This is a genomic window from Streptomyces sp. 1331.2 (assembly GCF_900199205.1).
Lineage (GTDB): Bacteria > Actinomycetota > Actinomycetes > Streptomycetales > Streptomycetaceae > Kitasatospora.
This window is the reverse complement of record NZ_OBMJ01000001.1, coordinates 5,185,776-5,298,535: the sequence shown is the minus strand read 5'-3', so window position 1 is coordinate 5,298,535 and position 112,760 is coordinate 5,185,776. Positions and strand designations below refer to the sequence as shown.

General features: G+C 72.9%; 104 protein-coding genes, 3 tRNA genes and 1 pseudogene (2 of these 108 cut by a window edge). 49 read left to right on the top strand and 59 right to left on the bottom strand.

Features of this window, described 5'->3' with window-relative positions; all coding sequences use genetic code 11:
• Positions 1-1,812, bottom strand: partial view of a phosphoribosyltransferase gene (locus CRP52_RS22780; RefSeq protein WP_097238077.1) — the 5' portion only. 813 nt of this gene lie to the left of the window's left edge; the window shows 1,812 of its 2,625 coding nt (coding positions 1-1,812); the start codon lies at positions 1,810-1,812; its stop codon lies off the left edge, out of view.
• Between the two features lie 128 nt (positions 1,813-1,940).
• Complete coding sequence (locus tag CRP52_RS22775; protein ID WP_097238076.1) at positions 1,941-3,146, bottom strand: HpcH/HpaI aldolase/citrate lyase family protein; 1,206 nt, start codon at positions 3,144-3,146, stop codon at positions 1,941-1,943.
• 338 nt (positions 3,147-3,484) lie between these two features.
• Here CRP52_RS22775 and CRP52_RS40585 point away from each other — a divergent pair, with 338 nt between their 5' ends.
• Positions 3,485-4,732 carry a TerD family protein gene (locus tag CRP52_RS40585; RefSeq protein WP_097238074.1) on the top strand — a complete coding sequence of 416 codons (1,248 nt, stop codon included), beginning with the start codon at positions 3,485-3,487 and terminating at the stop codon, positions 4,730-4,732.
• A 127-nt stretch (positions 4,733-4,859) separates the two neighbouring features.
• Here CRP52_RS40585 and CRP52_RS22760 read toward each other — a convergent pair whose 3' ends face one another.
• Positions 4,860-5,594, bottom strand: coding sequence for a Tellurium resistance (locus CRP52_RS22760; RefSeq protein ID WP_097238073.1), 735 nt, complete (start codon positions 5,592-5,594; stop codon positions 4,860-4,862).
• Between the two features lie 476 nt (positions 5,595-6,070).
• Between CRP52_RS22760 and CRP52_RS22755 the strand changes: the two genes are divergently transcribed.
• Positions 6,071-7,204: a DUF2637 domain-containing protein gene (locus CRP52_RS22755; protein ID WP_097238072.1), complete on the top strand. Its 1,134-nt coding sequence runs from the start codon at positions 6,071-6,073 to the stop codon at positions 7,202-7,204.
• 139 nt (positions 7,205-7,343) lie between these two features.
• Here CRP52_RS22755 and CRP52_RS22750 read toward each other — a convergent pair whose 3' ends face one another.
• The 5 genes from CRP52_RS22750 to CRP52_RS22730 all read right to left on the bottom strand — a co-directional run bounded on the left by CRP52_RS22750 (position 7,344) and on the right by CRP52_RS22730 (position 11,461).
• On the bottom strand, positions 7,344-8,438 hold the full coding sequence (locus tag CRP52_RS22750) for a DUF475 domain-containing protein (RefSeq protein WP_097238071.1): 1,095 nt from the start codon (positions 8,436-8,438) through the stop codon (positions 7,344-7,346).
• A gap of 156 nt (positions 8,439-8,594) precedes the next feature.
• A complete protein-coding gene (locus CRP52_RS22745; RefSeq protein WP_097238070.1) occupies positions 8,595-9,173 on the bottom strand; it encodes a TerD family protein in 579 nt (192 codons plus the stop codon).
• Positions 9,174-9,430: 257 nt separating this feature from the next.
• Positions 9,431-10,006, bottom strand: coding sequence for a TerD family protein (locus tag CRP52_RS22740; protein ID WP_097238069.1), 576 nt, complete (start codon positions 10,004-10,006; stop codon positions 9,431-9,433).
• A gap of 255 nt (positions 10,007-10,261) precedes the next feature.
• Positions 10,262-10,720, bottom strand: coding sequence for a peroxiredoxin (locus tag CRP52_RS22735; protein WP_097238068.1), 459 nt, complete (start codon positions 10,718-10,720; stop codon positions 10,262-10,264).
• A gap of 300 nt (positions 10,721-11,020) precedes the next feature.
• Positions 11,021-11,461, bottom strand: coding sequence for a DUF3052 domain-containing protein (locus CRP52_RS22730; RefSeq protein ID WP_097238067.1), 441 nt, complete (start codon positions 11,459-11,461; stop codon positions 11,021-11,023).
• Between the two features lie 516 nt (positions 11,462-11,977).
• On the opposite strand from CRP52_RS22730, the gene aceE reads away from it, so the two are divergent.
• Complete coding sequence (aceE, locus tag CRP52_RS22725; RefSeq protein ID WP_097238066.1) at positions 11,978-14,728, top strand: pyruvate dehydrogenase (acetyl-transferring), homodimeric type; 2,751 nt, start codon at positions 11,978-11,980, stop codon at positions 14,726-14,728.
• A 148-nt stretch (positions 14,729-14,876) separates the two neighbouring features.
• Here the strand turns inward: aceE and CRP52_RS22720 are convergent.
• A pseudogene (locus tag CRP52_RS22720) lies at positions 14,877-16,500 on the bottom strand (MFS transporter); the annotation flags it as partial.
• A gap of 216 nt (positions 16,501-16,716) precedes the next feature.
• Between CRP52_RS22720 and CRP52_RS22715 the strand changes: the two are divergent.
• The 10 genes from CRP52_RS22715 to CRP52_RS22670 all read left to right on the top strand — a co-directional run bounded on the left by CRP52_RS22715 (position 16,717) and on the right by CRP52_RS22670 (position 28,596).
• A complete protein-coding gene (locus tag CRP52_RS22715; protein ID WP_097238064.1) occupies positions 16,717-17,406 on the top strand; it encodes a TetR/AcrR family transcriptional regulator in 690 nt (229 codons plus the stop codon).
• Between the two features lie 112 nt (positions 17,407-17,518).
• Positions 17,519-18,865, top strand: a complete 1,347-nt coding sequence (locus CRP52_RS22710) for a sensor histidine kinase (RefSeq protein WP_097238063.1) — start codon at positions 17,519-17,521, stop codon at positions 18,863-18,865.
• Entirely contained in the window at positions 18,862-19,536 is a 675-nt protein-coding gene (locus CRP52_RS22705; protein ID WP_097238062.1) for a response regulator, read from the top strand. Before CRP52_RS22710 ends, CRP52_RS22705 begins: the two co-directional genes overlap by 4 nt.
• Positions 19,537-19,698: 162 nt before the next feature.
• On the top strand, positions 19,699-20,838 hold the full coding sequence (locus CRP52_RS22700; RefSeq protein WP_097238061.1) for an alpha/beta hydrolase: 1,140 nt from the start codon (positions 19,699-19,701) through the stop codon (positions 20,836-20,838).
• A gap of 28 nt (positions 20,839-20,866) precedes the next feature.
• Complete coding sequence (locus tag CRP52_RS22695; RefSeq protein ID WP_097238060.1) at positions 20,867-22,096, top strand: acyltransferase family protein; 1,230 nt, start codon at positions 20,867-20,869, stop codon at positions 22,094-22,096.
• Positions 22,097-22,342: 246 nt separating this feature from the next.
• The gene (locus CRP52_RS22690; protein WP_143685808.1) at positions 22,343-22,531 is read left to right on the top strand and encodes a hypothetical protein; all 189 of its coding nucleotides are present in this window, start codon (positions 22,343-22,345) and stop codon (positions 22,529-22,531) included.
• Positions 22,531-24,282 carry a glyoxal oxidase gene (locus CRP52_RS22685; RefSeq protein WP_097240273.1) on the top strand — a complete coding sequence of 584 codons (1,752 nt, stop codon included), beginning with the start codon at positions 22,531-22,533 and terminating at the stop codon, positions 24,280-24,282. Before CRP52_RS22690 ends, CRP52_RS22685 begins: the two co-directional genes overlap by 1 nt.
• A gap of 31 nt (positions 24,283-24,313) precedes the next feature.
• On the top strand, positions 24,314-26,710 hold the full coding sequence (locus tag CRP52_RS22680) for a Dyp-type peroxidase (protein WP_097238058.1): 2,397 nt from the start codon (positions 24,314-24,316) through the stop codon (positions 26,708-26,710).
• 129 nt (positions 26,711-26,839) lie between these two features.
• The gene (locus CRP52_RS22675; protein WP_097238057.1) at positions 26,840-27,175 is read left to right on the top strand and encodes an MmcQ/YjbR family DNA-binding protein; all 336 of its coding nucleotides are present in this window, start codon (positions 26,840-26,842) and stop codon (positions 27,173-27,175) included.
• 212 nt (positions 27,176-27,387) lie between these two features.
• Positions 27,388-28,596 (top strand): alpha/beta hydrolase, encoded by a 1,209-nt coding sequence (locus CRP52_RS22670; RefSeq protein WP_097238056.1) that lies wholly within the window; start codon positions 27,388-27,390, stop codon positions 28,594-28,596.
• A gap of 30 nt (positions 28,597-28,626) precedes the next feature.
• Here the strand turns inward: CRP52_RS22670 and CRP52_RS22665 are convergent, their stop codons facing one another.
• The gene (locus CRP52_RS22665; RefSeq protein ID WP_097238055.1) at positions 28,627-29,616 is read right to left on the bottom strand and encodes a helix-turn-helix transcriptional regulator; all 990 of its coding nucleotides are present in this window, start codon (positions 29,614-29,616) and stop codon (positions 28,627-28,629) included.
• 101 nt (positions 29,617-29,717) lie between these two features.
• Here CRP52_RS22665 and CRP52_RS22660 point away from each other — a divergent pair, with 101 nt between their 5' ends.
• Complete coding sequence (locus CRP52_RS22660) at positions 29,718-30,296, top strand: TIGR03086 family metal-binding protein (RefSeq protein WP_097238054.1); 579 nt, start codon at positions 29,718-29,720, stop codon at positions 30,294-30,296.
• 75 nt (positions 30,297-30,371) lie between these two features.
• Here the strand turns inward: CRP52_RS22660 and CRP52_RS22655 are convergent, their stop codons facing one another.
• Together CRP52_RS22655 and CRP52_RS22650 are read right to left on the bottom strand one after the other, a co-directional pair.
• Positions 30,372-31,385 (bottom strand): aldo/keto reductase, encoded by a 1,014-nt coding sequence (locus tag CRP52_RS22655; RefSeq protein WP_097238053.1) that lies wholly within the window; start codon positions 31,383-31,385, stop codon positions 30,372-30,374.
• A complete protein-coding gene (locus CRP52_RS22650; protein WP_097238052.1) occupies positions 31,382-31,882 on the bottom strand; it encodes a MerR family transcriptional regulator in 501 nt (166 codons plus the stop codon). The genes CRP52_RS22655 and CRP52_RS22650 overlap by 4 nt, the downstream gene beginning before the upstream one ends.
• Positions 31,883-32,015: 133 nt before the next feature.
• On the opposite strand from CRP52_RS22650, the gene CRP52_RS22645 reads away from it, so the two are divergent.
• On the top strand, positions 32,016-32,849 hold the full coding sequence (locus tag CRP52_RS22645; protein ID WP_097238051.1) for a serine hydrolase domain-containing protein: 834 nt from the start codon (positions 32,016-32,018) through the stop codon (positions 32,847-32,849).
• An 11-nt stretch (positions 32,850-32,860) separates the two neighbouring features.
• On the opposite strand, the gene CRP52_RS22640 is transcribed toward CRP52_RS22645, so the two are convergent.
• Complete coding sequence (locus CRP52_RS22640; RefSeq protein WP_097240272.1) at positions 32,861-33,637, bottom strand: pirin family protein; 777 nt, start codon at positions 33,635-33,637, stop codon at positions 32,861-32,863.
• Between the two features lie 207 nt (positions 33,638-33,844).
• On the opposite strand from CRP52_RS22640, the gene CRP52_RS22635 reads away from it, so the two are divergent.
• The 5 genes from CRP52_RS22635 (at position 33,845) to fabF (ending at position 38,882) form a co-directional block, all read left to right on the top strand.
• Positions 33,845-35,041, top strand: a complete 1,197-nt coding sequence (locus tag CRP52_RS22635) for a PucR family transcriptional regulator (RefSeq protein ID WP_097240271.1) — start codon at positions 33,845-33,847, stop codon at positions 35,039-35,041.
• A 91-nt stretch (positions 35,042-35,132) separates the two neighbouring features.
• Positions 35,133-36,083, top strand: a complete 951-nt coding sequence (locus tag CRP52_RS22630; protein WP_097238050.1) for an ACP S-malonyltransferase — start codon at positions 35,133-35,135, stop codon at positions 36,081-36,083.
• On the top strand, positions 36,080-37,111 hold the full coding sequence (locus CRP52_RS22625) for a beta-ketoacyl-ACP synthase III (protein ID WP_097238049.1): 1,032 nt from the start codon (positions 36,080-36,082) through the stop codon (positions 37,109-37,111). Before CRP52_RS22630 ends, CRP52_RS22625 begins: the two co-directional genes overlap by 4 nt.
• Before the next feature lie 79 nt (positions 37,112-37,190).
• The gene (locus tag CRP52_RS22620) at positions 37,191-37,433 is read left to right on the top strand and encodes an acyl carrier protein (protein WP_097238048.1); all 243 of its coding nucleotides are present in this window, start codon (positions 37,191-37,193) and stop codon (positions 37,431-37,433) included.
• A 183-nt stretch (positions 37,434-37,616) separates the two neighbouring features.
• Complete coding sequence (fabF, locus tag CRP52_RS22615; protein WP_097238047.1) at positions 37,617-38,882, top strand: beta-ketoacyl-ACP synthase II; 1,266 nt, start codon at positions 37,617-37,619, stop codon at positions 38,880-38,882.
• A 65-nt stretch (positions 38,883-38,947) separates the two neighbouring features.
• Here fabF and CRP52_RS22610 read toward each other — a convergent pair whose 3' ends face one another.
• On the bottom strand, positions 38,948-39,442 hold the full coding sequence (locus CRP52_RS22610; protein WP_097238046.1) for a DUF3145 domain-containing protein: 495 nt from the start codon (positions 39,440-39,442) through the stop codon (positions 38,948-38,950).
• Between the two features lie 368 nt (positions 39,443-39,810).
• A complete protein-coding gene (locus CRP52_RS22605) occupies positions 39,811-40,836 on the bottom strand; it encodes an NADP-dependent oxidoreductase (protein ID WP_097238045.1) in 1,026 nt (341 codons plus the stop codon).
• A 102-nt stretch (positions 40,837-40,938) separates the two neighbouring features.
• Between CRP52_RS22605 and CRP52_RS22600 the strand changes: the two genes are divergently transcribed.
• Both CRP52_RS22600 and CRP52_RS22595 read left to right on the top strand, forming a co-directional pair.
• Positions 40,939-41,403, top strand: coding sequence for a MarR family winged helix-turn-helix transcriptional regulator (locus tag CRP52_RS22600; RefSeq protein WP_097238044.1), 465 nt, complete (start codon positions 40,939-40,941; stop codon positions 41,401-41,403).
• Positions 41,404-41,521: 118 nt separating this feature from the next.
• Positions 41,522-43,057, top strand: a complete 1,536-nt coding sequence (locus CRP52_RS22595; protein ID WP_097238043.1) for an LCP family protein — start codon at positions 41,522-41,524, stop codon at positions 43,055-43,057.
• 193 nt (positions 43,058-43,250) lie between these two features.
• Here CRP52_RS22595 and CRP52_RS22590 read toward each other — a convergent pair whose 3' ends face one another.
• From CRP52_RS22590 to CRP52_RS22565, 6 genes are all read right to left on the bottom strand, one after another.
• Positions 43,251-44,474, bottom strand: a complete 1,224-nt coding sequence (locus CRP52_RS22590; protein ID WP_097234600.1) for an IS4 family transposase — start codon at positions 44,472-44,474, stop codon at positions 43,251-43,253.
• A 240-nt stretch (positions 44,475-44,714) separates the two neighbouring features.
• Positions 44,715-45,641, bottom strand: coding sequence for a pyridoxal-phosphate dependent enzyme (locus CRP52_RS22585; protein ID WP_097238042.1), 927 nt, complete (start codon positions 45,639-45,641; stop codon positions 44,715-44,717).
• An 87-nt stretch (positions 45,642-45,728) separates the two neighbouring features.
• Positions 45,729-46,376: a GOLPH3/VPS74 family protein gene (locus tag CRP52_RS22580; protein WP_097238041.1), complete on the bottom strand. Its 648-nt coding sequence runs from the start codon at positions 46,374-46,376 to the stop codon at positions 45,729-45,731.
• 40 nt (positions 46,377-46,416) lie between these two features.
• Complete coding sequence (locus tag CRP52_RS22575; RefSeq protein WP_097238040.1) at positions 46,417-46,644, bottom strand: hypothetical protein; 228 nt, start codon at positions 46,642-46,644, stop codon at positions 46,417-46,419.
• Between the two features lie 9 nt (positions 46,645-46,653).
• On the bottom strand, positions 46,654-47,601 hold the full coding sequence (locus tag CRP52_RS22570) for an SPFH domain-containing protein (protein ID WP_097238039.1): 948 nt from the start codon (positions 47,599-47,601) through the stop codon (positions 46,654-46,656).
• Positions 47,602-47,875: 274 nt separating this feature from the next.
• Positions 47,876-47,949: transfer RNA gene (locus CRP52_RS22565), tRNA-Ile, on the bottom strand.
• Positions 47,950-48,140: 191 nt separating this feature from the next.
• Here CRP52_RS22565 and CRP52_RS22560 point away from each other — a divergent pair.
• Together CRP52_RS22560 and CRP52_RS22555 are read left to right on the top strand one after the other, a co-directional pair.
• The gene (locus CRP52_RS22560; protein ID WP_097238038.1) at positions 48,141-48,998 is read left to right on the top strand and encodes a trypsin-like serine peptidase; all 858 of its coding nucleotides are present in this window, start codon (positions 48,141-48,143) and stop codon (positions 48,996-48,998) included.
• A gap of 118 nt (positions 48,999-49,116) precedes the next feature.
• Positions 49,117-49,866, top strand: coding sequence for a trypsin-like serine peptidase (locus tag CRP52_RS22555; RefSeq protein ID WP_097238037.1), 750 nt, complete (start codon positions 49,117-49,119; stop codon positions 49,864-49,866).
• A gap of 146 nt (positions 49,867-50,012) precedes the next feature.
• Here CRP52_RS22555 and CRP52_RS22550 read toward each other — a convergent pair.
• Together CRP52_RS22550 and CRP52_RS22545 are read right to left on the bottom strand one after the other, a co-directional pair.
• A tRNA-Asn gene (locus tag CRP52_RS22550) sits at positions 50,013-50,085 on the bottom strand.
• A gap of 62 nt (positions 50,086-50,147) precedes the next feature.
• Positions 50,148-50,220, bottom strand: a tRNA-Asn gene (locus CRP52_RS22545).
• 243 nt (positions 50,221-50,463) lie between these two features.
• Between CRP52_RS22545 and CRP52_RS22540 the strand changes: the two genes are divergently transcribed.
• The 5 genes from CRP52_RS22540 to CRP52_RS22520 all read left to right on the top strand — a co-directional run bounded on the left by CRP52_RS22540 (position 50,464) and on the right by CRP52_RS22520 (position 56,612).
• Positions 50,464-50,757 carry a hypothetical protein gene (locus CRP52_RS22540; RefSeq protein ID WP_373560568.1) on the top strand — a complete coding sequence of 98 codons (294 nt, stop codon included), beginning with the start codon at positions 50,464-50,466 and terminating at the stop codon, positions 50,755-50,757.
• Positions 50,758-50,864: 107 nt separating this feature from the next.
• Entirely contained in the window at positions 50,865-52,298 is a 1,434-nt protein-coding gene (locus CRP52_RS22535; RefSeq protein WP_097238036.1) for an FGGY family carbohydrate kinase, read from the top strand.
• Positions 52,299-52,424: 126 nt separating this feature from the next.
• Complete coding sequence (locus tag CRP52_RS22530; RefSeq protein ID WP_097238035.1) at positions 52,425-53,828, top strand: glutamate decarboxylase; 1,404 nt, start codon at positions 52,425-52,427, stop codon at positions 53,826-53,828.
• A gap of 410 nt (positions 53,829-54,238) precedes the next feature.
• Positions 54,239-55,327, top strand: a complete 1,089-nt coding sequence (locus CRP52_RS22525) for a helix-turn-helix domain-containing protein (RefSeq protein WP_097238034.1) — start codon at positions 54,239-54,241, stop codon at positions 55,325-55,327.
• Positions 55,328-55,388: 61 nt separating this feature from the next.
• Entirely contained in the window at positions 55,389-56,612 is a 1,224-nt protein-coding gene (locus CRP52_RS22520; protein ID WP_097234600.1) for an IS4 family transposase, read from the top strand.
• 368 nt (positions 56,613-56,980) lie between these two features.
• Here CRP52_RS22520 and CRP52_RS22515 read toward each other — a convergent pair whose 3' ends face one another.
• From CRP52_RS22515 to CRP52_RS22495, 5 genes are all read right to left on the bottom strand, one after another.
• Positions 56,981-58,117, bottom strand: a complete 1,137-nt coding sequence (locus tag CRP52_RS22515; RefSeq protein ID WP_097238033.1) for an RNA polymerase sigma factor — start codon at positions 58,115-58,117, stop codon at positions 56,981-56,983.
• A gap of 122 nt (positions 58,118-58,239) precedes the next feature.
• Positions 58,240-60,147 (bottom strand): DNA primase, encoded by a 1,908-nt coding sequence (dnaG, locus tag CRP52_RS22510; protein ID WP_097238032.1) that lies wholly within the window; start codon positions 60,145-60,147, stop codon positions 58,240-58,242.
• Positions 60,148-60,200: 53 nt separating this feature from the next.
• Positions 60,201-61,508: a deoxyguanosinetriphosphate triphosphohydrolase gene (locus tag CRP52_RS22505; protein ID WP_097238031.1), complete on the bottom strand. Its 1,308-nt coding sequence runs from the start codon at positions 61,506-61,508 to the stop codon at positions 60,201-60,203.
• Positions 61,509-61,616: 108 nt separating this feature from the next.
• The gene (locus tag CRP52_RS22500; RefSeq protein ID WP_097238030.1) at positions 61,617-62,618 is read right to left on the bottom strand and encodes an SGNH/GDSL hydrolase family protein; all 1,002 of its coding nucleotides are present in this window, start codon (positions 62,616-62,618) and stop codon (positions 61,617-61,619) included.
• 171 nt (positions 62,619-62,789) lie between these two features.
• Positions 62,790-63,734, bottom strand: coding sequence for a PAC2 family protein (locus tag CRP52_RS22495; RefSeq protein ID WP_097238029.1), 945 nt, complete (start codon positions 63,732-63,734; stop codon positions 62,790-62,792).
• A 705-nt stretch (positions 63,735-64,439) separates the two neighbouring features.
• On the opposite strand from CRP52_RS22495, the gene CRP52_RS22490 reads away from it, so the two are divergent.
• Complete coding sequence (locus CRP52_RS22490; protein WP_097238028.1) at positions 64,440-65,174, top strand: GNAT family N-acetyltransferase; 735 nt, start codon at positions 64,440-64,442, stop codon at positions 65,172-65,174.
• 7 nt (positions 65,175-65,181) lie between these two features.
• On the opposite strand, the gene CRP52_RS22485 is transcribed toward CRP52_RS22490, so the two are convergent.
• Positions 65,182-66,435, bottom strand: a complete 1,254-nt coding sequence (locus CRP52_RS22485) for an ADP-ribosylglycohydrolase family protein (protein WP_097238027.1) — start codon at positions 66,433-66,435, stop codon at positions 65,182-65,184.
• 109 nt (positions 66,436-66,544) lie between these two features.
• Here CRP52_RS22485 and CRP52_RS22480 point away from each other — a divergent pair, with 109 nt between their 5' ends.
• Entirely contained in the window at positions 66,545-67,540 is a 996-nt protein-coding gene (locus CRP52_RS22480; protein ID WP_097238026.1) for a hypothetical protein, read from the top strand.
• A 49-nt stretch (positions 67,541-67,589) separates the two neighbouring features.
• On the opposite strand, the gene CRP52_RS22475 is transcribed toward CRP52_RS22480, so the two are convergent.
• The 6 genes from CRP52_RS22475 to CRP52_RS22450 all read right to left on the bottom strand — a co-directional run bounded on the left by CRP52_RS22475 (position 67,590) and on the right by CRP52_RS22450 (position 75,589).
• The gene (locus CRP52_RS22475) at positions 67,590-68,093 is read right to left on the bottom strand and encodes a ribonuclease (RefSeq protein WP_097240269.1); all 504 of its coding nucleotides are present in this window, start codon (positions 68,091-68,093) and stop codon (positions 67,590-67,592) included.
• 222 nt (positions 68,094-68,315) lie between these two features.
• Positions 68,316-71,024, bottom strand: a complete 2,709-nt coding sequence (gene ppdK, locus CRP52_RS22470; protein ID WP_097238025.1) for a pyruvate, phosphate dikinase — start codon at positions 71,022-71,024, stop codon at positions 68,316-68,318.
• A gap of 564 nt (positions 71,025-71,588) precedes the next feature.
• Complete coding sequence (dusB, locus tag CRP52_RS22465; RefSeq protein ID WP_097238024.1) at positions 71,589-72,758, bottom strand: tRNA dihydrouridine synthase DusB; 1,170 nt, start codon at positions 72,756-72,758, stop codon at positions 71,589-71,591.
• 124 nt (positions 72,759-72,882) lie between these two features.
• Positions 72,883-73,743, bottom strand: coding sequence for a DUF4097 family beta strand repeat-containing protein (locus tag CRP52_RS22460; protein ID WP_143685807.1), 861 nt, complete (start codon positions 73,741-73,743; stop codon positions 72,883-72,885).
• Positions 73,740-74,384: a response regulator transcription factor gene (locus tag CRP52_RS22455; RefSeq protein WP_097238022.1), complete on the bottom strand. Its 645-nt coding sequence runs from the start codon at positions 74,382-74,384 to the stop codon at positions 73,740-73,742. The genes CRP52_RS22460 and CRP52_RS22455 overlap by 4 nt, the downstream gene beginning before the upstream one ends.
• Entirely contained in the window at positions 74,372-75,589 is a 1,218-nt protein-coding gene (locus CRP52_RS22450; protein WP_097238021.1) for a sensor histidine kinase, read from the bottom strand. The genes CRP52_RS22455 and CRP52_RS22450 overlap by 13 nt, the downstream gene beginning before the upstream one ends.
• 285 nt (positions 75,590-75,874) lie before the next feature.
• On the opposite strand from CRP52_RS22450, the gene CRP52_RS22445 reads away from it, so the two are divergent.
• Both CRP52_RS22445 and CRP52_RS22440 read left to right on the top strand, forming a co-directional pair.
• The gene (locus CRP52_RS22445) at positions 75,875-76,318 is read left to right on the top strand and encodes a hypothetical protein (RefSeq protein ID WP_097238020.1); all 444 of its coding nucleotides are present in this window, start codon (positions 75,875-75,877) and stop codon (positions 76,316-76,318) included.
• Complete coding sequence (locus CRP52_RS22440; RefSeq protein WP_097238019.1) at positions 76,315-76,761, top strand: hypothetical protein; 447 nt, start codon at positions 76,315-76,317, stop codon at positions 76,759-76,761. Before CRP52_RS22445 ends, CRP52_RS22440 begins: the two co-directional genes overlap by 4 nt.
• Positions 76,762-76,805: 44 nt before the next feature.
• On the opposite strand, the gene CRP52_RS22435 is transcribed toward CRP52_RS22440, so the two are convergent.
• Positions 76,806-77,747, bottom strand: coding sequence for a helix-turn-helix transcriptional regulator (locus CRP52_RS22435; protein ID WP_097240268.1), 942 nt, complete (start codon positions 77,745-77,747; stop codon positions 76,806-76,808).
• A 284-nt stretch (positions 77,748-78,031) separates the two neighbouring features.
• Here CRP52_RS22435 and CRP52_RS22430 point away from each other — a divergent pair, with 284 nt between their 5' ends.
• Positions 78,032-79,357, top strand: coding sequence for an MFS transporter (locus CRP52_RS22430; protein ID WP_097238018.1), 1,326 nt, complete (start codon positions 78,032-78,034; stop codon positions 79,355-79,357).
• 385 nt (positions 79,358-79,742) lie between these two features.
• Complete coding sequence (locus tag CRP52_RS22425) at positions 79,743-79,976, top strand: hypothetical protein (RefSeq protein WP_097238017.1); 234 nt, start codon at positions 79,743-79,745, stop codon at positions 79,974-79,976.
• A 4-nt stretch (positions 79,977-79,980) separates the two neighbouring features.
• On the opposite strand, the gene CRP52_RS22420 is transcribed toward CRP52_RS22425, so the two are convergent.
• Both CRP52_RS22420 and CRP52_RS22415 read right to left on the bottom strand, forming a co-directional pair.
• Entirely contained in the window at positions 79,981-81,114 is a 1,134-nt protein-coding gene (locus CRP52_RS22420) for a serine hydrolase domain-containing protein (protein WP_373560511.1), read from the bottom strand.
• A 132-nt stretch (positions 81,115-81,246) separates the two neighbouring features.
• Positions 81,247-81,693 carry an Lrp/AsnC family transcriptional regulator gene (locus CRP52_RS22415; RefSeq protein ID WP_097238015.1) on the bottom strand — a complete coding sequence of 149 codons (447 nt, stop codon included), beginning with the start codon at positions 81,691-81,693 and terminating at the stop codon, positions 81,247-81,249.
• A 93-nt stretch (positions 81,694-81,786) separates the two neighbouring features.
• Between CRP52_RS22415 and CRP52_RS22410 the strand changes: the two genes are divergently transcribed.
• Positions 81,787-82,635 carry an LLM class flavin-dependent oxidoreductase gene (locus CRP52_RS22410; protein ID WP_097238014.1) on the top strand — a complete coding sequence of 283 codons (849 nt, stop codon included), beginning with the start codon at positions 81,787-81,789 and terminating at the stop codon, positions 82,633-82,635.
• Positions 82,632-83,069, top strand: coding sequence for a nucleoside deaminase (locus tag CRP52_RS22405; protein WP_097238013.1), 438 nt, complete (start codon positions 82,632-82,634; stop codon positions 83,067-83,069). The genes CRP52_RS22410 and CRP52_RS22405 overlap by 4 nt, the downstream gene beginning before the upstream one ends.
• Before the next feature lie 150 nt (positions 83,070-83,219).
• Here CRP52_RS22405 and CRP52_RS22400 read toward each other — a convergent pair whose 3' ends face one another.
• Positions 83,220-83,663, bottom strand: coding sequence for a MarR family winged helix-turn-helix transcriptional regulator (locus CRP52_RS22400; RefSeq protein ID WP_257032804.1), 444 nt, complete (start codon positions 83,661-83,663; stop codon positions 83,220-83,222).
• Positions 83,664-83,832: 169 nt separating this feature from the next.
• Here CRP52_RS22400 and CRP52_RS22395 point away from each other — a divergent pair, with 169 nt between their 5' ends.
• The 6 genes from CRP52_RS22395 (at position 83,833) to CRP52_RS22370 (ending at position 88,435) form a co-directional block, all read left to right on the top strand.
• Positions 83,833-84,636 carry an alpha/beta fold hydrolase gene (locus CRP52_RS22395; RefSeq protein ID WP_257032803.1) on the top strand — a complete coding sequence of 268 codons (804 nt, stop codon included), beginning with the start codon at positions 83,833-83,835 and terminating at the stop codon, positions 84,634-84,636.
• A gap of 81 nt (positions 84,637-84,717) precedes the next feature.
• Positions 84,718-85,128 carry a VOC family protein gene (locus CRP52_RS22390; RefSeq protein ID WP_097238011.1) on the top strand — a complete coding sequence of 137 codons (411 nt, stop codon included), beginning with the start codon at positions 84,718-84,720 and terminating at the stop codon, positions 85,126-85,128.
• A gap of 134 nt (positions 85,129-85,262) precedes the next feature.
• Positions 85,263-86,369: a threonine aldolase family protein gene (locus CRP52_RS22385; RefSeq protein ID WP_097238010.1), complete on the top strand. Its 1,107-nt coding sequence runs from the start codon at positions 85,263-85,265 to the stop codon at positions 86,367-86,369.
• An 88-nt stretch (positions 86,370-86,457) separates the two neighbouring features.
• Complete coding sequence (locus tag CRP52_RS22380; protein WP_097238009.1) at positions 86,458-87,036, top strand: NADAR family protein; 579 nt, start codon at positions 86,458-86,460, stop codon at positions 87,034-87,036.
• Positions 87,033-87,212: a hypothetical protein gene (locus tag CRP52_RS22375; protein ID WP_097238008.1), complete on the top strand. Its 180-nt coding sequence runs from the start codon at positions 87,033-87,035 to the stop codon at positions 87,210-87,212. Before CRP52_RS22380 ends, CRP52_RS22375 begins: the two co-directional genes overlap by 4 nt.
• Positions 87,213-87,280: 68 nt before the next feature.
• On the top strand, positions 87,281-88,435 hold the full coding sequence (locus CRP52_RS22370) for a hypothetical protein (RefSeq protein WP_097238007.1): 1,155 nt from the start codon (positions 87,281-87,283) through the stop codon (positions 88,433-88,435).
• A gap of 141 nt (positions 88,436-88,576) precedes the next feature.
• On the opposite strand, the gene CRP52_RS22365 is transcribed toward CRP52_RS22370, so the two are convergent.
• Positions 88,577-89,959 carry a glycine--tRNA ligase gene (locus CRP52_RS22365; protein ID WP_030061233.1) on the bottom strand — a complete coding sequence of 461 codons (1,383 nt, stop codon included), beginning with the start codon at positions 89,957-89,959 and terminating at the stop codon, positions 88,577-88,579.
• Between the two features lie 191 nt (positions 89,960-90,150).
• Here CRP52_RS22365 and CRP52_RS22360 point away from each other — a divergent pair, with 191 nt between their 5' ends.
• The 4 genes from CRP52_RS22360 to CRP52_RS22345 are packed head-to-tail and all read left to right on the top strand — an operon-like array spanning position 90,151 to position 93,360.
• A complete protein-coding gene (locus tag CRP52_RS22360) occupies positions 90,151-91,206 on the top strand; it encodes a metal ABC transporter substrate-binding protein (RefSeq protein ID WP_097238006.1) in 1,056 nt (351 codons plus the stop codon).
• A gap of 14 nt (positions 91,207-91,220) precedes the next feature.
• Positions 91,221-91,985 carry a metal ABC transporter ATP-binding protein gene (locus tag CRP52_RS22355; protein ID WP_097238005.1) on the top strand — a complete coding sequence of 255 codons (765 nt, stop codon included), beginning with the start codon at positions 91,221-91,223 and terminating at the stop codon, positions 91,983-91,985.
• Positions 91,982-92,914 carry a metal ABC transporter permease gene (locus CRP52_RS22350; protein WP_179852887.1) on the top strand — a complete coding sequence of 311 codons (933 nt, stop codon included), beginning with the start codon at positions 91,982-91,984 and terminating at the stop codon, positions 92,912-92,914. Before CRP52_RS22355 ends, CRP52_RS22350 begins: the two co-directional genes overlap by 4 nt.
• 35 nt (positions 92,915-92,949) lie before the next feature.
• Positions 92,950-93,360 (top strand): Fur family transcriptional regulator, encoded by a 411-nt coding sequence (locus tag CRP52_RS22345; protein ID WP_097238004.1) that lies wholly within the window; start codon positions 92,950-92,952, stop codon positions 93,358-93,360.
• A gap of 97 nt (positions 93,361-93,457) precedes the next feature.
• On the opposite strand, the gene CRP52_RS22340 is transcribed toward CRP52_RS22345, so the two are convergent.
• The 4 genes from CRP52_RS22340 to leuA form a co-directional block, all read right to left on the bottom strand.
• Positions 93,458-94,291 (bottom strand): isoprenyl transferase, encoded by an 834-nt coding sequence (locus CRP52_RS22340; protein ID WP_097238003.1) that lies wholly within the window; start codon positions 94,289-94,291, stop codon positions 93,458-93,460.
• Positions 94,292-94,295: 4 nt separating this feature from the next.
• Positions 94,296-95,042 (bottom strand): DNA repair protein RecO, encoded by a 747-nt coding sequence (gene recO, locus CRP52_RS22335; RefSeq protein WP_030061246.1) that lies wholly within the window; start codon positions 95,040-95,042, stop codon positions 94,296-94,298.
• Positions 95,043-95,235: 193 nt separating this feature from the next.
• The gene (locus CRP52_RS22330) at positions 95,236-95,931 is read right to left on the bottom strand and encodes a TerB family tellurite resistance protein (RefSeq protein WP_097238002.1); all 696 of its coding nucleotides are present in this window, start codon (positions 95,929-95,931) and stop codon (positions 95,236-95,238) included.
• Positions 95,932-96,181: 250 nt separating this feature from the next.
• Positions 96,182-97,978 carry a 2-isopropylmalate synthase gene (gene leuA, locus CRP52_RS22325; RefSeq protein WP_097238001.1) on the bottom strand — a complete coding sequence of 599 codons (1,797 nt, stop codon included), beginning with the start codon at positions 97,976-97,978 and terminating at the stop codon, positions 96,182-96,184.
• A gap of 333 nt (positions 97,979-98,311) precedes the next feature.
• On the opposite strand from leuA, the gene CRP52_RS22320 reads away from it, so the two are divergent.
• Together CRP52_RS22320 and CRP52_RS22315 are read left to right on the top strand one after the other, a co-directional pair.
• On the top strand, positions 98,312-99,334 hold the full coding sequence (locus tag CRP52_RS22320) for a M4 family metallopeptidase (RefSeq protein WP_097238000.1): 1,023 nt from the start codon (positions 98,312-98,314) through the stop codon (positions 99,332-99,334).
• Positions 99,335-99,410: 76 nt separating this feature from the next.
• A complete protein-coding gene (locus CRP52_RS22315) occupies positions 99,411-99,677 on the top strand; it encodes a protealysin inhibitor emfourin (RefSeq protein ID WP_030233628.1) in 267 nt (88 codons plus the stop codon).
• 48 nt (positions 99,678-99,725) lie between these two features.
• On the opposite strand, the gene CRP52_RS22310 is transcribed toward CRP52_RS22315, so the two are convergent.
• From CRP52_RS22310 to dnaJ, 15 genes are all read right to left on the bottom strand, one after another.
• Positions 99,726-100,430 (bottom strand): alpha/beta fold hydrolase, encoded by a 705-nt coding sequence (locus CRP52_RS22310; protein ID WP_097237999.1) that lies wholly within the window; start codon positions 100,428-100,430, stop codon positions 99,726-99,728.
• A 120-nt stretch (positions 100,431-100,550) separates the two neighbouring features.
• Positions 100,551-101,480, bottom strand: coding sequence for a GTPase Era (era, locus tag CRP52_RS22305; protein WP_097237998.1), 930 nt, complete (start codon positions 101,478-101,480; stop codon positions 100,551-100,553).
• A 97-nt stretch (positions 101,481-101,577) separates the two neighbouring features.
• The gene (locus tag CRP52_RS38415; protein ID WP_179852886.1) at positions 101,578-101,739 is read right to left on the bottom strand and encodes a hypothetical protein; all 162 of its coding nucleotides are present in this window, start codon (positions 101,737-101,739) and stop codon (positions 101,578-101,580) included.
• A gap of 106 nt (positions 101,740-101,845) precedes the next feature.
• A complete protein-coding gene (locus CRP52_RS22300) occupies positions 101,846-102,199 on the bottom strand; it encodes a cytidine deaminase (RefSeq protein ID WP_097240265.1) in 354 nt (117 codons plus the stop codon).
• A 28-nt stretch (positions 102,200-102,227) separates the two neighbouring features.
• Complete coding sequence (locus tag CRP52_RS22295; RefSeq protein WP_097237997.1) at positions 102,228-102,773, bottom strand: DUF4383 domain-containing protein; 546 nt, start codon at positions 102,771-102,773, stop codon at positions 102,228-102,230.
• Positions 102,774-102,799: 26 nt separating this feature from the next.
• On the bottom strand, positions 102,800-103,036 hold the full coding sequence (locus tag CRP52_RS22290; protein ID WP_143685806.1) for a hypothetical protein: 237 nt from the start codon (positions 103,034-103,036) through the stop codon (positions 102,800-102,802).
• A 33-nt stretch (positions 103,037-103,069) separates the two neighbouring features.
• Positions 103,070-104,395, bottom strand: coding sequence for a hemolysin family protein (locus CRP52_RS22285; protein WP_097237995.1), 1,326 nt, complete (start codon positions 104,393-104,395; stop codon positions 103,070-103,072).
• 18 nt (positions 104,396-104,413) lie between these two features.
• Positions 104,414-104,908 carry an rRNA maturation RNase YbeY gene (ybeY, locus tag CRP52_RS22280; RefSeq protein WP_030061268.1) on the bottom strand — a complete coding sequence of 165 codons (495 nt, stop codon included), beginning with the start codon at positions 104,906-104,908 and terminating at the stop codon, positions 104,414-104,416.
• Positions 104,909-104,922: 14 nt separating this feature from the next.
• Complete coding sequence (locus CRP52_RS22275; RefSeq protein WP_097237994.1) at positions 104,923-106,065, bottom strand: PhoH family protein; 1,143 nt, start codon at positions 106,063-106,065, stop codon at positions 104,923-104,925.
• 221 nt (positions 106,066-106,286) lie between these two features.
• Positions 106,287-107,210, bottom strand: coding sequence for a ribonuclease Z (locus CRP52_RS22270; RefSeq protein ID WP_097237993.1), 924 nt, complete (start codon positions 107,208-107,210; stop codon positions 106,287-106,289).
• A gap of 6 nt (positions 107,211-107,216) precedes the next feature.
• Positions 107,217-107,570, bottom strand: a complete 354-nt coding sequence (locus CRP52_RS22265) for a histidine triad nucleotide-binding protein (RefSeq protein ID WP_097237992.1) — start codon at positions 107,568-107,570, stop codon at positions 107,217-107,219.
• A 56-nt stretch (positions 107,571-107,626) separates the two neighbouring features.
• Positions 107,627-108,316 carry an RDD family protein gene (locus tag CRP52_RS22260; RefSeq protein ID WP_097237991.1) on the bottom strand — a complete coding sequence of 230 codons (690 nt, stop codon included), beginning with the start codon at positions 108,314-108,316 and terminating at the stop codon, positions 107,627-107,629.
• Between the two features lie 135 nt (positions 108,317-108,451).
• The gene (locus CRP52_RS22255; protein ID WP_097237990.1) at positions 108,452-111,709 is read right to left on the bottom strand and encodes a S41 family peptidase; all 3,258 of its coding nucleotides are present in this window, start codon (positions 111,707-111,709) and stop codon (positions 108,452-108,454) included.
• 111 nt (positions 111,710-111,820) lie between these two features.
• Positions 111,821-112,570, bottom strand: a complete 750-nt coding sequence (locus tag CRP52_RS22250) for a 16S rRNA (uracil(1498)-N(3))-methyltransferase (RefSeq protein WP_097237989.1) — start codon at positions 112,568-112,570, stop codon at positions 111,821-111,823.
• A gap of 78 nt (positions 112,571-112,648) precedes the next feature.
• Positions 112,649-112,760 carry the 3' portion of a molecular chaperone DnaJ gene (dnaJ, locus tag CRP52_RS22245; protein WP_097237988.1) on the bottom strand. 1,031 nt of this gene lie beyond the right edge of the window, so 112 of the gene's 1,143 nt are visible here — the last part of the coding sequence; the start codon falls outside the window, past its right edge; the stop codon is at positions 112,649-112,651.

The window sequence follows — 112,760 nt, the reverse complement described above, 5'->3', positions numbered from 1 at the left end:
CAGCGCGACCGGGTCGATGCCGCGGCCGCGCACGATCGAGACCGCGTAGTGCGGCACGGACAGGCCGTGGGCGAAGGCCAGCCAGCGGCGGATCAGGATGCCGACGGGCGTGCCGGCCCGGGCCAGCGAGGCGAGCACCAGGCCGGGGCCGCGCTCGCGCAGCAGTGTCTCGGCGACGGTGCCGACGGCGAGCGCGATCCGGCGGGCGGAGCCGCGCAGCGCCTGGTGGAACAGCTCCTGGTACTCGGGGCTGGGCTGGTACTCGACCGGCAGCGACTCCGCGTAGTGCGCGCCGCCGTTCTGGACGGCCTCCTCGCGTTCCTCGGTGGGCGCTTCGAGCGCGACGCCGGAGAGGTCCTTGAGCAGCCAGGCCACCTCCTCGGCCCGGTACGAGGAGAACCCCGGCCCGTACAACGGCGCAGGCAGCCCAGGCGCGGGCGGCCCGGGCACCGACGCGAACGGACCCGGCACCGACGGAGGCACCGGCACCGCCCCGGGCACCGACGGAGGCGCCGGCACCGGCCGGTGCGAGGGCAGCACCGCCAGCACCACCCGGTCGGTGACCTGCCGCAGTTGCCCGAGCAGTGCCCGCTCGCCCCGGTGCAGCGCGGGGGTGTCGGCGACGTCGTCCACCACCAGCACGACGGCGTCGAAGCGCCGCGCCGCGTCGCCGCCGGGGGCGACGTTGTACGCGTAGCGCTCGCGCGGGGCGTCGTCCTGCGGGTCGTCGTGGGCGGGGAAGGCGAGCCGGGTGCGGATGGCGTAGCCGGGGTCGTCCACCGCCAGGACGGGCGAGCGGGTGGTGGTGGAGTAGCGGACGCGGTCGCCGCCGAGGTGCTCGTCGAGGGCCGCGGCCAGGCGCAGCGGCGCGTACATCAGCTCCTCGAAGCCGAGGACGAGCACCCGCCGGGCCGCCGCTGGCAGGGCTTCGGCGAGCTGCCCGGCCAGCCGGGGCAGGGCGGCGTCGAGCCGGGTGCGGTCGTGGGCGGTGAAGCCGTGCCGGCCGCCGTCCGGGAGCCCGGCGGGCCAGTCCAGCCCGACCCGGACCAGCGGCGCGGGGTCGGCCGAGCCGCGGCCGGCGGCCGCCGTGGGGGCGTCGGCCGCTGCCGTCCGGGCGATCAGCCGCCCGGCCCGCTCGATGATGTCCTCGGGCAGCTCGACCCCGCCGCTGGCGGTGGCCACCAGGTCGAGCCGGACGCCGAGTTCGGCGGCGGCGTCGGCGAGCCGGTTCCGGTCGTCCGCGGAGCGCAGGTCGACCAGGGCGACCACGACGTAGTGGTCGCGCGGGTGCCGGGCGTGCAGTTCACGGATGGTGTTGAGCACCGTCGTCCCGGTCGAGAACTCGTCGTCGACGAGCACCAGCGGCCCGTCCCCGGCGAGGAGTTCGGGGTCGGCGGGGAGCAGCAGGTGGGAGGTGGCGTGCGAGTGCTCCTCCTCGAAGCCGCCGAGCGGGGTCATCCCGGGGACGGGTCGGCGGGTGGAGTGCAGGTAGGGGGCGTCGAGGGCGTCGGCGACGCTGTGGCCGAGGCCGGTGGCGGTCTCCGCGTAGCCGAGCACGACGGTCCGCGCAGCGGCCTGCTCGCCGAGCAGTTCGCGGACCGTACGGCCGAGTTCGAGTCCGGCGCCGTGGACCACCGAGGGCCGCTGCGGCACGTGCTTGCCGAGCACGGTGGAGACCAGCAGGTGGGCGCGCTTGCCGTTCTCCCGGAGGGCGAGGCCGACGAGTTCGGTGAGGCGGTCGGATCCGGTGAGCACGATCCCGGCCCGGTCGGCGACCCAACGGCCGGTCCACGTCTGCGGTGTTGCTGTCACTGCTGGTCCTGCCTTCGGTGGTGCGATGGCCTTCGGCGGTACGGCGGCCTTCGGCGGTACGGCGGCCTTCGGCGGTACGGCGGCCTTCGGTGGTGCGTTGGTGCGTTCGTCATGTCCGTCTCACGAGATCAGCCGCACAGGCAGGCCGACAGCAGCTCCGCGAAGCTCACGTCCTCCCGGGCGACGCCGAAGACCTGCGCCCGCAGCAGTATCCGTTCCGCCCAGGCCCGGTGCGGCCGGGCCTCGTTCATCTTGTTGGTGTACGCCGAGCGCAGTACTCCGCCGCCGTCCTGCTCCTGCCGGAGGATGTCGCGGGCGTCGCAGTACTCCTCGTGCGTGACCACGGAGAGGGCGTGCACCGCGGGCACGTGGCTGGGGTGGATGCAGGTCTTGCCGAGCAGGCCGTTGGCCCGGTCGAGTTCGACCTCCCGGATCAGCCCGTCCAGGTCGTGCTCGATGATCCGCCGGCGGACCTCCTCGCCGGAGGTGCGGGTCGTCCCGGGGGCGGTGAACGAGCCCTCGGTGAACGGGGTGCGGCGCAGCTGCGGCTTGAACATCCGCTCCTGCACCGGGAAGTACTCCCAGACCGGCCCGGTGACGGTGTACCCGGTGCCGTCGGCCCGGCCGAGCACGTTCACCACGTCCCCGATCACCCCGGCGACCAGCGCGACGTCGTACGCGGTGAGGTCGGGCGAGCGCCGGAGTCCGTACGCGGAGCAGAGGTCGGTGACGCCGAGCCGGACGGCCAGCACCCGTTCCCGGTGTTCGGCGAGCAGGTCGGCGATGGCGAAGAGCCGGTCGCGCCGGGTCTCCAGGTGGGCGAGTTCGGGTGACTCCAGGACGGGCATGGCGAACAGCCGCCGCCCGGTCGCGGCCTCGGCTGCGGCGAGCGCGGCCAGGTACCCGCCACCGTTCTCCGGGGTGAACTTGGGCAGCACGAACCCGCTGAGCAGTTCGACGGCCGGACCGAGCCGCTCGGCCAGGTCGGGGATCTGAGCGGCAGCTCGGACTCTGATGAAGAGCAGTGGGTGACTCTGTGTGCAGTCGGTGAAATCCTTGACCAGGTCGTTCAGCTGCTCGACCAGGTTGCGCTCCCCGGCGTCGACCTCGTGGTCGGCGATCGCGTCCTCCAGGCAGAGCACCATCGACACCACGCCCCGAGCAGCCTGTTTGCGGATGTCGGCGGCCAGCGCGGGCCTGGTGGCGGGACTGTAGAGGGTGCCGCCGAGCGCGGTGGCGAGCACCTCGGGCTCGCTCTGCGCGGTGAACGCACGCGGCTGCTCCAGGAAGAGCCGGCCGCGTACGTCCTCGGCGAGGTGGCCGAAATGGCGCATGGTGCTCTCCTCCAGGAAGTGGGCCGGCCCCCGGCCCGTTGCCGGCGACGACACCCTGGTCAACCGGCCGACCGGGCTCCATGGTTCCCCGGACCGCCAGCGGCGGATCCGTCCCTCCGCCGAACCCCGGGGCCTCTCGACCGCCCATCGTAAGGACGGGATCAAGCCGTTCCCGGTTCCCCGGCACTGAACTCCCGGAACATCCCGGTCCACTTGGACGATCATGGACTCGGGGGCGACAAACCCCGAAAAGCGCAAGTCTTGGCAAAGTCCGACCCGGCGCGGGCCGCTCCGGTCACGTTGTCCGAAGGGGTGGCGAACAGGCAGGATGGTCGGCTATGACGCACGTGATGGCCAAGGGCGCCAACATCGCACTGCCGGCGGCGGCGGTCCGCGCCGTGCTGCGCTGGAGCGCCGCGCCCGGTGCGCCGGACGTGGACGCGTCCGCGCTGCTGCTCGGCGCCAACGGCAAGGTCCGTTCGGACGCCGACTTCGTCTTCTACAACCAACCCCGCCACCCATCCGGGCTGGTCCGCCACCTGCCCAAGCAGCAGGCCTCCGGCGGCGCCGAGATCATCGACACCGTCGAGGTCGAGCTGGGCAAGCTGCCCGCCGAGGTGGACCGCGTGGTGCTGGCCGGCTCCTCCGAGGGCGGGTCCTTCCGCACGGTGCCGGGCCTGCGGCTGCTGCTGTTCGACGCCGCGGCCGGTGAATCCGCGCCCGCACTCGCCGAGTTCGCGATCAGCGACGCCGAGAACGTCACCGCCATGGTCGCGGGCGAGCTGTACCGCCGGGCCGGGTCCTGGAAGTTCCGGGCGGTCGGCCAGGGCTACACCTCCGGGTTGATCGGCCTGGCCACCGACTTCGGCATCACCGTCGACGACGCGGCCGAGGGCACCGACGCGGCCCAGGCCCAGTCTCGGGGACAGGCCCAGGGACAGGCCCAGACCCCGGCGCCCGCCTCCAGCGCCGCCCCCACCGGTGCGGTCGACCCGCGCAGCACCCCGATGCCGGCCCCTCGCCCGACCACCCCCGAGCCCGGCACCTTCACCCTGGCCCCGGCCGTCCCGCAACCCCAGGCCCCGGCCGCCCCCGCCCCGGTCGCCGCCACCACGGGCGCGCCGACGGCCGCCCCGACGGGCGCCCCGAGCAACGCCGCACCGGCCGCCCCGGCGACACCCCCGCCGCCCACCGCGCCCCCGACCGTCCCCCCGGCCCCGCCCACCCCGCCGCCGGGCCACCAGCCGGCGCACCAGCCCGGCCACCCGCCGGGCACCGGCTACGGCTACCCCCAGCAGCCCGGCACGGGGTACGGCTACCCGCAGCAGCAGCCCGGGACCGGTTACGGCTACCCGCAGCCCACCCAGCCGTATCCGCAGCAGCAACCCGGCACCGGCTACGGCTACCCCCAGCCGAACCACGCCGTCCCGGCGCAGCCGCACCCGGGCGGCTACGGCTACCCGCAGCCCGGCACCGGCCAGCAGCCGCCCGTCCCGCCGCAGCCGCCGACGGCCCAGCCCCCGGCGCCGGCCACCGGCGAGCAGTTCGCCCTGCCCCCGCAGGGCCCCCAGTTCCAGCCCCGCTGACCCGGCCCCAACAAGGACGGCTCCGCCCGAAGCGGCTCCACCCGAAACGGCCCCACCGAAACGTCTCCACCGAAACGGCCCCGGCCGGCCCCGCCGCCCGGGGCCGGCCACTCGCTGCCCCGCCCGGCTACCCCTTGTACCCCCGCTGCCACTGCATCCCGAACCCGTACAGCCGGTCGATGTCCGACTGGAACCCGTTGACGTACCGCACCTCGCGCCGCACCGTCAGCTGGTTGTCCCCCGCGTTCTCGATCAGCACCACCGCGCAGGAGCGCGCCGCCCGGGCCCGTTCCTCCAGCTTGATCTCGATCCGCGGCCCGGTCTGCGGCACGATCGTCACGACCGCCTGCGACTGCTCGAAGGCCGGCGTGCCGTCGTAGATGTAGACGAAGATCAGCAGCCGCTTGAACTTGTCCTTCTTCTCCAGGTTGACGTACATGGTCTCGCCCGAGGGCGCCCCGTACTGGTCGTCGCCGCTGAGCTTGACGTACGGCGGGTTCTGGAGGTCGCCGAACAGGCCGCCGAGCGGCTGCACGACGCCGGTGGAGCCGTCGGAGAGCTCGTACATGCAGGCCAGGTCGAGGTCGACGTTCAGCGGTTCGCTGTTCTGCGCCGAGTCCGGCTCCCGCGGGCTGAGGATCCGCGGGCTGAAGAACCGCTTGACCGTATCGCGGGTGCTCGGCCGGGAGGCGCCCGGGCGCATCGACCAGTGCAGGTTGACGTAGAGGTAGCCGGTGGTGGCGGCCGCCCCGGTGATCGCGTGCTGCGGGGCCGACTTGGTGAGTATGACCTTGTGCTGACCGCCCGGGTTGTCGAAGGTGTAGCTCCTCTCCCCGCGCAGGTACTCCCAGATCGAGACCATCCCGTCCTCTCCCCTCCCCCTGCTCCCGCCAGGTGATCTGACGGCCCGCCGACCAATGATCGGGCATCCGCCCGGCCGCCGGATACCCCGTCCTCCCCCTCCTCTACCCCGCCCGGCCGCCCGCCGGTCATCCGCGCCACGAATCAGCAGCGAGCCGACAGCGAACCAGCGCCGAACCGTCAGCGAACCACCGGCGACCGACGAACAACCGCCGGGCGACCGTCGACCGACCGAGGACCGACCGACGACCGACCGGCGAGTCGATTGGCGGGAGCAAGCCGACCTCCCGTAACATGCCGCCCCTTCGGACGCGATATCGTCTAGCCGCACAGGTGTCCCGTCCGCCCCCGCCCGGGCGCGGCAGGCACGTCGTGCGGCGACGAACGAACCGTCAGGCGGAGCCCGTACGGCGGGACCTGATCGCCTGTGTCGCACTGTGAACCTGTCCCCTGCGGAAACCCGAGGCCCGACCCGCAATGAACCTGACCTCCATACAGCTGGTCTGGACCGTCGTCGGCGGCGCAGCCCTGCTGTTCGTTGCCGTCCTGATGGCGACGCTGCGATTCAAGAGCTCGAAGAAGGTGGAGTCCGGCGACTCCTGGGAGCGCAGCGAGGAGCGCCGCCGCCGCAAGGAGATGATCTACGGCATCTCCTCGTACACGCTGCTGTTCTGCTGCGCCGGTGTCGCCGCCGCGCTGTCCTTCCACGGCCTGGTCGGCTTCGGCAAGGAGAACCTGGGCCTGTCCGGCGGCTGGGAGTACCTCGTCCCGTTCGGTCTGGACGGCGCCGCGATGTTCTGCTCGGTGCTCGCCGTGCGCGAGGCCAGCCACGGTGACGCGGCGCTCGGCTCGCGCCTGCTGGTCTGGGTGTTCGCGGTCGCCTCGGCCTGGTTCAACTGGGTGCACGCCCCGCGCGGCGTCTCGCACGACGGCGCCCCGCAGTTCTTCTCCGGCATGTCGATCTCGGCGGCGATCCTGTTCGACCGCGCGCTGAAGCAGACCCGCAAGGCCGCGCTGCGCGAGCAGGGCCTGGTGCCCCGCCCGCTGCCGCAGATCCGCATCGTCCGCTGGCTGCGCGCCCCCCGCGAGACCTACGCGGCCTGGTCGCTGATGCTGCTGGAGAACGTCCGCAGCCTGGACGAGGCGGTCGAGGAGGTGCGCGAGGAGCGCCAGGCGAAGCTGGACGCCAAGGCCCGCGCCCGTACGGCCGACCGCCGCGAGCGTGCCGAGCTGAAGGCCATCTCCCGCCAGGGCGGCGGCATGCTGTCCCGGGGCCGCGGCGGCCGCCAGGTGCCCGCCCTCACGGCCGCCGGAGACGGCCCGAGCGCTACGGAGCCTGCTCTAGCCGCGGGGTCCGACGCCTCCCCCTCGACCCCCTCGCTGGAGCCCGCCGCCCTGGATGCCGGCCGCCGCCCCCGCGCCGCCGTCTCCCCCTCCTACTCCTCCTCGCTCTCCGGCTCCGGCACCGGCTCTTCCTACTCCTCCTCCCTCTCCGGCTCGTCGCACCGCAGCTCGACCGTCGACCTGACGGCCGACGACGACACCCTGTCGATGCCGAAGCTGGACTCGCTGGAGCGCAAGCTGCGCGCGATCGAGCAGCAGCTCGGCTGACCGAGGCGCCCAGCACCGCACCACCACGCCACCGCACCGCACCACCACTGCACCACCGCCCGAACCACGAAACGGCCGCCCCCGGGAAACCCGGAGGCGGCCGTTTCACGTGCCCGAGAGCCGGGCTGTGCCCAGCCGGCTACTTGCCGCTGCTCACCAACTCCGCCTGCTCCTCCGCGCCCTCGCGCCGGTTGCGCAGGATCGACGAGCCGAGCGCCAGCCCGATGAAGGCGACGCCGATCAGCCCGGTGACGATCTCCGGGATGTGGTACTCGATCCCGACCAGCAGGATCACCGCCAGCGCACCGATCGCGTAGTGCGCGCCGTGCTCCAGGTAGACGTAGTCGTCCAGGGTGCCCTTGCGGACCAGGAAGACGGTCAGCGAGCGGATGTACATGGCGCCGATGCCGAGGCCCAGGGTGATCTGGAAGATGTCGCTGGAGATGGCGAACGCGCCGACCACGCCGTCGAAGGAGAACGACGCGTCCAGGACCTCCAGGTAGAGGAACAGGAAGAACGCGGCCTTGCCGGCGACCTGGACGACCGACTTGCCGGACTTCTCCGCCTCCTCCTCGCGCTCGGCCTCCTCCTCCAGGCCCGACTCGAAGATCGAGGAGAGGCCGCTGACGGCGAGGTAGGTGATCAGGCCGAGGACACCGGCGAGCAGAACGGTTTCGGCGTGCTCGGCGGCGAAGAAGTGGGAGGCCAGCACCAGCGCGACCAGGGCCACGACGGTGGACAGAGCGTCCAGCTTGCCGACCTTCTCCAGCGGGCGTTCCAGCCAGCCCAGCCAGTTGTGCTCCTTCTCCTCGAACACGAAGTCCAGGAAGATCATGAGCAGGAAGATGCCGCCGAAGGCCGCGATGGCCGGGTTGGCCGCCTCCAGGTACTGGCCGTAGGTGAGGCCGTTGTGGGTCTTGTCGGTGTGCAGGGCGAGGTCGATGACCGTCGCCGGGCTGAGCTTCGCGGTGAGGCCGACGACCAGCAGCGGGAAGACCAGGCGCATGCCGAAGACGGCGATGAGCACGCCGACGGTCAGGAAGATCTTCTGCCAGTACGGGTTCATCCGCTTCAACACCGTGGCGTTGACCACCGCGTTGTCGAACGACAGGGAGATCTCCAGGATGGAGAGGATCAGCACGATGCCGAAGCCTTGGGCTCCCCAGAGCAGTCCGGCCGCGGCCAGTCCGATGGCTGTGATCGCGAACGACCAGCCGAATGTGCGGAGGAACACGGGAGTTGGCTACCTTTCGGGTTCAGGCCGTGCCGGGGGCGGCCTCGTCCCCGAGACGCCCCTGACCGGGCCCGGCCCGGTCAGGTCACCCCCGCACTGCCCTCTGTTCTCATGATCGGGTCGGGTGCGATTGGTCCGATGGTCCGATTTCCGCCCTTACTGTACGTTCACGCCGAAGTCGAGCGCGATGCCGCGCAGGCCGGAGGCGTACCCCTGGCCCACCGCACGGAACTTCCACTCGCCCGCGTAGCGGTACAGCTCGCCGAAGATCATCGCGGTCTCGCCGGACGCGTCCTCGGACAGGTCGTAACGGGCGATCTCCTGGCCGTCGACCGAGTTGACGACCCGGATGTAGGCGTTGCGCACCTGCCCGAAGTTCTGCAGCCGCGCCTCGGCCTCGTAGATCGAGACCGCGAAGACCACCTTGTCGGCCTGCACCGGGACGAGGTCCAGGTTGACCAGGACGACCTCGTCGTCACCCGTGTCGTCGCCGCCGGTGAGGTTGTCGCCCTGGTGCTCCACCGAACCCTCGGGGCTCTTGAGGTTGTTGTAGAAGACGAAGTACTCGTCGCCGAGCACTCGCCCGCCACCGCAGAGCAGGGCGCTCGCGTCGAGGTCGAACGGGGCGCCCGTGGTCGAACGGGCGGACCAGCCGAGACCGATCTGGACCTGCGTCAGGTTCGGCGCGGCCTTGGTGAGCGAGACGTTGCCGCCCTTGGCGAGCGTGACCACCATGACGTTCTTCCTCCCTTGCTTCTCCCGGGGCGCCTTACAGGTTTAGTCCCCCGCGACCCCGGCCGGCCCGTTCTGGCCGGCTGAACTTCCTGAACTCACATCCTCGCAGCGCGGCGGAACGGCGCGGCAGCGGGTCGGACGGAACCGGGGCGGCCCCGGACCGTGGAGGTCCGGGGCCGCCCCGGGAGGACGGCGCGAAGCCCGCGCCACCGAGTGCCGACGAGCGCCGCAGGACGCCGGCGAGAGCCGACGACGGCTCAGACGTTGACGCCGAAGTCCTGCGCGATGCCGCGCAGTCCGGAGGCGTAGCCCTGGCCGATGGCGCGGAACTTCCACTCGACGCCGTTGCGGTACAGCTCGCCGAAGACCATCGCGGTCTCGGTGGAGGCGTCCTCGGAGAGGTCGTAGCGGGCCAGCTCGGTGTTGTCCGCCTGGTTCACCACGCGGATGAACGCGTTGCGCACCTGGCCGAAGTTCTGGCCGCGGTTCTCGGCGTCGTAGATCGACACCGGGAAGACGATCTTCTCCACGTCGACCGGGACGCCCGCCAGGTTGACCTTGATCGCCTCGTCGTCGCCCTCGCCCTCACCGGTGCGGTTGTCGCCGGTGTGCTCGACGGAGCCGTCCGGGCTCTTCAGGTTGTTGAAGAACACGAAGTTGCCGTCCGAGGCGACCTTGCCCTGGGCGTTGCAGAGCAGTGCGCTGGCGTCCAGGTCGAAGTCGGTCCCGGTGGTGGTCCGGACGTCCCAGCCCAGGCCGACGACCACGGCCGTGAGCCCAGGGGCCTCCTTGGTGAGCGAGACGTTGCCGCCCTTGCTGAGGCTGACTCCCACGTGTCCTCCAAGAATCGGGAGGCACGTCCTTGGTGGTGCCCCCGGTGGTGCGGGTTCGGGGGCCGGGAGCGCACCGGCTCCCGCACCCCACCCTGCCAACGGCCCGAGCGTAGTACGCGGTTCCCGTCCGCAGCGCGGTTGCCGCCGGACACGGCCGTCGGGCACCCGGCCGGCCGGGTGCCGGGCCCACACCAGGCCCACGCCGGGCGCCTACCGGACCCCGCCCGATCCCGCACCGGTCGCCCGCCGTGGGGCTCAGAGCCCGGCGAGGACCTTCAGGTACTCCTGCTCGTCCCGGGCGTCCGGGAGGCCGTTGACGACGCTCCAGCGCACCGTGCCGGCCTTGTCGATCACGAAGGTGCCGCGCAGCGGGCAGCCCCGCTCCTCGTCGAGGACGCCGTACGCGCGGGTGACCTCACCGTGCGGCCAGAAGTCGGCCAGCAGCGGGAACTCCAGGCCCTCCCGGTCGGCGAGGACGCGCTGGGAGAACTGCGAGTCGCAGGAGAGGCCGAGCACCTGGACGTCGTCGTTCTGCAGCCCCGCCAGCTCGCGCTGGATCGTGCCCAGCTCGCCGGTGCAGACGCCGGTGAAGGCGAAGGGGTAGAAGACCAGCACCACGTTCTTCGAACCCCGGAAATCGGCGAGCCGGACCGTCTCCCCGTGCTGGTTGCCGAGGGCGAAGTCCGGGGCCTGGGTGCCGACCTCGATGGCCATGAACGGGACCTTTCTGACACGGCGGCGCCGCGCGGCGGACGCGGCCAGGCCAACATCCTGCCATTCGTCGAGGCCCGTTCCGCCGAACGGATGAGGCGGGCGGGTCCGGCGCCCGCCGCGTTTCGCCCTGGGCGAACGCGCGAACGCCAAGAACACGCGAACGCCAAAGCGCGCGAACGCAAAACGCGCGAGCGCAAAAACGCGAACGCGAAGACCTCGAAAGACGCCCGCACCGCAAAAGCGCCGGGCCCCGCCGGAGGACGACTCCGACGGGGCCCGGCGTGCGGCTCGGTAACCCGCTCAGCGCTGCTTGGGCTGCTTGGCCGTGGACTTGGTCGCCAGGCGGGTGGCCGCCCAGTCCTTGGCGATCGCGATCGAGCTGGTCTGCGACAGACCGGCGGTGCGAGCCGCGTCCGCGATCTCGGAGGCCTCGATGTGGCCGGCCCGACCGGTCTTGGGCGTCAGCAGCCAGATCAGACCGCCCTCGGCCAGGTATTCCAGGGCGTCGACGAGGGAGTCCGTGAGGTCCCCGTCCTCGTCGCGCTGCCACAGCAGGACGGCGTCCGCGACGTCGTCGTAGTCCTCGTCGACGAGCTCCGTCCCGGTGATCTCCTCGATGCCCTCACGGAGATCCTGGTCAGTGTCTTCGTCGTACCCCAGCTCCTGGATGATCTGGCCCTCTTCGAAGCCGAGACGGGTCGCCGGGTTGGACTTGTCCGCGGGGTCCGCGGTCGCGCTCACGGGAATAACCTCCAGTATTCGGCTCGGCATCCATGCCGAGGCTGTGGCCGTAGTCCACACGGGCGCGGCGGTTCGCGCAAGTACCCGACCCCCGATCCCCTCCAAAGGTTGACGTGCCACACCGGGACACGCCGCTCGACGTGTCAGGAATCACACCGATTTGCCCTTCTCTGCATGGGACAAGGATGCTTCGGGTGGTCCCGGCCCACAGGCCGTACGCGTGCCCGAGATGCGAACGGCATTCGGGTCCGCGCGTGCGCGGGCGTAGAGTCTCCTGTTGGCCCTCACCCCGGCCGCCCGCCATCGGGCGGACGGGACACCAGGTCGGACCACCTCTTTTCGTAACACCCGGGGGTGCGCGGAACGGGCGATGACGCCCGCGCCGCACGCCGCCAGACCGGACCGCCCACCAGGCGGAACGGTTACCGATCGGTAGAGATGACGGATCTCCGAGCGCGGTAGCACGATGGAGGCGGCGCGACACACCTCAGTTTCGACCGACAGTGAAGGAACAGCGTGGCTTCCGGATCCGATCGCAACCCGATCATCATTGGCGGCCTTCCGAGTCAGGTCCCGGACTTCGATCCCGAGGAGACCGCGGAATGGCTGGAGTCGCTCGATGCGGCCATCGACGAGCGGGGGCGTGAGCGTGCCCGTTACCTGATGCTGCGGCTGATCGAGCGCGCCCGCGAGAAGCGTGTCGCCGTGCCCGAGATGCGCAGCACGGACTACGTCAACACCATCGCCACCAAGGACGAGCCGTTCTTCCCCGGCAACGAGGAGATCGAGCGGAAGATCCTCAACGCGACGCGATGGAACGCGGCCGTCATGGTCTCCCGGGCGCAGCGCCCGGGCATCGGCGTCGGTGGCCACATCGCCACCTTCGCCTCCTCCGCGTCGCTCTACGACGTCGGCTTCAACTACTTCTTCCGCGGCAAGGACGCCGAGGGCGAGTCCGGCGACCAGATCTTCTTCCAGGGCCACGCCTCCCCCGGCATCTACGCCCGCGCCTTCCTCCTGGACCGACTCACCGAGCAGCAGCTCGACGCGTTCCGCCAGGAGAAGTCGAAGGCCCCGTACGGCCTGTCCAGCTACCCGCACCCGCGGCTGATGCCGGACTTCTGGGAGTTCCCGACCGTCTCGATGGGCCTCGGCCCGCTCGGCGCGATCTACCAGGCCCGGATGAACCGGTACCTGGAGCACCGCGGCATCAAGGACACCTCCGACTCGCAGGTGTACGCCTTCCTCGGCGACGGCGAGATGGACGAGCCCGAGTCCCTCGGCCAGCTCTCCCTGGCCGCCCGCGAGGGCCTGGACAACCTGACCTTCGTGGTCAACTGCAACCTGCAGCGCCTGGACGGCCCGGTCCGCGGCAACGGCAAGATCATCCAGGAGCTGGAGTCCCAGTTCCGGGGCGCCGGCTGGAACGTGATCAAGCTGGTCTGGGACCGCAGCTGGGACCCGCTGCTCGCGCAGGACCGCGACGGCGTCCTGGTCAACAAGCTGAACACCACGGTGGACGGCCAGTTCCAGACCTACGCCACCGAGACCGGCGCCTACATCCGCGAGCACTTCTTCGGCGGCGACCTGCGCCTGCGCGCCATGGTCGAGAACATGACCGACCAGCAGATCCAGCACCTGGGTCGCGGCGGCCACGACCACAAGAAGATCTACGCGGCGTTCAAGGCGGCCCGCGAGCACAAGGGCCAGCCGACGGTCATCCTGGCCCAGACGGTCAAGGGCTGGACGCTGGGCCCCAACTTCGAGGGCCGCAACGCCACCCACCAGATGAAGAAGCTGACGGTCGAGGACCTGAAGCGCTTCCGCGACCGGCTGCACCTGCCGATCACCGACAAGCAGCTCGACGAGGGCTACCCGCCCTACTACCACCCGGGCCGCAACTCGGAAGAGATCCAGTACATGCACGACCGCCGCAGCGAGCTGGGCGGCTACGTGCCCACCCGCAAGGTGCGCCCGCGCAAGCTGGAGCTGCCCGGCGACGACGCGTACAAGGCGGTCAAGAAGGGCTCCGGCAACCAGACCATCGCCACCACCATGGCGTTCGTCCGGGTGCTCAAGGACCTCATGCGGGACAAGGGCATCGGCAACCGCTTCGTGCCGATCGCGCCCGACGAGTACCGCACCTTCGGCATGGACTCGCTCTTCCCGTCGGCGAAGATCTACAACCCGCTCGGCCAGACCTACGAGTCGGTCGACCGGGACCTGCTCCTCGCCTACAAGGAGTCGCCGACCGGCCAGATGCTGCACGACGGCATCTCCGAGGCCGGCTGCACCGCCTCGCTGATCGCCGCCGGCTCCTCCTACGCCACCCACGGCGAGCCGCTGATCCCGGTGTACGTCTTCTACTCGATGTTCGGGTTCCAGCGCACCGGCGACCAGTTCTGGCAGATGGCCGACCAGCTGGCCCGCGGCTTCGTGATCGGCGCCACCGCCGGCCGCACCACGCTCACCGGTGAGGGCCTGCAGCACGCCGACGGCCACTCGCAGCTGCTCGCCTCGACCAACCCCGGCGTCGTCGCGTACGACCCGGCGTACGGCTTCGAGATCGCGCACATCGTCCAGGACGGTCTGCGGCGGATGTACGGCTCCAGCGCCGAGCACCCGCACGGCGAGGACGTGTTCTACTACATGACCGTCTACAACGAGCCGATCAAGATGCCGGCCGAGCCCGAGAACGTGGACGTCGAGGGCATCCTCAAGGGTCTGTACAAGTACGCGCCGGGCGCCGCCGGCCAGATCCCGGCCCAGATCCTCGCCTCCGGCGTGGCCGTGCCGTGGGCCCTGGAGGCCCAGCGCATCCTCGCCGAGGAGTGGAACGTCAAGGCCGACGTCTGGTCCGCGACCTCCTGGAACGAGCTGCGCCGCGACGCGGTGGAGGCCGAGGAGTTCAACCTGCTGCACCCCGAGGAGCAGCAGCGCGTGCCGTACGTCACCCAGAAGCTCCAGGGTGCCGAGGGCCCGGTCGTCGCGGTGTCCGACTGGATGCGCGCGGTGCCGGACCAGATCTCCCGCTGGGTGCCGGGCCAGTACCAGTCGCTGGGCGCCGACGGCTTCGGCTTCGCCGACACCCGTGGCGCGGCCCGTCGCTTCTTCCACATCGACGCGCAGTCGGTCGTCCTGGCGGTGCTCACCGAGCTCGCCAAGCAGGGCAAGATCGACCGCTCGGCGCTGAAGGACGCGATCGACCGCTACCAGCTGCTGGACGTGGCCGCGGCCGACCCGGGCGCCGCCGGCGGCGACGCCTGATCACCGGCTGAATGCCGAAGGGCCGGACTCCCGTACGGGGTCCGGCCCTTCGGCGTTCCTCGGGCGCCACACCGGTGCCGGGGCCTGGTGCCGCGGGACGGGTCCGGCTGCACGACGGCCCCGGACTCCTCCACGGAGTCCGGGGCCGTGCCGTACCGGCGGGGGCGTCAGATGTGCACGGCCGGGCCCGCCTCGGTGGTGCCGCGGCGGGTGAGCAGGGCGAGCAGGGCGGCGGCGAAGGCCACCACGGAGGCCACCACGAAGGCGAGCGACATGCCGCTGACGAAGGACTCGTGGACGGCGCCGGCCATCGCGTCCACCGCCTGCTGCGGGGTGCCGGGCGGGGCCGGCGGGGCGATGCCGAGCTGGGCGGCCTGCTTGAGGCCCTCGGCCTGCGGGCCCTCGACCGGCGGCAGGCCGGCCTTGGCCCAGTTGCCGGGCAGCACGTCGCCGACCTTGGCGGCCATCAGCGCGCCCAGCACGGCGGTGCCCAGGCTGCCGCCGACCTGCATCGCCGCCTGCTGCAGGCCGCCGGCCACGCCGGACAGCTCCAGCGGCGCGTTGCCGACGATGACCTCGGTGGCGCCGACGATGACCGGGCTGATGCCCAGGCCCATCAGGACGAACCAGAGCGACATCACGCCGGTGCCGGAGCCGGTGTCCAGGGTGGACATGCCGAACATCGCGGCGGTGGTGATCAGCATGCCGGCCGTGATCGGGATCCGCGGGCCGAGCTTGCCGATTGCGATGCCGGCGATCGGCGAACCGACGATCATCATGCCGGTCATCGGCAGCAGGTGGACGCCGGCCTCGACCGGCTTCATCCCGTGCACGTTCTGCAGGTAGAAGGTCACGAAGAAGATCGCGCCGAAGAAGGCGAAGGCCATCAGCACCATCAGCAGCACGCCCGCCGACAGCGGGACGGAGCGGAACAGGCCGAGCGGGACCAGCGGCTCGCGCGCCTTGCCCTGCCAGAGCGCGAACAGCACCATCAGCAGCACCGCGCCGCCCAGGTACAGCAGCGTCCGGGTGTCGCCCCAGCCCCACTCGGGGGCCTTGATGATGCCGAAGACCAGCGCGAACATCCCGACCGAGAGCAGCACGATGCCGGGCACGTCGAAGGACCTGGCGGCGTTCTCGGCCCGGACGTCCTTGAGGATCCACAGGCCGAGCGCCAGCGCGATCAGGCCGACCGGGACGTTGATGAAGAACACCGACTCCCAGCTGACGTGCTCGACCAGCAGGCCGCCGACGATCGGGCCGGCTGCGGTGGAGGCGCCGATCACGCCGCCCCAGATGCCGATCGCCATGTTGAGCTTCTCGGCCGGGAAGGCCCCGCGCAGCAGGCCGAGCGCGGCGGGCTGGAGCAGCGCACCGAAGAGGCCCTGCAGCACCCGGAAGGCGATCACGGTCTGGATGTTGCCGGCGAAGCCGATCGCGGCCGAGGTCGCGGCGAAGCCGACCGCGCCGACCAGGAAGGTGGTCTTGTGGCCGAACCGGTCGCCGATCTTGCCGGCCGTGATCAGGAAGACCGCCAGGGCGAGCAGGTAGCCGCTGGTGACCCACTGGATCTCGGAGGGCGCGGCCTTGAGCTTCTCCTGGATCACCGGGTTGGCGATGGCGACGATCGTGCCGTCCAGCGCGACCATCATCACGCCGACGGCGACGGTCAGCAGGGTCAGCCAGGGGTGCCCCTTGAGGCCGCCCCCGGACGGTGGCGTCGGCGGTGGCGGGGCGTCCGCCTCGGAGTTCTTGACGACGGACTGGCTCATCTGGGCCCTCCGGGGGCGTGGCTCGTTCGGAACGTGGTCGTGGCGCCCCGGCCCACCCGTCCCCACAGGTGCCCCGGCCCGACGGGCGCCACTCGCCGCAGATTATGTCAGCTGCTGACATTAGGCAAACAGTGACTTCTGGCCATTACTGACATTTGGCAGAACGCTAAGGTTGTGCTCCCACCCGCCCGACCCGCGCTCCGGAAGGCCCCCGCCATGGCCGCTCGCACCCCCCACGCCGCCACCGCCCCGGAGGACGCCGGACGGACACCCGGGCTGCGTGAGCGCAAGAAGCAGCAGACCCGGGACGCCCTGGTCCAGGCTGCCCACGAGCTCTTCCTCGGCCAGGGCTTCGCCCGGACCACCGTCGACGAGATCGCCTCCGCCGTCGACGTCTCCCAGCGCACCTTCTTCCGCTACTTCGCCAACAAGGACGAGGTCGCGCTCGCCGTCATGGCCGAGGCCGAGGACTACTTCATCGAGTGCCTGCGCCACCGCCCCGCCGAGGAGACCCCGCTCCAGGCCCTGCGCGCCTCGATCGTCAAGGCCTGGCGCGACCTCGGGAAGGCCAAGGCCACCGGCCCCGGCTCGATCACCAGCGCCCTCGAACTCATGCGGCTCATCGAGGACGCACCCACCCTCCTCGCCGCCCACCTGCGCCGGGTCACCGAACAAGAACGGATCGTCGTCCGGGTGCTCGCCGAACGCGAGGGACTGGACCCGCGCGAGGACCTGCGGCCCACCGTGCTCGCCGCCGTCTTCGGCAGCGTGCTGCGCGCCGCCCACCTGTCCTGGACGGCCGACCGCGAACCCGACGGCCCGGAGGGCATGATCGCGCTGATCGAGCGCCACTTCGACCAGCTCGGCCCCGCCCTGGCCGGCCACTGGCGCACCCCCGCGACCTGACCTCCCGCATGCCCGCTGCTCCCGCGGCAGTCCCGGCGTACCACCCCGGTACTACCCGGGATCCAGCCCCCGGTCCGACGCCGGCCACCGCGCCCACCCCTACCCTGGCGGGATGATCCAGCCGTCCCCCGGGCAGTCCCGCGGCCCGTCCCCGCGCACCCGGCTCGCCTCGTTGCTCGCGTCGTTGCTGCGCCCGTCCACCGACCACACGCCGCTGCTGGCACAGGCCCGCCGGCCGTGGGTGCGCTACCTGCCGTACGCCGCCGCGCTCGCCGCGATCTCCTCGCTCCTGCCCAGCTCGATCAACGTGCTGTCACACGACTACGGCCTCAACGCCGGACTCGCCGCGGCGCTCTCGGTGGCCCAGACCGTCCCCCTGCTGCTGGCGCCCACCCGGCCGCTGGCCGCCTGGTGGATGGTCGGATCGGCGAACCTGCTGACCTCCGCACTGACGCTCACCACCGGCCAGAACACCTCCCCGGTCTGGCCCTGGCCCGCCACCGCCCTGATCGGTTACCTGCTGCTGATGCTGCCGCTCGCCCTCCGCGAGGAACGCCGGACCCTGGTCGCGGTCTGGCTGGCCACCGCCGGGGCGAGCCTCGCCTTCTCGGTGATCGGCGCGGTACGGGACTGGGGAGGCGACAACAGCCTGCTCGCGATCGCCCTGACCGGCGCCGTCCTGGTCCTCGGCGGCGCCCTGCGGGAACGCGCCGAGGCCCGCCGACTGCTCACCGAGCAGGAGCAGATCAGCGAGGTCGAACGCGAACGGCGCACCCTGCTGGAGGAACGCGCCCGGATCGCACGGGAGTTGCACGACGTGGTGGCCCACCACATGTCGGTGATCGCGGTGCAGGCGGCCAGCGCGCCGTACCGGATCCCCGACGTACCGGCCGAAGCCGCCGAGGAGTTCACCACGATCGCCGGCACCGCCCGCGAGTCGCTCGCCGAGATGCGCCGGCTGCTCGGCGTGCTGCGCAGCGAGGAGTCCGGCGGGGAGAAGGCCCCGCAGCCCGGGGTCGGCCAACTCGACCAGCTGGTCGAGACGGTGGGACGGGCCGGGGTGCCGGCCGAACTGAGCGTCGACGAGGGGCTGGTGGAGACGGTGCCGCAGGCCGTCGGCCTCTCCGCCTACCGGATCGTCCAGGAGGCGCTGGCCAACGTGGTGCGGCACGCCCCCGGCGCGCGGACCTGGGTCTCGCTCTCCTCCGACTCCGGCTCCGGCTCTGCCTCCGACGGACCGGCCCTGCTGGTGACGGTGGTCAACGCGCCCCCGCCGGAGCGCACCGAGTCGCTGGAGGCCTCCGCCGAGGGCACCGGGCACGGCCTGGTGGGCATGCGCGAACGCGTCCGGCTGGTCGATGGCAGGCTGGACACCGGCCCGCTGCCGGACGGCGGCTTCAAGGTGGCCGCCGTCCTGCCCTTCGACCCCCTCGACACTCCCCGGGAGACCACCGCATGACCATTCGCGTGATCATCGTCGACGACCAGGCCATGGTGCGCGCCGGCTTCGCGGCCCTGCTCGGCGTCCAGAGCGACATCGACGTGGTCGGGGACGCGGCGGACGGCGCGCAGGCCCTGGAGGTCGTCGGCCGCACCCACCCGGACGTCGTGCTGATGGACGTCCGGATGCCCGTCATGGACGGTCTGGAGGCCGCCCGGCGGCTGCTCGACCCGGCAGTGCCCGGCGCGCACCGCCCCAAGGTGCTGATGCTCACCACCTTCGACGTGGACGACTACGTGTACGAGGCGCTGCGCGCCGGGGCCAGCGGCTTCCTGCTCAAGGACGCCCCGCCCGCCGACCTGATCGCCGCCGTCCGGGTGGTCGCGGCCGGCGAGGCGCTGCTCGCCCCCTCGGTGACCCGACGGCTGATCGAGGACTTCGCCCGCACCCGCCCGGCCAAGCGCCGCGACCCCAAGGTGCGGCTCAACGGCCTGACCCCGCGCGAGACCGAGGTGCTGGAGCTGATCGCCCGCGGCCTGTCCAACCAGGAGATAGCCGCCCACCTGGTGCTCGCCGAACAGACCGTCAAGACCCACATCGGCCGCATCCTCGCCAAGCTCGACCTGCGCGACCGCGCCCAGGCGGTGGTGCTCGCCTACGAGTCGGGCCTGGTGACGCCAGGCCAGTAGGGGGGTTGTCCCCACCCCGGTGGCACCAGGTCAGTGCGGGGGAAATCCTCCTGATACCCCGGTAGCACCCGGCAGTTGGCCCCGCGGAGTGACGTCCGCGGGGCCGTCGCGTCCCTACCTTCCTCTCCGTCGCCAGTCGAACGGACGAGGGAGAGCAGGGACATGCGCAGATTTCGGGCCGGACGGACGATCGCCGCCGCCGCGGTGGCACTGGCCGCGGTGCTCGGCGCGGGCGGCTGGGCCACCGACACCCAGACCCCCCTCACCGGACCGCCGCCCGGCACCGCCGCCTGGACGGCCGACACCTCGCTCGGCCTGCGACTGCCCGACCCGGCCACCGCCGCCCCGGCCCAAGTCGCCTCGTTCTTCGCCGAGTTGCCCCAGGACCGGCAGGGGGCGCTGGCCGCCCGGCACCCGCTGGTGGTCGGCAACCTGGACGGCGCCCCGGTCGCCCTCCGCTACCGGGCCAACGCCCTGGCCCTCGCCGCCGAACGCACCCGCGAACTCGCCCGCGCCACCGACCCCTCCCTCACCCCGCAGGACCACGAGGCCGCCCGCACCCGCGCCGAGCGCTACCGCACCCTGCTGGACGGCGACCGGCAGATCCTCGCCTTCGACCCGCGCGGCCGCGGCCAGGTCGCCGAGGTGTACGGCGACCTGGCCACCGCCCGCCGCACCGCCGTGATCGTCCCCGGCTCGGACATCGACCTGCTCCGCTTCGACCGCACCGCCGACCCGTACGGCACTCCCGCCGGCATGGCCCGCGCCCTCCGCGCCGAGGAGCAGCAGCAGGCCGCCGACACGCAGACCGCCGTGGTCGCCTGGGCCGGCTACACCACCCCGGTCGGCCTCGGCGTGGACGCCGCCACCGAGGACCTCGCCCGGGCCGGCGCCACCCGGCTGACCCGGCTGCTGGACGGACTCGCCGTCAGCACCCGCCCCGAGGCCCCGCCCACGGTGTTCTGCCACAGCTACGGCTCGGTGGTCTGCGGCCTGGCCCACCCCAGCCCGGCCCGGGCCTCCGGCCTGGTGGTGCTGGGCTCGCCCGGCATGGGCGTCGACTCGGCCGCCGACCTCGACCACGGCGTCCCGCTCTGGGCCACCGCCCGCAACGGCTCCGACTGGATCGGCGACGTGCCCAACGTCCGGCTGCTCGGCCTCGGCCACGGCGCCGACCCGACCGCCCCCGGCTTCGGCGCCCGCCCGCTGCCCGCCACCGGATCCCACGGCCACACCGGCTACTTCGCCCCCGGCACCGCCTCCCTCGCCGCCTACGCCGCCGTCGCCCTCGGCCGCGGCTGACCCCGCACCTCCCGGAAGGAGCACCGACATGGCCCACCCGCTCGCCACCCTGCGCCGCGCCGCCGAGAAGGTCGACGCGCAGACGCCCGCCACCCGCGACCGCGCCCTGGACGGACTGCGCGCCCTCGCCCTGCTCGCCGTCCCGGTCGGGCACTGGATGCTCGGCGGCTTCACCCTCTCCCCCGACGGCGCCCTGCACAACGCCAGCCCGCTCTCCTCGCTCGGCTTCTTCGCCCCGATCAGCTGGGGCCTCCAGATGCTCGGGGTGTTCTTCCTGGTCGGCGGCCACTCCTCGGTCCGCTCACTGGAACGGGCCCGGAACCGCGGTGAGACCTACGGCAGTTGGCTACGCGGCCGTTCGGTGCGACTGCTGCGCCCGGTGCTCGGGGTGACGGCGGTCTGGGCGCTGCTGGTCCCGCTGCTGCCCGCGCTCGGCGTGCCCGCGGACACCGTGCGCACCGGCGCGACGCTGGTGGTGCAGCCGCTCTGGTACATCGCCGTCTACCTGGGGCTGACCGCGCTCACCCCGCTCTGCGTGGCCGCCGGGCGCCGGCTGGGCGGCTGGTCGGCGGGCCTGCTGGTGGTCTCGGTCGCCGCCGTCGACCTGCTGCGGTACGGGCCGTGGGCGCAGGCCGTGCCGTCCTGGGTGGCGCTGCTGAACATCCTGCCGGGGTGGCTCTTCGGCTACCAGCTGGGCGTGCTCTGGGCGCAGGGCCGGCTCGGCCGCCCGGCGGCCCGGGTGCTGCTGCTCGGCGGCGGTGCGCTGTTCGCGGTGCTGCTGCTGGTGTTCCACTACCCGGCCAGCATGGTCGGCGTGCCCGGGGCCGAGCGCACCAACTCGCACCCGCCGTCCCTGCTGGTGCTCGCCCTGGCGGCGTTCCAGTGCGGCGCCGCGATGCTGCTGCGGGAGCGGCTGGGCCGGCTGCTGACGGGCCGTCCGCTGCTGTGGCTGCCGGTGGTCGTGGTCAACCTGTCGGCGATGACGATCTTCTGCTGGCACCAGAGCGCGATGCTCGCGGTGGCGGTGCCGGGCGCGGCCGGGCTGGGTGCCGTCCCGGGGCTGACCACCGCACCGGACTCGCTCGGCTGGGTGGCCGCCCGGCTGGCGCTGCTTCCGCTGTTCGGGGTCGCCCTGGCGGCGATCGGGTGGTTCACCCGGCGGTTCGACGGGCCGTGGACGTCCTTCTCCCGGGCCGGGAAGGCGGTGGCCGGCACTGCGGCGGCGCTGTTCGCGGCGTACGCGCTCGGCGTGGTGTGAGCCTGCCGAAGCACCGGTGGAGCACTGCCCGAAGGGGGCGTGGACCAGTCGGTCCACGCCCCCTTCGGGCAGTCTGCACGCCCCTCACCCGAGGGTTGCAGCAGGGAAGTGCACCCGCATGCGAACCACCACGCACTGTGATGTCCTGTGACCGTCGGCGACCTTCGCAGGAGCGTGCCCGCCCCCCTCGGCCCGTCCGTCCGCATTCGACGACACCCCCAGCCACCCCCGCTCCTGAGGAGTCCCATGCCCATGCCCCCATCCCGCCCACAGTCGCCGCGGCCCCGGGCCCGCCGCCGGCTCGCGGGCACCGCCGTGGTCCTCGCGGTGACCGCCGGCACCCTGCTGAGCGCCGTCGCCCCGGCCGTCGCCCACGGCGGACCGGCCGCCCCGGGAGCCGACGACCTCGCCCCGCACGTCGACTCCCCCGGGTGATGGCCGAACTGCGGCAGGACGAGGTCGCGGCACTCGGCCAGGAGCACGCCGAGGAGCACGCCCGGATGCGCGCTGCCATCCGCGGCATCGGCGACTACCCGCAGACCACCCGCACCAACCGGTACAACGCACTGACGGCCTCCCAGGCCGACCACAACAAGGCCTTCGACCCGGCGGTGTTCGGCGCGTTCAGGCAGTACTTCGACTCCCCCGACTTCGGCGACCACGTCGCACTCCTCCCGACCGGCAAGGTGCTGCTCTTCTCCTTCGAACGGATCGAGACCAACCCGGAGAAGGAGCCCGCCCCCACCCAGACCACCGGCAAGGAGAACGCCGGCCGGGCGTTCCTCTGGGACCCGAGGAAGAACTACGGACCGGACGCGTTCAAGCAGGTCAACCCGCCGGTCGTCGACATGCCGGACGGCCTCGGCGAGAAGCGCCCGGCGCCGTTCTTCTGCTCCGGCCACTCCTTCCTGCCCAACGGCATGCTCGGCGTCTTCGGCGGCAACCTCGGCGGCAACGGCGGCACCGGCGCCAAGCTCTCGCTGATCTTCGACCCGTGGACGGAGACCTGGACCCGCAACCCCGACATGTCGGTCGGCCGCTGGTACCCCTCCGTGGTGACCGGCGCCGACGGCCGCCAGCTGATCATGTCCGGCCAGTCCGAACTCGGCTACGGCACCCCCACCCCGGTGGTCGAGCGCTTCCCCGCAAAGCCCTTCGCCGTCCCGGTGAGGAAGACCGACCTGCCCACCGACACCCCGGTGGACCGGTTCAAGGTGGACGCCCCGTTCACCACCGACTACCCGCACCTGTTCTCGCTCAACGACGGCAACGTCTACGGGTTCGGCCGCCAGCCCGCCGAGCAGTGGAAGTTCGACCCGGTCGTCGAGTCCCGCAGCGACCTGGCGGCCCGCCCCGACGGCCGCAAGCGCAACTACGGCTCCGCGGTGCTGCTCCCCAACGGCACCAACGGCCCGGACTCCGCGCTGATCCTCGGCGGCGACCGCGACAACCCGAGCACCCTGCGCTTCTCCAACGGCACCTGGACGGCCGAGAAGTCCCGCGCCTTCGGCCGCACCCAGGACGACACCATCCTGCTGCCCACCGGCCGGCTGATGACCGTCAACGGCGCCTACGACATCCGCGACTACGGCAACGGCCCGTACAACCCCAACGCGGACCTCAAGTACCGCCAGATCGAGCTGCGCGACGACCAGGGCAACTGGCAGCTCGGCCCGGTCCAGCGCCTCCCGCGCGGCTACCACTCCAACGCGGTCGTGCTGCCGGACGGACGCGTCCTGGTCACCGGCGACGAGCTCCAGCAGCTGGCCAACAACACGGACGTCAACCGCACGGTCAGCGGCATCCCCGGCACCGCGGGGCCGGTCACCATGAACGGCACCATCGAGATCTACGAGCCCGCCTACCTGCACCAGGGCAGCCGGCCCGACCTGGACGACGCGCCGACCGTGCCGATCGGCTACGACAAGAAGTTCACGGTCTCCAGCTCGACCTCGGACCAGGTGGTCAAGGCCGTCCTGCTCGCGCCGACCACCTCCACCCACTCGGTCAACACCAGCCAGCGGTACCTCGACCTGCGGATCACCAGCCAGGCCGGCAACCGGATCCAGTTGCAGGCCCCGCCGGACGCCAAGGCCGCGCCGCCCGGCTGGTACATGATCTTCCTCCTCGACGGCAAGGGCGTGCCGAGCGAGGCGAAGTGGATCCAGCTCACCCCGTCCGTCTGACCCCGCCCCCACCGAAAGGAACTTCCCACCCATGGCAACGGACCTGAGTCTGCGCGAGAGCGAAGAGATCCAGGGCGACATCCTCGCCGGCTTCAAGAAGGACAACGTCAGCATCCTCTTCCTCAAGTTCGAGGATGCGGCCAGGGCGCGCGACTGGCTCCGCAAGCTGACCCCGCAGATCTCCACCACCCGCGAAGTCGCCACGTTCAACGAGGCGTTCAGCGAAGCCAAGGCCGCGTCCGGCGGCGACGACCCCAAGTCGCTGACCGCCACCTGGCTCGGCATCAGCTTCACCTACGAGGGCCTGCTGATGCTCTCCGGCTCCGACCCGCTCCCGACGCTCCCGCAGGGTGACACCGGCCTGAAGGCGTTCAAGGAGGGCGCGGCCCGACGGGCCGGCGGGCTCGGCGACACCGGCGACAACTCCCCGGAGAACTGGCTCTTCGGCAACGGCAGGACGCAGTCCGTCCACGCCGTCCTGAAGATCTCCGCGGACACCGAGAAGGACCTGCAGGCGGCCGTCGAGGCCCAGCGGATCGCCGCCGCCGAATGCCGCGTCGTGATCGTCTACCAGCAGAACGCGAAGACCCTCCTGGGCAGCCGCCGCGGCAAGGAGCACTTCGGGTTCAAGGACGGCATCAGCGAGCCCGGCGTCAAGGGGTTCGACCGGCCCAGCCCGAGCGACCCGGAGCAGGTGGACGGCCACCCCGGCACCCGGATCATCCCGGCCGGCGAGTTCATCTGCGGCCTGGAGAACGACCAGTTCAGTTTCCCCAAGGACCAGTACCCGGCCTGGACGCACAACGGCTCCTTCCAGGTCGTCCGCCGGCTCGCCCAGGACGTCCCCGGCTGGTGGTCGCAGGTCGCGGTCAAGCTGGGGGAGCTCCGGACGGCCAAGGCCGTCCCGGACCACGCCACCACCGAGTGGCTGGCCGCTCGCATGGTCGGCCGCTGGCGCTCCGGCGCCCCGGTCTGCCACTTCCCGGACCGGGACGTCCCGAACAACCCGACCGCCGCCAAGGACAACGCCTTCGACTTCGCGGACGACCCGGAGGGCCTGGTCACCCCCCTCTGGTCGCACCTGCGCAAGACCGAGCCGCGCGCCGGCCTGCAGGAGAGCCCGGACAAGCCCCCGTTCCCGGCCAAGGACCTCAACGGCCGGCGGATCATCCGGCGCGGCACCCCGTACGGAGAACCCTTCGACCCGGCCTCCGAGGGCCCGGGCGGCCCCGACGACCCGCGCGGGCTGCTGTTCGTCTGCTACCAGGCGGACCTCAAGCGGCAGTTCGAGTTCATCCAGGCCAGCTGGATGGACCGGGCGAACTTCCCGCCCAACCGCAACTCGCAGGACACCACCCCGCCCGGGCACGCGAACCCCAGGCCCGTCCCCGGCCGGGACCCGGTCACCCAGAACTGCACCGACCCGGACACGGGCGAGGTCACCCCCGTCGACTACGAGAGCCGGGACACCGGCGGCCTGATCCGGCACACCCCGCTGAACTTCGCGCAGTTCGTCCAGACCACCGGCTCGGTGTACGCCTTCATGCCCTCCCTGAGCATCCTGCGCGGCCTCTGCGAGGGCCGGCTCGCCCCGGTCGGCGGGCAGACCGGCCAGAGCGGCACCCAGACCGGCGGCCAGACCGGGCAGATCGGCGGCCAGCCCAGGCCCCAGCCGGTGAAGGCCTACCCCTGCGACGAGTTCGTCTCCGTCCCGGACCAGTACCGCCGCGCCGGACAGAGCCAGTACTGGGCGTTCCACGGCGACCGCTGCCGACTGATCTCGATCGCCGACGGCACCGCCCACACCGACCGCAGGGTCGAGGACGACACCTGGCTGACCAGCTGGACCTGTCTGCGCGACGTCGGCCGGGTCGACTGCGTGCTGCCCGTACCCGACCAGCAGGACCCGGCCGGCAAGAGCGTGTACTGGGTGTTCCACAGCACCGCCGGCCGCCAGCAGTACCGGCTGGTCTCGATCACCTGCGGCGGCGGCCGGTACACCACGGCCCTCGAACGCTCCGACCGCGACCTCACCTACTGGGGCTCGCTCAGTGGCGTCGGCCAGGTGGACTGCTGGCTGCCCGTCCCCGACCAGCAGCGGGTCGGCGGCAAGAGCTGGTACTGGTGCTTCCACACCACCGGCGGCCGCCAGCAGTACCGGCTGATCTCGATCGCCGACGGCACCGCCCACACCGACGTGCGCGAGCGCACCGACCGCGAACTCTCCCAGTGGGGTTCGCTGAACGGCCTGAACCGGGTGGACTGCTTCCTGCCGGTCCCGGACTGCCAGCGGGTCGGCGGGAGCAGCGAGTACTGGGTGTTCAGCGGCCAGAACTACCGCCGGATCTCGATCGCCGACGGCAGCGGCCACCCGGACCGGCTGGTCTCCGGCGACCGCTCCTGCGACGCCTGGGCCTCGCTTTCCTGACGCAACACCGACACCCGGTCCGGCCGGACGCCGAAACCGCCCGACCGGGACGCCGGAGGAACACGCGCCCCCGGTGCGCCACGCGCACACCGGGGGCGCGTCGTCAGTGCCTTGCCCTAACCTGCCGCCATGGTGACGTTCGAGGAATTCCGCGCGATGGCCCTGGCCCTGCCCGAGGCCGCCCAGGAGCCGACCTGGGACATCGAGACGCTGCGGGTCCGCAGCCGGATCTTCGCGATGGGCGCCCCCGACGGGGACCGGGTCACCGTCAAGGCCTCTCCCGAGGACCAGGCCGAACTTCTCGCCGCCGAGCCCGAGGTGTTCTCCTCCGCCCCCTACGTCGGGCGGCACGGCTGGGTGAGCGTCCGGCTGAGCCTGGTCGACCCGGACGAGCTGCGCGACCTGGTCACCGAGGCCTGGCGGCGGACGGCACCGAAGCGGCTGGTCCGGGAGTTCGACGCCTGAGCGGCCCTCCGTTCGGGCCCTCGCCCGCGCCGCCGTCCGAACCACTGGGAGACGCCGGAAGGACACTCCCGGTTCATGTGATCCATCCCACAGTTTAGGCGTGCCCGGCGTGCCTCCCGGCCCCCTAGGCTTGCGCAGGGAAGTCAGCAGTCCTATCGCACCCTCCGGGCACCGCCCGTGAAACGGTGACAGGCCCCAAGGGAGTTGGTGCGGTGCGCAACCGTCGGCGCTGGAAGCGGGTACTGATCGGGGCGTTCGCGGGCTGTGCCGTGCTGGCCGACGCCGGCGCCTCGGCCGCAGCGGCCGCGGTCTCCTCCGAACAACTGGCGATCTCCACGCCCCCGGCCGGCAGCGCTGCCTGGATCCAGGACCACTCCTTCGGCCGAACGCTGCCCGACCCGGCCACCACCACCCCGGCCGCCGCCGCCGAGTTCTTCGCCTCGCTCGCACCCACCGAGCTCGACCGGCTGATCCAGGCGTACCCGCTGGTCGTCGGCAACTACGACGGCGCCCCGCTGGACCTGCGCTACCGCGCCAACCGGATCGCCCTGGCCGCCGAACGCGACAAGGCCCGCACCCGCGCCGCCGACCGGACGCTCGACTCCGACACCCGCGCGCTGGCCGTCTCCCGCGCCAACGACGTCGACCACCTGCTCGCCCCCGGTCGGCAGATCCTCGCCTTCGACCCGCGCGGCCGCGGCCTGGTCACCGAGGTGTGGGGCGACCTCGCCGACGCCGAACGGATCTCCGTCGTCGTCCCCGGCTCGGACGCCGACCTCGGCCACTTCGACCAGGCCGTCGACCCGCTGCGCTCCCCGGCCGGCATGGCCCGCGCCCTCCACGCCGAGGAGCAGCGCCAGGCCCCGGGCACCCGTACCGCCGTGGTGTCCTGGACCGGTTACGTCACCCCCTCCGGCCTCGGCCCGGACGCGGCCACCTCCCGGCTCGCCGACGTCGCCGCCCCCCGGCTGCAGCGGCTGCTCGCCGGACTCAAGGAGACCACCCGCCCGGACGCGCCCCCGTCGCTGCTCTGCCACTCGTACGGCTCGGTGGTCTGCGGCACCGCCGCCCCCGAGATCCCGCGCGCGGCCGCCTCGCCGTCCGACACCTCCGGCATCACCGACATGATGGTCTTCGGCAGCCCCGGCATGGGCGTGCAGAGCACCGCCGAGCTGGGCACCGGCGTCCACGTCTGGGCCACCCGCAACCCCAGCGACTGGATCGGCAACGTGCCGTTCCTGGAGGTCGGCGGGCTCGGCCACGGCGCCGACCCGACCGCGAGCGGCTTCGGCTCCGAGCAGATCTCCTCGGCCCGCGCCGTCGGCCACACCGGCTACTTCACCGAGGGCACCGACAGCCTGCACAACTTCGCGGCGATCTCGCTCGGCCACTACCAGGACGTGATCCGGCCCAACTCCTAGGGCCGCCCAACTCCCGGGGCCGGACAGGCCCTAAGGCCCCTGGTCCTGGTACAGCCGCAGCGCCTCCGCCGCCGCCCGGGCCAGCTCGCGCCGGGCGGCCGGCGGGGCCAGCACCTCCACGTCCGCGCCCAGCGCCAGCAGCGAGCGGACGGCGGCCGGCGCCGGGAAGGCCATCGCCACCTCCACCCAGTCCTCGGCCGGCCCGATGACCGCCTCCGGCGGCGGCGCGGTGACCCGGCCGCCGTGGATCCGCAGGAACATGTCCAGCCGCCCGCGCCGGACCCGCACCCGGACCGGCACCTCCACCGGCAGGCGCTCCACCTGCTCGCGCAGCACCGCCCAGGCGTCGCCGAGCCCCACCCCGGCCCGGCGGCGCACCGCCTCCTCGGCGGTCTCCGCGGCCAGCACCCGGTCCGCCCGGAACAGCCGCGGCTCCCCGTGCAGATCGGCCACCAGGTACCAGACGCCCGCCTTGTTCACCAGCCCGTACGGGTCGACGGTGTACTCCACCGGCCCGGGCGCCCCGCCGTGCCGGTAGCGCAGCCGCAGCCGCCGGTCGGCGAAGACCGCGTACTGAAGCTCGCCCAGGTCCGGACCGGGCGCGCCACCCGGCGCGGCGCCCTGCATCCACCGGGCCGGGTCCACCAGGATCCGCTCGCTGGTCCGCTCGGCGGCCGGCCGGTGCGGGGCGGGCAGCGCCGCCATCACCTTGCGCAGCGCCGAGCCGAGCGCGCCGTCCAGCCCGAGGTCGCTGTGCGCGCCGCGGGCGGAGAGCACGAACAGCGCCTTGGCCTCGTCCGCGGTCAGCCCGGTGACGTCGGTGCGGTAGCCGGGCAGCAGGCCGATGCCGCCGTGCCGCCCGCGCTCGGTGAACACCGGCACCCCGGCGGCGGAGAGCGAGTCCACGTCCCGGTAGATGGTGCGGACGGACACCTCCAGCCGCTCGGCGAGTTCGGTGGCGGACACCCGGCCGCGGGTCTGGAGCAGCAGGAGGATCGAGAGCAGGCGGTCGGCCTTCATGGTCCAAGAATCCCAGCAATCCTGACGGCCGTTGTCAGGTTTTACTGGGAGATTGCGTTCCGAGCCCGAAGAACCGCCCGACACCAGGGAGTTGACCGCAGATGACCGCCGTCCAGGACGCCCGGCCGCAGTACCTGCTCGCCCTCGACCAGCTGGAGAAGCTGGTCGCCACGATCACCCCGGCCGACCTCGAACGGCCCACCCCCTGTACCGAGTTCACGCTGCGGCAGCTGCTGAACCACGTGGTCGGCGGCATCCACCGCTGCGCGTACCTGGGTGAGGGCGGCCGGTCCCAGGACATCGTGCCCGCCATCGAGGACCCGGGGGACGACGGCTGGCCGGCCGCGCTGGGCCGCGCCCGCGCCCGGGCGACCGCCGCCTGGGCGCAGGACGCCAAGCTCGGCCGCCCGACCGTCGCGCCCTGGGGCGAGGTTCCCGGCGCCATGGTGGTCGGCGGCTACGTGATGGAGGCGGTGACCCACAGCTGGGACATCGCGCAGGCCCTGGACAGCGGCTTCGCGCTGGACGACGCCCTGGCGCACACCGCACTGGCCATCGCCGAGGTCGTCCTGCCGCCCGAGAGCCGGGTCGAGGGCGTCCCCTTCGCCGAGGTGCAGCCGGTCGCCGAGGACGCCGACGTCCACGCCCGACTGGCCGCCTGGCTGGGCCGCGCGAGCTGAGAGGCCAGGGGCAAGGGGCAAGGGGCAGGGCCCGGGAAGTCGCCGACTCCCCGGGCCCGCCCGCCCCGCCGGCCGCTACTCCCGCCCGACCGAGGTGAAGGCCATGTCCGCGTAGCGGCCACCCCGCACCTGGCCCGAGACCGGCTCCAGCAGCGCCAGCTCCTCCGCCGTGAGCCGCAGTGTCGCCGCCGCGGTGTTCTCGGCGAGCCGGCTGCGCTTGCGGGTGCCCGGGATCGGCACGACGGTCAGCCCGTGCACCTCGGCCTGCTGGTGCACCCAGGCCAGCGCGACCTGGGCGAGCGACACCCCGCGCGCCGCCGCGATCTCCCGCAGCGGGGCGAGCAGCTCCGCGTTGGCCACCGCGTTGTCGCCGGTGAAGCGCGGCTGGGTCCGACGCACGTCGTCCGCCCCGAGGCGATCGGCGTCCTGGAAGGAGCCGGTCAGGAAGCCCCGCCCGAGCGGCGAGTACGGCACGAAGGTGACGCCCAGCTCGGCCGCGGCCGGCACCGCCGAGCGCTCGACGTCGCGGGCGAACACCGACCACTCGGACTGCAGCGCGGCGATCGGGTGGATGGCGTGCGCCTCGCGCAGCTCGGCCCCGGTCACCTCGGACAGCCCGAGGTGGCGCACCTTGCCGGCCGCGACCAACTCGGCCATGGCGCCGACCGAGTCGGCCAGCGGCACGGCCGGGTCGCGGCGGTGCATGTAGTAGAGGTCGATCTCGTCCACGCCGAGCCGGCGCAGCGAGGCGTCGACGGCGGCCCGGATGTACGCCGGGTCGTTGCTGATGCCCCGGTAGCCCGGGTCCTCCTCCTTGCGGACGAGCGCGAACTTGGTGGCGAGCACCACCTTGTCCCGGTTGGCCCGGACGAAGGGGCCGATGAACTCCTCGTTGCGGCCCAAGCCGTAGGCGTCAGCGGTGTCGAACAGGGTGACACCGGCCTCCAGGGCGGCGTCCAGGGTGGCGACGGCCTCGTCGGAGTCGGTCGGGCCGTAGAACTCGCTCATGCCCATGCAGCCGAGGCCCTGGACGCCCACCAGCGGGCCGCCGGTACCGAGTTCGACGGCGGGAAGGACTGGGTGAGTCATGCGCTCTGCTCCTCTTGGTGGTACTGGCGGTCGGCCGGGGCGCCGCCGCTCTCGGCGACCTTCCCGGCATAGAGATCGATCTTGTAGTCGAGGACGGCGAGGGTGGCCTGGAGGTCGACGATCCGCTGCAGGACCTCCTCGCGCTGGGCCACCAGCAGCCGGCGCCGCCCCTCGTAGGTCGTTTCGCCCTGGCGGGCCATGTCCACGTACTTGAGCATGTCGGCCACGGACATGCCGGTCAGCCGCAGCCGCCCCAGGAAGGCCAGTCGGTGCAGGTCGGCGTCGCAGTAGCGGCGCTGGCCGCCGGCCGCGCGGTCGACGGGGTCCAGCAGGCCGATCCGCTCGTACCAGCGCAGGGTGTGCGCGGTGAGCCCGCTCGCCACCGCGACCTCGCTGATGGTGTGCCGCGGGGTCCGGTCCGGATCACCGCCCGGCGCGCCGCCGTACACCTCGGAACAGCTGCGCAGGTCCGCCTCGATGCGTGCGGGTACGGCCATGGATCGTCTCCCCCTGTCTCGTGCGACGGGAAAAACGCTACCGAGTTGGAGTGCACTCCAAGCAAGCCCGACCGGCCCGGCAGCCGGGTGCCCCCGCCACCACGTTCCCCGCTCCCGACTACAGTCGGGCCTCATGGAGAGCTTGCGTGTGATCGAGAACTGGCCGGTGCCGCACGCCGCGGCGGCCGTGGTCCGGGGGGCGGACGGCGCGCTGCTGGGGGCGCACGGGCCGCAGCAGCACCTGTTCCCGCTGGCCTCGGTGACCAAGCTGCTCACCTCGTACGCGGCGCTGGTCGCGGTCGAGGAGGGCGTCTTCGAGCTGGACGACCCGGCCGGCCCGCCCGGTGCGACCGTCCGCCACCTGCTGGCGCACACCTCCGGCCTGGGCTTCGACGAGGACCGGGTGTTCGCCGAGCCCGGCAACCGCCGGCTCTACTCCAACGCGGGCTTTGACGCGCTGGCGCGGGCGCTGTCCGAGGCCGCCGGGATCGAGTTCTCCCGCTACGTCGCCGAGGCGGTGTTCGAGCCGCTGGGCATGGCCGACACCCTGATCAACACCGCGCACAAGTCCCCGGCCGGCGCCGGCGGCCTGTCCACGGTCGCCGACCTCGCCCGGTTCGCCGCCGAGCTCCAGGCGCCCAAGCTGCTGGCCCCGTCCACCGTCCGGCAGGCCACCCGCGAGGTCGCCTTCCCCGGCACCGGCGGCGTGCTGCCCGGCTACGGCCACCAGCGCCCGAACGACTGGGGCCTCGGCTTCGAGATCCGCGACGGCAAGAGCCCGCACTGGACCGGCGCCGGCAACTCCCCCGCCACCTTCGGCCACTTCGGCCAGTCCGGCACCTTCCTCTGGGTCGACCCGGAGGTGGGCGCGGCCTGCATCGCGCTCACCGACCGGGACTTCGGGCCTTGGTCCGTCGAGGCCTGGCCCGCCTTCTCCGACGCGGTGCTCGCCGAACTGAAGCGTTAGCCGGACACCCGCTAGCCGTACGAGACCGGCGAGTGCATCTCCCAGAGCAGGAGCTGCGCGCCGGTCTCGCCCGCCGACGGGTCGGCGAAGGCCTCGCCGGTGATCCGCACGCTGTCGCCCGGGGCCATCGAGCGGCCGCCGCCCTTGGGCCCCGGGACGGTCCGGTAGCCCAGCGAGCCGGCCGTCAGGTGCGCGTACCGCCAGGGCGCCGCGGGCAGTTCGGGCAGCGGCTGCCACGGCCCGGCGGTCACCAGCCAGAGCGCGGCGTCGCGGCGTCGCAGCCGCAGGGCGTCGGTCCCGGCGTCGCGCGCCAGCCCGGAGGCGAGCAGCGTCAACGCGCCGTCCGCCGGTTCCACCCTGCGCAGCCCGTACACCGGGTCCGCGTCGAACTCGTCCGGCTGGAGCCACATCTGGACGAAGCGGACCGGGCCGGTGGCGCCGCCGACGTTGCGCTCGGTGTGGGTGACGCCGGAGCCGGAGCCGAGGTGCTGGACCATCCCCTGCCGGACCACCCCGCTGTGGCCGTGCGAGTCCCGGTGGGCCAGCGCGCCCTCCAGCACCCAGGTGAGGATCTCGGTGTCCCGGTGCTTGTGCTCCTCGAACCCCGCGCCGGGGGCGAGGAGTTCCTCGTTGCACGCGAGCAGCGCGCCGAAGTGGGTGTTCTTCGGGTCGTAGTGGCCGGAGAAGGAGAAGGCGTGTCGGGTCTCGATGCCCTCGGCCGGGGTGGAGCGGTAGCGCTCGGCGGCGCGGCGCAGGTCGGCACGGGGGCGGTCAGCGGCGTCGGTCACGCACCCACCGTAGTCGGCGGTGTGACCCTTGCCACCGACCGCTCCGCCCGGGGTGTGCACGAGCAGTCACTCGGGTGAGGCAGTCTTGTCCTTGTGCCAGCCGCTTCCGCGAACTCCCAGAGCGAACCCAGTCCCGTACCCGAACCGACCGGGAAGGGCCCGGTTCCCCGGTCGGGCCGTGACCGTCCCGGCCGCGCGGCGCCCCGCCTGACGGCGCAGGAGCGCAGAACCGCCGCCGAGCGCGCCGAGCGCCGGGCGGCGACGCTCAAGCGGCTGGAGAAGTCCTCGGGCAAGCTGGCCACCGCCGCGATCTCGCGGATGGACGACCAGCTCGGCTGGTACCGGCGGATGCCGCCGGAGCACCGGTCCTGGATCGGCCTGGTCGCCCAGGCCGGTATCGCCGCCTTCACCGAGTGGTACCGCCACCCGGAGTCCGCGAAGGCGATCTCCACCGACGTCTTCGGCACCGCCCCGCGCGAGCTGACCAGGGCGATCACCCTGCGTCAGACCGTGGAGCTGATCCGCACCACGATCGAGGTGATGGAGGAGGCCATCGAGGAGGTGGCCGCCCCCGGCGACGAGGCGGACATGCGCGAGTCGGTGCTGGTCTACGCCCGGGAGATCGCCTTCGCCACCGCCCAGGTGTACGCCCAGGCGGCCGAGGCGCGCGGCGCCTGGGACGCCCGGCTGGAGGCGTTGGTGGTCAACTCCCTGCTGTCCGGCGACGCCGACGAGGGCGTGCTCTCGCGCGCCGCGGCGCTCGGCTGGGGCCAGCCCAGCCAGATCCGGGTGGTGATGGGCAGCGCGCCGGACGGCGACAGCGAGCTGGTGGTGGAGGCGATCCGCCGGGCCGCCCGGTACGCCAAGCTGCACGTGCTGACCGGGGTGCTGGGCAAGCGCCTGGTGGTGGTGGTCGGCGGCGAGAAGGAGCCGGTGCAGGCGGCCAGGGCGCTGATCGGCCAGTTCGCGCCGGGCCCGGTGGTGGTCGGCCCGACCGTGCCCGACCTGCTCTCCGCGACCCGCTCGGCGCACGCCGCCGCGGCCGGCCTGCGGGCCTGCGCGGCCTGGCCGGACGCCCCGCGCCCGGTGCTGGCCGACGACCTGCTGCCCGAGCGCGCACTCGCCGGGGACCAGGCCGCCCGCCGTCAGCTGGTGGAGGAGATCTACACACCGCTGGACGAGGCGGGCTCGGCGCTCCTGGAGACGCTGAGTGTCTACCTGGAGCAGGCCTCCTCGCTGGAGGGGGCGGCGCGGATGCTCTTCGTCCACCCCAACACGGTGCGCTACCGGCTCCGACGTGTGACCGACGTCACGGGGTACGCCCCCTCCGATGTACGTTCGGCGTTCACGCTGCGGATCGCACTGGCCCTCGGCCGGCTGACGGACGCCGGAGAGCCCGGCTGAGCCGGAGTGTAGGGACCATACAATCCCGGATGGTTTTCTTCGTTACCGTCGCCTACCCGCCCCTGGGCGCCTGGCGAGAGAGGGTTGAACCGTGCTCGTAATCGTCGCCCCTGGACAGGGTGCCCAGTCCCCCGGTTTCCTCAGCCCCTGGCTTGAGCTGGACGGTGTCGCCGACCGCCTTCGCGCCTGGTCGGAGGTCGCCGGGCTCGACCTGGTGCACGCCGGCACCGAGGCGTCCGCCGAGGAGATCAAGGACACCGCCGTCGCCCAGCCGCTGCTGGTCGCGGCCGGCCTGGTGACCGCCCGTGCGCTCTTCCCGGACGAGGACCTGGCCCGCAAGCAGGTCGGTGCCGTGGCCGGTCACAGCGTCGGCGAGATCACCGCCGCCGCCGGTGCCGGGGTGCTCAGCGCCCACGACGCGCTGACCTTCGTCCGTGAGCGCGGCCGGGCGATGGCCGCGGCCGCCGCCGTCACCGAGACCGGCATGATCGCCGTGCTCGGCGGCGACCCGGAGACCGTCGCCGCGAAGCTGGCCGAACACGGCCTGACCGCGGCCAACAACAACGGCGGCGGCCAGATCGTCGCCGCCGGCACGCTGGCCCAGCTGGAGGCGCTGAAGGCGGACCCGCCGGCCGGCGCCAAGCTGATCGCCCTGAAGGTGGCCGGCGCGTTCCACACGGAGCACATGGCCCCGGGTGTCGAGCGGCTGGCCGAGCTGGCCCCGACCCTGACCGCGGCCGACCCGCAGGTCCGGTACGTCTCCAACAAGGACGGCGGGGTCGTGGACTCCGGCGCCGAGGTGCTGGCGCGCCTGGTGTCGCAGGTCTCCAACCCGGTCCGCTGGGACCTGTGCATGGAGACCCTCGGCCGGCTGGGCGCGACGGCCGTGATCGAGCTGTCCCCCGCGGGCACCCTCACCGCACTGCTCAAGCGCAACCTCAAGGGTGTGGCCACGCTCGCCCTCAAGACCCCCGCCGACCTGGACAAGGCCCGCGAGCTCGTCGCCGAGCACGGCGGTCAGGAGCAGGAGACCACCGCATGACCAAGCCCCAGATCCGTCCCGCCACGGGCGCGCAGTACTCGCGCATCCACGGCGTCGGCGGCTACCGCCCGGTCCGGGTGATCCCCAACTCCGAGGTCCTGGAGTGGATCGACTCGTCGGACGAGTGGATCCGCACCCGCAGCGGGATCGCCGCGCGCCGCTGGGCCGGCCCGGAGGAGTCCGTCGCCGAGATGTCGGTGCAGGCCGCCGGCAAGGCCATCGCGCAGGCCGGGATCGCCCCCGAGCAGATCGGCGGCGTGATCGTCGCGACGGTCTCGCACCTCAAGCAGACCCCGGCGATCGCCACCGAGATCGCCGAGCGGCTCGGCTGCGGCAACGCCCCTGCCTTCGACATCTCGGCCGCCTGCGCCGGCTTCGGCTACGGCCTGGGCCTGGCCGACGGCATGATCCGCGGCGGCAACGCCGAGTACGTGCTGGTGATCGGTGTCGAGCGGCTCAGCGACCTGACCGACAAGTCGGACCGCTCGACCGCCTTCATCTTCGGCGACGGCGCCGGCGCCGCGATCGTCGGCCCGTCCGACACTCCCGGCATCGGCAAGCTGATCTGGGGTTCGGACGGCTCGCAGGCCGACGTCATCACCCAGACAGCGGCCTGGGACACCGCCTTCGCCAAGTCCGACGCCGTCAACGGCCCGGGCGAGGAGACGAAGTGGCCGTACCTGCGGATGGACGGCCAGCCGGTCTTCCGCTGGGCGGTCTGGGAGATGGCCAAGGTCGCCCAGCAGGCGCTGGACGCCGCCGGGGTGACCGCCGACCAGCTCGGCGCGTTCATCCCGCACCAGGCCAACATGCGGATCACCGACGCCATGATCAAGGCGCTGAAGCTGCCGGAGTCGGTGCCGGTCGCCCGCGACATCGCGGAGACCGGCAACACCTCCGCGGCCTCCATCCCGCTGGCGATGGAACGCATGTTGGAGACCGGCGAGGCCCACAGCGGCGACCTGGCGCTGATCATCGGGTTCGGGGCGGGTCTCGTGTACGCCGCGGCAGTCGTTACGCTCCCCTAGGCGCGTTTCGCCCACTGATCCACAAGCCTGTGCCCGGCCGCCGGCCGGACACGTTCAACACTGAAGAGGAGCAGCCAGTATGGCTACCAAGGACGAGGTTCTGGAAGGTCTCGCCGAGATCGTCAACGAGATCGCCGGTATCCCGACCGAGGATGTCGCGGTCGACAAGTCCTTCACCGATGACCTGGACGTCGACTCGCTGTCCATGGTCGAGGTCGTCGTGGCCGCCGAGGAGCGCTTCGACGTCAAGATCCCGGACGACGAGGTCAAGAACCTGAAGACGGTCGGCGACGCGGTGGACTACATCCTCGCCAACGCCTGAGCGATCGACTCGTTCGATTCGGCCAGTCCGTCCGGCGTCCCGCACGCCTCCGACGGCTGACCTGTCGGCCCGACTCCTGCGAGCCGGGCCGACCAGCCGGCCGGGACGCCCCACCGGGGCGCCCGGCCGGGCCCTTCCTCGGCTCCCGCCGACCCCCCGCACACGTGAGAGAAGAAGAAACCAGTGACCGCTGAAAATCGCACCGTGGTCGTCACGGGTATCGGCGCCTTCACGCCGCTGGGCGCCGACGCCGCCGGCACCTGGGAGAACCTGGTCGCCGGTAAGTCCGGTGTGGCGGCCCTGACCGAGGAGTGGGCCGAGGAACTGCCGGTTCGGATCGCGGCGCGCACCGCCGTCGAGCCCGGCGAGATCCTGCCCCGCCCGCTGGCCCGCAAGCTGGACCGCTCGGCGCAGTTCGCCGTGATCGCCGCCCGCGAGGCCTGGGCCGACGCCGGCTACGAGACCCCCGCCACCGACGAGTCCTCCAAGCTCGCCCCCGAGCGCCTGGGCACCGTCATCGCCTCCGGCATCGGCGGCGTGACCACCCTCCTCGACCAGTACGACGTGCTGAAGGAGAAGGGCGCCCGCAAGGTCTCCCCGCACACCGTCCCGATGCTGATGCCCAACTCCCCGGCGGCCAACGTCGGCCTGGAGGTCGGCGCCCGCGCGGGTGTGCACACCCCCGTCTCCGCCTGTGCCTCCGGCGCCGAGGCGATCGGCTACGCGATCGAGATGATCCGCACCGGCCGCGCCGACGTCGTGGTGGCCGGCGGCACCGAGGCGGCGATCCACCCGCTGCCGATCGCCGCGTTCGCCAGCATGATGGCGATGTCCAAGAACAACGACGACCCCGAGCACGCCTCGCGCCCGTACGACAAGGCCCGTGACGGCTTCGTCCTGGGCGAGGGCGCCGGCGTGGTGGTCCTGGAGTCGATCGAGCACGCGGAGGCCCGCGGCGCCCGGATCTACTGCGAGGCCGTGGGTCAGGGCCTGTCCTCGGACGCCCACCACATCGCCCAGCCCGAGCCCACCGGCGCCGGCGTGGCCCGCGCGCTGGCCGACCTGTTCGAGCGCAACGAGCTGGACAAGGCCGAGATCGTGCACGTCAACGCGCACGCCACCTCGACCCCGCAGGGTGACACCGCCGAGCTGAAGGCGCTCCGCAAGGAGCTCGGCGACGACCTCGACCACATTGCCATCTCGGCCACCAAGTCGATGACCGGCCACCTGCTGGGCGGCGCCGGCGGCATCGAGACCGTCGCCACCGTGCTGGCCCTGCACCACCGTCTCGCCCCGCCGACCATCAACGTCGACGACCTGGACGACGACGTGGACGCGGACATCGTGCGCGGCGAGGCCCGCAAGCTGCCCGAGGGCCGGATCGCGGCGCTGAACAACTCGTTCGGCTTCGGCGGCCACAACGTGGTGCTGGCCTTCCGCACCCGCTGACGCACACACGACGGAGGGGCCGACGCTCGCGCAGAGCGTCGGCCCCTCCGTCGTTCCCGCTTCTCTCAGACCACCTGGTGCAGCCAGCGCACCGGGGCGCCCTCGCCCGCGTACCGGAACGGCTCCAGCTCGTCGTCCCAGGGCTTGCCGAGCAGCCGGGCGATCTCGGCCTCCAGGTCGGCGCCCTCGCTACGGGCGCGCAGCAGGACGGCGCGCAACCGGTCCTCGGGGATCAGGATGTCGCCGTGGATGCCCGTGACGGCGTGGAAGATGCCGAGGGTGGGCGTGCTGCTGTAGCGCTCCCCCTCCGCCGTGGCGCAGGGTTCGCTGGTCACCTCGTACCGCATCAGCTGCCAGCCGCGCAGCGCGGAGGCGAGCTTCGAGGCCGTGCCGGGCTCCCCCTGCCAGGAGAGCTCCGCACGCCAATGTCCGGGTGCGGCCGGCTGGCGGATCCAGTCCAGGCTCACCCGCACACCGAGCACCCCCGCGACGGCCCACTCGACGTGCGGGCACAGCGCGCGGGGCGCGGAGTGGATGTAGAGAACTCCACGTGTCGTCACCGGGACCTCCAGGCTGTGGACGAGGGTCGCCTTCCCCAGCTGCCTCGTGCCTGCAGTTGATCCACAGTTACCCACGTTAGCCGACATTAAGTCACTAAATTGAGCAAAACGGACAGGCTTTCGCTCAATGCTAGTCGAATCCTCAACGAGGTCTACCCCTCGGCCGGATCTCTCCCCCGAACGGCCCCATCGCCGGGCGGGACCACCGTACCGCGCCGTCCGGCGGGATGGCTGACGCACTTTCGGATCCGGCCGGAATGCGGTAGTGCGGCGCGGCCCCCTGCGCCCGACTGCGAACCTTCCCGACAGGAACGCCCCGCCGCCCGGACGGGGCGGCGGGGCGGGCAGGTCAGCTCGCTGACGAGGCGTCAGCCCTCCAGACGGACGACCATCTTGCCGGTGTTGACGCCGCGCAGCAGGTCGAGGAAGGCCTCGGCGGCGTTCTCGAAGCCGTCCACCACGGTCTCCTCGTGGCGCAGTTCGCCGGACTTCAGCCAGCCGGCCACCTCGGCGACGAACTGCGGCTGAAGCGCGGCGTGGTCGGCGACCAGCATGCCCTCCAGGCGCAGCCGCTTGCCGATGGCGAGCGCGAGGTTGCGCGGGGCGGCGGGCGCGCTGGTCTCGTTGTACTGGGCGATCGCTCCGCAGAGCACCGCGCGGCCGTGCACGCCGAGGGCGCCGATCGCGGCCTCCAGGTGGTCGCCGCCGACGTTGTCGAAGTAGAGGTCGATGCCGTCCGGGGCGGCCTCGGCGAGCTGCTCGCGGACCGGGGCGTCCTTGTAGTTGAAGGCCGCGTCGAAGCCGTACTCGTCGACGAGCTTGGCGACCTTGTCCGCCGAGCCGGCCGAACCGACCACCAGGGAGGCGCCCTTGAGCCGGGCGATCTGGCCGACCATCGATCCGACCGCGCCGGCCGCGCCGGAGACGAAGACCTTGTCGCCCTCCTTGAGGCCGCCGACGGCGAGCAGGCCGGCGTAGGCGGTCAGGCCGGTCATCCCGAGCACGCCGAGGTAGGCGGACAGCGGGGCGGCGGCCGGGTCGACCTTGACCGCGTGCTTGGCGTCCAGGGTCGCGTACTCGCGCCAGCCGAGCCCGTGCAGCACGGCGTCGCCGGGGGCGAAGCCCTCGGCCTCCGAGGCCACCACGTAGCCGACCGCGCCGCCGTCCATGGGCTTGCCGAGCTGGAACGGCGGGACGTACGAGGGGACGTCGTTCATCCGGCCGCGCATGTACGGGTCCACCGAGAGGTAGGCGTTGCGGACCAGGATCTCGCCCGGGCCCGGGGTTCGGACCGGGGCCTCGACCAGGGCGAAGTCGGTGGGCACCGGCCAGCCCTGCGGACGGGCGCCGAGGTGCCATTCACGGGCGGTGGCGGGGACGGCCTGCTCTGCCATGGCGCTGCTCCTTGCGGTTCAGGTGCATGAAAGGTTGAGAAACTTAAGTAACGATGGACATGAAAGGTTCACCTTGTCAACTTTTCAGGTAGACTCTGGACCATGGACACCCAGCCGGCCCCGGACGCCACGCCGCAGTCCGACGAGATCACCCGCGAGGTCGTCGACCTGATGGCCAACCTGGTCGCGCTCTTCCACCGCGAGTACGAGGAGGCCGCCGCCGCCCGCTCGCTCACCGGGGCCCAGGCCAAGGTCCTCGCCCTGCTGCGGCGCGGACCGATGCCGATGCGCCAGATCGCCCAGACGCTCAGCTGCGAACCGTCCAACATCACCGGCATCGTCGACCGGCTGGAGTCCCGCGGCTTCGTCACCCGCGAGGCCGACCGGCAGGACCGCCGGGTCAAGCTGGTCGCCGCCACCGACACCGGCGCGGCCGCCTCCGAGGAGCTGCGCGAGTCGCTGAACTTCGCCCGCGAGCCGCTGGCCGCGCTCGGCCAGGGCGAGCGGACGGTCCTGCGCGACCTGCTCCAGCGGATGCTCATGGGCGCCTCCGGCCCCGGGGCGTGACCAGCATCACAGGCCTCCGAAGCGATCCGTTCGCCCATCGGGGGTAACCGAACGGCCTTCCGGAACGTCTAACGTTCGAACATCGAACGCGAGACACCTGAAACGGGGGGCACGGAGGATGAGCACCAGCACGCGCCGGCGCCGCTACCTGCGGACCGCCATCGGCCTGGCCGCCGTGCTGGTGCTGTCGGTGGTGGGAGCCGGCGCCTGGTTCTACCACCGGCTGGACAACAACATCACCACCTTCGATGCGGGCGGCGTCGCCACCGAGCGCCCGCCCGCGCCGGTCCCGGCCACCCCCGGTGCCCAGGTGCCGGTCAACGTGCTGCTGCTCGGCTCCGACACCCGCGACGACGGCAACGACTCGCTGGGCGGCGGCGGCGAGGGGGTCGGCCACTCGGACACCGCGATCGTGGTGCACGTCTACGCCGACCACAAGCACGCCGTCGGCGTCTCCGTCCCCCGCGACACCCTGGTCACCATCCCGTCCTGCAAGCTGCAGAACGGGACCTGGACGACCCCGAAGAACGACCAGATGTTCAACTCCGCCTTCACCCTGGGCGAGTACCCCAAGGGCAACCCCGCCTGCACCCAGAACACCGTGGAGAAGCTCACCGGGCTGCGGATCGACCACACCGTGGTGGTCGACTTCAAGGGCGCGGCCGCGATGGCCGACGCGGTGGGCGGCGTGGAGGCCTGCGTGCCCAACGACGTCAACCAGTACGGCATCCACCTCAAGAAGGGCCTGCAGAAGCTCTCCGGGCAGTCCGCGGTGGACTACCTCCGAGCGCGCCACGGCATCGGCGACAACTCCGACATAGGCCGGATGAAGCGCCAGCAGGCCTTCCTCTCCTCGATGATCAAGAAGGTCCAGAGCCAGGGCTTCTCGCTGCCCACCCTGCTGCCGCTGGCCGACGCCGCCACCAAGTCGCTCACCGTGGACGAGGGGCTCGGCACCGCGATGAAGCTGGTGGACTTCGCCCGCTCGGTCCAGGACATCAAGCTCTCCGACATCACCTTCGTCACCGCGCCCTGGCGCTTCGCCGGCGACCGCGTGCGGCTGGTCCAGCCGGACGCCGACGCCCTCTGGAAGCTGCTGCGCGAGGACCGCACCCTGGACGGGCAGAGCACCGCCGGGACGGGCCAGGTCACCTCCTCCCCCACCGCCGACCCGGGCGCCCCCACCGGCGCCGGCACCCCGCTGGCGCCCGAGCAGGCCGCGGCCCCGATCACCGTGGTGAACGGGGTCGGCACCGCCGGCCTGGCGGGCTCCGGCGCGGAGACGCTCAAGGCGCGCGGCTTCACCAACGTCGCCCTCGGCGCCAACGAGCCGGGGCACCCGACCTCCCGGATCGGCTACGACCCCGCGCTGAAGGCCGCCGCCGACCAGGTGGTGGCCCTCTTCCCCGGCGCCCAGGCGGTGGAGGAGCCCGGCTCGGGCACGATCACCGTCACCCTCGGCGCCGACTACCGCGCGGCGGGCACCCGGATCGACTCGGTCTCCGCCCCCAGCCCCGCACCCGGCGCCACCCCCGACGCAGCGGCCACCCCCGGCACCCCGCCCGGCACCCCGTCGCCCGGTGTCCCGACCGGCATAGCGGAGAACACCCGCAACGCCGACACCGATCCCTGCGCCAACCTGACCTTCGGCTGAGCTGCCAGGGCCTGCCCTAGGGCCAATGCCAGTGACTTAGGTTGTGTCCGCTCTGGTGATCGTGATGGTTGCGGGGGTTGGTGGTGGCCAGTCGTGCTGTTGGGCGCGTTTGAGGGGCCAGTTGGACATCTTGCGTTTGATGACGCGGGGGCAGGTCCGTTGACGGCGCGGGGGTAGGAGGCGTTCGGTGATCTCAGCCAGGGTGCGGTTCAGCGCCCTGGTGAGTCTGCCGGGGGGAAAGCGCCGCCTGGGCGGGGACCTGGCGGCGCACGACCCGCAGACTGCGGGTGAAGGACAAGCGGTCGGGGTCCACGCCCTCATGCAGGGCGGCTTGGTGCATGAGTTGTCGGATGGCGTGGTGGACGAGCAGGAGGCCGTAGACCTCCTGCTCGACGCCCCACGGGTACTTCGAGCGCAGGACGAGTTTGGGTCCGCGCTGGTGGGTCTTGATCTCGTCCAGGGTGGTCTCGATCTCCCAGCGCTGGACGTAGAGCGCGGCCAACTCGGCGGCCGGTGCCTCCTCGGGGTCGAGGAGAGTGGTGATCAGGCGGTAGACGGTGCCATCACCGGTGGAGGCGAGGGTGTATTCGACGACCCGGACGGTCACCGGGTTGCGGCGACTCCTTCTGTCCGGTTCGGCGTGCACCGTGCTGAGGTACGAGCCGTCGCTGAGCACGCGCACGACGGGCAGGTTCGCGCTCTTGCGCACGCGCCACAGCAGGTCCGCGCCGGTGGCCCGTGCGTGCTGCCACAGCTCGAAGCCGTAGAAGCCCCGGTCGGCCAGCAGCAGCATCCCCTCGCGAAGCCGGTCGAACAGCTGCCGGGACAGGGACTGCTCGCTCGCCGACAGCGGACCGGTGACGGCGGCGAACACCGCGTGGGTGCCGCACTCGGCCAGCCCCACCACCCTGGCCTGCGGGAACGCGCTCGCTCCGCGTCCCGACACATGGCGGCCGAAGAAGGCGTCGTTGGCCTCGGTGTCCGCCAGGTCCAGCGTGGTGCCGTCCACCGCGACCAGGCGCCAGCGCCGGTACCAGGCCCCCGCTGTCCCGGGCACCGCCATCGGCCGACACACCCGCGCGAACAGCAACCGCAACGGCTCTGGACCCAGCCGCCGACGGGCCCGGCCGATCGCGGCGGTCGTGGGCACCCGCCACGACCGCCGCCCGTCCCCGAGCCCCTCGCCCAGCACCCGGGCGACCTCTTCATAGCCCTGCCCGAAGAACAGGCACATCGCCAGCACGAAGTACACGACCACCCGCGCCGGCAACAACCGGCTGCGTTTCTCGCCCCGCCCGGTCTCCGCGATCACCTCATCCACCAGACCCGGCGGAAACGCCCGGGTCAACACCCCGATCGCGATCCGGTCCGACAACCGCTCACCCGCAGGCGACTTGACCTGTCCCACCCTCGCCACACCACAACCAACGAGACAGGGACACCAAAGTCACTGGCATTGGCCCTAGGGCCTGTCCGGCGGATCTTGTCGGATCAGCGCGCGGCTCCCCCAGCCTTCGGCCGGGAGGTACCCCCACTTCGCGCCCGTCTGGGCGTGCGCCCGAATCGCCCTCGTACTGGGTGTACTTGGACGATTCGGGCGTGCGTCCAGGCGGGATGATCCGGCGTCGTGCGCCCGGCAAGATCCGCCGGACAGGCCCTAACGGGTGGCCGGGTGGGGATCCGGCACCCCGGTGACCACGGCGGTGAGGCGGGTGCCGCGCGGGAAGGCGCCCGCCGTCGCCAGGTCGGCCAGCGCGGCGAGCAGCTTGGCGACGTAACGGCGCTCCAGCGGGACGCCGTGGCGGTGCTCGAACCGCTCGGCGAAGCCGGCCAGCCCGGCCGGGACCTTCCCGTAGCCGCCGCCGTGGTGCCCGTGGTCGATCCGCCAGTTGCCGAACTCGCGCCCGTAGGCAGCCCGGTGGAGCCGGGCCACCTCCGCCTCCAGGTACCCCTCGCCGCCGCGCAGCACGGCCACCCCGAGCGCCCGCGCGCCCGGCGGCAGGCCCGCCGCGATGCCGGCCAGGGTGCCACCGGTGCCGACCGGGCAGCAGACCACGTCGCGCTCGCCCAGGTCCGGTAGTTCCGCCGGGATCGCGGCCGCGCCGACCGCGGCCAGGGCGTTGGAGCCGCCCTCCGGGAGCACCAGGCAGGGCCCCCAGCGGCGCTGCACGTCCCCGTCCGTACCGTGGTCGCCGCCGGCCCGGCCGGTGGCCTCCCGGTAGGCGGCCCGGGTCAGGAACTCCAGCCGCATCCCGGCCGCCTCGGCGGCCCGCAGCGACCAGTTGCGCGGCCGGTCGGCCAGTTCCTCGCCGCGGACCAGCCCGACGCTCTCCAGCCCCAGCGCCCCGGCGGCGGCCGCGACGGCCCGCAGGTGGGTCGAGTACGCCCCGCCGAAGGTCAGCAGCCGGGTGTGGCCCTGTTCGACGGCGGCGGCCAGGTTGGGCGCCAGCTTGCGCCACTTGTTGCCGGGGACGGTCGGGTGCAGCAGGTCGTCCCGCTTCAGCCGCAGCTGCACCCCGGCCCGGGCGAACACCTCGTCGGTGCAGTCCGTCAGCGGGGTGGGCAGCAGGGCGGGTTCGAGCATCCGGCCAGCTTACGGGTCGTGCACGGCCGCAAACGGCCGCGAGCCCGGCCACCGGGGAGGCGGCCGGGCTCGCAGGGAGGGGGCGGCTCAGCCCCCGGCCGAGCCGTCGGAGCGCTTGGCGTTGACGGCCCGGCGCAGCGCCCGCGGGACGGGGCCGGCGGCCGGGGCCAGCTTGTCGATCCGGGCGCGGAACTCGCGCCGTCGGCGCCAGGTCAGGACCGTCCCCAGCTGGGCCGCGTCGACCAGGGCGACCAGGGCGGCATCCGCCGGGTCGATCCGGCTGAACGGGCCGGTCAGCGCCGAACCGACCGAAGCCACCAGCGACTTGCGCAGCCCGGGCTCCCGCAGGGTGACCCGGTCGCACGGGAACAGTCCGAGCACCCGGCGCTGCTCGATCCGGATCCGGCCGGCCGCCGCCAGGCCGTCCCGGACCACGCGGGCGGCGCGGGCCGTCGGGCCGCGCCTGCGGCCGATCCAGCTCTGCCAGCTGTGCCGCCGCTCCTGCCGGATCTGTTCCAGCAGCGCGGCGGTGAGCGGGTCGAGGCCGTCGGTCGGGCCACCGTCGACGGCGGCCGGGTGGCGGCCGTCCTCGCGGATCAGTCCGCGCCGCAGGAGTTCGGCGAGCGCCGCCGCGCGGACCACCAGGTCGAGCCGGTCGGTGGCGGTGACTCGCTCGCGGTGCGGGTCGTAGGCGAGCAGGTACAGCTTCTCGGGGAGGGTGGCGGGCTGGTCCATGTCGGTCTCCGAAGGGGTCCTCGTGTGCCCGGGCCGCCGGTCAGCTCTCTGCGGAGCCGCCGTCCTCCGGGCTCTCCTTGGGCGGGCGTCCGCGCCGGGGAAGCCGGGTCGCGCCGCTGGGCATCCGGCCCGCGTCGCCGAGGGCGCGGCGGAGCAGGAACTCGATCTGCGCGTTGGTGCTGCGCAGTTCGTCCGCGGCCCACCTGGCGAGTGCGTCGTGAACTGAAGGGTCCAGTCGCAACAGGATCTTCTTCCGTTCCGTCGCCACTGCCGCGCCTTACTGGTAGAGGGAGCCCGTGTTGACGACGGGCTGGGTGCCGCGGTCGCCGCAGAGCACCACCAGGAGGTTGCTGACCATGGCGGCCTTGCGCTCCTCGTCCAGCTCCACCACGTCGCGCTCGGCGAGGCGGTCCAGCGCCTCCTCGACCATACCGACGGCGCCCTCGACGATCAGCCTGCGCGCCGCGACCACGGCCCCGGCCTGCTGGCGCTGGAGCATCACCTGGGCGACCTCCGGCGCGTAGGCGAGCCTGGTGATCCGGGACTCGACGACCCGCACGCCGGCCGAGGCGACCCGTTCGGCGATCTCGGCGGAGAGCTTGCGGGCGATCTCGTCCGCGCCGTCGCGCAGCGACAACTGGCCCTCGTGGTGGGCGTCGTACGGGTAGCTGCTGGCGATGTGCCGGACGGCCGTCTCGGTCTGGATGGCGACGAAGTCGGTGTAGTCGTCGACCTCGAAGACCGCCATCGCGGTGTCCTCGACCTGCCAGACCACCACGGCGGCCATCTCGATCGGGTTGCCGTCGGCGTCGTTGACCTTGGTGGTCTCGGTCTCGTGGTTGCGGATCCGGGTGGAGATCCGGCGGCGGCTGGTGAACGGGTTCAGCCAGGTCAGGCCCTCGGCCCGGATGGTGCCGCGGTAGCGCCCGAGCAGCTGGACGACCCGGGCCTCACCGGGCGACACCACCGTCAGCCCGCAGAGCAGCAGCAGCGAGGTCAGCAGCAGCACCGGCCCGAGGATCACCAGGGTGGTGCCCACCCCCTTGTTCCCGCCCGCCAGTTGGACCGCGCCGGAGATGACCGACCCGACCCCCGCGGCCAGGCCGAACAGCGAACCGAACAGCACGGGCAGCCCGGCAGCGCCGGTGATGATCCGTTCGGTGATCCCGGGGACCGGGAGGTCCAGGGCAGAGCCGTCCGTGACGGCGTGACGCGGTGTGGCCATGGGGCCGACTCCTTCGGCGAGTGTTCGCTTCCGACAGCAAAGTGATATCACTTTTTTCGCGCACTGCACCAGGGGTGGGTGGACGGTCGGGGAAGGACGGACACCAGGGAACACGGGGACACCGGGGAGGCCGGCCACAAGCGGGTGAATCCCGGCGTGCCGCACGGGGGGAGGAGAGGGCCGCGCCCTAGACTCTGCGTCGTCGCAGGCGGCGGAGCTCCGGTTCGGAGGCCTGCCCGCGGACGGTCGGCGACGGTCGTCGCCATCGAGGAAGTGGGGCGGGTGGGACTCGAACCCACGACCAAGGGATTATGAGTCCCCTGCTCTAACCGGCTGAGCTACCGCCCCGGTTCGCCGCGCGCGCCGGTCCTCGGCCACGGCAGCAGCAGACGGCCCCAGCGAGGCCGTCCCGGGCAGCATAGCCGGTCGATCACCCGTGGTGCGCGCCGGGGGCGCACCTGGGTGCGGGAGGGCGCACGCCTCTCCGGCCGGCGCAGCCCGGCTGGCGGCCGACCCCCCGCCCGGGGGAGCCTGGGCGGATGACGATACGTAGGGCGGCGGCGACGTTGGCGGCCGGGCTGGCGGTGCTGCTGCCGGCCGTGACGGGCTGCACCACCTCGGCGGGGCCCGGCGGGGGCGTGCCGACGGTCACCTCGGCGCCGGCCACGGCCTCCTCGGGCAGCAGCCACGGCTGGAACAGGCAGCGGTTCAAGGGCGCCGCCGGCCGGGCCACCGGGGTCACCCGCACCGCCAAACCCACCGTCCTCAACGGCCTAGTCGGCGCGGTCTTCACCCGCAACGCCGACGGCGACCACTTCTGCACCGCCAGCGTGGTCGACAGCGCCGGGCTCAACCTCATCGTGACCGCCGCCCACTGCGTCTGGGACCCGAAACTCGGCCGGCGCAGCGACCTGGTCTTCGTCCCCGGCTACCGGGACGGCGACACCCCCAGCGGCGTCTGGCCGCTGCTGGCCGTCACCGTGGACGACGCCTGGAAGGACCACGCCGACCCGGACGTGGACGTCGCCTTCGCCGTCGTCCAGGCCCAGAACGCGCAACAGGTCCAGCAGGTGCTCGGCGCCAACCGACTGGGCGTCAACCAGGGCTACCGGCTCCCGGTGCGGGTCACCGGCTACCCGGGCAGCAGCGACGTCCCGATCACCTGCGTCAACACCACCTCCCAGCAGAGCCCCACCCAGCTGCGGATCGACTGCCCCGACTACACCGGCGGCACCAGCGGCAGCCCCTGGGTCACCGACTTCGACCCGGCGACCAGGACCGGCACCGTGGTCGGCGTGATCGGCGGCTACCAGGAGGGCGGCAACAGCCCGGACACCTCGTACAGCAGCTACTTCGGCGACCGCGTCCAGGCCCTCTACGACCGCGCCACCGGCTGACCGGGAAGGGCCTGGGCACCCGGTGGTGGCGCCGCCGGGCGGCGCCTGGTAGATCTTCCTCACGAACGGCGGAACGCACCGGACCGGTACCCGCCCCGAGGAACGAGACGGAGCCCCGATGGCCCCCCGCCCGGCACGGCCCGCGCGCAGGCTGCGAACGGCCGCGCTGGCCGTCCTGCTGCTCGCCGCCGGCACCGCGTGCGGCGGGCAGCAGGGCGGGGCGCCCACCGCCGAGGTCGCCGGGCAGAGCCCCGCCCGGGACCGGGTCGGCACCCTCTCCCTCCACACCGCGCAGGGCCCCCGGGCCTGCACCGCGAGCGTGGTGCAGAGCCCCCGGCGCAACCTGCTGGTCACCGCGGCGCACTGCGTGCAGACCCGCCGGATCGGCCTGCTGGACGGCCTGGTGTTCACCCCGGGCTACCGCAACGGGGCCACCCCGTACGGGACCTGGCCGGTGCAGGCGGTCACGATCGACCCGCGCTGGGCGGCCGGCGACGACCCCGAGTACGACGTGGCGTTCGTCACGGTCGGCCCGGTCGACGGCCGGCAGGTCGAGGACGCCGTCGGCGGCAACCCGATCGGCACCGGCCAGGGCTTCGGCCTGCCGGTCTCGGTGACCGGCTACCCGAACGAGAGCGACGAGCCGATCACCTGCGCCGTCCGCACCAGGTCGCAGAGCCCCACCCAGGAGCGCTTCGACTGCGGCGGCTACACCGACGGCACCAGCGGCAGCCCGTGGGTGACCGAGAAGGGCGCGGTGGTCGGCGTGATCGGCGGCTACCAGGAGGGCGGCAGCACCCCCGGCACCTCGTACAGCGTCACCTTCGACCAGCGGGTCGCCGACCTCTACCGCAAGGCCACCACCTGACCCGCGGCCTCGGCCCCGGGGGCCCGGCCCCTCGACGTGACGTACGCGACACCGTGCGGGGACAAACCGTGCCGGAACAACACGAAGGCCCCCCGGTCTACCGAGGGGCCTTCGCTCTGAGCAGTCACCGGGCAGGCCCGGCGCAGCTCCCGCAATTGGACTCGAACCAATAACCTGCCGATTAACAGTCGGCTGCTCTGCCAATTGAGCTATGCGGGATCGCGGCACTCGACTTCCGTACCACGGACGGGAAGACGGCCCAGGAAGGGCCTCGTCCCGAGCTCCCCCAATTGGACTCGAACCAATAACCTGCCGATTAACAGTCGGCTGCTCTGCCAATTGAGCTATGGGGGATCGGCTTCCGCCCCGGCCCCCGGTTTCCCGGGCTCCGCGGCGCTCGCTGCGGGACATACATTAGCGCACTCGGGGGGGTGGTCCGCCAATCGCTTTCCGCAGTCGCCCCGGCCCTGCCGCCCGGCGTGCCCGGCGCGCGCCCGCCACCGCACCCGGGGATGCTGGGAGCGCGGATGGTTCGCCGTCCCGACGGACGGGTAGGGCAATGCGGCAGAAGGCCGCCAGGAGAGGGTGGATCCGATCATGTGGAAGCTGTCGTTGGCCGCAGGCTTCGCGGCCGGCTACGTCCTGGGCTCGCGGGCCGGGCGCCGGCGCTACGAACAGATCGCCAAGGTCACCCGGCAGATCGCCCAGAGCCCCGCGGTGCAGAGCGCGACCGACCGGGCGCGGCAGCAGGCCGGCGCGGTGGCCGGGAAGGCTGCGGGCGCGGTCGCGGACCGGGTCGGCGACCGGCTGCCGTCCGCCGTCACCGACCGGGTGCCGTACCTCAACCGCACCCGGCCCGAGGACGACGGCTGGGGTACCGTCCGCCCGTGACCGGGCGGTGACGCGACGGTGAACCGGAACCCGACCGAGGGTCGCGAACCGGCAACGGCTCACCCGGCCCGGACGCGTCCCGGGCCGGGCTGAGGCATGATCTCGACATGGCCATCGTCGCGGGGATAGACAGCTCGACCAGCCGTACCCGGATCGTCGCTTGCGACGCGGACACCGGCGCCGTCCTGCGCTCCGGCAAGGCCCCGCACCCCGTCCCCGAGGACCAGGACCTGCGCCCCGGCGAGGCCGACCCGCAGGTCTGGCTGCACTCGCTCGGCGACGCCGCGGCCGGCGGCCTGCTGGAGGGCGTCCGGGCGATCGGCGTCAGCGCCCAGCAGCACGGCATGATCGGCCTGGACGCGGGCGGGGTGCTCGTCCGCCCGGCGATCCTGTGGAACGACCCGCGCTCCAGCGGCGCCGCCGCCAAGCTGCTGGACGCCCTCGGCGGCCCGGCCGCCTGGACCGCGGCGATCGGCGCGGTGCCCGCCGCCACGTACACCATCGCCAAGCTGCGCTGGCTGGCCGAGTTCGAGCCGGCCAACGCCCGCCGGGTCGCCGAGGTGCTGCTGCCGCACGACTGGCTGGTCTGGCAGCTGCTCGGCCACCCCAAGCGCCGCACCACCGACCGCGGCGACGCCTCCGGCACCGGCTACTGGTCCCCGATCACCGGCGAGTACCGCCAGGACCTGGTCGAGCTGGCGCTCGGCCACGAACTCCGGCTGCCCGACGTCCTTCCCCCGGCCGAACCCGCCGGGCACACCCCCGAGGGCCTGCTGATCTCGGCCGGCACCGGCGACAACATGGCCGCCGCGCTGGGCCTGGGCCTCGGACCGGGCGACGCGGTGGTCTCGCTCGGCAGCGCCGGGACGATCTTCGCGGTGCACGAGCAGGCCGTGGTGGACGCCTCCGGCCTGGTCTCCTCCTTCGCCGACGCCAGCGGCCGCCACCTGCCGATGGTCGCCACCCTCAACGCCGCCCAGGTGCTGCGCTCCACCGCCGCGATGCTCGGCCAGGACCTGGACGGCCTCAGTGACCTCGCCCTGCACTCCTCCCCCGGCGCGTACGGGCTGGTCCTGCTGCCGTACCTGGACGGCGAGCGCACCCCCGCGCTGCCGCACGCGGCCGGCACCCTGACCGGCCTCCGGGCCGAGGCGATGACCCCTCAGCACCTGGCCCGGGCCGCCGTCGAGGGCATGCTGTGCAACATCGCGGACGCGCTGGACGTGCTGCGCGCCCAAGGCGTGGAGGTGAAGCGGGTGTTCCTGCTCGGCACGGCCGGGCGGCTGCCCGCCGTCCGGCACATCGCCCCGATGCTGTTCGGCGTCCCGGTCGTGGTGCCGCCGCCGGGCGCGCACGCCGCCCGCGGGGCCGCCCGGCAGGCCGCCTGGGCGCTGGCCGGCACCCCGGAGCCGCCCGAGTGGGAGCTGCCGGACGCCGAGACCGTCGAGCCCGACGGCGAGCAGGACCTGGCGATCGGCTCGGCGGTGCGCATGCAGTACCGGGCCGCCCGGGACCAGATCCACCCGGAGGCCGCGGGTTAGGGCCTGCCTGCGGCGGGCTGTGAAGATGCGTCACCCGGCGCCCGATGGCAGCGTGGGACGGGACGCGGCCGGACGGGACACCGCCGGGCGTGACACGGCCACCGACGCGAAGGGCGGCAGGACGCCATGGCGCTGCACAAGGGGGCGGGCGACGACCGCCGGCTGAGCATCGGACCGTTCGCGGCCACCGCCGATCCGCTGGGCGCGATGAGGCTGGCCCCGCCGCTGCACCGGCTCGCCGAGGGCCCGGTGGCGGCCGAGACCGCCTACCAGCTGATCCACGACGAGCTGATGCTGGACGGCAACGCCAAGCTCAACCTCGCCACCTTCGTCACCACGTCGATGGAGACGCAGGCCACCCGGCTGATGACCGAGTGCCTCGACAAGAACATGATCGACAAGGACGAGTACCCGCAGACCGCCGAACTGGAGCGGCGCTGCGTGGCGATCCTCGCCGACCTCTGGCACGCCCCCGACCCGGACAGCGCGGTCGGCTGCTCCACCACCGGCTCCAGTGAGGCCTGCATGCTCGCCGGCATGGCGCTCAAGCGCCGCTGGACGCACCGCAACGCCGAACGCTACGCGGCCGGGGCCCGGCCCAACCTGGTGATGGGCGTCAACGTGCAGGTGTGCTGGGAGAAGTTCTGCAACTTCTGGGAGATCGAGGCGCGCACCGCGCCGATGGAGGGCGAGCGCTTCCACCTCGACGCCGAACGGGCGGTCGCCCTGTGCGACGAGAACACCATCGGCGTGGTCGGCATCCTCGGCTCCACCTTCGACGGTTCGTACGAGCCGATCGCGGAGATCTGCGCGGCCCTGGACGCGTTCCAGGAGCGCACCGGGATCGACGTCCCGGTGCACGTCGACGGCGCCTCCGGCGGCATGGTGGCACCCTTCCTCGACCCCGGGCTGGTCTGGGACTTCCGGCTCCCCCGGGTCGCCTCGATCAACACCTCCGGCCACAAGTACGGCCTGGTCTACCCGGGCGTCGGCTGGGCGCTGTGGCGCGACCGGACGGCACTGCCGGAGGAGCTGGTCTTCAAGGTCAACTACCTCGGCGGCGAGATGCCGACCTTCGCGCTCAACTTCTCCCGGCCCGGCGCGGAGGTCATCGCCCAGTACTACGTCCTGCTGCGGCTCGGCCGGGACGGCTTCCGGGCCGTCCAGGGCGCCTGCCGCGAGGTCGCCGGCTACCTGGCCGGGGAGATCGGGAAGCTGGACTGCTTCCGGCTGCTGACCCGCGGCGACGAGGTGCCGGTGTTCGCCTTCACCACCGACGGGGACGTCCCCTTCGACGTGTTCGACGTCTCCCGGCGGCTGCGCGAACGCGGCTGGCAGGTGCCCGCGTACACCTTCCCGGCCAACCGGCAGGACCTGTCGGTGCTCCGGGTGGTCTGCCGCAACGGCTTCTCCCGGGACCTCGCCGACCTGCTGCTGGCCGACCTCCAGCGGCTGCTGCCGGAGCTGCGGCGCCAGCCCGTCCCGCTCAAGGAGCTCGGGGTGCCGGCCCGGTCGGGCTTCCACCACTGAGGGCCGTACGACCGTACGAGGCGCTTCGGTCCCGGTGGGAGGGCACGGTCACGCGCCCTCCCACCGGGCGTCCCGGACGGTCGGGGCAGCCTCCCCCCGCGAGGCTGCCCCGACCGGTGGGGGAATCCGGGATCCGCTGTCGGACCCGGCGACGGCTGACCGGCCGGTTGTCCGAACGAAGCGGCCGGGCGACGGAACGCACCGGCCAGGGAACTCTGCCCGACGAACCGGTGACCGGTCGATGGTTCGCCGGGGTTGTGAGACACTTCCGTCCGTCTCAACGCCATGACCTGGGGTTTGGGACGCCAAGCCGCTGAGGTTGGAGAAGGGGGAGACGCCGAACGGCCCGGGCCGGACCCCCACCCGCCCGCCCCGTCCCCCGTCCCCCTTCGTGACTTTGGAGCGCCGCATTGGGTTCCGCCTGGAAGCAGCTGCCCGAGGAGCTGTCCGAGCCCGCCCGACGCCTGGCGGAGGAGCTCCGGGCCCTCAAGGACGCCGCCGGCCTGTCGCTGTCCGAGCTGGCCACGCGCACGCACTACAGCCGGGCCTCCTGGGAGCGCTGGCTGAACGGCAAGCGGGTGGTCACCGAGCAGGCGCTGGAGGCGCTGATCGGGGCGGTGGACTGCGACGCCCCTGAGCTGCGCCGGCTGTGGCGGCAGGCGGTGGAGCCGACCGAGCGGGAGGCTCCGGCTGCGGTGGCTGAGGCCGCCGACACACCCGCGGAGCCCACGGCGGAAGAGGCCCCGGTCGAGGAGCCGGCCGTCGAGGAGCCCGCCGTCGAGGAGCCGGTGACCGTGGCCGTCGAGGAGCCCGCCGGACCCGCCCGCGCGACCTGGTGGCGCCGCCCGGCGGCGCTGGTCGCGCTTGCGGCGGTACTGGCGCTGCTGCTGGTGCTGGTCGGGCTGCGGATCTCGCGGCACGACGAGCAGGCCTCGGCGGCCGACGAACCCTCCCCGAGCCCCGCCGTCACCACCGCGGCCAAGCCCGCCCCGGGCGCCCCGGCCTGCCAGGCCGTCGGCTGCGCGCACAAGGACCCCAAGACCACCGGCTGCGGCAAGGACGCCCGGACGCTGCAGACCCAGGTGGTCGGCAAGGTGGTCGTCTACCTCCGGTACAGCCAGACCTGCCGGGCCGCCTGGGCGGCGATCACCGAGGGCCAGCCGAAGGACTACGCGACGATCACCGACGGCAACGGTGACAGCGAGACGGCGCTGATCCACTACGGCTACGACAACTACTCGCCGATGCTGAGCGCGGCGGACCCGGCCGTCACCTTCCAGGTCTGCGGATACCAGCCGGCCGGGCACGACTGCACGGCGGTCGTCTCCGACCTGGCCTCGGTGGTGGCCTCCACCCCGATCCCGATCGGCCCCGCCTCGCCGCCGCCGGGCACGGGCGCCGGAGCGGCGGCGGCCACCCCTGATCCGACGGAGACCCCGGCGGCCGCACCGACGGAGACGCCGACGGCCGCCGCGACCGACTCGCCCGGGCCGTCCTAGGGCTCCGGCGTCCTAGGGCCAATGCCAGTGACTTTGGTGTCCCTGTCTCGTTGGTTGTGGTGTGGCGAGGGTGGGACAGGTCAAGTCGCCTGCGGGTGAGCGGTTGTCGGACCGGATCGCGATCGGGGTGTTGACCCGGGCGTTTCCGCCGGGTCTGGTGGATGAGGTGATCGCGGAGACCGGGCGGGGCGAGAAACGCAGCCGGTTGTTGCCGGCGCGGGTGGTCGTGTACTTCGTGCTGGCGATGTGCCTGTTCTTCGGGCAGGGCTATGAAGAGGTCGCCCGGGTGCTGGGCGAGGGGCTCGGGGACGGGCGGCGGTCGTGGCGGGTGCCCACGACCGCCGCGATCGGCCGGGCCCGTCGGCGGCTGGGTCCAGAGCCGTTGCGGTTGCTGTTCGCGCGGGTGTGTCGGCCGATGGCGGTGCCCGGGACAGCGGGGGCCTGGTACCGGCGCTGGCGCCTGGTCGCGGTGGACGGCACCACGCTGGACCTGGCGGACACCGAGGCCAACGACGCCTTCTTCGGCCGCCATGTGTCGGGACGCGGAGCGAGCGCGTTCCCGCAGGCCAGGGTGGTGGGGCTGGCCGAGTGCGGCACCCACGCGGTGTTCGCCGCCGTCACCGGTCCGCTGTCGGCGAGCGAGCAGTCCCTGTCCCGGCAGCTGTTCGACCGGCTTCGCGAGGGGATGCTGCTGCTGGCCGACCGGGGCTTCTACGGCTTCGAGCTGTGGCAGCACGCACGGGCCACCGGCGCGGACCTGCTGTGGCGCGTGCGCAAGAGCGCGAACCTGCCCGTCGTGCGCGTGCTCAGCGACGGCTCGTACCTCAGCACGGTGCACGCCGAACCGGACAGAAGGAGTCGCCGCAACCCGGTGACCGTCCGGGTCGTCGAATACACCCTCGCCTCCACCGGTGATGGCACCGTCTACCGCCTGATCACCACTCTCCTCGACCCCGAGGAGGCACCGGCCGCCGAGTTGGCCGCGCTCTACGTCCAGCGCTGGGAGATCGAGACCACCCTGGACGAGATCAAGACCCACCAGCGCGGACCCAAACTCGTCCTGCGCTCGAAGTACCCGTGGGGCGTCGAGCAGGAGGTCTACGGCCTCCTGCTCGTCCACCACGCCATCCGACAACTCATGCACCAAGCCGCCCTGCATGAGGGCGTGGACCCCGACCGCTTGTCCTTCACCCGCAGTCTGCGGGTCGTGCGCCGCCAGGTCCCCGCCCAGGCGGCGCTTTCCCCCCGGCAGACTCACCAGGGCGCTGAACCGCACCCTGGCTGAGATCACCGAACGCCTCCTACCCCCGCGCCGTCAACGGACCTGCCCCCGCGTCATCAAACGCAAGATGTCCAACTGGCCCCTCAAACGCGCCCAACAGCACGACTGGCCACCACCAACCCCCGCAACCATCACGATCACCAGAGCGGACACAACCTAAGTCACTGGCATTGGTCCTAGGGCCTGTCCGGCGGATCTTGCCGGGCGCACGACGCCGGATCATCCCGCCTGGACGCACGCCCGAATCGTCCAAGTACACCCAGTACGAGGGCGATTCGGGCGCACGCCCAGACGGGCGCGAAGTGGGGGTACCTCCCGGCCGAAGGCTGGGGGAGCCGCGCGCTGATCCGACAAGATCCGCCGGACAGGCCCTAGTCGAGGTAGCCGCGCAGCTGCTCGGCGAAGGCGTGGTCGCGGAGTTTGACCAGCGTCTTGGACTCGATCTGCCGGATCCGCTCCCGCGTCACGCCGAACACCGCGCCGATTTCCTCCAGCGTGCGCGGGCGGCCGTCGTCCAGCCCGTAGCGGAGCTGGACGACCTGGCGCTCGCGCTCGCCCAGGGTGGCCAGCACCGCGTCGAGGTGCCGGCGCAACAGCAGGAAGGTCACGGACTCGGCGGGCGAGGCGGCGTCGGCGTCCTCGATCAGGTCGCCGAACGCGACGTCGTCCTCCTCGCCGACCGGGGTGTGCAGCGAGATCGGCTCCTGGGCGAGCCGGAGCAACTCCCGCACCCGCTCCGCGGTCAGCTCCAGGGCGGCGGCGATCTCGGCCGTCGTCGGTTCCACGCCCCGCTCCTGCAGCAGGCCCCGCTGGACCCGGACCACCCGGTTGATCAGCTCGACCACGTGCACCGGCACCCGGATCGTCCGGGCCTGATCGGCCAGCGCCCGGCTCATCGCCTGCCGGATCCACCAGGTCGCGTACGTGGAGAACTTGTAGCCGCGGGTGTAGTCGAACTTCTCGACCGCCCGGATCAGCCCGAGGTTGCCCTCCTGGATGAGGTCCAGCAGGGTCAGCCCGCGGCCGATGTAGCGCTTGGCGACGGAGACGACGAGGCGCAGGTTGGCCTCGATCAGCCGGCGCTTGGCGATCCGGCCGCGCACCACCAGGGTGTCCAGGTCCCCGGCCAGTGGGTCGGACGGCGGCGGCTGACCGTTCAGCCGTTCCTCGGCGAACAGGCCGGCCTCGACCCGGCGGGCCAGTTCGACCTCCTCTGCGGCGGTGAGCAGCCGGATCCGGCCGATCTCGCGCAGGTACTGGCGCAGCAGGTCGGCGGCCGGTCCGCCGTTCTCGACCGGCCCGCGGCGCTCGTCCCCGGCGTCGACGTCGATGTCACCGTCGACCTCGGGGCCGGCGTCGGAGTCGGCTACAGCTTCGGCCTCGGCTTCGGTCTCGGCATCGACGGCGGGGTCGCTCTCCTGGTCCCCGTCCGGTGCGGCGGGGTTCGCTCTCGTCCTGGTGGCGGTCGCTCTGGTGGTCGCTGCGGCGAGGCCTTGCTCCACGGGCATCCCCTCAAGGGCGGGCGCGACTCTGGCGGACCCGCGCTGTTCGGAGGTGGGACGCCCTCCAGTGTGCGGTACGCCACACTCCGTGGCCGAGACTCGTGCGCCGACTTTCTGCGCCGCCGTTCTCAGAGCGCCGCGGCGCCCCGGCTGCGCAGCTGCTGCCCGTACTGCTGGAGCTGCCACAACTCGGTCTGCACCGCGTGCAGCTGCTCGGCATCGGCCCGGGGGCCGAGCCGCTGGAGGTAGCCGCGGACTTCGGTGACCCGCCGGTCGACGGCCAGCAGGCGCAGCTTGACCAGGAACTCCCCCGCGTAGACGGCGTCCGCCTTGCGGCGCGAGCGCACCGGCTCGACGGTCAGCTCGGTGACCAGCGAGCGCACCCGGTCGTCCGGGGAGGCCTCGCGCACCGCGCTGGTGAAGTCCGGCAGCGTCGCCCCGTACGCGGCGCCGCCGGCCTTGGCGATGGCCTGGCGGACAGCGGCGTACGGCGGGGTCGGGAACTCGTCCTCGCCGTAGTGGTCGAAGGCCGGGCTGACCAGGTCCGGGTGCTGCAGCGCCAGTTTGAGCAGCTCGCGCTCGACGAACTGGGCCGGGTCGCGCGGGTTGAGCCGGAAGGCGGGCTGCGCCGGGCGGGCCGGCTGGACCGGCTCGGGGCGGCGCTGGGCGGCGGCGCCGCGCGGGTTCTGCTGGCGTTCGCGGTCCCAGCGGGCCAGCTGGGAGATCCGGCGGACGACGAACTGCTCGTCCAGGATGCCGAGCATGCCGGCCAGGCGGACGGCGTACTCGTGCTGGATCGAGCGGTCCTTGATCTTGGCGACGATCGGGGCCGCCTCCTCCAGGGCCGCCGAACGTCCCTCCGGGGTGTCCACCCGGTGCCGGGCCACCACCGAGGTCAGCGCGAACTCGAACAGCGGGACGGGGTTGTCGATCAGCTGCTTGACCGCCTCGTCGCCCTGGGCCAGGCGAAGGTCGCACGGGTCCATGCCGCCCGGGCTGACCGCGATGGAGGTCTTGGCGGCGAACTTCTGGTCGTCCTCGAAGGCCCGCAGCGCGGCCTTCTGCCCGGCCGCGTCGCCGTCGAAGGTGAAGACCGTCTCGCCCCGGTACTGGGAGGTGTCCATCAGCAGCCGGCGGATGATCTTGATGTGGTCCTCGGCGAAGGCGGTGCCGCAGGTGGCCACCGCCGAGGTGACCCCGGCCAGGTGGCAGGCCATCACGTCGGTGTAGCCCTCGACCACCACCGCACGGCCCGACTTGGCGATCTCCTTCTTCGCCAGGTCGATGCCGTACAGCACGTGGGACTTCTTGTAGATCGGCGTCTCGGGGGTGTTCAGGTACTTCGGCCCGTTGTCGTCCTCGCGCAGGCGGCGGGCGCCGAAGCCGACCACCTCGCCCGCGATGTCCCGGATCGGCCAGACCAGCCGGCCCCGGAAGCGGTCGATCAGGCCGCCGCGCTGGCCCTGCGAGGCCAGGCCGCCGAGCAGGATCTCCTTGTCGGTGAAGCCCTTGCCGCGCAGGAAGCGGACCAGGTGCTCCCAGCCGGCCGGGGCGTAGCCGACACCGAAGGCCTTCGCGGCCTCCTCGTCGAAGCCGCGCTCGGCCAGGAAGCGGCGGCCGATCTCCGCCTCCGCCGAGGCCAGCTGCTCCTGGTAGTAGGCGGCGGCGACCTTGTGCGCCTCGACCAGGCGGGTGCGCTCGCCCTGCTGGTGGCGGGGGCTGTAGCCGCCCTCCTCGTAGCGCAGGGTAATGCCCGCCTGGGCGGCCATCCGCTCGACGGCCTCGGCGAAGGTGAAGTGCTCGATCTTCATCAGGAAGGCGATGGTGTCGCCGTTCTCCTGGCAGCCGAAGCAGTGGAAGACGCCCTTGGCGGGGTTGACGTAGAAGGAGGCGGACTTCTCGTCGTGGAAGGGACAGACGCCCTTGTACTCGCCGCCGCCACCGTTGGTCAGCTGTACGTAGTCGCCGACCACCGCATCGATCGGCAGTGCGCTGCGCACCGCCTGTACGTCTTCGTCCCTGATCCGCCCGGCCACCCCGGAAGTCTACTGGGGCGGCCGGGGTTTCCGGCCGGGTGCGTCCGGGCCGCTCATGCCCAGGCCGCGCCGACGAGCTTGGCGTGCAGGGCCAGGGCCGAGGCGTCGGTCAGCGTGGCGATCTGGTCGATGACCGTGCGCAGGGCCGCGCGGTCGTCCTCGGCCTCGTGGTACATCGCGGCGAACACCGGGTCCAGCCCCTCGGGGGCGCGCTGGGTGAGCACGTACGCCAGCTCGGCGATCACGATCCGCTGCCGGGCCCGCAGCTGGGCCTGCTCGTCCCGCTGCATCACGAAGCGGACGGCGACCGCCTTGAGCACCGCGCACTCCAGCCGGACGTCCCGCGGCACCACCAGCTCGGCGGTGTAGCGGGTCAGCCGGCCGGGCCCGTAGCGGGCGCGGGTGGCCTGCTCGGCGGCCAGGCAGAAGCGGCCGATCAGCTGGCTGGTGAGGTCCTTGAGCCCGGCCCGGGCCCGGGCGGTGCCGTCGTAGGAGCGGGGCCACCACTCCTGGGCGAGCAGCCGGTCCAGGGCGGCGGACAGCTCCTCCGGATCGGCGTCGGGGGCGTAGCGCTCGGCGACCTTGAAGAGCTCGGCGCGCTCGCTCGGGGCGCGCAGCGCGGCCGGGTCGATGTGGCCCGCCTGGAGGCCGTCCTCCACGTCGTGAGTGGAGTAGGCCACGTCGTCGGACCAGTCCATCACGGTGGCCTCGAAGCACTTGCGCCCGGCCGGGGAGCCGGCCCGCAGCCAGCGGAAGACCGGCAGGTCGTCGGCGTAGACGCCGTACTTGGGCGACTGCGGGTCGGTCGGGTGGGCGCCCTTGGTCCACGGGTACTTGGTGGCGGCGTCGAGCGCGGCGCGGCTCAGGTTGAGGCCGACGCTGCGGCCGGGCCAGGGGGCGAGCCGGGTCGACGGCTCCTCCTGCGGGGCGAAGCGCTTGGGTTCGAGCCTGGTCAGGATGCGCAGCGACTGGGCGTTGCCCTCGAAGCCGCCGCACGCCTCGGCGGCCTGGTCCAGGGCCTCCTCGCCGGTGTGGCCGAAGGGCGGGTGGCCGATGTCGTGGGCCAGGCAGCCGGTCTCCACCAGATCCGGGTCGCAGCCCAGCGCCGCGCCCAACTCCCGGCCCACCTGGGCGCATTCGAGGGAGTGGGTGAGCCGGGTGCGCGGGAAGTCGCTGCGCATCGGGGCGACCACCTGGGTGGTGCCGGCCAGCCGGCGCAGCGCCGCCGAGTGCAGCACCCGGGCGCGGTCGCGCTGGAAAGCCGTACGGCCGGGGCGCTTGTCGGGTTCGGGGACCCAGCGGGCCTCGGCGGTGTGGTCGTACGGGATCGGGGCGGCGAGGCGGTGCGTGGTGTCGTCCATATGGGTTTCACGGTACGCCGCGCCTCCGACACGCGGGGGGTGCCGCGCGCGAAGGCGCACGGGCCGGGACGTGAACGCCGCGCGGCGCGCGGGCTCCCCGAAGCGAGCTCAGCCCTTGAGCGCCTTGAGGACGAGGCCGGCCACCGCCTCGTGCCCCTTGGCGTTGGGGTGGATCGGGGCCAGGCCGCCGGCCGGGAACGGCGGTTCGACCCAGCGCTCGCCCTCCCCCGCGCACATGTCGTGCCCGACCGAGGGACCCGCCGCGTCCACGAACACCGCGCCGGCGGCCTGCGCCCGCTGCCTGAGCATGGCGTTGAGCTGCTGCTGCTTCTCCGCGAGGAACGCGACGTCCCCGACGGCCACCGTCCTTCCGAGCAGCGGCAGGCAGCCCGACGGGTCGGCCGGGAACACCGTCGGATACCCGACCACGTACACCCGGGCCTGCGGGGAGCGCCGCTTGACGTCCTGGAGCACCTGGCCGAGCCGGACGCCGGCGGCGTCCACCCGGTGCTGGACCTCGTCGGTGCCGTCGCCGGAGGCGTAGTGGTCGCGGCAGGGCGAGGCGGCACGGGTCTGCTGGACGACGCCCTTGACCGCGTCCACCAGGCTGTCCTTGGCGCACTCGATCACGACGTCCGTGAAACCGGCGTCGTTGCCGCCGATCCCGAGGGTGACCAGCGTGGTCTGCGGGGTCAGCGCGTCCAGCTGCGCCGGGTTGGTGCCGTTGCCGGTGTTCTGCGCCGCGGTGAGGTCCCCGGTCCGGGCGCCGGTGCAGCTGACGTCCCGGAACCGGTCGGCGGACAGCCCGAGCCCCTTGGCCACCAGCGCCGGGTAGTCGACCCCGGAGCGGGCGCAGCCACGCGGCTCGCCGGTCTGCGGGGGGATCTGCATGCCTGCCGTGTACGAGTCGCCGAGCGCGACGTAGGGGCCGGTCGGTGGCGGGGTCGGGGTCGGCGACGGGGTCGCGCCGGCCGGCGCGCGGCCGGGCAGCGCGCCCGCGAAGCCCTTCCCCTGGCTGCCGTCCGAGCCGCTGCCGGCGGTGCATCCGGCCAGCAGCAGCGCGGCCAGCCCGGCCGTCAAGGCGACGATCGGGCGTACGGTCCTCGGCATGGCATCCCCCCGGGGGTACGACGAGTCATGGTCGGCTCCTCACGGCAGCCCGTCCCCCGGGCGCCTCCGGCTCCAACGAGCGGACGGCGCCGATGGCTCCCGCCTCCGCGAAATCCTTCCACGGGGAATCCGCGTCCCCGGCGGAGGCCGCCGGGGGGCGCCGGTTCCCGCCTACTCCGCGCCGCGCTCGTGCTCGGCGAGGAACTCCTCGAAGCGTCGGCCCAGTTCGTCCGCCGAGGGCAAGTCCACCGGCTCGGCCAACAGGCTCTCCCGGCCCTCGGCACCCGCCACCGCGTCGTACTGGCCCTCCATGCCGCGGATCGCCGAGCGCAGCTCGCCGTCCCCGTGCGTCAGCTGCTCCTCGATGTCCGCGTAGACCTCGCCGACCCGCTCGCGCAGCCGGGTGCCGGGCAGCACCAGCCCGGTGGCGGACTGCACCGACTCCAGGATCAGCACCGCCGCGGCCGGGTAGGCCGAGCGGGCCACGTAGTGCGGGACGTGCACGGCGAAGCCCAGCACGTCGTGCCCGGCCTCGGCCAGCCGGTACTCCAGCAACGCCTGGGCGCTGCCCGGCACCTGAGCCTGCTCGAACCACTGCGGGAAGCCCGGCGCGAGGTCGAGCCGGTTGCCGTGCGGCGTCAGGCCGACCGGGCGGGTGTGCGGCACGCCCATCGGGATGCCGTGGAAGTCGATCGAGAGCCGGACCTCGAAGCGCTCCACCAACTCGCGGACGGCGCGCGCGAAGCGCTCCCACTCGACGTCCGGCTCGGGGCCGGTGAGCAGCAGGAACGGCGCGCCGGCGGCGTCGTGCAGGAGCTGGAGCAGGATCTCCGGCGGGTCGTAGGACGTCCAGCGGTCGCGGTCGAAGATCATCGACGGGCGGCGCGCCCGGTAGTCGACCAGCCGATCGTGGTCGAAACGGGCCACCACCTGCGGCGATCCCGTCTCCAGCAGGTGGGCCACCACCTGGCCGCCGGCGTCCCCGGCATCCATGAAGCCCTCGAAGTGCTGGAGCAGCACCAGGCCGGCACCGGTGTCGCGCAACTGCGCGTTGGCCGTGGCCACCGCGGCCACGCCCTGCTGATCCAGCTCGTACAGCGCCTGGAAGTCACGCACCGCGCACCCAACCCCGTTCTCTGCTCGTCTCGGCCGACCGTCTTGTCGTCCTGTGCAGCGTGCCGGGCGCCGCCGGAATTCCCGCCGCACCCGACGGCTCCTCCGGCGGCTGCCCCGACGGTTCCTCCGGCGACTCGTCCGCGACTCGCCGCGACTCGTCCGGTGGCCGTCTCCGCCCCCTCCGGACCATGATCGCACCCGACGGAAGAAGCCCTGGTCACAGGCCCGCGAGGACCCGCTCCCGGGCCCGGCCGGTCGGCCCGCGCGGCCATTCGCGTGCCGCGAAGTGACGCACCGCCTTCTGGCGGGTATCGTCCTCTCGCTGCCTCGCATCGTCGCGTCGTCGTCACGTCGTCCGTAACGCCGTCGACCACGTCCCGGTCCGGTGCTCGGCCAGCCCCCACGACGCACCTTGCCTTCACCTGGCCGCCTGCTTCCCTTCGCGCTCTCGTCTCCTCCTCGGCCATTTCGCGGACGCACACTGTCCCCTCGCTCTTCCCGCCGGACCGGTCCGAGGACCCGTGTCCGTTCCGGCACCCCGCGCCGCCCGTTCCGGGCCGCCGCCCCCGCCCCGCCCGACCGGACCTCCGGCGTGCGCGGCCACCCGGCGGACGGACCCGGGCCGGGGCGAAACCAGTCCACCGCACCCCGTGCCGTACCCCGGCGCGGGGGGCATCCTCCGACCGATGAAGGACCGAAGGTTCCGTGCCCGTACCTGTCATCCTCACCGGCCGCACCGTGCGGCTGGAGCCCCTCGCCGCGCACCACGCCGAGGCCATCGCCGAGGCCGGCGCCGAGGACCGTACGACCTACGCCTTCACCCCCGTCCCGCACGGCCTGGAAGCGGCCCGCGACTACATCGCGCGTGCACTCGCCGACCAGGCCGCGGGACGGTCGCTGCCGTTCGCGACGGTGAACGTCGCCGACGGCCGGGTCGTGGGCTCCACCCGCTTCCTGGAACTCGACTACTGGCAGGGCCCGATGGTGTGGCCGCCGGCTCCCGGCGTCCCCTTCGGCGACCCGGCCACGGCCGTCCCGGACGCCGCCGAGATCGGCAACACCTGGCTCTCGCCGCGCGCCCAGGGCACCGGCATCAACACCGAGGCCAAGCTGCTGATGCTGCGCCACGCCTTCGAGACCTGGGGCGTGCAGCGGATCTCGCTGCGCGCGGACGCCCGCAACCAGCGCTCGCGCGCCGCGATCGAGCGGCTCGGCGCGACCTCCGAGGGCGTGCGCCGGGCCCACTCGCGCGGGCTGGACGGGGTGGTGCGCTCCACCGCGTTCTACTCGATCCTCGACGCCGAGTGGCCCGCCGTCCGGGACATCATCGAGCTGCGGATCGCCGCCGCCACCTCGCCGAGCGCCCCGGATCCGGAGATCAACCAGGAGTGCCTTAGACACGGCGGCAGCGGCGCCGGGCAGCTGATGATCACGGCGTGAGCGGGGACTACGGCCGCCCGTAGTCCCCGGCCACCAGGCGGAGGAGGGCCGCGGAGACCTCGGGCTCGCCCGTGTAGTGCCCGGGGTGCGCCTCGACCAGCGCGGACACGGGCCGCCAGCCGCCGCCCTTCACCGGGGCCACCCGTACGCGCCAGATCTCGTGGCCGGTCCAGCTGCGGTGCAGGTGCAGGACGCCCTCGGCGGTGTAGAACTCCCACCGCCCGTCCAGGTCCCCGGGAATCCGCCCGGACCTGACTCGCTGCCACTGCTCGTCGGTCCAGAGCAGGTCCGGCACCGGGCACGGGCGGGGCAGCAGCAGCGGCTTCAGCCGGGAGTCGCCTTCCGGGGCGGGCCGGACGCCGCCCGGCTCGGGGAAGGTCCAGGCCGGCAGCGGTTCGCGGGCGGTGAGCCAGTCGGCCGGGATGTCCCGGGTGCCGGTGTGGGCGGCGACCACTCCCCCGGTGATCGCGGCGACGGTGTCCGTGTCGCCGCCGGGCGCGATCGCCTCCCACACCGCGGTCCGGAAGTCGGTGAGGTTCCGGGCGGCGCACCACAGGGCGTACGGGACGGTGTCGACGGCGGAGGTCCGGCTGCCGTTGCCGAGCACCCGGGCGGCGACCAGTGGATCCGGCTCGGCGAGCAGGGCGATCGCCTCGGTCAGGCCGTCGTGGACGGCCCCGCGCGGGGTGAGCGCGGCCACCGCCGCCAGGAAGGCCTGCGGCGTCACGGCCTCGGTCCGCGCCCGGACCGCGTACGCGGCCGCCACCGCGACGGCGATCGCGCCGTCCACCGCCTGCGAGTGGGTGTGGGTGATCACGGCGGTGTCGGCGGCGGGCCGGACCACGGCGGCCGGGTCCTCGGCGTACGCGGCGCCGAGCGGGGCGACCCGCATCGCGGCGCCGTTGCCGTACGAGCCCTGGCCGTCGAAGAGTTCGGCGGCCAGCCCCCTGGCGTCGCCGCCCTCGCGGACCAGCCGCAGCATCCGGTTGGCGGCCGGACCGTAGCCGCGGTCGAAGTCGTGGCGGCGGGCGAAGGCGTGGGTGAGGTCGAAGGTGTCGATCGCGCCGCGCTCGGTGTGGGCGGCGTACACCGAGCAGGCCATCTCGGTGTCGTCGGTCCACGGCCAGGGGCCGGGCGGGGCGGTGCGGTCGGCGAGGTGGGCGCGGGCGGTGCCGGGGACGAAGAACTGGGCGCCGAGGGCGTCGCCGACGGAGAGGCCGTTCAGCGCGTCGAGCGCGGGGCCGGTGGGTGGGGTTGTCATATGGGCACCAGCTCAGCGGCTCGGCGCGCGCTTCGTCAACCTGTTTGCCAGGGCGCCACCGACGGGGGATGTTTCGCATACCTCCGATCCGGGCGGGCAGCACCCTGGCATGAGCCGCACGAACCCCCTCGACCCGGTCGCCCTGCTGGGGGCCGACCAGCAGCACATCGCCACCCGGGCACAGCTGCGCCGGCTCGGGGTGCCCTCCGGCACCATCGCCCACCGGCTGCGGCCGGGCGGGCCCTGGCAGCAGGTGCTGCCCCGAGTGATCTGCCTGCAGAGCGGGAGGTTGACGCACCATCAGAAACTGCGGGCCGCCCTGGCGTACGCGAGCCCGAAGGGGCGTGAACCGCAGGCCGGGGAGGTGCTGCTGACCGGCTTCGCGGTGCTGACCGCCGCCGGACTGCCGACCGCCGGGCACCCGGCCGACCTCGGCGCGGTGGACGTCCTGATCCCAACTCAACGCCGGGTCTGCGAAAGGGATTTCGTCCGGATCCACCGGTCGCCGGGGGCGATGCCGGGCGGGTTCGAGCGGGACGACGGGCTGTGGAGCACCACCGTCGCACGGGCGTTGGCCGACCTCGCGCCGCGGGAGACCGGGCAGCACCGGTTCCGGGCGCTGTGCGCGGAGGCCGTCCAGCGGCGGCACTGCGAACTCGGCGAACTGCTGGACCAGTTGCTGGCCAGGCCCGGCGCGCTCGGGCTTCCGCACGTGGCCCGGGTGGTGGAGGACCTGACCGCCGGGGTGCGTTCGGTGGTCGAGGGCGAGGCCCGCGAACTGCTGGCGCACGCGGGCCTGCCCGAACCGCTGTGGAACCCGGTGCTCTTCCTGGACGGCCGCTTCCTCGCCGTCCCGGACGCCTACTGGCCGCACGCCTGCGTGGCCCTGGAGATCGACTCCCGCGCCTGGCACCTGCGCCCGGCCGACCACGAACGCGGCCTGGTCCGCGCCAACCGCCTCACCACCGCCGGCCTCCCGGTGGTCCGCACCACCCCGGTCCAGCTCCGCCGCGACCCCTCACCGGTCCTGCACGAACTGACCGCCCTGATCACCACCGGCCCGCACGGACCGCACCCCCGGATCACCTGGCGCCGAGCGAGGTGAGGCGCGGTGAGGCGAGGCGAAGCGACGTGAGAGCGGGTGGCGGGAGGCCTCAGCAGCGGGGGTCGATCTCCTGGAAGGTGGCGTAGTGGTCCGGGGACCAGTACTGCTCGCCGGAGTTGCCGGTGACGACTCGGCGGGTGCCGCGGTCGTTGGAGCCGGGGGTGACGACGGTGAACTCGTGGTAGTAGCCGTCGGCCTTCCTGGGGAGGCGGCTCTCGCGGTTCTCGAAGACGATGCCGTCGCGGTTGTAGGGGTAGGGGCCGCCCTTGGCGATCAGGCCGAGGGTGTCCTGGGCCTGGCTGGGGAGCTTGGTGCGGCAGACGTCGGCCAGGGCCGGGTCGGCGGGCACCCAGGTGCCGGCCGCGGCGGGGGCGGTGCCGGCGGGCGGGGACGGCTTGGGGGCCGAGGGCTTGGGCGCGGCGGCGGTGGTGGCGCTCGCGGCGGCCTTGGGGTGGCTGCTGCCGCCCTTGCCGGCGAGCAGGTAGCCGACTCCGGCGAGGACCGCCAGGATCAGGACGGCCACGACGACGAGTGGGCTCTTGCTTCTGGTCATGCGGACCAGCTTGGCAGGCACGGCCGTACGGGCGGCCGAGTCACACACGTGGCCGAGGCCACAAGGACGTACGGCCGGGCGGGGACGGACGCCGTTGTCCGTCCCCGCCCGGCCGTGTTACGTACGCCGGTTCTCCTGCGCCGAGCTCCGGTGTACGCCCTCCCGACGGGAGGGGGAGCGGTCAGTCGTGCCCGCGCCTGAGGAGGGGATGCCTACCCCCTCTCAGCGCGAGTCGCTGCCCGCCGACTCGATGGCGGCGCGGCCGGCCTCCAGGCGCGCCACCGGGATCCGGAAGGGGGAGCAGGAGACGTAGTCCAGCCCCACCTCGTGGAAGAAGTGGACCGACTCCGGGTCGCCACCGTGCTCGCCGCAGACGCCGAGCTTGAGGTCGGGGCGGGTGGCCCGGCCGGCCTCGACGGCGTGCTTGACCAGGGAGCCGACGCCGTCGCGGTCGATGGTCTCGAACGGGGAGACCCCGAAGATGCCCTTCTCCAGGTAGGCGGTGAAGAACGAGGCTTCCACGTCGTCCCGGGAGAAGCCCCAGACCGTCTGGGTCAGGTCGTTGGTGCCGAAGGAGAAGAACTCGGCGGCCTCGGCGATCTGGCCGGCGGTCACCGCGGCGCGCGGCAGCTCGATCATGGTGCCGAGCTTGATGTCCAGCGTCACGCCGGTGGACTGGGCGACCTCGGCGAGCACGCGCTCGCACTCGTCGCGGACCAGCTCCAGCTCCTGGACGGTGCCGACCAGCGGGATCATCACCTCGGGGCGCGGGTCCCCGCCGGCCAGCTTGCGCTCGGCGGCGGCCTCGGCGATGGCCCGGACCTGCATGCCGAACAGACCGGGGATGACCAGGCCGAGGCGCACACCGCGCAGACCGAGCATCGGGTTCTGCTCGTGCAGCTTGTGCACGGCCTGGAGCAGGCGCAGGTCGTTCTCGTTCGGGTCCTTGCGGGCCTCGGCGAGGGCGACGCGCACCGACAGCTCGGTGATGTCGGGCAGGAACTCGTGCAGCGGCGGGTCGAGCAGGCGGACGGTGACCGGCAGGCCGTCCATCGCCTGGAAGAGCTCCAGGAAGTCGCCCTTCTGCAGCGGCAGCAGGGTGGAGAGGGCGAGCTCGCGGTCCTTGTCGTTGTCCGCCAGGATCAGGTGCTCGACCTCCTTGCGGCGCTCCTCGCCGAGGAACATGTGCTCGGTGCGGCACAGGCCGATGCCCTGGGCGCCGTAGCGGCGGGCGCGCGAGCCGTCCTCGGCGTTGTCGGCGTTGGCGCGCACGGCGAGCCGGCGGCGGCCGTCGGCGTGCGACATCAGCCGGTGCACGGCCTGGACCAGTCCGCCCTGGACGTCGGCGCCGGCGTGCAGGGTGCCCTCGAAGTACTCCACCACGGCGGAGGGGAGCACGGGTACCTCGCCGAGGTAGACCTTGCCGGTCGCGCCGTCGATCGAGACGACGTCGCCCTCCTCCAGCACCACGCCGTCGGCGGTGGTCATCCGGCGGCGCTTGGTGTCGACCTCCAGCTCCTCGGCGCCGCAGACACAGGTCTTGCCCATGCCGCGGGCGACGACGGCGGCGTGCGAGGTCTTGCCGCCGCGCGAGGTGAGGATGCCCTCGGCGGCGATCATGCCGTCCAGGTCGTCCGGGTTGGTCTCACGGCGGACCAGGATGACCTTCTCGCCGGAGCGCGACCACTTCACCGCGGTGTACGAGTCGAAGACGATCTTGCCGATCGCGGCGCCGGGCGAGGCGGCGAGGCCCCGGGCGATCTGCTTCGACTCGGCGTCGGGGGCGAAGCGCGGGAACATCAGCTGGGAGAGCTGGCCGCCGGTGACCCGCATCAGGGCCTCGTCCAGGTCGATCAGGCCCTGGTCGACCAGCTGGACGGCGATCCGGAAGGCGGCCGCGGCGGTGCGCTTGCCGACGCGGGTCTGCAGCATCCAGAGCTTGCCGCGCTCGATGGTGAACTCGATGTCGCAGAGGTCGCGGTAGTGGTTTTCGAGCTTCTGCATGATCGCCATCAGCTCGTCGTACGACTTCTTGTCGAGCTTCTCCAGCTCGGACAGCTGCAGCGTGTTGCGGATGCCGGCGACGACGTCCTCGCCCTGGGCGTTGGACAGGTAGTCGCCGTAGACGCCCTGGGCACCGGTGGAGGGGTCGCGGGTGAAGGCGACGCCGGTGCCGGAGTCCTCGCCGAGGTTGCCGAAGACCATGGTGCAGACGTTGACCGCGGTGCCGAGGTCGTTCGGGATGCGCTCCTGGCGGCGGTACAGCCGGGCGCGGTCGCCGTTCCAGGAGTGGAAGACGGCGTGGATGGCGAGGTCCATCTGCTCGCGCGGGTCCTGCGGGAAGGCCCGGCCGGTCTCGCGCTCGACGATGCCCTTGAACACCTCGACGAGTTCCTGGAGGTCGGAAGCGTCCAGGTCCAGGTCGTTGACGGTGCCCTTGGCGTGCTTGGCCTCGTCCAGGGCCTCCTCGAACAGCTCGCCGTCGACGCCCAGCACGGTCTTGCCGAACATCTGGACCAGGCGGCGGTAGGAGTCCCAGGCGAAGCGCTCGTTGCCGGACTGGGCGGCGAGGCCGAGCACCGAGGCGTCGGAGAGGCCGATGTTGAGGACGGTGTCCATCATGCCGGGCATGGAGAACTTCGCGCCGGAGCGCACCGAGACCAGGAGGGGGTTGTCGGCCTGGCCGAGCTTCTTGCCCATCTCCTTCTCAAGGGCCACCAGGTGGGCGCTGATCTCCTCGTGCAGGGAGGTGGGCTCGCTGCCGGTCTCCAGGAAGACCTTGCAGGCCTCGGTGGTGATGGTGAACCCCGGGGGGACGGGGAGGCCCAGGTTGGTCATCTCGGCCAGGTTCGCGCCCTTGCCGCCAAGAAGATCCTTGAGGTCCTTGTTTCCTTCGGTGAAGGAGTAAACAAACTTCTGCTGGGACGGCACGGGTCGGTCTCCTCGTACGCGGTTGCCCTGACGCCGGAGAACATACCCATTTCGAAGGCACTTCTCTGCCCTGAATAGGCCACACGAGGCCGGTACCGAGGGGTAACCCGCTAGATCGAAAGCGCATAAAGGCGTTCACCTCTGTTGGTGAAATCGTCCGCCTGACGCGAGCCAGTGTTCAACTCTTGAAGACAACGAAACCCGAAGATCACACGATCCGGACGCTGGGTAGCGACCTCGGGTCGGTCGCGTTGCCCCGGCTTGATTTCCTGCACCCGGATCGGCCGATCCCCGGCCGGGCGGCTTCGGGAAGCGATTCACGGTCGACCTGTCCATTTCGTCCACTGACCTACCGTCAGTCGCCGCCGCATGTGGCAAGCGTCACCAGCGCATCTCGCGGGTCGAACGTAGACCGCCTCCGCCGATCGTCGCACAGCGTCCAGAAACGTGCCCGTTCCGTGACCTCCGAATGCCGAAAAGGAGCCCTCCTGTCCAGAATGGACAAGAGGGCTGGGACCTAGTGGCAATCGGGCCAGAAGGGCCCACTTTTACAATCCGTACAGATCATCCGCCGGAGGTGTCCGATTCGGCATCCTCACCCGGCCGGGCGCAGTCGTACGGATCGTCCAACCACCCCTCCGGCAGGACCACCCGGCCGTTGCCGCTGGTGCGCCCGCGCGGGCCGTCCGCACCGGCCGGCCAGCCCTGGGACTGCTCGACCTCGGAGAGGGTTTCGGCCAGTTCCGCGAGCGAGGAGGAGTTGGCCAGCCGCACCCGCAGCTCGGAACCGACCGAGAAGCCCTTGGTGTACCAGGCGACGTGCTTGCGGAAGTCGATCACGCCGCGCGTCTCGTCCCCGATCCACTCGCCGAGCAGCTGCGCGTGGCGCACCATCGCCCGCGCCACGTAGCCGAAGTCGGGGCGGGCGTAGTCGACGTCGCCCTCGAAGATCGCGACCAGGTCCCTGAACAGCCACGGCCGGCCCAGGCAGCCGCGGCCCACCACGACACCGTCGCAGCCGGTCTCGCGCATCATCCGCAGCGCGTCGTCGGCCGACCAGATGTCCCCGTTGCCCAGCACCGGGACGTGCGCCGGGACCGACTCGCGCAGCCGGGCGATCGCCGACCAGTCGGCCGTCCCGCCGTAGTGCTGGGCGGCGGTGCGCCCGTGCAGGGCGATCGCGGCCACGCCCTCCTCGGCGCCGATCCGGCCGGCGTCCAGGTAGGTGAGGTGGTCGTCGTCGATGCCCTTGCGCATCTTCATGGTCACCGGCAGGTCGCCCGCGTTGGCGACGGCCTCGCGCAGGATCTCGCGCAGCAGGTTGCGCTTGTACGGCAGCGCCGAGCCGCCGCCCTTGCGGGTGACCTTGGGGACGGGGCAGCCGAAGTTGAGGTCGATGTGGTCGGCCAGGCCCTCGTCCGCGATCATCCGGGCGGCCTTGCCGACGGTCACCGGGTCCACCCCGTACAGCTGGATCGAGCGCGGCTTCTCGCTCGGGTCGAACGTGATCAGCTGCATGGTCTTGGCGTTGCGCTCGACCAGCGCCCGGGTGGTGATCATCTCCGAGACGTACAGGCCCTTGCCGCCGCTCTGCTCGCGGCAGAGGGTGCGGAAGGGGGCGTTGGTGATGCCGGCCATCGGCGCCAGCACGACGGGCGGCCACACCTTGATCGGGCCGATGTCGAGCGGCGAGAACTCGGTGTCGGGCGCGGTGGGTGCGGGCGTGGCTGTCATGCGCGGCTGACCTCGGGGCGTCGGGTGGGGGACGGGACTCTCCATTGTCCCCCACCCGGGTGAGCGGCCCGAGCTGCCGGCTGCGTCCCTGCCCGAGCTGCCGGCGACCGGCGACCGGCGACTCCTATGACGGGTTGATGCTGACCGATCCCGAGGTGACCGTGGCGTGGATGCGGTTCGGGCTGGCCGAGTCCGTCAGCTGCGGGTCGATCCCGCCACTGCCGGAGCCGGTCTCCCCGGTGAAGGCGTAGCGGCTGCCCCGCGGCAGGGTCATGTTCACCGAACCGGAGGTGGCCCTGGTCTCCACCTGCTGCGGGGGCTTGGTGAAGTTCAGCTCCATCGAGCCCGAGGTGGTCTCCGCCGTCACCCGCCGGGAGCTCAGGTTGGTGCCCTGGATCATCCCGGAGGTGGTGTGCGCCGTCACGTCCCCGGAGGTGTCGACCAGCATCAGCTGACCGGAGGTGAGCCGGACGTCCACGTTCCCGCTCATGCCCTCCACCTGCACCGAGCCGGAGGACACCGCCCCCGACACCTGGGTGGCGGCGGGCACCTCCACCTCGATCTCGGCACCGCAGCCGAGGTCCAGGGCCGGCAGGATCAGCCGGCAGTGCAGGCCGACGGTGAGCTGGTCGCCGACCGGGGTGAGCGACACCTCCGGCTCCCGCCCCATCCAGTCCAGCCGCTGGTGGACCACCACGTGGTCCTCCCGGCCGGCCCGCACCCTGACCGAGGCGCTGCCGGTCTCCAGCCTCAGCCGGTGGATCGGGCCGTCGAACTGCCGGGTACTGCTCTTCTGCTGCTGCGCCACGATCGACCAGGTCTGCCCCGCACCGGCGACCATGACCAGGGCGATCGCGAGCGTCCCGGTGACCCGCCAGGCCTTCGCCGTACCCGCCGTTGCCCGGTCCTCGCCCGCCGTCGCCCGATCCGCGCCCCCCGTCGCCCCGTCCTCGCCCACCATCACCCGGTCCGCGCCCACCGTCACCCGACCTCCAGGAACCGCAGCACCGCCATCACCCGGCGGTGGCTGTCCTCGGCGGGCGGCAGGTCGAGCTTGGTGAAGATCGAGTTGATGTGCTTGGCCACCGCGCTGTCGCTGACCACCAGCGAGCCGGCGATCGCGGCGTTGGAACGGCCCTCCGCCATCAGGGAGAGCACGTCCCGCTCGCGCGGGGTCAGCTTCTCCAGCGGATCCCGGTGGCGGCGCACCAGCAGCTGGGCGACCACCTCCGGGTCCAGCGCGGTGCCGCCCTCGGCGACCCGCTGCAGCGCCTCCACGAAGTCGTCCACATTGGCCACCCGCTGCTTGAGCAGGTAGCCGACCCCGCTGGTGTTGGTCGACAGCAGGTCGGCGGCGTAGCGCTCCTCCACGTACTGGGAGAGCAGCAGGACCGCGACCTCCGGCCACTGCCGGCGGATCAACAGCGCGGCCCGCACGCCCTCGTCGGTGAAGCCCGGGGGCATCCGGACGTCCGCGACCACCACGTCGGGGTGGTGCTCCTCCACGGCGGCCAGCAGTTCCTCGGCGTCCCCGACGGCCGCCGCGACCTCGAAGCCCACCGCCTCCAGGACCTTGACCAGCCCGATCCTCAGCAGGACCGAGTCCTCGGCGATCACAGCGCGCACGGCAACTCCACGGTGATGGTGGTGGGGCCCCCGAGGGGGCTGAGAACGGACAGCGTTCCGTCGACCGAGGCGGTGCGCTTGCGCAGACCGGTGAGCCCGGTGCCGCGCGAGGGGTCCGCGCCGCCCACGCCGTCGTCGCTGATGACCAGGCGCAGCCGGCCGCCGGCCGTCCGCACCGAGAGGTCGACCCGGTCGGCCCGGGCGTGCTTGGCCACGTTGGTGAGCGCCTCGGAGACGGTGAAGTAGGCGACCGCCTCGACGGTCGGGGCGATCGGCTCGGTGAGGTCGACGTCCAGGCGCACCGGCAGCGGGGCGCGGGCGGCGATGCCGGACAGCGCCGCGTCCAGGCCGCGGTCCTCCAGGACCGCCGGGTGCAGGCCGCGGACCAGGTCGCGCAGCTCGTCGATGGCCGCCTGGGCCTCCTCGTGCGCGGCCACGATCACCTGCATGGCCTCGGGCGGCAGCACGTCCTTGAGGGTGCGCCGGGCCAGGCCCAGGTTCATCGCCAGGGAGGTGAGGCGCTGCTGGGCGCCGTCGTGCAGGTCGCGCTCGATCCGGCGGCGCTCGGCGTCCACCGCGTCGACCAGCCCGGCCCGGCTCTCGGTGATCTCCTCGACCCGGCGCTCCAGGGCCTCCGCGCGGCCCGGGCCGAGCAGCTGCTGCGCCGCCCACACCTCCAGCCGGGCCACCAGCGCCGCCGCCCAGGGCGCCGCGAGCAGCAGCAGCACGCCGCCGGCCGTGAGCCCGACGTCCAGCCCGTCCAGGTCCGTACGCAGCGTGGTGCCGGGGGGCATCAGCCAGATCCAGCCGTACAGGGTGATCAGCACCGCGGCTGCGCCCCAGACGTACACCACCACCAGCGCACCCGCCGCCAGCAGCGGGCCGACCACCAGGTGGTGGAGGACCTGGCGCCAGGTCAGCCCCAGCAGCCAGGCCCGGCGCCAGGTGAACGGCCGCGGCGGCGGCACCTCCACCCCGTGCAGGGCCAGCAGCCGGCCGCGCTGGAGGGCGGTCAGCGGGCGGGTGCAGAGCAGGACGGCGGCGAGCACCGGGAAGAGCAGCCGAGACTCGGTGACGGCCAGCCAGACCGGCAGGGCCGGCGGTATTCCGGCGGCTATGAAGCGGGTGTCCCGCCAGGCCTCGGGCGACCACGGTGGGCGCCGGAGGCTCCTGACGAGCGCTCGGCGCAACGTGGTGGAGGGCATGCCGGACAGCGTAGGGCCCGGTGATCATCGGCCGCCATGAAGGGGGGTGCCCGGTGGGGGTGTAGCTAGGTACACCCCCGATTCGGTGTGGGACACCACCGACAGGAGACGGTGCAGGACGGAAAGCTTGACGGCATGACGAGCACTGCATCGCACTCCGCCACTCCGCCGCACGGGCGGCGCCTCCCCGGGAACCACGGGGGTGCTCCCGGGGGCGCGCTCCACCCGGCGTCGGGGCCGGCGGGGGCGCTGCCGGCTGTCGTTCCGTCGGAGGGGACGTTCCGGGTGGGGATGCTGCCCGTCGGGATCGGGCCCTGGTCGGTCCGCGTCGCCGAGTCCGGCCGCGGCCGGGCCGCGCTGGAGCTGTACCAGCACGGCGAGTTGGCCGACGTCCTGGTCGACGCCCGGCTCACCCCGCAGCTGCTGCGCGGGGCCCGGCGCAGCGCGGGCGACGGGCGCCGGCACGTGCTCGCCTGGGGGCGGTTGGCGGCCGACGGCGCGGCGCCCTCGGTGGTGTTCACCGGGCGGTGGTCGCTCCGGTCGTCGCGGTCCGGCCTGGCGGCGCAGGTGGTCACGGTGGCCGGGCGGTTCTGGCTCGCCTGGGCCGAGGGGCCGTTCCGCGGGGTGCTCGTCGAGCACCCCGCGGGCGGGCCGGCCGAGCGGCTGCCGCTGGAGCGGGTGCGGGTGCGGGTGCGGGTTCAGGAGCGTCGGGTCGGGGGTGCGGCATGAGCACCGCCGTCCTCTCCACCCGGTCCGCCCCTTCGTCCGCCCCTTCGTCCGCCGCTTCGCTCGCCACCTCGTTCGCCGCGTCCTTTGCCGCCTCGTTCGTCCTGCCCGAGCGGTTCGCCCGAATACCGGCCATGGCGGCGGTCGCGCTGCTGCCCTGGCTGGGCGTCCTCGCCGTCTGCCACGAGACGCCGTGGGTGGTGCTCGACCTGGTGGAGTTCTCCGCCCTGCTCTCGCTGGACGCGCTGCTGCGCCGGCGCAGCCCCGCCGCGCTGTGGGCGGGGGCGGCGGTGGCTCTGCTGCTCACCGGCGACGCGCTGGCCGACATCGCCTTCGCCGGCCCGGGCCACGCGGTGCTCGCGGCGCTGGTCATGGCGTGCTGCATCGAGCTGCCGCTCGCCGTGGTCTGCCTGCTGCTCGGCCGGGCCGCGGCCGTCCGGGCCTGAGAGCGTAAGGATCTGAGGGCGTAAGGATCTGAGGGCGTACGGGCTCAGCTGTCGGTCGGAAGCCTGTCCATCAGCGCGCGGGTCTGCTCGTCCAGCGGGGTGTAGGTGACCATCCGGGTGCCGAGCCGGGGGCTGAGCCAGAAGTTGGTGTACTCGCAGCTCAGCAGACCGACACCGGGCACCTGGAAGCGCTTGATGCCGTTGCCCGGCCGCATCACGTCGTGCCGCTGCCAGAGCTCCGCGAAGTCCGGCGAGGCCTTGAGCGCCCGGGCCAGCAGCGCCTTCCAGGCCGGCTCCGAGCTGTGCTCGGCCATCGCCGCACGGAACCGGGCCACCATGCCGAGGCGTTCGGTGCGGTAGTCGATCAGCACCTCGCGGAAGTACGAGGGCGTGAACGCCATCCACATCAGGTTGCGGTCCTCCGGCGCCAGGGCGGCGAGGTCGCCGACGATCCCGGTGTACGGCGCGTTGTACGCCAGCACGTCGTAGCGGGAGTTGACCACCACGGCCGGGTACGGGGCCAGCTGCTCCAGCAGCAGCCGCACGCTCGGGGTCACCGAGGGGCACTCCAGCACCGGCGCCGGGTCGTCCGCGCCGGCCAGGGTGAACAGGTGCGCGCGCTCGCTCGGGTCCAGCAGCAGCGCCCGGGCCACCGAGTCCAGCACCTGGGCGGACACCTGGATGTCCCGCCCCTGCTCCAGCCACGTGTACCAGGTCACCCCGACCGCGGCGAGCTGCGCGACCTCCTCCCGGCGCAGCCCCGGCGTCCGGCGGCGTCCGGTCATCGGCAGGCCGACCTGCTCGGGCGCGATGCGCTCGCGGCGGCTGCGCAGGAAGGCGGCCAGCTCGTGCCGGCGGGCCTCGCCGGGGGTGGCGCGGGGCTGTCCGGCGGAGCCGGTGCGGGCTTGCGCGGCGGGCGCCGGGGCCGTACGGGCTTGCGCGTCGACGGCCCTACGGGCTTGCGCGGCGGGAGTCATCAGGCTCATGCTCCCCAGCATGCGACAGTCGTCAGCCTGTTGCCAGGTACTTCTCATACCTGGATAACCTCACTCTGGTACCCGGGTACGGCGCGGCGGATCGTAGGACCCGTGACCCGACAGCTCGCCCTCGCCCCAGCCCCTGCCCCCGCTCCCAGTCGCACCGCCACCGCCCCCGCGCGGCCTCCCCCGCCACCGCCCCCCGCGCGGCCTCCCCCGGCACCGCCTCCCCCGGCAGTCCCTCCCTCGGCACCGCCGGGCTGGTCACCGTCCTGCTCGGGGCCTTCCTGCCGATGCTCGACTTCTTCATCGTCAACGTCGCCCTGCCGACCATCGACGAGGACCTGGCCGCCGGGCCCGCCGTCCTCGAACTGGTCGCCGCCGGCTACGGCATCGCCTTCGCCGTCCTGCTCGTCCTCGGCGGGCGCCTCGGCGACATCTTCGGCCGCCGCCGGCTGTTCGTGGCCGGCGCCGCCGCCTTCGCCCTCACCTCGCTGGCCTGCGGACTCGCCCCCGACGCGTGGTCCCTGGTCGCCGCCCGGGCCGCCCAGGGCGCCTCGGCCGCACTGCTGATCCCCCAGGTGCTCGGCACCATCACCGCCACCACCGAGGGTGCCCGGCGCGGCCGCGCGCTCAGCATCTACGGCGCGGTCGGTGGCATCTCGGTCGTGGTCGGGCAGGTGCTCGGCGGGATGCTGGTCGCCGCCGACCTGTTCGGCACCGGCTGGCGCTCGGTCTTCCTGGTCAACGTGCCGTTCGCGCTGCTCGCCGTGGTCACGGCGCTCCGCCACGTCCCGGAGAGCCGCGCCACCCGGGCCGCCCGGGTGGACGTGCCCGGCACCGTCCTGCTCACCGCCACCCTGCTCGCCCTGCTCATCCCGCTGATGGAGGGCCGCGCCGCCGGCTGGCCGCTCTGGTCCTGGGTGCTGCTCGGGCTGTTCCCCGTCCTGGCCGCCGCCTTCGCCGTCGTCGAGCGCCGCGCCGAGCGGCGCGGAGACACCCCGCTGGTGCCGCCGACCCTGCTGCGCATCCCCGAGATGCGGCGCGGCCTGGGCATCGCCCTCCCCTACTTCGCGGGCTTCGGCGGCTTCATGTTCGTCATCGCCGTCGCCCTGCAGCAGGGCCTGCACCTCGGCCCGGTCGCAGCCGGCTGGGCACTCGTCCCGATGGCCGTCGGCTACTTCGCCGCCTCGCTCTCCGGCCCCCGGCTGATCGGCCGCTTCGGCAGCCGGGTGCTCAGCGCCGGAGCCGTCATCCAGGCCCTCGGCCTCGCCACCCTGGCCCTGACCGCGCTCGCCGACTGGTCGCACTTCTCCCCGCTGCGGATGGCCCCGGGCGTCGCCCTCGCGGGCATCGGACAGGGCCTGATCGGCACCCCGCTGTTCCGGGTCGTCCTCTCCAAGGTGCCCGCCGCCCGGGCCGGCGTCGGCAGCGGCGTCCTCGCCACCAGCCAGCAGTCCAGCCTCGCCCTCGGCGTCGCCACCCTCGGCACCCTCTACCTGTCGCTCTCGCCCAGCCTCGGCATGGCCCGCGCGTTCGCCCTCTGCCTGGGCATCCAGCTGCTCGGGTCGTTCACCATCCTGTACCTGACCACCCGCCTGCCCCGGTCCATCGGCTGACCGGCCACCGGCCACCGGCGCCGGGCGCCTCGGGGCCTCGGCGTCGCGGGTTCCCGGCACCTCGGGTGACGGCCCTGGCACGACCGGCGCAGCAGCCCCGCGGCCACCGGCAACTCCGGTCGGCCGCGGGGCGGTTCGACGTCGTACCGCTCTCCCTTTCGAGCACCCGCGCGACGGCCGCAGATCGGCGCGCTGCGCGGAGGGGCCACCTGCTTCAATGATCCGTCCGCACCGGCGGGCAGCGTGCCACCCGGCGGTCGGGCGGGCGCCCTCGGGGTGCCGGCGCCGCGGTGTTTCGTGCGTCGCCGGAGGTCCCGCGCGTGCGCGTTCCGGCGGGCGTTCCGATCCGCGGTGGAGGCCTTCTTTCCGGGCGAATGATGACCCCATGACCTTCCTCCTGGGGTTCCTGCTCGCGCTCGTCGCCGCCATCGTCGGCATCACCGCCTTCCTGCTGCGCCGGGAGCGGGCCCGGAGGCTCCACTCGGACGACCTGTCGGGGGTGCTGATCGAGCAGCAGCGGACCGCCGAAGCCGCGTCGATGCGGACGGCCTACACGAGCCGGCACGTCCACGGCGGCCACGGTCTGATGACCGACGAGGTGCACCGGTACGGCTCCTGACCGCTCAGCGGCAGAGGGCGGTGTCCACGACGGCCTCCAGGCGTCGGGTGACGTCGTAGTCGGTCGGGACGGTGGTCACCGCGATGTTGACGGCACGGCCGTCGTCGGTGGCGCCGCCGCGGGTCTCGTACCCGGGGATGTCGCCGCCGTGGCCCCAGTAGACCCCGCCGCAGGAGAGCGGCCTGCTGAGGATCCCCAGCCCGGCGCCCGCACCGGTGTCCCCGATCGGCACGGTGGTGCGCATCTGCGCGAGTTGGGCCTCGGGGAGGAGGCGCCCGGGGACGAGCAGTGCGGTGAAGAAGCGGTTGAGGTCGGAGTCGGTGGAGATCATCTGCCCGGCCGCCCAGGCCGCCGAGGGGTCCATCTCGGTGAAGTCGCCCAGCGGCCCCTCGGCGGAGTCCTTGCGGTAGCCCTCGGGGTGGGGTTCGCGGATGGTCCGGTCGCCGACGGCGGGGAAGTAGGTGTGCCGCAGCCCGAGCTTGCGGACGATGCGCCGGTCGATCTCCTCGGCGAGCGGGCGGCCGGTGACCTTCTGGACGATCAGCCCGGCCAGCACGTAATTGGTGCTGCTGTAGCTGAACTCGGCGCCGGGGGCGAGTTCGGGCTTGTGCTGGAAGGCGAGGTCCAGGAGTTCGCGGGGCTCGAAGTACCGGTGGCGGAGCGAGGCCTCGTCGAGGAGCCCTTCGTACTCGGGCAACCCGCTGGTGTGCTGCAGGAGTTGGCGTACGGTGACGAGCCGCCCGTCGATGCCCTCGCCGTGGACCACACCCGGCAGGTAGGTCTCGACCGTGGCGTCGAGGTCGACCTTCCCCTCCGCGACCAGCTGCAGGACGACGACGGCGGTGAAGGTCTTGGTGTTGCTGCCGATCCGCACCTGTCCGTCGACCGGCACCTTCGCTCCGGTGGCCAGGTTCCCCACCCCCGCGGTGTAGTGCCGGGCCCGGCCGTCCCGGCCCTGTACGGTCGCCAGCGCGGCGGGCACACCGTCCGACCGCACCAGCGCGTCGAGCCCCTGCTGGACGGGGCCCGGCCGGGTGGCGGCCGAGGCCGCGGGGACGGCCAGGACACCTAGGGAGACGGCGACGGCGGTCGAGAGCGCGAGCGCCATGTGGCGGATCCTGCGGGTCTTCCTGCGCATGGGTCAACTCCTCCGGGGTCGTGGGGAGAAGGGCCTCCCTGGTCACGTCCGCCAGTCTGGTCGCACGGTTCGCGGACGACCTCCCCCGATCGAGGGAGCATCCTCGCCCTCGGGCGGGGAGCCCCTGCCACCTCAGGGCCGGGCGGGCCCGCGCAGCGGCAGGGTCCGGCTGTAGACGACGCTGGTGGTGGTGCTGCCGAAGCCGGCCAGCTCGTCCATGAGGGTTTCCAGGTGCTCCATGGACGTCGCCGCGACTTTCAGGGTGTAGCAGTCGTCGCCGGTGGTGCGCAGGCACTCCAGGATCTCCCGGCGTTCGGCGAGCATCCGGCGCAGCGGCTCGTGGCGGTTGCCCGGGTACTTGAGCCGGACGACGGCGAGCACGGGGTAGCCGACCTTGGCCAGGTCCACCGTGGCGTGGTAGCCGGTGATGACGCCCAGCGACTCCAGGTTCCGCACCCGTTCGGTGGTGGCGGAGGGACTGAGGCTGACCCGCCGTCCCAGCTCGCTGAGGGAGATGCGGGCCTCCTGCTGCAGCTGTTCGATGATCGCCCAGTCGGTTTCGTCGAGATTCACGGCCATCACGCGAATCTACCGGGAGAACCACGGGAAACCAGCCCTCACGGCAGGAAGATCCCGTTCCGTTCGCCATGATCACGGGGATAGCCTCGAAGTATGCAATTTGGCGTCAACGTACCGAACTTCGGGCCCGGGACCGATCCCGGCGTGCTGCGGGAGTGGGCCCGGACGGTGGAGGGGATCGGCTTCGACCTCCTCATGCTCTCGGACCACGTGGTCGTGACTCCGGACGTGGCCCAGCGCTACCCGGAGCCGTTCCACGAGCCGTTCACCACGCTGTCCTGGCTGGCCGGGATCACCACCGGCCTGCGGCTGGGCACGACCGTCCTCGTCCTGCCGTACCGGAACCCGCTGCTGGTGGCCCGGATGGCCGGCACCCTCGGCCGGCTCAGCGGCGGCCGGTTCGTCCTCGGCGTGGGGGTCGGCTGGGCCCGCCAGGAATTCGACGCGCTCGGCGTGCCGTTCGGCACGCGCGGCCGGCTGACCGACGAGTACCTGGGCGCGCTGCGGGAGGCCTGGCGCACGGGCGGCGAAGGCGAGCCGTGCGGAGGCGGCGAGCCCAGCGGACTCGGGCCGGTGCCGGTCTGGGTCGGCGGCCACAGCGAGGCGGCGCTGCGGCGGACGGTCCGCTTCGGCGACGCCTGGCACCCCCTGCGGCTCCCGCTCGACCGGATGCGGTCGGTGCTGGCCGAGCACCCGGTGCCCGGGTTCGCGCCCCGCATCGCCCTGCGGCTGACCGACGCACCGGTCGACGGCCCGGAGCGCCCGGCGGGCGTGGGCAGCATCGAGCAAGTCCTGGACGATCTCCACCAGTTGCGCGCCCTCGACGCCGAGACCGTCGTGTTCGACCCCTACCACAGGGATCCCGAGGAGACCCGCCGGCCGCAGACGGCCTGGCAGGACCTCGCCACCGTGGCCACCCATTGGAAGGCAGCAACCTCGTGATCACCGAAGCCGACGAGATCCTCCTGCGCCGCGCCGTCGCCATCGCGGCCCGCGCCGTTGCCCAGGGCGACGCCCCGTACGGCTCCCTGCTGGCCGGCCCGGACGGCGAGATCCTTGCCGAGGCCCGCAACACGGTGCGCCGCGACAAGGACATCACCGCTCATCCGGAGCTGAAGCTGGCCCGCTGGGCGGCCCGCGAGCTCGACCCGGACACGGCCGCGCGCACCACGATGTACACCAGCTGCCAGCCGTGCGGGATGTGCACCGGCGGTCTCGTCCGCTCGGGCATCGGCCGGGTCGTGTACGCGCTGTCGACGGAGCAACTCGTCGCCCTCAACCCGGAGTCGGGGGCCTGGCCGACCGTGACGCAGGAGGGCCCGGCCCTGTACGACGAGGCCCGCCTCGCCATCGAGACGTACTACCACGGGAGTTGAGATGGCACCGGCCAAGTGGTGCTCCTACCGGCCGAGTTGAGCGCCGTTCGGATCCGCGAGGCCGCGCAGCAGCTGCTCGACGCGGCCGGCGGCCAGGGCGGGGGCGAGGGGCCGGTGGTCGACCCCCGGGAGCCCAGCCCCGCCAGGAGCTCAGTCCTGCGCCGGCTCGGCCGTCAGCCGACCCGACGCGCGGGCCAGCAGCCCGATCAGCAGCTCCCGCTCCTCGGGGCTGAACCCGTCGGCGATCCGCCGCTCGATCGCGACGGCCGCCGCATCGGCCCGGGCCAGCAGCAGGCGCCCGTCCTCGGTGAGCAGCACCTCGACCACCTTGCGGTGAAAGGGGTGCGGGCGGCGGGTGACCAGCCCCTTCGCCTCCAGATTGGCGAGCACGGTGGCGATGGTCTGCGGAGTGACCAGGCAGGCGCGGGCGAGCGCGGCGGCGGAGAGCCCCGGCTGGTCTTCGAGCATGTACAGCGCGGCGTACTGCGGCACCGTCAGCCCGAGCGGCCGGAGCGCGGCGTGCTTGGCCGCCATCAGCTCCTGCTCCACCCGCTTGATGTGCAGCCCGAGGCGTTCCGTGACCGGCATCTCCATGGACCGATCGTACGGCACGGGATCGAACCCTGATCAATAACAGGGTTCTGCTACATGACAGAGCTCTGCTATGTTTCAGGCCGTCACTCGGCCCACTCGGCCCACTCGGCACCCCACGCATGGAGGCACCCCCTTGACCTCTCCCGCCCCTTCCCTCCCTTCCGCCCCCTTGGCCGACGCTCCGGCCCGCCCCGAACCGCTCGATCACATCGCCGCCGGCTCCGGCCCCGGCCTGGTCCTGATCCACGGCACCGGCGCCGACGCGAACTCCAACTGGGGGCCGCTCATCGACGTGCTCCGCGACCGCTACACCGTCGTCGCCCCCAACCTGCCCGGCGCCGGCGCCACCCCCGTCGACCCCGCACCGATCGACCTCGATTCCCTCGCCGACCGCATCGTCGCCACCGCCCGGACCGCCGGACTGGAACGCTTCCACCTGGTCGGCCACTCCCTGGGCGCCGCCCTCGCCACCGCCGTGGCCGCCCGGCACCCCGAGGCCGTGACCTCGCTCGCCCTGCACGCCGGATGGGTCCGGACGACCCCGCGCGAAGCCGTCATGTTCGACCTGTGGACACACCTGCTCCGCACCGACCCGGCCCTGCTGGCCCGCCACCTGGTCCTCACCGCGATGGGCCCCGACCTCCTCGACACCCTCGACGAGGGCGGGTTCGCCGACCTGACCGCAGGCTTCACCGCCATGCTGGACGAGCGCATCCTCGGCCAGATCGACCTCGACACCCGCATCGACCTGCGCGAGGCGGTCGGCCGGATCACCGCCCCCACCCTCGTCCTGGCCTGCGCCGACGACCGGATCATCCCGCCCCACCACCAGCGCCAACTGGCCGCCGCCATCCGCCAGGCCGCGTACCTGGAGGTCCCCGGCGGCCACGGCCTGCCCTTCGAGGACCCGGCCCGCTTCTTCTCGCTCATCACCGCGTACGTGGACGAGCGCCAGGCACAAGCCCGGACCTGAACCACACCGGCAGCTCCGTCACACTCCCCCGCCGGGATCCGTCGGTGAAGCAGCACCGACCACCGACGGAAGGACCACCCGATGCTGACCAACCTCATGTACGTGACGATGCCGGTCACCGACCAGGACCGCGCGCTGCGCTTCTACACGGAGCAGCTCGGCCTGGAGAAGCGCATCGACTACCCCGGGCCCGACGGGCGCTTCCTCACCGTGGCCGTCCCCGGCAGCCCGGTGGAGATCATCCTCTGGTCGCAGACCCCGGCCCCCGCACAGCCCGCCGAGTCGAAGCCCGGCACGGCGATCGGCCCGGTCTTCCTCGAATCGGACGACCTGCGGGCGGACTTCGAGGTGCTCCGCGAGCGCGGAGTGACCTTCGACCGGCCCGAGCCGGAGGACTACGGCTTCGGCATCCGCATCGAGGCCCTGGACCCGGACGGCAACCGGATCTCGCTGCGCCAGCGCGCGGACTGGCAGAACGACGAGACCGCCTGACCGGCCGCAGCCCCACCCGCGCGGCCGGGTGCTGTCCGGTGCCGATACGCCACGGCACCGGACAGCACCCGACCGAAGCGCCCCCACCCGAAAAGCACTTGGTCCGAGCTCGCCGTCCGCCCGACAATCGCCGGATGACCGACGACCAGAGCAATGTCCAGCGGCGCCGCGCGGCCCGCCTGTCCTGCCGGCGCTTCCTCTCCGGCGACCGCTTCCTCAGCATCCGCGAGCGCATCGCCCAACTCGCCGCCCTGGACGGTCTGGACACCTTCCCCGACTTCTACGGAACGGACGGCCCGGTCCGGCAGCTGGAGGAACGGACCGCCGCGCTGCTCGGCAAGGAGGACGCCGTCTTCTTCCCCACCGGCACCATGGCGCAGCAGGTCGCCCTCCGCCACCACGCGGAGCTCACCGGCAACCCGGCCGTCGCCCTTCACCCGCTCTGCCACCTCGAACGCCACGAACGCCACGCCTACACCCAGCTCACCGGCCTGCGCGGCCTCTGGCCCACCACCGAGCAGCGTCATCCCACCGCCGACGAACTCCGGGCGCTCGGCGAACCGTTCGGCACCCTCACCGTCGAACTCCCGCTGCGCGACCCCGGCTTCCTCCTCCCCACCTGGGACGAGCTGACCGAACTCGTCGCCGCCGCCCGCGAAACCGGCGCCCGGGTGCACTTCGACGGCGCCCGCCTCTGGAACACCACCGTCCACTTCGACAGGCAGCTCGACGAGATCGCCGCCCTCGCCGACAGCGTCTACGTGTCCTTCTACAAGGACCTGGGCGGCACCAGCGGAGCCGCCCTCGCCGGCGACGCCGCCCTCACCGCCTACGCCCGCACCTGGCGCCACCGCTACGGCGGCCAGCTCTTCCAGCAGTGGCCGGCCGCCCTCGCCGCCCTCCACGGCCTGGACACCGTCCTCCCCCGCATCCCGTCCTACACCCGCCACGCCGCGACCCTCGCCCCCGCCCTGGCCGCACTCCCCGGCGCCCGCCTGGTCCCGGAGGCCCCGGTGACCCACGAGTTCCAACTCTGGCTCCCCCACCCGGCGAAGGCCCTGGACGCCGCCCACCTCGCACTCGCCGAACAGGAGGGCACCTGGTTCGTCGGCCCCTGGCAGGACGCCGCCCCCGGCCTCGCCATGGCCGAGGTCACCCTCGGCGCCCCGGCCCAGTCCTGGACGCCCGCCGAGGTCACCGAAGTGGGCCTGCACTTCCTCGAGTTGGCCGCCAAGGCCTGACCGTCGTGACGACCGCCGGGACGGCATCGCTCCTGCGGAGCCGGCAAACGGTTCGCGACCACACCCCCCTTTGTGTCAGACTGACGATATGAGCGAGATGCACGTGGGGAGCCCTGCCGCCGTCCGCAGCCGCGAGGAGCTGGCCGCGCTGATGGCCGACGGGGTGCACCCGAAGTGGGTGATGTTCTGGGGGCACACCGCGCGCAAGGGCGGCGGCACCCGGCAGGAGTGCCTGAGCCAGTGGTGGCCGGGCGAGTTCACCGTCGACGGGGTGACGTACGGGTCCGCCGAGCACTGGATGATGGCCGGCAAGGCCCGGATGTTCGGGGACACGGCCGTCGAGGAGCAGGTGCTGGCGGCCCGGACGCCGGCCGAGGCGAAGAAGCTGGGGCGGCTGGTCAAGGACTTCGACGACGAGACCTGGACGGCCGGACGGTTCGAGCTGGTCGTGGCGGGCAACGTCGCGAAGTTCGGGCAGGACGAGTCGCTGCGCGCGTACCTGCTGGGCACCGGCAGCCGGGTGCTGGTCGAGGCCAGCCCGGTGGACCGGATCTGGGGCATCGGGCTGGCGGCCGACGACATCCGGGCACAGCGGCCCGCCGAGTGGCGCGGGCTGAACCTGCTGGGCTTCGCGCTGATGGAGGCCCGGGCGCGGCTGGCCGCGTGAGCACGGTCGCCCTCCTGCCGGACGGGACGGCGGCGGCCTCGGCCGTCGCCGTCCTCGCCCCCGGGCCGTACGACGCGGCGACCCTCCTCCGGCGCGCGACCGGCGCACTCCTCGCCACGACCGCCCTCTGCGCGCTCCTTGACACCACTCGGGCACGACTGGTCGTGCGCTCTTAACTCCCCAGCCACATACCGACGCCAGGATGTCCTGCAGTCAGGGTCTGGATGGACAGGTTGGGGCGATCATGCGCATGCGGTCGACGGCACAATCCGCAGGCCAGCAGCTGGAGGGCGAGCAACAGGCCGCCGAACTCCGCACAGAGCTGGACGAGTTACTCCGTGCGAGCCGCTACGCGACTCAACGTGAACGGCGGCTGAACGAGGCGATCAGAGCGACCCCGGGCCGCCAGCGGCCGGACGGGGACCTGCTGCGGCAGCTCGCCCAGGCCCGCATCCTCCGCGAGGGACTGGGCGCCCGCTGCCTCCAACTCAGCGACCAGCTGGAGGCGTTGGAGACCCGCCTCAGACACCGGCACCAGCAGCAGGACCCGCAGGAACCGGCCCGGCTCGGCCCGGAACCGATACCCGAGCCCGCCCCCGAGCCCCCACCCGCACCCGCCCCCGAGCCGCAGCAGTCCCCGCCGCCCCCCGCCCGCCCCGACATCGGCGCCCTCACCGAGCGGATCATCGCCCTCCACCGCAGCGGCGCCCTCCCCGAGGCCGCCGAGCTGCTGGACCAGGCCGCCGCCCGCCTCACCCCCGCCGACGCGGCCCTGCTGGTCGGCATGCTGGCCCGGTACGGGCCGACCGGCGCCTCCCTCCACCTCGCCCGCGCCGCCGCGCGGTCCACCCCCGAGCACGCCGTCGCCGTCCTGGCGGAGCTGCGCGAACTGGGCCTGGCCGAGCAGGCGGCCGAACTGTTCCACGCCTTCTGGGCCTACCCGGCGGCGGCCGTCCCCGGCCTCCTCTCGGCCCTGGAGCGGGCCGGGCAGAACGCCGACGGCGCGACACTGCTCTGGGAGTGGGGTTCGGCGCCGACGCCCGAGCTGACTTCCCTGGCCGCCTGCCTCCAGCAGCACGGCCGGCCCGCCGACGTCCGAACCCTGCTGCGCCAGGCCGCCGGCCGCCCCACGGCCGACCTCGCCGACCTCGCCGCCACCCTGCCGCCCGCGCTCGCCACCGCCCTGCTGCAGGAGCTGGTGGTGCTCCGCCCGCCCGTCGAACTCGTGCGCCTGGCAGCCACCTTGGACTCCGCCGGCAGCCGGGAGCTGTACGGGCAGCTGCTCGGCGGCCTGCTCGCCGACGAGGCCCGCCACCGCACCACCCTCGCCGCCCTGCGCGCGGCCGGCCTGCCGACGGCGCCGCCCGCCGCACCCCGCTCCCGCTGGGGACGGCGCTGAAGCGGGCCCCCGCACCACAGCAGGGAGCCCCCGTCCGCCCCGGACAGGGCGGACGGGGGCTCCCCGACGAGAACCGGTCTCAGCGGAGGACCGGACTCAGCAGCCGATCACTCAACAGCCGATCACTCAGCAGCGGATCACTCAGCAGCCGATCAGGCGCGCCGCGAGGTACGCCTTGACCTGGTCCAGCGACACCCGCTCCTGCGACATGGTGTCGCGGTCGCGGACGGTCACCGCGTTGTCCTCAAGGGTGTCGAAGTCGACCGTGACGCAGAACGGCGTGCCGATCTCGTCCTGGCGGCGGTAGCGCTTGCCGATGGCGCCGGCGTCGTCGAACTCGACGTTCCACGCGGTGCGCAGGTCGGCGGCGAGGCCGCGGGCCTTCGGGGAGAGGTCGGCGTTGCGCGACAGCGGCAGGACGGCGACCTTGACCGGGGCCAGGCGCGGGTCGAGCCGCATGCCGACGCGCTTCTCCATGACGCCCTTGGCGTTGGGCGCCTCGTCCTCGAAGTAGGCGTCGATCAGGAAGGCCAGCATGGCGCGGTTGAGGCCGGCCGCCGGCTCGATGACGTACGGGAAGTAGCGCTCGCCGGACTCCTGGTCGAAGTACTTCAGGTCCTGGCCGGAGGCCTCGCTGTGCACCCGCAGGTCGTAGTCGGTGCGGTTGGCGACGCCCTCCAGCTCGGAGAACTCGCTGCCACCGAAGTTGAAGCGGTACTCGATGTCCACCGTGCGCTTGGCGTAGTGGGAGAGCTTCTCCTTCGGGTGCTCGAAGAAGCGCATGTTCTCGGTGCGCAGGCCGAGGCCGACGTACCAGTCCCAGCGCTGCTGGAGCCAGTACTCGTGCCACTGCTCGTCCTCGCCGGGCTTGACGAAGAACTCCATCTCCATCTGCTCGAACTCGCGGGTCCGGAAGATGAAGTTGCCGGGGGTGATCTCGTTGCGGAAGCTCTTGCCGGTCTGGGCGATGCCGAACGGCGGCTTCTTGCGCGAAGTGGTCTGGACGGCCTTGAAGTTGGTGAAGATGCCCTGGGCGGTCTCGGGGCGCAGGAAGGCCAGGCCGCTGGCCTCCTCGGTGACGCCGAGGTGGGTCTTCAGCATGCCCGAGAAGTCCTTGGGCTCGGTGAACTGGCCCTTGGTGCCGCAGTCGGGGCAGTTGACGTCCTTGAGGCCGTTCGGCGGCGGGAAGCCGTGCTTGGCCTCGTACTTCTCCTCCAGGTGGTCGGCCCGGTGGCGCTTGTGGCAGGAGAGGCACTCGGTCAGCGGGTCGTTGAAGGTGGCGACGTGGCCGGAGGCCTCCCAGACCTCGCGGGCGAGGATGACCGACGAGTCGAGTCCGACGACGTCCTCACGCGCCTGCACCATCGCGCGCCACCACTGGCGCTTGATGTTCTCCTTGAGCTCGACACCCAGCGGCCCGTAGTCCCAGGCGGCACGCGTGCCGCCGTAGATCTCGCTGCAGGGGTAGACGAAGCCACGGCGCTTGCTCAGGCTGACGATCGTGTCGATCTTGTCGGCGGCCACAGTGCTCTCTTCAGTACGTACGGCACGGTCAGGGCACGGCTGGTTGCGCGTACCCGAATACCTCAGGTTACCGGCCATACGGGTACGTGATTCAAATCGGTATCGTCCGGCCGCCCCCACCCACCGTCACCCGGCGTTCACCCATTCGAGTGAGTTGACAATCATTTCCATGTGAGATGAGAATGATTGTCATGATGATCGGACTGCCTCGCCGGACCCGCACCTCCATAGCCCTCGCCGCCACTGCCCTCACCGCCTCCCTCGCCCTCACCGCCTGCGGAGGCAGCAGCAGCGCCGACAGCGGGAACGGCCGGCTGAAGGTCGTCGCCTCCTTCTACCCGATGGAGTTCCTGGCCCAGCAGATCGGCAGGGAGCACGTCGCTGTCACCGACCTCACCGCCGCCGGCGTCGAGCCGCACGACCTGGAGCTCACCGCCAAGCAGGTCGGCACCGTCCAGAAGGCCGACGCGATCCTCTACCTCAAGGGCCTGCAGCCCACCGTCGACCAGGCCGTCGCGCAGTCCGCCGGCAAGCACAAGATCGACGCCACCGCCGCCAGCCCGCTGGTCGACCACCACCTCGACGAGGGCACCGAGGAGGGCGACGGCCACACCGCCGACGGCCACCCGCACGAGGGCCCGGCCGGCGACCCGCACATCTGGCTCGACCCGACCCGCTACGCGGCGATCGCCAAGAGCGTCGGCGACGAGTTCGCCAAGGCCGACCCGGCCCACGCCGAGGACTACCGCAAGAACACCGACGAGCTCGTCACCAAGCTCACCGCGCTCGACCAGGAGTTCCGGACCGGGCTGCAGGACACCAGGACCAAGACCTTCGTCACCAGCCACGCCGCCTTCGGCTACCTCGCCGACCACTACGGCCTCACCCAGGTCGCCATCAACGGCGTCGACCCGGAGTCCGAGCCCACGCCGGCCCGCCTCGCCGCCGTGCAGAAGGCCGCCAAGGACAACGGCGTCACCACGGTCTTCTTCGAGACCCTGGCCAGCCCCAAGCTCGCCGACACCGTCGCCAAGGACCTCGGCCTCAAGACGGCGGTCCTGGACCCGCTGGAGGGCGTCAAGGACCCGTCCAAGGACGACTACCTCACCGTCATGAAGCAGAACCTGGCCAACCTCAAGGCCGCCCTCGGCGACCCGGCCGCGGCCGGCACCCCCGCCGGAACGGGCACCGCCCCCGCCGGAGCCACCACCCCGGCCGGAACCGCCACCCCTGCCGCGACCAGCTGACGGGACGGAACACCATGACCCACCCGATACCTCCGGCCGTCCGCCTCCGTGACGCCGTCGCCTCCCGCGGCGGCCGGTCGGTGCTGCGCGGCGTCGACCTCACCGTCCGACCCGGCGAGGTCGTCGCCCTGCTGGGCGCCAACGGCTCCGGCAAGTCGACCACCGTCAAGGCCGTGATCGGCTCCGTGCCGCTGGAGCAGGGCGGCCTGGAACTGTTCGGCGTCCCGTACGGCTCCTTCCGCGCCTGGCACCGGATCGGGTACGTCCCGCAGCGCACCACCGCCGCCTCCGGCGTCCCGGCAACCGTGCGCGAGGTGGTCTCCACCGGGCGGCTGCCGCAGCACCGGCTGCTGCCGTTCCGCCGCAAGGACCGCGAGGCGGTGGACCGCGCGCTGGCCGCCGTCGGCATGCTGGACCGGGCCGGGGACGGCGTCGCCGACCTGTCCGGCGGCCAGCAGCAGCGGGTGCTGATCGCCCGCGCCCTGGTCGGCACCCCCGACCTGCTGATCATGGACGAGCCGATGGCCGGGGTGGACGCCGCCAGCCAGCAGGTGCTCGCCGACACCCTGCGCGCCGAGGTCGGCCGCGGCGCCGCCGTCCTCCTCGTACTGCACGAACTCGGGCCGCTGGAACCGCTGATCGACCGCGCCGTGGTGCTGCGGGACGGCTGCGTCGCCCACGACGGCCCGCCCGTGCCCAACACCGGCCTGCACGCGCTGCCCGGCCACGACCACGTCCACCCGCACGCCGACCTGACCCCGCCGAGGCTGCTCGCATGACCGAGATGCTGTCCTACGACTTCATGCAGCGTGCCCTGCTCGCCGCCGTCCTGGTCGGGATCACCGCCCCGGCCGTCGGCATCTACCTGGTGCAGCGCCGGCAGGCCCTGATGGGCGACGGCATGGGCCACGTCGCGATGACCGGCGTCGGCCTCGGCTTCATCTTCCAGACCAGCCCGGTCTGGATGGCCGTGCTGGTCTGCGTGCTCGGCGCCGTCACCATGGAGCTGGTCCGCTCGCGCGGGAACCAGCGCGGCGACATCGCCCTGGCGATGCTCTTCTACGGCGGCATGGCCTGCGGCAAGCTGCTCGTCTCGCTCTCCGCCGCGGCCGGCGCCGGCTCGCTGGAGAGCTACCTGTGGGGCTCCATCCTCACCGTCTCCCCCGGCGACCTGGCCGCCATCGCGGTGCTCGGCGCGGTGGTCATCGCGGTCACCGTCGGACTGCGCCGCCAGCTGTTCGCGATCTGCCAGGACGAGGACTTCGCCCGGGTCACCGGCCTGCCGGTACGCACCCTCAACCTGCTGCTCGCGGTGATGGCCGCGGTCACCGTCACCGTCGCCATGCGGGTGGTCGGGCTGCTGCTGGTCAGCGCCCTGATGGTGGTCCCGGTCGTCGCCGCCCAGCAGCTCACCCGCTCCTTCGCCGCCACCCAGGCCGCCTCGATCGCGCTCGGCGTGGTCGTCTCGCTGGCCGGGGTCACCGGCTCGTACCACCTCGACGTGCCCTCCGGCCCGGCCATCGTGCTGCTCGCCATCGCGGTGTTCGCGGTGTTCAGCCTGATCGCCGCACCGCTCGCCCGGCGCCGGCACCGCGCCGACGGCGAACCGGGGCCCGGAGTCTGCGACGTCGAGATCCCGGTCCCGTCGCCGGAGCCGGCCTCCTCCGACGCGACCACCCTTGAGCGGAGGGGCGGGCTGGCACAATGATGTGCGAGACGTCCACGACCTCAGGAGGACCCACGGTGACCACCGCAGGCCCGTCGCCGCGCGCACGATCGACCCGGCAGCGTGCCGCCGTCTCGGCTGCCCTGGACGAGATCGCGGACTTCCGCAGTGCGCAGGAGCTCCACGACCTGCTCAAGCACCGCGGGGACTCCGTCGGTCTGACCACGGTCTACCGCACCCTGCAGTCGCTCGCGGACGCCGGTGAGGTGGACGTGCTGCGCACCGCGGACGGCGAGGCGGTCTACCGCCGGTGCAGCAGCGGGCACCACCACCACCTGGTCTGCCGGCACTGCGGCGCCACCGTCGAGGTGGAGGGCCCGGCGGTGGAGCGCTGGGCCAACTCGGTCGCCGCCGAACACGGTTTCAGCGACATCGCGCACACGCTGGAGATCTTCGGCACCTGCGCGGAGTGCGCCAAGAAGGGCTGAGGCCCGTACGACGATGAAGGACCCGCCGGGATCACCCGGCGGGTCCTTCATCGTCGTCCCGCATGCGTCCCGACGTCGTCCCGAATGCCGACCGGCCTCAGCGCTGGGACGGCACCGACGCGGGGACCTCGTTCGGGATCGCCCCGCCGAAGCGCCGGTCGCGCATCGCGTACTGCTCGCAGGCCCGCCACAGGTCCCGGCGGTCGAAGTCCGGCCAGAGCACGTCCTGGAACACGAACTCGGCGTAAGCCGACTGCCAGAGCAGGAAGTTGGAGGTGCGCTGCTCGCCGCTGGGACGCAGGAAGAGGTCCACGTCCGGCATGTCCGGGTGGTACATGTACCGGGACAGGGTCTTCTCGTTGACCTTCTTCGGGTCCAGCTTCCCGGCCGCGACGTCCCGCGCGATCGCCTGCGCCGCGTCCGCCAGCTCGGCCCGGCCACCGTAGTTGACGCACATGTAGAGCGTGACGGCGTCGTTGCCCTTGGTCTGCTCCTCGGCGACCTGCAGCTCCTGGACGACGCTCTTCCACAGCTTGGGCATCCGGCCGGCCCAGCGGATCCGCACGCCCATCGCGTCCATCTCGTCGCGGCGGCGGGCGATGACGTCCCGGTTGAAGTTCATCAGGAACTTCACCTCGTCGGGCGAGCGCTTCCAGTTCTCGGTGGAGAACGCGTACAGCGAGATGTTCTTGACCCCGAGCTCGATGGCGCCCCTGAGGACGTCCAGCACCACGGACTCGCCGACCTTGTGGCCCTCGGTGCGGGGCAGCCCGCGCTCCTTGGCCCAGCGGCCGTTGCCGTCCATCACGATGGCGACGTGTTCGGGCACCAGCTCACCGGGGATCTTCGGGGGCTGTGCGCCACTGGGGTGCGGGGTCGGGGGGACGTACGACCTCTGCTTGCCGCCGCCGAAGAGCCGTCGCGCTGCCATGTGCTCACTTCTCCACGTATCTCATCGAGCGGATGCCCCGCTCCAGGTGCCACTGCAGATAGGCCGCGACCAGGCCGCTGCCCTCCCGCCAGTACCGCGGCTCGCAGGTGTCGGCCGTCTGCCAGTCCCCTGACAGCAGCGCCCCGAGCAGTACCAGTGTCTCAGGGGAGGGTACGGCACATCCGGGCACTCGGCAGTCTGCGCAGAGCACCCCGCCTGCGGGGAGTGAGAAGAAACGGTTCGGCCCCTCCAGGCCGCACTTGGCGCAGTCGGTGAAGCTCGCGCCGTACCCGTTCACCGCGAGCGAGCGCAGCAGGAAGGCGTCCAGCACCAGGTGCGACTCGTGCAGCCCGGCCGCCAGCGTGCGCAGCCCGCCCACCAGCAACAGGTACTGCTGGACGGCGGGCTCGCCCTCGTTCTCGGCGAAGCGCTCGGCCGTCTCCAGCATCGCGGTGCCGGCGGTGTAGCGGCCGTAGTCGGTGACGATCGAACCGCCGTACGGCGCGATGGTCTCCACCTGGGTGCACAGCGGCAACCCGCGGCCGACCAGCTCACTCCCGCGGCTGAAGAACTGCACGTCCACGTGCGAGAACGGCTCCAGGCGGGCACCGAACTTGGACTTGGTCTTCCGCACCCCGCGCGCCACCGCCCGCACCTTGCCGTGCTGGCGGGTCAGCAGGGTGATGATCCGATCGGCCTCGCCGAGCTTCTGCGCCCGCAACACGACGCCGTCGTCCCGGAAAAGACTCATGCCGACCATTCTCCCCCAGCCGCGGACAGCCGCGGACAGCCGTGTTGCCCGCACCGGGGCCGTGGGGGAGGACCACAGCGGTGCGGGTCACGGCGGGCCCGGAGGGGGTCGGGCCCGTTTTGTGGGGGCGGGGAATGGCCTCTACGGAGTGGGGGGGACGAACAGTGTGGTCCGGAGGAGCCCGGAGCCCGGCCTACTTGTACGGAGCCCGGGTCGCCGCCTCCAGCAGCGCCTGGACCCGCGCCTGCGGCAGGTCCAGGCAGCGCCCGACCGCGGCCAGCGCCTCGCGCTCCTGCGGCAGGTAGCGCCCGTCGGCCAGTGCGATCGCCGCGCCCTGCAGCAGCAGCCGTTCGCGGCCCTGGTGGGCCAGGTTGGGGGTGAGCGGTTCGAGCACCGCGTGCAGTTCGACGGCGAGGCCCCCGGCCTCCCCCAGCCGTTGGCCGGCAGGTGCCCCCAGGTCGTGGGCGTCGTGGAGTTCGCCGCCGAGCCCGGAGAGCGCGGCGAGCGCGGCCAGCACCTGGGCCTCGCCGCAGTCCTCGAACCCGGCCTCGCGCACGGCCGCGCAGGCCGCCTCGCGGGCCGCCCGGTGGGCGGTTCCGCCGGCCGCGAGCAGGGCCAGCGCGATGGTGTACTGGGCGTCCCGCAGCATCGCGCCGAGGCGCACGCAGGTCGGCTGGTCCAGGCTCTCGACGCCGTACCGGCCGTGGCAGCTGGTGCACTGCACGCTGCCGATCACCGGTCCGAGCGGGAGCACCGGGGTCCCGAGCAACCGCAGCCACCGCCGGCCGTGCTGCCGGCGGTAGTTGCGGTCCCCGCCGCAGCCCGGGCAGAAGAAGTCACCGAGAACGTCAGTCCGCCACCGCGGGCGAACACCCCACAACCTGGTCACGGCGCCACTCCCCAGACATGGCAGGCGGCCTGCTCGACGATGGGCAGGTCACGCGACCGGACACCGAGCCGTCCCACCGACCCGGCTTGCCGGTGGATCGATGTTGCCATGGTTACCGGCACGTGTCAGTACCTCGAACGGCTTCCGATCCCAAAAAATGTGGCGCAGGACACAGCGCCCCGGCCGGGGTGCCGGGGCACGGCGAAGGGCCGCCCCGGAGGACGGCCCCGCCGCATGCCACTCGTACGAACTACCCGCGCTGCGACCGGTTGACGGCGCTGATCATCGCCTTCAGCGAGGCCAGCACGGTGTTGCCGTCGATGCCCACGCCCCACAGCACCTTGCCGTCCACCGCGCACTCGACGTACGCGGCGGCCTGGGCGTCGCCGCCCTCGCTCAGCGCGTGCTCGGCGTAGTCCAGGACGCGCACGTCCACGCCGATCCGGGCCAGCGCGTCCGCGAAGGCCGAGACCGGGCCGTTGCCGGTACCGGTCAGGGTCACCGGCTCGCCGCCCACCACGGCCTCGGCGGTCAGTGCGTCCCGGCCGTCCTCGGTGGTCAGGGTGCGCGAGCCGGTCAGCGAGATCCGGCCCCACGGGTTGGCGGTGGTCGGCAGGTACTCGTCCTCGAAGACCGCCCAGATGTCGGCCGGGGTGACCTCGCCGCCCTCGGCGTCGGTCTTGGCCTGGATGATGCGGGAGAACTCGATCTGCATCCGGCGCGGCAGGTCCAGCTTGTGGTCGTTCTTCAGCACGTACGCCACGCCGCCCTTGCCGGACTGGCTGTTGACCCGGATGACCGCCTCGTAGGTGCGGCCGACGTCCTTCGGGTCGATCGGCAGGTACGGCACGCCCCAGGTGTGCTCGTCCACCGGGACGCCCGCCGCCTTGGCGTCCGCCTCCAGGGCGTCGAAGCCCTTCTTGATGGCGTCCTGGTGGGAGCCGGAGAAGGAGGTGTACACCAGGTCGCCGGCGTACGGGTGGCGCGGGTGCACCTCCATCTGGTTGCAGTACTCGGCGGTGCGGCGCACCTCGTCGATGTCGGAGAAGTCGATCTGCGGGTCGATGCCCTGCGAGAACAGGTTCATCCCCAGCGTCACCAGGTCGACGTTTCCGGTTCGCTCGCCCTGCCCGAACAGACACCCCTCGATACGGTCGGCACCCGCCATGTAGGCCAGTTCGGCAGAGGCGACGGCGGTGCCGCGGTCGTTGTGCGGGTGCACCGACAGGCAGACGAACTCGCGGCGCGACAGGTGGCGCGACATCCACTCGAACTGGTCGGCCTGGACGTTCGGGGTGGCCCGCTCGATGGTGGCCGGCAGGTTCAGGATGATCTCGCGGCCCTCGCCCGGCTGCCAGACGTCCATGACCGCCTCGCAGACCTCCAGCGCGAAGTCCAGCTCGGTGTCGACGAAGATCTCCGGCGAGTACTGGTAGCCGAAGACGGTGTCGTCGCCCAGCAGCTTCTCGGCGTACTCCATCACCAGCCGGGTGCCGTCGGTGGCGATCGCCTTGGTGGCGGCCATGTCGTTGCGGAACACCACCCGGCGGAACAGCGGCGCGGTCGCGTTGTACAGGTGGACGGTCGCGCGCGGGGCGCCGACCAGCGACTCGACGGTCTTCTCGATCAGCTCCTCGCGGGCCTGCGTCAGGACCGAGATGGTGACGTCCTCGGGGATCGCCCCCTCCTCGATCAGCGACCGTACGAAGGCGTGGTCGGTGGCGCCGGAGGAGGGGAAGCCGACCTCGATCTCCTTGTAGCCCATCGAGACCAGCAGGTCGAACATCTTGCGCTTGCGGGCCGGGGACATCGGGTCGATCAGCGCCTGGTTGCCGTCGCGCAGGTCGGTGGAGAGCCAGCGCGGCGCCTTGCTGATCACCTTGCTCGGCCAGGTGCGGTCCGGCAGGTCCACGGTGCCGAACGGCAGGTAGCGCCCGTGCCGCATGCCGGAGGGCTGCTGGCGCACGGAGGCGGCGGTGATCGGGGTGGGCCGGTCGACGAAGGCGCGGGCGGCGGGGACGGACGCGGCGGAGGTCTGCTCGGTCATGGAGGTGACTCTCGGCTTCCTGTGGATGCGTGGTGCGGGCTGGTCGGGAGGGATGGACACCGACTGGCCGGCCTCTGCTGCCGCTCACGGACCGCGATCGGACCGCCGGTTGCGCGCACAGCTCGTTCCCCGCGGCGAGGGAGCCGGCCCCAGTGGACTACAGGCCCTCGACGCGGCAGCTAAGAAGAAGCAGCCCGTTGCGCATGATGCCCCAGCGTAACCCAGCACCGCGCGCCCCCGAAGTGATCCGGGCTTCCGTTCCACTCCTTGAGACGTCGACCGGTCATGTCAAAGGTCGTGACATCCGGTCATCGAAGCCTCACCCTGGGCCGCATGACTGCAGCAGTACCGATCTGCGCGATCGTCCCGCCGTACGTCCTGGACCGCCTCGCCGAGGCCGGTCACGAAGCCGCCGCCCACACCCTCACGCTCGACGCCGCGCACCGCGCGGCCCGCCTCTCCCCACCCCCGGCCACCGGCGGCGCCCCGGGCCTCAACCGGGTGATCTCCGACGCGGGCCACGGCCAGCGGCTGCCCGGGCGCACCGTGCGCACCGAGGGCCAGGCCGCGGTCTCCGACGCCTCCGTCAACCACGCCTACGACGGCCTCGGCGCCACCTTCGCGCTCTACGCCGACGTCTTCGGCCGGCACTCGATCGACGACCGGGGCCTGCGGCTGGACGCCAGCGTCCACTACGGCCGCAACTACGACAACGCCTTCTGGAACGGCCACCAGATGGTCTTCGGCGACGGCGACGGCCGGATCTTCGGCGACTTCACCGCCTGCATCGACGTCATCGGCCACGAACTCACCCACGGCGTCACGCAGTTCACCGCCGGCCTGGACTACCAGGACCAGCCCGGCGCGCTCAACGAGTCGGTCTCCGACGTCTTCGGCTCGCTGGTCAAGCAGTACGCGCTGCACCAGAGCGCCGCCGACGCCGACTGGCTGATCGGCGCCGGGCTGCTCGCCCCCGGCATCCAGGGCGTGGCGCTGCGCTCGATGAAGGCCCCCGGCACCGCCTACGACGACCCGCAGCTCGGCAAGGACCCGCAGCCCGCGCACATGCGGGACTACGTGAACACCTCCGAGGACAACGGCGGGGTGCACATCAACTCCGGCATCCCCAACCACGCGTTCTACCTGCTGGCCACCGCCCTCGGCGGCTCGTCCTGGGAGCGCGCCGGACGGATCTGGTACGACGCGCTGACCGGGCACGCGGTGCCCGCGGACGCCGACTTCGCCGCCTTCGCCCGGGCCACCGTGGCCGCCGCCAAGGCCCGTTACCCCGACCAGGGCGCGGTCGCGGACACCGTCACGGCCTCCTGGGCGCAGGTCGGGGTCAGCCCTGGGTGACCGCGGGGCCGGCCCCGAAGGTCACGGTCCGGGAAAAGAGCGGCGAACCCCTTCCCTGCGTATCACCATGGACACCATGCGTATCCAGGTGACCCGGACCGGCGGCTTCGCGGGAATCGTCCGCCACGCGGAGCTCGACACCGCCGACCGCACGGACGCCCCGCACGTCCACGCACTCGCCCGCGAGGCCGTCGCGGGCGGGCTGCGCGCCCCCTCCTACGGCGTGCCGGACGGCTTCCACTACGAGATCACCGTCGACGGCCGGACGGTCCACTGCGCCGATCCGAAGCTCACCGACTCGCAGCGGGAGCTGGTCTCCCTGGTGCTGCGCGAGGGCGCGTAGCACCGGGGAGACCAGTCGCCCGGGGGTCGCCTCAGAGCCAGCCGTCCCTCAGAGCCAGCCGTCGAGGGCCGCCAGGAAGCCCTCGTGGTCGTCCCGGTGGACGTTGTGCCCGGCGCCGGCGACGGTGCGCACCTCGAAGCCGCGGGCGCGCAGCGTCTCGGTGTCCACGTCGCGCACCACGGTGCTGCCGTCCGCCCGCACCACCAGGGAGGGCACCACGGGAGCGGCCGGCAGGTCCGAACCCTGGGCCGCCAGGGCCATCGCGGTGTCGGTGTCCCAGTGGGCCAGGGCGTCGAGCTTGGCCTCGACGTCCTCGGCCGACCAGTGCGGGTTGTGCGCGACCAGCCCCTCCCGGGTGGCCTCCCGCTCCGCGACCCAGGTGGTCGGGTCCAGCCCCCACTGCCGGAACCGCCAGGCCGGGTCCACGTAGACCGCGCGGGCCGGCTTCAACCGCTCGACGGCGTCCGCCAGGACGATCCCGCCGAGCGAGTGGCCGATCGCCAGCTCCGGCCCGGTCGGCAGGGTCTCCAGCAGGTCCTCGGTGTACGCCTCCAGCGGGTAGCGCTCCAGCGGGCCCGCCCCGGTGCCGCGCGGGCTCAGCCCGTGCCCGCGCAGGTCGACGGCGACCACCCGGTAGCCGCGCCCGGCCAGCTCCGGCCCGACCCGCCGCCAGGTGCGGTGGTCGAAGGTGATGCCGTGCACCAGCACGGCCGTCCGCTCCCCGCTGCCCCACTCCCGGGTGTGCAACTTCATTGCGCCTGCCCCCTCCTGACGTCGCGTGAGGCCGGGCCGACGGCTCGGGCCCGGCCGGACGCGCAACGTCCGGCCGGGCCCTGGTATTCCCGCTGGGGGTGAACTCCCTTGTCCGGCTTGTCAGAAGCCCAGCTTGCGCAGCTGCTTCGGGTCGCGCTGCCAGTCCTTGGCGACCTTGACGTGCAGGTCCAGGTAGACCGGCGTGCCGAGCAGCGCCTCGATGTGCTTGCGGGCGGTGGTGCCGACGTGCTTGAGCCGCGCGCCCTTGGCGCCGATCACGATGGCCTTCTGGCTCTGCCGCTCGATGTAGACGTTGGCGTGGATGTCCAGCAGCGGGCGGTCCGCCGGGCGGCCCTCGCGCGGCAGCATCTCCTCGACCACGACGGCCAGCGAGTGCGGCAGTTCGTCCCGCACGCCCTCCAGGGCGGCCTCGCGGATCAGTTCGGCGACCATGATCTGCTCGGGCTCGTCGGTGAGGTCGCCCTCCGGGTAGAGCTGGTCGCCCTCCGGCAGCAGCTTGGTGAGCAGGTCGGCGACCAGCTCCACCTGCTTGTCGCCGACGGCGGAGACCGGGATGATCTCGTCCCACTCGAAGCCCAGTTCGACGCCGAGCTGCTGGATGGCGATCAGCTGCTCGGCCAGGCGCTTGGAGTCGACCAGGTCGGTCTTGGTGACGATGGCGACCTTCGGGGTCTTCTTGATCCCGGCGATCTCCTTGGCGATGAACTTGTCGCCGGGGCCGATCTTCTGGTCGGCGGGCAGGCAGAAGCCGATCACGTCGACCTCGGCCCAGGTGGTGCGGACGAGGTCGTTGAGGCGCTCGCCGAGCAGCGTGCGCGGCTTGTGCAGACCGGGGGTGTCGACCAGCACGAGCTGGGCGTCCGGGCGGTGCACGATGCCGCGCACGGTGTGCCGGGTGGTCTGCGGGCGGTCGGAGGTGATCGCGACCTTCGTCCCCACCAGGGCGTTGGTCAGGGTCGACTTGCCCGCATTCGGCCGGCCGACGAAGCACGCGAACCCGGAGCGGTACGAGGAGGAAGGGGCATTCATGGGCTCCATTCTCCCTGATCACCTGAGCCCCGCCGTCCGGGGGCGCCCCCGGGGTGCCCGCAGGGGAGCTCGCGGCGGTCTTCGGGGGCGCTCGGCGCTACCTGCCGCCCTTGCCGCCGCCGGGGATCAGCGCGATCACCACCAGCACCAGCAGGAAGCCCAGCGAGCCGTAGAGCCAGAACGGCGACCCGGTCTCCTGCCACTTGCCCAGCCCCATCACGAACAGCAGCAGCCCGGCGAAGAACGCCACCGCCCCCATGCCCCAGTCCCCTCACCGTGTCCACTCCCCCGGTGAGATTATCCGCAGAACCCAGGGGAGCCACCACGCCGGGCCACCCCGTTGCCGCCCCGGGCCGAGAACGGCCTCAGCGCGCCTCGGCGGCCACCCGCAGCGCCCCGTCCGGACCGGCCAGCAGCACCGGCGTCCCGGCCCCGCCCAGGTCCCGTACGGCCGCCAGGTCCGCCTCGGCCGGCTGCTCCGCCTCGCTCACCACGGCCGCCGCCTCCAGCGACTTCGCGCCACTGGCCACCGCCATCGCCACCGCCGTCTGCAGCGCGCTCAGCCGCAGCGACTCCAGCGCGACCGTCCCGGCCACGTAGGTGCGGCCGGTCTCGTCACGCACCGCGGCCCCCTCGGCCACGCCGTTGCGGGCGCGGGCCGAGCGGGCCAGGGTGATGATCTTCTTGTCTTCGGGGTCGAGCTCGACGATGTCACTCATGCCGCCGAGCATAGGCACCCCGGCCCCCTCAGTGGCCGACCGGGTGGGTCCGGCCCGGGTTCGGGTTCATGACCTTCACGAAGGTCTTGGGCCCGGAGGGCAGCGGCTCCTCGCGCTCGACCCGCCGCCGCCAGAAGGGGTTGTCGTGCGGCAGGTGGCTGCTCACCCGGCCGTACATCCCGAAGGTGGTCAGGATGACCCCGAAGATGAACGCGAACAGCACGTTCGACATCCGGAAGTTCAGGATGTTGGCGTCCGGCCGCCCGAGCACCGTCAGGCCGTAGAAGCCGGACAGGACGAACAGCACGCCCACCGCCATGTTCAGGTAGGACGCGAAGTTCCCTCCGATCACCGCCCCGACGACCAGGATCGCGCCCGCCACGATGGACAGGATGGCCAGCGCACCGTTGGTCGACAGCCCGGCGACCCGGTCACCTTCCGTGTCCAGGAACCCCGGGTGGTCGGCGAGCCCCAGGCACCCGAACACGATCAGGAAGATCCCTCCGAGCCCCGCCCCGATCCGCCACACCGTGACGAGCCGGTTGTCGACGGGTAGTTCGTCTTGCAGCTTCATGGCGACCTCCAGAGCCCAGCCACGGCCTAGCTGTAGGGGTGGCTCCCCTGCATGTGCGGCGTCTCGTGCATGTAGAGCGACCCGCACTGCTGGCAGCAGCGCAGCCCGGTCCCCCACTCCTGCTCGGGCCGCGTCTCGGCGGCGTCGGTGATGGTCCGGCCGCAGAGCGCCGTCGACGGGTCCTCGTCCCGCACCACGTGCCAGGACTTGACTCCGCCGGCCGCCCCCTGCGGGCCGTACTCCGCGCGAAGTTTGTGCGTCATGCCCTCCATGGTCGCTCGGCCACCGCGCACCCGCTACTCGCCCGCGGGCTCCTCGGGGGCGTCGCCGCCGCGGACCGGGGAGGCGACCATGGAGCCGATCCGGTTGCGGCGGCCGGCCGAGGACTCGGCGGTCAGCAGGATGCCGGTCAGACTGCCGTCCAGGGGCTCCGGCAGCGGGATCTCGCAGGCGGAACCGGGGATCGGCACCCGGCCGAGGTGCTTGGCCAGCAGGCCGCCGACGGTCTCGACGTCCTCGTCCTCCAGCTCGATGCCGAACAGCTCGCCCAGGTCCTCCACCAGCAGCCGGGCCGTGATGCGGTACGAGCCGTCGCCGAGGTCCTCGATCGGCGCGATCTCCCGGTCGTACTCGTCGGTGATCTCGCCGACGATCTCCTCCAGGACGTCCTCGATGGTCACCAGGCCGGCCGTGCCGCCGTACTCGTCGATCACGATCGCCACGTGCGAGCGGCGCTGCTGCATCTCGCGCAGCAGGTCGCCGGCCGGCTTGGAGTCCGGGACGAACACCGCCGGGCGCATCACCGCGCCGACCTCCTCGGCCTCCGCCTCCCGGTTGATGTGGGTGCGGCGCACCAGGTCCTTGAGGTAGACGATGCCGACCACGTCGTCCTCGTTGTCCCCGACCACCGGGATCCGCGAGAAGCCCGAGCGCAGCGCCAGGGTGAGCGCCTGCCGGACGGTCTTGTGCCGCTCGATCATCACCAGGTCGGTGCGCGGCACCATCACCTCGCGCACGATGGTGTCGCCCAGTTCGAAGACCGAGTGCACCATCCGGCGCTCCTCGTCCTCGATCAGGTCGTCCTTCTCCGCGAGGTCCACCAGCGCCCGCAGCTCCGCCTCGGAGGCGAACGGCCCCTCCCGGTAGCCCTTGCCCGGGGTCAGCGCATTGCCGAGCAGGATCAGCAGCCGCGGGATCGGGCCGAGCACCGCGGCCAGCGGCAGCAGCACGAAGGAGGCCGCGGTCGCGGTGGTGAGCGGGTGCTGGCGCCCGATCGTGCGCGGCGAGACCCCCACCGCGACGAAGGACACCAGCACCATCACGCCGAACGCCAGCAGGACGGCCTGCCAGGTCGGCGTCACGTTGCGCACGCACACCACGGTGACCAGGACCGCCGCCGCCATCTCGCTGGCCACCCGGATCAGGGTCGCCAGGTTGAGGTAGCGGATCGGGTCGGAGGCGAGGGTCAGCAGCCGCGCCGACCCGCGCCGACCGACCCGCACGGCCTCCTCCGCCCGGAAACGGGAGACCCGGGAGATGCCCGCCTCGGCGCACGCGGCCAGCCAGCCGAGCACCACGAGCAGCACGGCGCCCAGGATGAAGCTCGTACTCTCACCACTCACAGGGGTTCGGGCTCCGCGTCAGTGGGTGGTGGGGGCCGGGGAGATGCCGCCGAGGCCGCGGCCCGCCCGCCAGTCGTCCAGGATGCGCTTCTGGAGGGCGAACATCTCCTCCTCCTCCTCGGGCTCCTCGTGGTCGTAGCCGAGGACGTGCAGCACGCCGTGCACGGTGAGCAGCTGCAGCTCCTCGTCCATCGAGTGCTTCGAAGGGGCCGCCTTGCCCTGCTGCTCGGCGACCTCGGGGCAGAGCACGATGTCGCCGAGCAGGCCCTGCGGCAGCTCCTCGCCCTCCTTGCCGGGACGCAGCTCGTCCATCGGGAACGACATCACGTCGGTCGGACCGGGCAGGTCCATCCACTGGATGTGCAGCTCCTCCATCGCCGCACCGTCCACCAGGATCACGGACAGTTCGGACTGCGGGTGGATCCGCATCTTGTCCAGTGCGAAGCGGGCGACGTCGAGGATGGCTTCCTCGTCGGCGTCCCAACCGGACTCGTTGGCGATGTCGATCGACATGACGGGCTGTGTGCTCAGCTTTCGGTGCGATGGGACTGTCGGGGTGCGCGGGGTGCGCGGGGCGCGGCCGCCTTGCCCGGGCGCCGCTGGGCGGGCTTGCGGGCGGTCGGGGAGGCCTCCTCGGCCTCCTGGCGGGCGTCCCAGCGCTCGTACGCGTCCACGATCCGGCCGACCAGCTTGTGGCGGACCACGTCGGTGCTGGTGAGGACGGAGAAGTGGATGTCGGGCACGTCGGCCAGGATCTCCTGGACGACCTTGAGGCCGCTGCGGGTGCCGCCCGGGAGGTCGATCTGGCTGGTGTCGCCGGTGACCACCACCCGGGAGTTGAACCCGAGGCGGGTGAGGAACATCTTCATCTGCTCGGGCGAGGTGTTCTGGGCCTCGTCCAGGATGATGAAGGCGTCGTTGAGGGTGCGGCCGCGCATGTACGCGAGCGGGGCGACCTCGATGGTGCCGGCCGCCATCAGCCGCGGGATGGAGTCCGGGTCCATCATGTCGTGCAGCGCGTCGTAGAGCGGGCGCAGGTACGGGTCGATCTTCTCGTAGAGCGTGCCGGGCAGGAAGCCCAGCCGCTCCCCCGCCTCGACCGCCGGGCGGGTCAGGATGATCCGGTTGACCTCCTTGGCCTGCAGGGCCTGGACGGCCTTGGCCATCGCCAGGTAGGTCTTGCCGGTACCGGCCGGGCCGAGGCCGAAGACGATCGTGTGCTTGTCGATCGCCTCGACGTAGCGCTGCTGGTTGAGGGTCTTGGGGCGGATCGTCCGGCCCCGGTTGGACAGGATGTTCGCGGTGAACACCTGCGACGGCGCCGGGCTGTCCGGGTCCTGCGCCTGGCTTCGGAGCATGGCGATGGAGCGCTCCACGGAGTCCTCCGTCAGGGGCTGGCCGGTGCGCAGCACCAGCATCATCTCGCTGAACAGCTTCTGGACGAGGGCGACCTCGGCACGCGTGCCGGTGGCGGTCACCTCGTTGCCGCGGACGTGGATGTCGGCGGCGGGGAACCCCTGCTCGATCACGCGCAGCAGCGAGTCCGCGGTGCCGAGCAGGGTGACCATCGGGTGCTTCTCGGGGATGACGATCCGGGCGCTGACGCGGCCGTCGTCGGCCGGTTCGGGGCGCGACTGACCATTGGTACGGGTCTGCGATGTGTCACTCATAGGTCGGCGCTGGGGCCTGCCTCATCCCATCCGTGGTGTCGTGTGCCGCTCGGTCTCCGGGGCACCAGGGTACGCCGCGCGCGTGATCGCCGCGGCGGGCGGCGGGGCCGCACCCGTCGATGCTGCGGCAGTTCGGTGGCCGGCGCGAGCCCTTTTTCGTCCGCGCGCGCCCCGGCCCCACGCCGCCTGCCGTGACGGGCCGGTGCCACGGCGCCCGCCCGTCACGGCAGGCGCCGGGCCGGAACCGGCACCCGGGCCAGGTCGGCGGCGAGCACCAGCTCCCCGTCGAAGTGCTTGCGGGCGTCGGCCAGGTGCTGGCCCAGGTCCGGGTAGCGCTGGGAGAAGTGGGTCAGCACCAGGGTGCGCACCCCGGCCTCGGCGGCGACCTTGGCGGCCTGCCCGGCGGTGAGGTGGCCGTGCTCCTCGGCGAGCCGGGCGTCGGCGTCGGCGAAGGTGGCCTCGACCACCAGCAGGTCCGTGCCCTCGGCCAGCGCGTGCACGCCCTCGCAGAGCCGGGTGTCCATCACGAAGGCGAACTTCTGGCCCGGCCGCGGCTCGCTCACCTCGTCCAGGGTGACCTTCCGGCCGTCCACCTCGATCGCGCCCTCGTGCTGCAGCCGGCCCACCGCCGGGCCGGACACGCCCAGCGCGGCGAGCCGTCCGGGCACCAGCCGGCGGCCGTCCGGCTCGGACAGCCGGTAGCCGAAGGACTCCACGGGGTGGTCCAGGCGCACCGCGTCCAGCGCGAAGCGGGCGCCGGGCGCGGGCAGCGGGCCGGGCTCGTCGATCGGCCGGGGCCGCAGCACGGCCGTCTCGTGGTAGGCGGTGGCGTGCCGCAGCCGCTCGAAGTAGACCTCGCCGGAGGCCGGGAAGTAGACGTCCACCGGGTGGGGGACGCGGTCCAGGTTGATCCGCTGGATCACCCCGGCGAGGCCCAGGCAGTGGTCGCCGTGGAAGTGGGTCACCGCGATCCGGGTGATCTGGGTGGCCGTGACCCCGGCGTGCAGCATCTGGCGCTGGGTGCCCTCGCCGGGGTCGAACAGCAGGCCCTCGCCGTCCCAGCGCAGCAGGTAGCCGTTGTGGTTGCGGTGCCGGGTGGGCACCTGGCTGGCGGTGCCGAGGACGACGAGTTCGCGCTGGGACACCTGGGATCAGACCATGCTCTCGGTCATGTGGGTGCCGCCGAGCACGTGGACGTGCGCGTGGAAGATCGTCTGCCCGGCGCCCGCACCGGTGTTGAAGATCAGCCGGTAGTCCGCCAGGCCCTCGTCCTCGGCCACCCGGCCCGCCTCGGCGAGCAGCTCGCCGGCGATCTCCGGCTCGGCGGCGGCCAGCGCGGCCGCGTTCGGGTAGTGCACGTGCGGGATGACCAGGACGTGCACGGGGGCCTTGGGGGCGATGTCGCGGAAGGCGAGGATGCGCTCGGTCTTGCGCACCACCGTCGCCGGGATCTCGCCCGCCACGATCTTGCAGAACAGGCAGTCGGGCTGCGGCTCGCCGGCCATGACGTCTCCTCGGTTCGGTTCGTGGTCGTTGGTTGCTGGCGCCGTACGGGCGCAGCCTAGCCGAGCCCGGCCACGGCCTGCTGGTACTCCCGCAGGTGCTTCCAGCGCACCGCGCGCATGCCGACGACGTCGCCGTCGTCCAGGTCGAAGTCCTCGGAGAGAAACGCCACCGCGAGGAAGACGAAGCCGAGCAGCCAGCGCCTGGTGAGCCGCCAGGTGTTCGGGCGCATCACCCGCTTGGTGCGCACCACCCGCATCGCCAGGATCCCCTTGCCGACGCTGAATCCGACCAGCCGGGCGAGCACGACCTGGTTGAGGAAGGACGCGAGCAGGCCCACGACGAGCAGCGCCACGAAGTACGGCACGGCCGGGCCGCCGGTCTGGACGGCGTGGCCGGCCACGTGCTTGACCTTCGGCCGGCTCGCGGCGTTGGCGGCGACGAAGCCGAGGCCGACCGCGAAGGCGAAGTCGAGCACGATCGCCAGGAACCGCCGCCCGCCGCCCGCCTCCTTCGGGCAGGGCGGCAGCGCCGCGGCGGGCCGCGGCTGCTGCGGGTAGGGGTTCGGGTACGGCTGCGGCTGGCCGTACGGCTGCTGCGGGTACGGCTGCGGCGGCGGCGCGTAACCCTGCGGCGGCTGCTGGTACTGCGGCGGGTGGGGCTGCGGTTGCTGCTGGTAGGGCGGGTACGGCTGCGGCTGTGCGTAAGGGTTCTGGCCGTACTGCGGCGGCGGGTAGCCCTGCGCCATCTGATTCCCCCGAGAGCTGTGGATCAAGAAACAGCCCCGCATCCTACCCACGCCGCAGCGCAGGAAGTCGGCCCGTCCGACTTCCTGCGCTGTGACTCGCCCGCTCGCCTCCGGGGCGCTCTGACCTTGTCCCGGCTACTCCCAGGGCATCGGCGGCGCCGTGCGGGCCGGGGTGGTGGCGAGGGCGGCCAGGGCGAGCCGGACGCCCTCGGCGAGCTGCGGGTCCTCGCCGGCCGCCCACTGGTGCGGGGCGATCGGCACCTCGACGTCCGGGTCGACGCCGTGGTTCTCCACGCCCCAGCCGTAGTTCTCCAGCCAGAACGCGTACTTGGGCTGGGTGACCAGGGTGCCGTCGACCAGCCGGTAGCGGCTGTCGATGCCGATCACCCCGCCCCAGGTGCGGGTGCCGACCACCGGGCCGATCCCCAGCGCCTGGATGGCGGCGTTGACGATGTCGCCGTCCGAGCCGGAGTCCTGGTCGGCGAGCGCGACGATCGGCCCGCGCGGGGCGTCACCCGGGTACGGGACGGGGCTGTCGGTGTCCCGGCTGACGTTCCAGCCGACGATCCGGCGGGCGAGCTTCTCGATGACCAGCTGCGAGGTGTGGCCGCCGCGGTTCTCCCGGATGTCGACGATCACGCCCTCCTTGGCCATCTCCGAGCGCAGGTCGCGGTGGATCTGGGCCCAGCCGGTGGTCTGCATGTCGGGGACGTGCAGGTAGCCGAGCCGCCCGCCGGAGAGCTCGCGCACCGCGGCCCGGCGCCCGGCCACCCAGTCGTGGTAGCGCAGCGCCTCGTCGTCGGCGAGCGGGACGACCACCGGGTGGCGCTGGTCGGTGCCGTCCTTGCCGGCCACGGTCAGCTCGACCGGCTGCCCGGCGGTGCCGGCCAGCAGCGGGGCCGGGCCGGTGACCGGGTCCACCGGGCGGCCGTTGACCGCCAGGATCGCGTCGCCGGGGCGGATCGCCGCCCCGGGCGCGGCCAGCGGCGAGCGGGCCCGCGGGTCGGAGGACTCGCCGGGCAGGATCCGGGCGATCCGCCACTGCCCGCCGTCCTTCACCAGGTCCGCGCCGAGCAGGCCCTGGCGCCGGGCGGGCTCGGTGTGCGAGCCGTACGGGACCACGTAGGCGTGCGAGGTGCCGAGTTCGCCGTGCACCTCCCAGAGCAGGTCGATCAGGTCGTCGTGCGAGCCGACCCGCTCCACCAGCGGCTGGTAGCGCTCCAGGACGCCGGCCCAGTCGACGCCGGAGAGGTCGGGGCGCCAGAAGTTGTCGCGCATCAGCCGGCCGTTCTCGGCGTACATCTGCCGCCACTCGGCGGCCGGGTCGACGGTGACCCGCAGCCGGGCGAGGTCGACGGCGGTCTCGTCGTCCTCGCCGCCCGCCTTGTGGTCGGCCGGGACGATCCGCAGCTCGCCCTCGTCCAGCACGGCGACCCGGCTGCCGTCCCCGCTGACCGCGAAGCCGTCGATGTCGTGCACCAGTTGCTCGACCCGGCGCTTCTTCAGGTCGAAGCGCTCCAGCACCGGGCGGGGCCGCTCGTCCTCCAACGAGGCGGCCTCGTCGCCGAGTTCGCCCAGCAGCGGGGCCCTGGTCCACAGCACGCCGTCCTTGGCGGCCCGCAGGGTGCCGAACAGGCCGCCCTCGACCGGGAACGGGATGATCCGGTCGGCGATGCCATCCAGGTCCACCCTGGTCACCGGTGCGGCCTCGCCGCCCTCCTCGCCGTCCGCCTTCTTGGCCCGCGGCTCGTCCTCCTCCCCGCCGAGCGCGCGCCCGGCCCGCTGCGGCCCGAACGGGGACGGCGTGTCGGCGGCCAGCGTGATCAGGTACGGGCGGCAGCCGTTGGGGAAGGACAGGTCGAAGACGTGCGAGTCGTAGACCGGGTCGAAGTTGCGCACCGACAGGAACGCCAGGTAGCGGCCGTCCGCGGTGAAGGCCGGCGAGGTGTCGATGAAGCGCTGCTGGGTGGCCTCGCTCACCGTCCGGGTGGCCAGGTTGGCCAGCACGATCTGGCGCAGCGAGTACGGGCCCAGCCCCGGCACCGGGCGCGACCAGGCCAGCCAGGCCGAGTCCGGGCTGAACACCAGCCCGCTGACCTGGCCGTCGGTGCTGCGGTCCAGCTCGTGCACGGTGCCGTCGGCGAGCGTCACCAGCAGCACCCGGCCGTCGTGCACGCCGAGCGCGGCCTGCTTGCCGTCCGGGGAGACGGTCAGCACGTTGACCCGGCCGAGCTGCCCGGCGGCCAGCCGGCGGCGCTCGGCGCCGTGCACGGCGGGGGCGTACTCCAGCGCGTCCTCGCCCTCGGCGTCGGAGACCCAGAGCACGCCCTGGGCGCCGTCCTCGCCCGGCACCACCCGGGCCAGGCGCCCGCGCACGCCCGGCGTCTCGTCCAGCACCCGGGCCGGGCCCTCGCGGTGGGTCAGCCAGTGCACGCTGCCGCGCACCACGACGGCGCTGGCCCGGCCGGTGCGGTCGGGGGCGACGGACTCCAGCCAGTGCGCGGCGGGCACCGGGCGGGGGCGGCGGCCGCTGCGCGGGCCGGCCAGCCGGACGTCCAGGCGGCGCGCCTCGGTGCCCTCGGCCAGGCTCTCCAGCAGCCACAGGTCGCCGGCCCGGTGGAACACCACCCGGGTGCCGTCGGTGGTGGCGTCGCGGGCGTAGAAGCCGTCCGGGTCGGCGGTGTGGCGGCGCAGGTCGGAGCCGTCGGGGAGGCTGGACCACAGCTCGCCGACGCCCTCGTGGTCGGACAGGAACGCGATCCGGCCGCCCTGCCCGCCGTCGGGACCGGCAGCCCACAGCGGCGAGGACAGCTGGCCGTCCAGGTCCTCGTGGATCCGGGTGAACTCGTCCCGGCCGATCCACAGCTTGCCCGCCCGGCCGCCCCGGTAGCGCTTCCACCAGGCCGGCTCGCGGATCGCGGCACTGGCCAGCAGCACGCGGTCGCCGCCCGGCTCCGCGGCGATCCCGCCGATCGGCCCGTACGGCAGCCGCACCGGCTCGCCGCCGTCCAGCGGCACGGCCTGCGCCCAGGTGCGGCGCAGGGTGGCCTGGCCGGCGGCGGTGGTGGCGATCGGGCGGCCGTCGGCCGTCCAGCCCTGCACCCGGGTCTGGCCGCTGCCCCAGTGGGTGAGCCGGCGCGAGGGCCCGCCGTCCACCGGCACCACGTGCACCTCGGGCGCGCCGTCCCGGGTGGAGGTGAAGGCGATGTGCCGCCCGTCCGGGGAGAACCTGGGGTCGCGGACCGGCAGGTGATCGGCCGTCAGCCGCCAGGCCCGGCCGCCCTCCAGCGGGGCGAGCCAGATGTCGTTCTCGGCGACGAAGGTGACCAGGTCGCCGTGCAGATGGGGATGGCGCAGGTAGGCGCCCGCAGAGGTGCTGAGGGTGTCCGTCACGCGGCCAGCGTAGGCACGTGCGCGCACGAGCCGCCCGGCTTTTCGGCAGAGTCGCCACCCCCGGGCGTGCCCGCTGGACGGTGCCGCGGGCCCGTAGTACGGGCCGGGAACCTACGACCAGCGGCCGGTGCGCCCCAGCAGCAGCGCGCCGGCGGCCACCCCGGCGGTGGAGGTGCGCAGCACCGAGGGGCCCAGCCGGTACGGCTTCGCGCCCGCCTCGGCGAAGGCGGCCAGCTCCTCCGGGGAGACCCCGCCCTCGGGGCCGACCACCAGCACGAGGTCGCCGGCCGGCGGCAGCGCGGCCGACGCCAGCGGCTCGGCGCCCTCCTCGTGCAGCACGGCGGCGAACGCGGCCCCCGCCAGCACGGGCGCCAGCTGCCGGGTGGTCATCGGGTCGCGGACCTCGGGGAAGCGCAGCCGGCGGGACTGCTTGCCCGCCTCCCGGGCGGTGGCCCGCCACTTGGCGAGCGCCTTGGCGCCGCGCTCGCCCTTCCACTGGGTGATGCACCGCGAGGCCGCCCACGGGATCACCACGTCCACGCCGACCTCGGTCATGGTCTCCACGGCCAGCTCGCCGCGGTCGCCCTTGGGCAGCGCCTGGACGACGACGATCCGCGGCGCCGGCTCCGGCTCCCGGCGCACGGCGGTGACGCTCACCTCGATCGCGTCCTTGCCGAACACCTCGGCGACCGTCCCGTCCACGCCGAGCCCCAGCCCGTCGGCCAGGGTCACCGCCTCGCCGGGCTCCAGCCGCTTCACCGCGGCCGCGTGCCGCCCCTCCGGGCCGTCCAGGCGCACCACGGCCCCGGGCGCGGCGGCGGCGATCCGCTCGGTCTCGACGACGAAGACGGGCGCGGTCATGCGGGAACCTCCGGAAAGGGGGCGGAACGGGAACGCGAAAGGGGTGCCGAGGAAGCCTCGGCACCCCTCCCGGGACGGCTACCGGCCGTTGAAGGCGTCCTTCAGCCGGGAGAACAGGCCCTGCTGGCCCGGCGCGAACTGGCCGGACGGCCGCTCCTCGCCGCGCAGCACCGCCAGGCGGCGCAGCAGC

What these genes read in the sequence shown, in the direction of transcription:
- CRP52_RS22775 (WP_097238076.1), bottom strand. Translation starts at nt 3,146, where the DNA reads ATGCGCCATTTCGGCCACCTCGCCGAGGACGTACGCGGCCGGCTCTTC.
- CRP52_RS40585 (WP_097238074.1), top strand. Translation starts at nt 3,485, where the DNA reads ATGACGCACGTGATGGCCAAGGGCGCCAACATCGCACTGCCGGCGGCG.
- CRP52_RS22760 (WP_097238073.1), bottom strand. Translation starts at nt 5,594, where the DNA reads ATGGTCTCGATCTGGGAGTACCTGCGCGGGGAGAGGAGCTACACCTTC.
- CRP52_RS22755 (WP_097238072.1), top strand. Translation starts at nt 6,071, where the DNA reads ATGAACCTGACCTCCATACAGCTGGTCTGGACCGTCGTCGGCGGCGCA.
- CRP52_RS22745 (WP_097238070.1), bottom strand. Translation starts at nt 9,173, where the DNA reads ATGGTGGTCACGCTCGCCAAGGGCGGCAACGTCTCGCTCACCAAGGCC.
- CRP52_RS22735 (WP_097238068.1), bottom strand. Translation starts at nt 10,720, where the DNA reads ATGGCCATCGAGGTCGGCACCCAGGCCCCGGACTTCGCCCTCGGCAAC.
- CRP52_RS22715 (WP_097238064.1), top strand. Translation starts at nt 16,717, where the DNA reads ATGGCCGCTCGCACCCCCCACGCCGCCACCGCCCCGGAGGACGCCGGA.
- CRP52_RS22710 (WP_097238063.1), top strand. Translation starts at nt 17,519, where the DNA reads ATGATCCAGCCGTCCCCCGGGCAGTCCCGCGGCCCGTCCCCGCGCACC.
- CRP52_RS22705 (WP_097238062.1), top strand. Translation starts at nt 18,862, where the DNA reads ATGACCATTCGCGTGATCATCGTCGACGACCAGGCCATGGTGCGCGCC.
- CRP52_RS22700 (WP_097238061.1), top strand. Translation starts at nt 19,699, where the DNA reads ATGCGCAGATTTCGGGCCGGACGGACGATCGCCGCCGCCGCGGTGGCA.
- CRP52_RS22695 (WP_097238060.1), top strand. Translation starts at nt 20,867, where the DNA reads ATGGCCCACCCGCTCGCCACCCTGCGCCGCGCCGCCGAGAAGGTCGAC.
- CRP52_RS22690 (WP_143685808.1), top strand. Translation starts at nt 22,343, where the DNA reads ATGCCCATGCCCCCATCCCGCCCACAGTCGCCGCGGCCCCGGGCCCGC.
- CRP52_RS22685 (WP_097240273.1), top strand. Translation starts at nt 22,531, where the DNA reads ATGGCCGAACTGCGGCAGGACGAGGTCGCGGCACTCGGCCAGGAGCAC.
- CRP52_RS22680 (WP_097238058.1), top strand. Translation starts at nt 24,314, where the DNA reads ATGGCAACGGACCTGAGTCTGCGCGAGAGCGAAGAGATCCAGGGCGAC.
- CRP52_RS22675 (WP_097238057.1), top strand. Translation starts at nt 26,840, where the DNA reads ATGGTGACGTTCGAGGAATTCCGCGCGATGGCCCTGGCCCTGCCCGAG.
- CRP52_RS22665 (WP_097238055.1), bottom strand. Translation starts at nt 29,616, where the DNA reads ATGAAGGCCGACCGCCTGCTCTCGATCCTCCTGCTGCTCCAGACCCGC.
- CRP52_RS22660 (WP_097238054.1), top strand. Translation starts at nt 29,718, where the DNA reads ATGACCGCCGTCCAGGACGCCCGGCCGCAGTACCTGCTCGCCCTCGAC.
- CRP52_RS22655 (WP_097238053.1), bottom strand. Translation starts at nt 31,385, where the DNA reads ATGACTCACCCAGTCCTTCCCGCCGTCGAACTCGGTACCGGCGGCCCG.
- CRP52_RS22650 (WP_097238052.1), bottom strand. Translation starts at nt 31,882, where the DNA reads ATGGCCGTACCCGCACGCATCGAGGCGGACCTGCGCAGCTGTTCCGAG.
- CRP52_RS22645 (WP_097238051.1), top strand. Translation starts at nt 32,016, where the DNA reads ATGGAGAGCTTGCGTGTGATCGAGAACTGGCCGGTGCCGCACGCCGCG.
- CRP52_RS22625 (WP_097238049.1), top strand. Translation starts at nt 36,080, where the DNA reads ATGACCAAGCCCCAGATCCGTCCCGCCACGGGCGCGCAGTACTCGCGC.
- CRP52_RS22620 (WP_097238048.1), top strand. Translation starts at nt 37,191, where the DNA reads ATGGCTACCAAGGACGAGGTTCTGGAAGGTCTCGCCGAGATCGTCAAC.
- CRP52_RS22605 (WP_097238045.1), bottom strand. Translation starts at nt 40,836, where the DNA reads ATGGCAGAGCAGGCCGTCCCCGCCACCGCCCGTGAATGGCACCTCGGC.
- CRP52_RS22600 (WP_097238044.1), top strand. Translation starts at nt 40,939, where the DNA reads ATGGACACCCAGCCGGCCCCGGACGCCACGCCGCAGTCCGACGAGATC.
- CRP52_RS22595 (WP_097238043.1), top strand. Translation starts at nt 41,522, where the DNA reads ATGAGCACCAGCACGCGCCGGCGCCGCTACCTGCGGACCGCCATCGGC.
- CRP52_RS22585 (WP_097238042.1), bottom strand. Translation starts at nt 45,641, where the DNA reads ATGCTCGAACCCGCCCTGCTGCCCACCCCGCTGACGGACTGCACCGAC.
- CRP52_RS22580 (WP_097238041.1), bottom strand. Translation starts at nt 46,376, where the DNA reads ATGGACCAGCCCGCCACCCTCCCCGAGAAGCTGTACCTGCTCGCCTAC.
- CRP52_RS22570 (WP_097238039.1), bottom strand. Translation starts at nt 47,601, where the DNA reads ATGGCCACACCGCGTCACGCCGTCACGGACGGCTCTGCCCTGGACCTC.
- CRP52_RS22560 (WP_097238038.1), top strand. Translation starts at nt 48,141, where the DNA reads ATGACGATACGTAGGGCGGCGGCGACGTTGGCGGCCGGGCTGGCGGTG.
- CRP52_RS22555 (WP_097238037.1), top strand. Translation starts at nt 49,117, where the DNA reads ATGGCCCCCCGCCCGGCACGGCCCGCGCGCAGGCTGCGAACGGCCGCG.
- CRP52_RS22540 (WP_373560568.1), top strand. Translation starts at nt 50,464, where the DNA reads ATGTGGAAGCTGTCGTTGGCCGCAGGCTTCGCGGCCGGCTACGTCCTG.
- CRP52_RS22535 (WP_097238036.1), top strand. Translation starts at nt 50,865, where the DNA reads ATGGCCATCGTCGCGGGGATAGACAGCTCGACCAGCCGTACCCGGATC.
- CRP52_RS22530 (WP_097238035.1), top strand. Translation starts at nt 52,425, where the DNA reads ATGGCGCTGCACAAGGGGGCGGGCGACGACCGCCGGCTGAGCATCGGA.
- CRP52_RS22515 (WP_097238033.1), bottom strand. Translation starts at nt 58,117, where the DNA reads ATGCCCGTGGAGCAAGGCCTCGCCGCAGCGACCACCAGAGCGACCGCC.
- CRP52_RS22505 (WP_097238031.1), bottom strand. Translation starts at nt 61,508, where the DNA reads ATGGACGACACCACGCACCGCCTCGCCGCCCCGATCCCGTACGACCAC.
- CRP52_RS22500 (WP_097238030.1), bottom strand. Translation starts at nt 62,618, where the DNA reads ATGCCGAGGACCGTACGCCCGATCGTCGCCTTGACGGCCGGGCTGGCC.
- CRP52_RS22485 (WP_097238027.1), bottom strand. Translation starts at nt 66,435, where the DNA reads ATGACAACCCCACCCACCGGCCCCGCGCTCGACGCGCTGAACGGCCTC.
- CRP52_RS22480 (WP_097238026.1), top strand. Translation starts at nt 66,545, where the DNA reads ATGAGCCGCACGAACCCCCTCGACCCGGTCGCCCTGCTGGGGGCCGAC.
- CRP52_RS22475 (WP_097240269.1), bottom strand. Translation starts at nt 68,093, where the DNA reads ATGACCAGAAGCAAGAGCCCACTCGTCGTCGTGGCCGTCCTGATCCTG.
- dusB (WP_097238024.1), bottom strand. Translation starts at nt 72,758, where the DNA reads ATGACAGCCACGCCCGCACCCACCGCGCCCGACACCGAGTTCTCGCCG.
- CRP52_RS22450 (WP_097238021.1), bottom strand. Translation starts at nt 75,589, where the DNA reads ATGCCCTCCACCACGTTGCGCCGAGCGCTCGTCAGGAGCCTCCGGCGC.
- CRP52_RS22440 (WP_097238019.1), top strand. Translation starts at nt 76,315, where the DNA reads ATGAGCACCGCCGTCCTCTCCACCCGGTCCGCCCCTTCGTCCGCCCCT.
- CRP52_RS22435 (WP_097240268.1), bottom strand. Translation starts at nt 77,747, where the DNA reads ATGAGCCTGATGACTCCCGCCGCGCAAGCCCGTAGGGCCGTCGACGCG.
- CRP52_RS22430 (WP_097238018.1), top strand. Translation starts at nt 78,032, where the DNA reads ATGCTCGACTTCTTCATCGTCAACGTCGCCCTGCCGACCATCGACGAG.
- CRP52_RS22425 (WP_097238017.1), top strand. Translation starts at nt 79,743, where the DNA reads ATGACCTTCCTCCTGGGGTTCCTGCTCGCGCTCGTCGCCGCCATCGTC.
- CRP52_RS22420 (WP_373560511.1), bottom strand. Translation starts at nt 81,114, where the DNA reads ATGCGCAGGAAGACCCGCAGGATCCGCCACATGGCGCTCGCGCTCTCG.
- CRP52_RS22415 (WP_097238015.1), bottom strand. Translation starts at nt 81,693, where the DNA reads ATGGCCGTGAATCTCGACGAAACCGACTGGGCGATCATCGAACAGCTG.
- CRP52_RS22410 (WP_097238014.1), top strand. Translation starts at nt 81,787, where the DNA reads ATGCAATTTGGCGTCAACGTACCGAACTTCGGGCCCGGGACCGATCCC.
- CRP52_RS22400 (WP_257032804.1), bottom strand. Translation starts at nt 83,663, where the DNA reads ATGGAGATGCCGGTCACGGAACGCCTCGGGCTGCACATCAAGCGGGTG.
- CRP52_RS22390 (WP_097238011.1), top strand. Translation starts at nt 84,718, where the DNA reads ATGCTGACCAACCTCATGTACGTGACGATGCCGGTCACCGACCAGGAC.
- CRP52_RS22385 (WP_097238010.1), top strand. Translation starts at nt 85,263, where the DNA reads ATGACCGACGACCAGAGCAATGTCCAGCGGCGCCGCGCGGCCCGCCTG.
- CRP52_RS22380 (WP_097238009.1), top strand. Translation starts at nt 86,458, where the DNA reads ATGAGCGAGATGCACGTGGGGAGCCCTGCCGCCGTCCGCAGCCGCGAG.
- CRP52_RS22370 (WP_097238007.1), top strand. Translation starts at nt 87,281, where the DNA reads ATGCGCATGCGGTCGACGGCACAATCCGCAGGCCAGCAGCTGGAGGGC.
- CRP52_RS22360 (WP_097238006.1), top strand. Translation starts at nt 90,151, where the DNA reads ATGATGATCGGACTGCCTCGCCGGACCCGCACCTCCATAGCCCTCGCC.
- CRP52_RS22355 (WP_097238005.1), top strand. Translation starts at nt 91,221, where the DNA reads ATGACCCACCCGATACCTCCGGCCGTCCGCCTCCGTGACGCCGTCGCC.
- CRP52_RS22350 (WP_179852887.1), top strand. Translation starts at nt 91,982, where the DNA reads ATGACCGAGATGCTGTCCTACGACTTCATGCAGCGTGCCCTGCTCGCC.
- CRP52_RS22340 (WP_097238003.1), bottom strand. Translation starts at nt 94,291, where the DNA reads ATGGCAGCGCGACGGCTCTTCGGCGGCGGCAAGCAGAGGTCGTACGTC.
- recO (WP_030061246.1), bottom strand. Translation starts at nt 95,042, where the DNA reads ATGAGTCTTTTCCGGGACGACGGCGTCGTGTTGCGGGCGCAGAAGCTC.
- leuA (WP_097238001.1), bottom strand. Translation starts at nt 97,978, where the DNA reads ATGACCGAGCAGACCTCCGCCGCGTCCGTCCCCGCCGCCCGCGCCTTC.
- CRP52_RS22320 (WP_097238000.1), top strand. Translation starts at nt 98,312, where the DNA reads ATGACTGCAGCAGTACCGATCTGCGCGATCGTCCCGCCGTACGTCCTG.
- CRP52_RS22315 (WP_030233628.1), top strand. Translation starts at nt 99,411, where the DNA reads ATGCGTATCCAGGTGACCCGGACCGGCGGCTTCGCGGGAATCGTCCGC.
- CRP52_RS22310 (WP_097237999.1), bottom strand. Translation starts at nt 100,430, where the DNA reads ATGAAGTTGCACACCCGGGAGTGGGGCAGCGGGGAGCGGACGGCCGTG.
- era (WP_097237998.1), bottom strand. Translation starts at nt 101,480, where the DNA reads ATGAATGCCCCTTCCTCCTCGTACCGCTCCGGGTTCGCGTGCTTCGTC.
- CRP52_RS38415 (WP_179852886.1), bottom strand. Translation starts at nt 101,739, where the DNA reads ATGGGGGCGGTGGCGTTCTTCGCCGGGCTGCTGCTGTTCGTGATGGGG.
- CRP52_RS22300 (WP_097240265.1), bottom strand. Translation starts at nt 102,199, where the DNA reads ATGAGTGACATCGTCGAGCTCGACCCCGAAGACAAGAAGATCATCACC.
- CRP52_RS22295 (WP_097237997.1), bottom strand. Translation starts at nt 102,773, where the DNA reads ATGAAGCTGCAAGACGAACTACCCGTCGACAACCGGCTCGTCACGGTG.
- CRP52_RS22290 (WP_143685806.1), bottom strand. Translation starts at nt 103,036, where the DNA reads ATGACGCACAAACTTCGCGCGGAGTACGGCCCGCAGGGGGCGGCCGGC.
- ybeY (WP_030061268.1), bottom strand. Translation starts at nt 104,908, where the DNA reads ATGTCGATCGACATCGCCAACGAGTCCGGTTGGGACGCCGACGAGGAA.
- CRP52_RS22275 (WP_097237994.1), bottom strand. Translation starts at nt 106,065, where the DNA reads ATGAGTGACACATCGCAGACCCGTACCAATGGTCAGTCGCGCCCCGAA.
- CRP52_RS22265 (WP_097237992.1), bottom strand. Translation starts at nt 107,570, where the DNA reads ATGGCCGGCGAGCCGCAGCCCGACTGCCTGTTCTGCAAGATCGTGGCG.
- CRP52_RS22260 (WP_097237991.1), bottom strand. Translation starts at nt 108,316, where the DNA reads ATGGCGCAGGGCTACCCGCCGCCGCAGTACGGCCAGAACCCTTACGCA.
- CRP52_RS22250 (WP_097237989.1), bottom strand. Translation starts at nt 112,570, where the DNA reads ATGACCGCGCCCGTCTTCGTCGTCGAGACCGAGCGGATCGCCGCCGCC.